The following is a 106,725-nucleotide window of genomic DNA, read 5'->3' on the forward strand; positions in this document are numbered from 1 at the left end:
GCGGCGCGGCCCGCCCGAGGTGGCCGGCGACCGAACGGATCGCGGCCAGTTGCAGCGCCTCGGACCGGCCCAGCTCGGGGAGCAGGCCGACGATCCGCTGGGCCAGCATCGTCTTGCCGGTCCCCGGGGGACCGACCATCAGCAGATGGTGCCCGCCGGCCGCGGCGATCTCCAGGGCCCGCCGGGCATCGTCCTGCCCCAGGACGTCGGACAGCTCCGGGACCTCGGTCCCGGCGACCGGTTCCGGCACACCGGTGGCGGAGGGCCGGTCCAGCTCGCGATCGCCCGAGGCCCACTCCAGCACGTCGGTGAGCCGGTCGGCGCCGCGCGCGTCGAGACCGTCCACCAGCGCTGCCTCGGCCAGCACCGCGCGCGGCACGACCGCCCGCCTCATGCCCGCCTCCCGGGCGGCGAGCAGGCACGGCAGCACACCGCGCACCGGCCGCAACCGGCCGTCGAGCGCCAGCTCGCCCAGCAGCGCGGTACCCCGCAACCGCTCCGGCGGGATCGATCCGGTGGCCGCCAGCACCCCGCAGGCCAGGGCCACGTCGAAACGCGATCCGGTCTTGCGCAGGGTCGCCGGGGACAGCGCCAGGACGATCCGCTCGTTCGGCCAGTCCCGCCCCGAGTGCACCACCGCCGACCGCACCCGGTCCTTGGCCTCCTGCAGCGACGCGTCCGGCAAGCCGACCAGATGGACCCCGGGAATGCCGCCGCCGACCACCGTCTCGATCTCGACCGGGACACCGTCGACCCCGTGCAGGGCGACCGACCACACCCGTGCCGGCGCCGGCATCAGAACGCGCCCGGATAGTGCACCAGGGTCGGGGGCCGGCCCGGTGGCATCAGCACCGCGACGACGTCGAATCGCACCTCCAGCCAGGGCAGGCGGTGCGCGGCCATCCACTCGTGCGTGAGACCCCGGATCCGCCGGATCTTGTACGCCGTGACCGCCTCGGCGGGTTCGCCGAAACGGGTGCCGGAGCGGGTCTTCACCTCACAGACGACGAGGCGCCGATCCCGGTCGCTCGCGACGATGTCGAGCTCACCCGCCCGGCACCGCCAGTTGCGCGACAGCACGACCATCCCGTGCTCCCGCTGTAGGTACTCGGCGGCGGTGTCCTCACCGCGGCGCCCGAGCTCGTCCTTCGCTGCCATGGGTCCACGATCGGGTCATGCGGACGCGTCGCACCCACTGATCGCGAACCTGTGGACGGATCGGGCACCTGGGGACGGGCACCCGGAGCCGCGGTCCGCGTGCCCCCGCACCGTCAGGGGTGTGCGGCAGACTCGGCGGGGGCCCGGCTCAGCCCGGGAACGCCTGGTCGCCCGGCAACCGCAGGTCGGGGGTGTCCAGCTCCTCGATGTTGACGTCCTTGAACGTCACCACCCGCACGTTCTTCACGAACCGCGCCGGCCGGTACATGTCCCACACCCACGCATCCGACATGCGCACCTCGAAGTAGACCTCGCCGTCGGCGTTGCGCGGCGCCACGTCCACCGAGTTCGCCAGGTAGAACCTGCGCTCCGTCTCCACCACGTAGGAGAACTGGGCGACGATGTCCCGGTACTCCTTGTAGAGCGTGAGCTCCATCTCGGTCTCGTACTTCTCGAGATCCTCGGCGCTCACCGGCCCGCTCCTCCTGTGACGATCTCCATCGGCTCCCATCGAGTCGGACCCGCCTCGCCGGCGGCTCCCTCCACGTCCTCGGGGACCTCCTCGTTCCGGACCTCATTGTGGACCAGCCCGGTCGGCACGCCGCGCCCGGCCACCGCGGCGACGTTCGCGAACGAGAAGCGGTGCTCCGCGCACGGCCCGTACTCGTGCAACGCCGCCTCGTGTTCCGGGGTGTTGTAGCCCTTGTGCACGGCGAACCCGTAGCGGTCGTGCACGGTGTCGAGCTCGGTCATGATCCGGTCCCGGGTCACCTTCGCCAGCACCGACGCGGCCGCGATGCAGGCCGCGACCTGGTCACCCTTCGGCACCGCGAGGGCGGGACGACCGAAGCCACGCACGGCGAAGCCGTCGGTGAGCACGTACCCGGGCGGTGCGACCGTGAGCGCGGCGACCGCGCGCCGCATCCCCTCGATGTTGGCGACGTGCACCCCCCGCCGGTCGACCTCCGCCGGCGGGACGACGATCACCGCCCGGTCCAGGGCCCGCCGGACGATCCGGTCGAACCAGTACTCCCGCGCGGCCGGTGTCAGCAGCTTGGAGTCGGTCAGCCCGTCGAGCGCCCTCGCGTCACCCGGGCGCAGTACGCACGCCGCGACCACCAGCGGCCCGGCGCTGGCACCGCGACCCGCCTCGTCCACCCCGGCGACCGGGCCGAGACCGTGCCGCTGGAGCACCGACTGCAGGGTCCAGCTGCCGGCGTCGCGGACCACGGCGCGCGGGGGCCGCAACCCGTCGGGCAACACCCGGAGCGGGCGCCGCCGGACCGGTCGCGCGCGACGGACCGCCGCGGCCGGTCGGCCTCGGTACGGGGGAACCGGCACGCTGCTCCCGGTCAGGATCTCCGGCGCCACCCCGACGGGGGGCGCACTGCGGGCAGGAACCGCTCCGCCTCGGCGCGGGCGCGCAGCATGCGACGGCGGCCGAGTGCGAACGGCAGGGCCCCCATCATGCCCAGCCCCAGCGGGAGACCGTCGGGCAGCCCCGGCCCCGCCGACGCCGTCGCGGTCTGCGGGTCGGTCGAGCCGAGCCAGCCGAACCGGTCGAAGGGCAGCACGATCAGCCGCGCCTTGCCGATGACGTTCTCCTCCGGGATCGGCCCGTGCCCGGCCGCCCGGGAGTCCGCGGAGTTGTTGCGGGAGTCGCCCATCATCCAGTACTCGCCCTCGGGCACCGTCACCGGTCCGAACGGGATCTGCCGGGCCGGGCCGGCCTCCGGCAGGTAGTAGACGTAGGGCTCCTCCAGGGGCTGGCCGTCCACCATGACCTGGTTCAACGCGTCGCAGCAGGCCACCGTCTGACCACCGACGGCGATCACCCGCTTGACGAAGTCCTTCTCGTCCGGTGGAGCGAAACCGACCAGCGAGCCGATGGTCTCCAAGCCCCGCAGCAGCGGATTGGCCGATCCGCCACCGGCGGTCGAGCCCTCGGCGCTCCAGCCGTCCGTGCCCCGGAACACGACGATGTCACCCGGCGAGATGTCGGTGAAGTTGTAGGTCACCTTGTCGACGAGGACCCGGTCGTTGGTGCAGCCGGTGCAGCCGTGCAGGGTCGTCTCCATCGAGCCGGACGGGATCACGTAGACCTTCGCCAGGAACGTCTGGATCAGCACCGTCAGCAGCAGCGCGACGCCGGCGAGCAGCAACATCTCCTTCCAGAACGCCAGCTGGCGCTTCTCCCCGTCCTCACCCTGGGTCGCCTTCGACCGCCCGGTCAGGGCGGCGATCCGCCCGGCGATCCCGGACGGCCCGCCACGCCTGCCCGCGGGCGGTTCGGCCGTGCCCTCGTCGGCGGAGGCCTCCTCGGGCTGCTCGTCGAGGTCCTGGTCGGCGGGCTCCGGCACGTCCGGGACGGGCCGGCGCGCCCGACGACGGCCCGGCTCGACCGACCCGGCCTCACCGGACTCGTCGAACCCCTCGTCGACCGGGGCGTATCCCTCGTCGGCGGGCGGGGCACCGTGCTGCGGAACGCGGGCCGGTGCCGGAGGACCGCCGAACACGGTGGTCTCCTCCGGCGGCAACGGGCTGCGCGGGAGCGGGGCGGAGGGCACCCGGCCCGGCGGCGGCGCCGCCGGGCGTGCCGTCGGCGCGACGGGGCCCGCCGTTGCGGGCACGGCCGGGCCCGACCGGAACTCAGGACCTGCCGGGCGTCGTCGCGCGGAGTCGTCGTAGGCGGCGGGCGCGGCTGCGTCGGCGCCGTGCCGACCCTCCGGCGGGGCCGACCGCGCGGGGATCCCGCTCCCGGCCGCACGGCGCCGGGGCGGCCCGTCGGGTACCTGTGGCAGGGACCGCTCGACCGCTCCGGGACGGATGTACCCGCCGTCCGGGCGGTCCGCACGACCGGCCCGGCGGGGGTGGCCGTCCTGGTGGCCGGCACCGGCCGCGGGGTCGAACCCGCGGGGCTGCTCCGGACCGGCCCGCCTGCCGGTCACGGGACCACCGGACCTGCCCGGTGCGTCGACCGGCCGGTGGCCGATGCGCGGCTCGGCCCCCGGACCCCTCGGCGGAGCGTCCGCCGGCCCGCGCTCGCGCCGGTGGCTGCCGGTGCGCGCCGGGCGGGGCTCGCCGGCCTCCGGATGCCGGGGACGCCCGGGGCGGGGCTCGTCGATCTCGGGCCGGGCGCGCCTCGGGCGGGCGTCGCCGCCGTCGTCGGCGCGGCGGGAGCGACCGGGCTCGGCATCGTCGCGGCGGGCGCGACCGGCGGGCGGCCAGGAACGGTCCTCGGCGCGCCTGCGGCCGCCGGTACCGGTGGCCCCGCCCTCACCGAGCCGCCCGGCGTAACGGGCTCTCAGCGAGTCGGCACCGTCGGCCGCCGACCCCTCCGGGCCGTGCGACGGCCCGCCACCTGCAGCGCGCGGCGGCTGGTGACCGTTGCGCGCGGGCCCCTCGGCGGCACCGTACGACGAGTGGTGGCCATCGGGGTTCGCGTCCGGGCCGGGAGCGGCGCCGTTGCGCCCGGAACCGTGCCGGGCCCGGCGCTCACCGGCGACGGTGCCGTACCCGTTGCGGTAGCGGCCGGGACGGTCGTCCCCGGGCTCGGGGTCGGCGTGCCGGGTCCGGACGCCGTAGGACTCCTGCTCGGCCGGGTCATCGGTACGGGCCGGGACGCCGTGCTGCAGCGCCGCGCCCAGCAGCCAGTCCTGCTCGGACCCCGCGCCCCCGTGGGCGGCCGCGGGCGGCGGGGCCTCGGGGGCCCGTCGCCGACCGGGGCGCTCGGGAGCATCGCTGCCGCGATACCGCCGGGGGCGGGCCCGGCGGTCATCGGGGAGCTCGGGGAAGGCCACGGTTCGAGATTACGTCACCAGCCCGTCACGACGGGGTGACGGTCAGGACGCGGACGGGGCCTCGCGACGCTCCTTGATCTTCGCGGCCTTGCCGCGCAGGTCACGGAGGTAGTACAGCTTCGCCCGGCGTACGTCGCCGCGGGTCGCGACCTCGATCTTGTCGATGTTCGGCGTGTGGACCGGGAAGGTGCGCTCGACGCCGACCCCGAACGAGATCTTGCGGACGGTGAAGGTCTCCCGGGCGCCGGAGCCGTGCCGGCGGATGACCACACCCTGGAAGACCTGGGTACGGGTCCGGTTGCCCTCGATGACCTTCACGTGCACCTTGAGCGTGTCCCCGGGCCGGAAGTTCGGGATGTCGGAGCGCAGGGTCTGCGCCTCCAGAGCGTCCAGGGTGTTCATGTCGACGGTCCGTCCTCGTGTGTCGTGCGTGTTCGTGCAGGTCGTGCGGTGCCACCCCGGCTCGTTCCGGGTCTCGCCCGGGGCCACCCGGGTGATCCGCACCTCGTCGGTGGGCCGCTCGTCCGGGTGGCGGGCTCCGGTACGGCCCGTGCGGCGCACGATCGCCTCGACCGGCACGCACCACCGTCACCGGGCACCGCACACGGCGCTGGCAACCCGTCCATAGTGCCAGACGGGCGGATCGGTCCGGACACCCGGTGGTCCGATCGGTCCGGGACCACCGGGGCCGGACCCCGTGACGAGGCTCCGACCGGCGGTCGGTGCAGCCGTCGGGCGGGCACCCGGGCCGGCCCGCACCCGCACCGCTCGCGGATCCGCTCAGTCCGCGTCCGGGCCGTGCCGCCCGGCGTCCAGCACCGCGCGATCGGTGGCGTCGAGCGCGCCCGGCGGGAGGGCGTCGAGCAGATCGGGACGACGATCGCGGGTCCGTTCCAGCGCGCGGTCGCGGCGCCAGCGGGCGATCGCCGCGTGGTTGCCGCTGCGCAGCACCTCCGGCACGGCGAGCCCGCGCCAGATCTCCGGCCGGGTGTAGGAGGGCCCTTCGAGCAGCCCGTCGGAGAACGAGTCCTCCTCCGCCGAGCGCGGGTTCCCGAGCACCCCGGGCAGCAGCCGGGCCACCGCCTCGACCATCACCAGGACCGCGGCCTCACCACCGACGAGCACGTAGTCCCCGATCGAGACCTCGTCGACCTCGACGCCCCTGGCCCGCGCGTCGAGCAGCACCCGCTCGTCGATGCCCTCGTAGCGGCCGCAGGCGAACACCAACCGCGGCTCGGCCGCCCAGGCCCGCGCGGTGGCCTGGGTGAACGGCCGCCCGGCCGGTGTCGGGACCACCAGCCGCGCCGGTCGCGGCCCGGCCGCAAGGACCTCGTCCAGTGCCTCGCCCCACACCTGGGGGCGCATCACCATCCCCGGCCCGCCGCCGTACGGGGCGTCGTCGACGGCCTGGTGCACGTCGTGCGTCCAGCGGCGCAGGTCGTGCACCGCCACGTCGAGCAGTCCGCGTTCGACGGCGCGCCCGAGCAGCGCCTCGCGCAACGGGTCCAGGTAGGCCGGGAAGATGGTGACGACGTCGATCCGCACGTGGCGGATCGTCGCAGGACGCCAGTCCCGGCCGTTCCTGGAGGTGCCCCCGGGCGGGTCCGCCGCAGGTGCTGCGGCCCGGGGGCGGGATCACCACTCAGCCGGCGCGCCGGCCCCCGCGCCCGTCCAGTGCGTCGACGGCCCGGCGCATCCCGGCGAGCGTGACGCCGTACCGTTCGAGCACCCGCGAGGCCGCGTGGTCGGGGTGCAGCAGTCCGAGGAGCACGTGCTCGGTGCCGATGTGCCGGTCACCGAGCCGGACGGCCTCGCGCAGCGCGAGCTCCAGGCTCTTCTTCGACGCCTTCTCGAACGGGATGTGTCCCGCGAACCACCGGCGGCTGCGGCGCCGCTCCAGCGCACCGGGACCGAAGGACTCCTCGGCGGCCCGGCGGACCTCGTCGAGGTCGATCCCCAGGGTGGCCAGAGCCTCGGCCGTACCGGTCCCCGTGGCGAGCGCGCTCTCGACCTCGGCCGTCCCCACCCCCGCCCCGCGCAGCAGCGTCTCCCCCGGGCTGCCCGGGCAGCGCAGGACCCCGAGCAGAAGGTGCTCGGGCCCGATCCGGGCGGCCCCGCGCTCACGCGCCTGTTCCTGGGCGATGACCACGACCTGCCGGGCCGGGTCGGTGAACCTCTCGAACACGGTCGTCTCCCCTCTACAGGCCGAGCCTGCGGTACTTCTTGTGCACCGCCTGCCGGCTGATCTGCAACGCCTCGGCGATCTGCTGCCAGGACCAGCCCTGGTCACGGGCGTTGGTCACCTGGAGCTCCTCCAGGGACTCCTGCAGCCCGCGCAGGGCCGCCACCGCCGCGAGACCGACGGCCGGGTCCTTGCTGGACGCCGCCGCGGCCACCGCCGTCGCATCACTCATGGTTGTCAACATAGGTTGACGCGCTCCTGTTGTCAACTGAAGTTGACAACAGGAGCATGAGAAAGGCCCGGTGACGCGATGTCACCGGGCCCGAGGCAGGGAGTCAGTCCTCGGCCGGATCGAGCAGCCCCTCCGGCGGGTCGAGGACGACGCGTCCACCCGCCAGGTCCACCGTCGGGACGATGGCGCCCACGAACGGGACCAGCGCGTCGTGCCCGGCCGGGCGCCGGACGACGAGCAACGAGCCACCGGGGCCGTGCACGACGTCGACGACCTCGCCGGCGACGGTGCCGTCGGCCAGCTCGGCCCGCAGCCCGGTGAGCTGATGGACGTGGAACTCGTCCGGGTCCTCCGGGGCGTCCAGCTCGGCGGTCGGGAGCAACAGCTGCACCCCGCGCAGCGCCTCCGCCGCGTCCCGGTCGGCCACCCCGTCGAACAGGACCAGCCAGCGACCGGAGTGCGGCCGGGCGGAGGTGACGGTCAGCACCGCCGGCCCGGTGCCGCCGCGCCGGACGGCCCGCAGCACCGCCCCCGGCGCGAACCGGTCGCGCGGCGAGTCGGTCCGGGCGTCGACGACGACCTCACCGCGCAGGCCGTGCACACGCACGACGACGCCGACCAGGACCTCCGAGGAGTCCCCGGAGGCCCGGCCGGCGTCGGTGTCGTGCGGGACGGGGCCCGTCACCGGTCGGTGTCGACCACGTCGACCCGGACCCCCCGGCCGCCCACGCCACCGATGACGTTGCGCAGCGCGGTCGCGGTCCGGCCGCCCCGGCCGATCACCTTGCCCAGGTCGTCGGGATGCACGCGGACCTCGAGGATCCGGCCGCGCCGGCCGGTCACCAGCTCCACCCGGACGTCGTCGGGGTGATCGACGATGCCGCGCACGAGATGCTCGAGCGCGTCCGCGAGAACGCTCATGCCGTCGCTCCCGCGGTGCCCGTGACCCGCCGGATCACGACTCGGCGGCAGGCGCGTCGGCGTCCTTGGTGGCGTCGACGACGTCGTCGCTCTTCGTGGCGGCCTCGGCCGGGGCGGCGTCCGCGGTCTTGCCGACCCGCTCGTTGCCACCCTTCTTCTTCGGCGTGGTGGCCGCGGTGGTCGGCTCGTCGTTCGCCTCGGCCAGCGCCTGCTGGAACCGGGCGAGCTTGTCGGCCTTCTCCGGCTGCGGCTTGAGGGTGCCCTCGGTACCGGGCAGGCCCTTGAACTTCTGCCAGTCGCCGGTGATCTCCAGCAGGTTCTGCACCGACTCGGTCGGCTGCGCGCCGACACCCAGCCAGTACTGCGCCCGCTGCGAGTCGATCTCGATCAGGCTCGGCTCGTTCTTCGGGTGGTACTTGCCGATCGTCTCGATGGCCCGACCGTTCCGGCGCGTACGGGAGTCCGCGACGACGACGCGGTAGTACGGCTGACGGATCTTGCCCAGACGCATCAGCTTGATCTTGACGGCCACGCTGTGGTGCTCCTCGCGAATGTCGTGTCGTGCTGCGATGAGTCAGCTGGCGCTCGCGTGGGGTACGGGCTCGCTCACTCGAAGGTCATCGGCCGTGGCTGGTAGAGGGCCGGCCACGGACCCGACCGGTCATTCTGCCAGACGGCGCTCACACCGCGGGCAGCGCCCCGACCAGCATGAGGGCCAGGGCCAGTCCGGGCAGGAAGTTGTTGACCGCGTGCGCCACGATGCTGGCCGTGATCCGGCCGGTCAGGATGCGCGCCACGCCCAGCGGCAGGGCCACCACGAACAGCAGCGGGGCCCGCAGGAACTCCAGGTGGGCGATGGCGAACACCAGCGTGGTGATCACGAAGACCACCCAGCGGTTGCTGATCCACTTCGCGACCGCGTTCCAGAGCAGCCCGCGGTAGACGATCTCCTCGCAGACCGGCGCGATCACCACCACCGCGAACATCACACCGAGCGCGATCGGCCAGGTGGCGGTGATGCCCTCGAACGCGACCCCGACCGAGGTACCGACGTCCGGGCCCACCAGGTAGAGGTAGAGCAGCGCGGCCGGCACGGTGACGAACAGCCCGGCGATGCCGATCAGCAGACCGACGCCGACGTCCTCCCAGCGCCACCGCAGGCCCAGGTCCGCCACCGGGCCGTCGCCCCGCCAGAGCGTCCACAGCACGCAGGTCAGCGCCGCCAGCATCGTCGGCACCGCGATCGCCAGCAGCACCCCGCCCGCGGAGTCGACGTCGATGATCCAGGCCATCGCGACCGACGCGCCGAGGAACACGATCTCGACGACCAGGAAGGCCCAGAGCCCCCAGCGCACCCGGGGGGTCGGTGAGGGGCTCAGCCCGAACGGCCCGAGCGGCGGGCCCGGCTGCGGCGGCCCGGACCCGCCGGGGCCGGGCGGCGGCCCGGCCGGGCCGGTGACCGACGGCGGCCCGGCCGGGCCGTACTGCGACGCGGCCGGGCCGTGCTGCGGCGCGCCGTACCCGGCGGGGCGGCTCGCCGGGTCCGACGGGTGGCCGGCGGGACCCGGCGTGGAACTCATGTCCCCACAGATACCCGACGGCCCCTGATCACGACCAGCGACGGGTCCCGGAGCACGTCGAGGTCGTCGCGCGGATCACGGTCGTAGACGACCAGATCGGCGGGCGCCCCCGCGACGGGACCGGCCGGGCGGCCCAGCCACGCCCGCGCCGACCAGCTGGCGGCGCCGATCGGGTCCGGATGCCCGGCCCGCGCCAGCTCGGCGACCTCGTCGGCGATCCGGCCGTGCCGGATGCCGCCGCCCGCGTCGGTGCCCGCGTAGACCGCCACCCCGGCCTCGATCGCCCGGCCGACCGTCTCCCAGGCGTGCGCGTGCAGGTCCCGCATGTGCCCGGCGTAACGCGGGTACTTCGTGGCCTGCTCCGCGATCGACGGGAACGTCTCCACGTTGATCAGCGTCGGGACCAGCGCGGTCCCGCGGCGGGCCATCTCGGAGATCAGGTCGTCGGTCAGGCCGGTGCCGTGCTCGATGCAGTCGATCCCGGCGCCGATCAGCCCGGGCAGCGCGTCGGTGCCGAACACGTGCGCGGTGACCCGGGCTCCCATCTCGTGGGCCGCTCCGACGGCCTCGGCGAGCACCTCGTCCGGCCAGAGCGGGGCGAGATCGGCCCCGTCGCCGAGGCCGCGGTCGATCCAGTCGCCGACCAGTTTCACCCAGCCGTCGCCACGGGCGGCCTGGGTGCGGACCTCCTCGACGAGCAGTCGTGGATCGTCCAGCTCGGCGGCCAGGCCCGGGATGTAGCGCTTGGGACGGGCCACGTGCCGCCCGGCCCGGATGATCTCCGGGAGGTCCTCGCGCAGCCGCAGGGCCGAGGTGTCCACCGGCGACCCGCAGTCCCGGATCAGCAGGGTCCCCGCGTCCCGGTCGGTGCGTGCCTGGTCGGCGCACTCCTCCAGATCCGTGATCGGCCCGTTCGGGCCCAGGCCCACGTGGCAGTGCGCGTCGACGAGGCCGGGCACGATCCAGCCGCCGGTGGCCAGGTCCTCGGCACCGGGCAGCGGATCGGGGCTGACCCGCCCGGAGCCGTCGATGTAGAGGTCGGCGCCCTGTGCACCGTCGGGACCCAGCAACGTTCCGCGCAGCCGCCACCCCGCGGCAGGAAGATCCGACATGGCCCGGAGGCTACGTCACTTCTTCTTCCCGAAGTTCAGCTTGGACGGGTCGAAACCCGGCGGGAGCTGGTCCATGGAGCCGAGGCCGGGCGGCAGCTGCTGCAGCGTCGGGGGGAGGCTCGACAGGTCCGGCGCGCCCTGCGCGGCCCGGTTCGCCGGGTTGCCGCTGCGCCGGCCCTTCTTGGCCTGCCGGGCCTTGCGCGGGTTCTTCGGGACCTTCTTCGTCGCGCTCCGCCCACCGCCGAGACCGAACTGACCGGCCATCTGCTTCATCATCTTGCGGGCCTCGAAGAAGCGGTTGACCAGGTCGTTCACCTCCGAAACGGAGGTACCGGAGCCGTTCGCGATGCGCACCCGGCGGGACGCGTTGATCATCTTCGGGTCGGCGCGCTCGGCGGGCGTCATGCTCCGGATGATCGCCTGCAGCCGGTCGATCTGCTTGTCGTCGACCTGGTCCAGCGCCGCCTTCATCTGTCCCTGGTTCGCACCGGGGAGCATGTTCAGGATGTTGCCGATCGGCCCCATCTTGCGCAGCTGGAGCATCTGCTGGAGGAAGTCCTCCAGCGACAGCTCACCGGAGCTGATCTTCTGCGCGGCGGCGGCCGACTGCTCGGCGTCGAAGACCTGCTCGGCCTGCTCGATCAGGGTCAGCAGGTCACCCATCCCGAGGATGCGCGAGGACATCCGGTCGGGGTGGAAGACGTCGAAGTCCTCGAGCTTCTCGCCGTTGGAGGCGAACAGGATCGGCTGTCCGGTGACCTCTCGGACACTCAGTGCGGCACCACCGCGGGCGTCGCCGTCGAGCTTGGTCAGCACGACACCGGTGAATCCGACGCCGTCGCGGAAGGCCTCCGCGGTGGCGACGGCGTCCTGACCGATCATCGCGTCCACGACGAACAGGACCTCGTCGGGCTGCACCGCCGTCCGGATCTCGGACGCCTGGCGCATCAGCTCCTCGTCGACGCCCAGCCGGCCCGCGGTGTCGATGACGACCACGTCGTACTGCTTGTCACGGGCGTACGCGACGCCGTCGCGGGCGACGCCGACCGGGTCACCGGGCGGGTGCGCCGCGGTCCCGGCCGGCTCGCCGGAACCGGTCGTGCCCGGGTGCGGCGCGAAGGTCGGCACGCCGGCGCGCTCCCCGACGATCTGCAACTGGTTCACCGCGTTGGGGCGCTGCAGGTCGCAGGCGACCAGCAGCGGCGTGTGACCCTGCCCCTTGAGCCAGCGGGCCAGCTTGCCCGCCAGGGTGGTCTTTCCGGCACCCTGCAGGCCGGCCAGCATGATGACGGTCGGCGGTTCCTTCGCGAGGTTCAGCCGGCGCGTCTCGCCACCGAGGATCGCCACGAGCTCGGCGTTGACGATCTTGACGACCTGCTGGGCCGGGTTCAGGGCCTGCGAGACCTCGGCACTCTTGGCCCGCTCCTTGACCCGGTTGATGAACTGGCGGACCACCGGCAGGGCGACGTCCGCCTCCAGCAGGGCGATCCGGATCTCGCGCGCGGTGGCGTCGATGTCGGCGTCGGAGAGCCGGCCCTTGCCGCGGAGGTCACGCAGCGTGGATCCGAGCCGCTCGGAGAGGGAGTCGAACACCCTTACCAGCCTACTTTGCCAGTGCCAGCCCCCGGCGGGCGCCGGAGCGATCCGCGATGCGGACCGATGTCCAGCCCCGCTCGCGGCCCGCGCGCAGCCGTTCGGAGGTCCCCCGGGCGCGTTCGACGTGTACCGCGAACGACCGTGACCGCACCACCCGCCCGCGGGCCCGCTGCCCGGCGAGCGCCTGGTCGGCGGGCACGTCCAACCACAGCAGGTGCGGCTCCCGGCGTGCCACCCTGGCCAGCGCCCGGACGGCCGCACGCACCGCGGGTGAGGTCGCGGGGAGGTGGACCACCACGGTGTCCGCCCGCCCGGCGCAGGCCAGCAGGACACCGCTCCGGTGCGCCAGGTGGGTGAGCCAGCGGTACCACGCGTACGGCACGGCGCCGGGGAGCCTGCGCGCGAGAGCCGCGCGGGCGGCACCGGAGTCGAGCACCCGGGCACCGGCCGGGGCCGTCATCGCCGCCAGCAGGGTGGACTTCCCTGCCCCGGGCAGGCCGGCGACCAGCAGCAGGGTCCGGCCGGGGAGCCGGACGACGAACGGATCGACGGCATGCGCACGGCTCATGCCGATGGCAACGACCGGTGCTCACGGATCGTTCCACCACGAACACGGCGGACCACCCCGCCGCGCGGGGTCACCCCGCCGACCCCTTCGCACGAGGCCGCCGCAGCCGCCCGGGCCCGCACCCCGCGCGAACGCGGCGGACCCGTGCGGCCCCCCGGGACGGCGGGACCGCACGGACCCGGTGACCGGCAGACGGACACGCGGGCGGCGGGGCGCGGTCAGCTGAGCTGGCGAGCGGCCGCGGCGGCCAGCACCGCCCGCTCGATCTCACGGCGGGCGGGCCGGTCCGGTGCCCCGGCGATGCCGAAGGAGTCGACGACCGAGGCGCCCAGGGTCTCCACCCTCGCCCACAGCAGGTCGACCCCGGCCCGTTCCAGGGCAGCGGTGACGTGGTGCAGCAGCCCGATCCGGTCGGTGCCCCGCAGCTCCAGCACGACGGCCCCGGTCGCCTCGTCGTCGAACCAGAGCACCCGCGGCGGCGCGGTCCGTTCCACCTCGGGGGTCGAGGGCGCGTAGTCGCGTTCCTTGCGGACGAGCGCCTCCGGCAGGGCCAGCGAACCGTCGAGGATGCGGACCAGATCGGACCGGAGCAGCGCCGGGTCCGGCAGCCCGCCGAAGCGGGGCGTCACCGCGAACGTGAGCACGGCCACCGGCGGTGCACCGGACGTCACCGCACCCGGCCCCGCCCCTGCCGGGGTCACCGGAGGTGATCCCGGCACACCCGGCCCTCCGGTGACCGTGACGTCCGCCGTGTGCACCTGCAGGGAGTGCAGCGCGACGACCCCGGCGACCGCGGACAGCACACCGCGCCCGTCCGGCAGCGCGACGGCCAGGGTCGCCACGTCGTCCCCGGTGGAGAACCGGACCTGCGGCGCACCGTCCTCGGCGACCGCCTCCACCATCTCCTTGTACGCCGGGTCCGGCGGACCCGGTTCGAGGAACGGCCGTCCGTCGAGCGCGCTCAGGCAACGCCCGGACAACCCCTGGATCAGGGTGCGCCGCCACGGGCTCCACACCCCCGGTCCGGTCCCCAGCGAATCGGCCTCGGCGAGCGCGTCGAGCAGCTCCACCAGCACCGCGACCCGCTCGTCGTCGGCGCCGACGGCGCCCCGCAGGGTGTCCAGCACCCGGGTCACGGTCGCCGGATCCTCCGGATCACGCCGGGTGGCGGTGTGCGGGAGCAGGAGATGGTGGCGGACCATCGCGGCGAGCAGCACGACGTCGGCCTCGCGCAACCCCAGTCGCTCGCCGATCTGGCGGACCAGCGACTCCCCGACCACCGAGTGGTCGCCACCGCGGCCCTTGCCGATGTCGTGCAGCAGGGCGCCGAGGAGCAGCAGGTCCGGCCGGGCCACCCGGGTGGTCAGCCGGGCGGCCTGCGCGCACACCTCGACCAGGTGCCGGTCGACCGTCCAGACGTGCGTGCGGTCCCGGGGCGGCAGATCACGCACGGCGCCCCACTCGGGGAACAGCCGCCCCCACAGCCCGGTGCGGTCCAGCGACTCGATCACGTCGATCATCGCCTCCCCGGTTCCGAGCAGCGCCAGCAGCTCCGCCAGCGCCGCCCGCGGCCACGGTGCGCGCAGCTCCGGGGCGGTGTCGGCGAGCCGGGTCAGCGTCCCGGCCGAGATCGGCAGGCCGGTGCGCGACGCGGTGGCGGCGACCCGCAGCACCAGGGCCGGGTCCTTCGCGGCCGAGGCGTCGCGGGCCAGGCCGACCTCACCGCCGTGCTCGACGACGCCGGAGTCCAGCGGACGGCGCACCGGTGCCCTGCGCAGCGCCGCCAGCCCGCGCCGGGGCAGCGCGTGGCGGGCCTGACGCAGACCGACCTCCGCGCCGAACGCGACGGCGCGGGCCGCCCCGGACAGCGCGCGGGCCAGGTCGAAACGGTCCCCGACGTCGGAGAACCCGACGCTCGCCGCGATCTCGTCGGCGTCCTGGGCGCGCAGCACGTCCCGGGCCCGCCCGGAGAGCCGGTGCAGCTCGGTGCGGACGTTCAGCAGCAGGGTGCGGGCCTCGGCGATCTCGGTCGACGGGCGGTCCACCAGTTGGGCGGTGGCCAGCGCGTCGATCAGCTGGATGTCACGCAGGCCGCCGTGACCGTTCTTCAGGTCGGGCTCGATCCGGTGCGCGACATCGCCGTTGCGGCGCCAGCGCTCCGTGGTGGTCTCCACGATCTCGTCGAACCGGTTCCGGATACCGGCCCGCCAGGCCTTCCGGACGGCGTCGCGGACCTTGCCCGAGAGTGCGCCGTCGCCCGCGATGTGCCGCGCCTCCAGCAACCCGAGCGCGGCCCGCAGGTCGGTCGTCGCGACCTGTACGGCCTGGCCGGGGGTCCGGACCGAATGGTCCAGTCCGATCCCGGCGTCCCACAGCGGGTACCAGAGCTGCTCGGCGAGGGTGTCGATCTCCTTGCGCCCGTCGTGCAGCAGCACCAGATCCAGGTCGGAATAGGGACAGAGCTCGCGGCGGCCGAGCGCCCCGACGGCGACCAGCGCGACGCCACCCCCGTCGCCACCGAGGCCGAGCGTCGCGCACCGCGACGAGAGCCAGAAGTCGTGCAGGTCGACCAACGCGGCCCGTAACGCCTCCGGACCGTGGTGGTGCCGACCGTTGGACTCCAACAGGACCGACTTCGCCTTGACCAGGTCCGCCGCCTCGCCCGACCCGAGGACCGTCATCGCCCTGCGCCACCCACCTTCCGTTCGATCCTGACGTCCCCGTGCCGACACCCGCCGGGGCCGGTATGTCCGGTTCGTGGCCGGACATCGGACGGGCCCGCCGCACCTCGGGGGGAGATGCGACGGGCCCGCCCGTCGGTACCCGTTCTCAGATGGCGTCGGAGCCGCGCTCGCCGGTCCGCACCCGGACGACGGTCTCGACCGAGGTCACCCAGACCTTGCCGTCACCGATCTTGCCGGTGCGGGCGGCCTCGACGACCGCGTCGACCACCTTGTCCAGCAGGGCGTCGTCCACGACGACCTCGACCCGCACCTTCGGCACGAAGTCGACCGAGTACTCCGCACCCCGGTAGACCTCGGTGTGCCCCTTCTGCCGGCCGTAGCCCTGCACCTCGCTGATCGTCAGACCGAGCACGCCGATCTGCTCCAGCGCGCCCTTGACGTCCTCGAGGACGAACGGCTTGACGATGGCTGTCACGAGCTTCATGGGTCAGGCCTCCTGCTTCGCCGGGGTGGTCGGCGAGGCGCCCGCGGAGGGCTTCGGCGCCGAGCCGAGGCCGCTGCCGCCACGCAGGCCGGAGAACTCGTAGCCGGTCTCCGCGTGCTCGGCCTCGTCGATGCCGGTCTGCTCGGCCTCGTCGTCGACCCGCAGACCGATGGTGAACTTCACGATGTAGACGATGATCGCGGTGACCACGGCGCAGTAGACGATCGTGGCCAGCGCGGCGACCGCCTGGATGCCCAGCTGACCGATACCGCCGCCGTAGAACAGGCCGTTGGTCTCGTCCGGCGCGATCTCGGTGGCGAACAGGCCGATGGCCAGGGTGCCCCAGAGGCCGGCGACGAAGTGCACGCCGACGACGTCGAACGAGTCGTCGTAACCCAGCTTGTACTTCAGGCCGACGGCCCAGGCGCTCAGCGCACCACCGATCGCACCGATGATCAGGGCGCCGATCGGGGACACCGCGGCACAGGCCGGGGTGATCGCGACCAGACCGGCGACGATGCCCGACGCGGCACCCAGCGAGGTGGCCTTGCCGTAGCGGATCTTCTCCACGATCAGCCAGCCCAGGATGGCGGCGGCGGTCGCGGCGATCGTGTTGGTGAAGGCGAAGGCGGCGGCCCAGTCGGCGGCACCGGAGGAACCGGCGTTGAACCCGAACCAGCCGAACCACAGCAGACCCGCACCGAGCATGACCATCGTCAGGTTGTGCGGGCGCATCGCCTCACGCGGCCAGCCGCGGCGCTTGCCCATGATGATGCAGAGCACCAGGGCCGCGATACCGGCGTTGATGTGGACCGCGGTACCACCGGCGAAGTCCAGCGCGCCCAGGCTCGAGGCGATCCAGCCGTTGTCCAGGTCGAAGACCCAGTGCGCGACCGGGAAGTAGACCAGGGTGGCCCAGAGACCGGCGAACAGCAGCCAGGCGCCGAACTTCATCCGGTCCGCCGCCGCACCCGCGATCAGGGCGACGGTCAGGATCGCGAACATCGCCTGGAAGCTGACGAACGCCAGGTCCGGAAGCGAGTTGGCGGCCTCGTCGTTCGCGAGGACCGAGCTGAGACCGAACGCCTCGAACGGGTTGCCCAGCAGGCCCCCGCCGATGTCGGTCCCGAACGTCATCGAGTAGCCGTACAGGATCCAGAGGACGCCGACGAGTCCCAGCGAGCTGAAACACATCATCATCATGTTCAGCACGCTCTTGGAGCGGGCCTGACCCCCGTAGAACAGGGCCACTCCTGGCGTCATGAGCAGTACGAACGCAGCACTCGCCAAAATGAAGGCGGTATCGCCGCTGTTGAGCTCCACGGTCTGTCTTCCCTCCCACGTCTGTCGGTGTCCGACTGGGAGGGAAGAATGATGTTCGCGTGTTTCGCATTCGGCGCCGAGCTGTTTCGCAGTGGTTAACACGGCTCCCGGGTGTATGACGGTTCTGTTACCCGACCGGATGCGGGGGACGATTTGTCGCCCGAATGATCCTGTTCGTGATCCACCGCACGGCCCAGCGGGGTGCCACCCGCCGGGCCGTGACCGTGCCGCGGCGTCGGTCCAGCGCCGTCGGTCCAGCGCCGTCAGTTCAGCGCCGTCAGTTCAGCAGGGCGTCCACGAACGCCTTCGGCTCGAACGGCGCGAGATCGTCGGGCCCCTCGCCGAGACCCACGAGCTTCACCGGGACGCCGAGCTCACGCTGGACCCGGAACACGATCCCGCCCTTCGCGGTGCCGTCCAGCTTCGTGAGCGCGATCCCGGTGACGTCGACGACCTCGCCGAACACCCGGGCCTGGGTCAACCCGTTCTGCCCGGTCGTGGCGTCCAGCACGAGCAGCACCTCGTCGACCCGGGCCTGCTTCTCCACCACCCGCTTCACCTTGCCCAGCTCGTCCATCAGACCGGTCTTGGTGTGCAACCGGCCCGCGGTGTCGAGCAGGACGGCGTCCACGGCGTCGTCGGTGCCGCGCTTGACCGCCTCGAAGGCGACCGACGCCGGGTCGGCGCCCTCCGGCCCGCGCACGACATCCGCACCGGAGCGCTCACCCCAGGTGACGAGCTGCTCGGCAGCCGCGGCCCGGAACGTGTCCGCGGCACCGAGGGTGACCCGGCGGCCCCCGGCGACCAGCACCCGGGCGAGCTTGCCGGTGGTGGTGGTCTTCCCGGTGCCGTTCACCCCGACGACGAGCACCACCGCGGGACGGCCGTCGTGCGGCAGCGCGTGCACGGACCGGTTCTGGCCGGTGTCCAGTGCCTCCACCAGCACGTCGTGCAGGGTCTGGCGGACCTGCTCGGCGGTGCGCACGCCGCGGGCGGCGAGCTGCTCGCGCAGCCGCCCGGAGATCTCCTCGGTCATCTCCGGTCCGAGGTCGGCCTGGAGCAGGGTGGCTTCGACGTCCTCCCAGGACTCGTCGTCGAGGTCACCGGCGCCGAGCAGGCCGAGCAGGCTCTGCCCGAGCCCGGACCGGGAGCGCGACAGCCGGCCGCGCAGACGGCCGATCCGGCCCTCGGCGGGGGTGATCTGTTCGGCGGGCGGCGCCGGCGCGACGGGTGCGGCCGGGTCGGCGGCGGGCGCGGGGGTACCGGTGGTCGCCGGGGCCGGGGCCCCGGTGGGAGCCGTGCCGGGGTCGGCGTCCGGCCGGGCGACCGGCTCCGTCGGAGCGGTCCCGGGTGCCGGGAGCTGCTCGGTGACCGCTGCGTCGGCCGACGTGACCGCTCCGGAGGGGGCGGCCCCGGGGCGGGCGAGCTGCCGGGTCTCCGGGTCCTTGCTGGCCTCGGCCGTGTCGATGACCCGGCTCCCGCCGGGAGTATCGACGCCCCGGCTCCCGCCGGGAGTATCGACGCCCCGGCCCCCGCCGGGAGCAGCGACGCCCCGGCCACCGTCCCGCTCCTCGCCGGGCGCACCGGTGTCCCGGTCCCCGGGGCCCACGGGGCCGGGTTCGGTCCGCACGGTCGGGCCGCTCGGCGCCCCACCGGAGGTGACCGGCGGGGCGGTGCTGACCGGGATACCGCCGGGGGGCGTCCGGGCCTCGGTGGCGCCCCCGACGACCGGCGTGCCACCGGGGGGCGTGCGTACCTCGTCGGCGGTGGGTCCCTCGTCGACGCCCGGCCGCGCCTCGGGGCGTGCCGGGGCGGCGGGAGGCTCGGCCGCCGTGTCGCCAGGGCGCTCCGCCGCCGTGCCGTCCGGGCGCTCCGGCGCCGTGGCCGTGCCCGACGCGAAGTCGAACCCGCCGCCGGCCTGATAGCTGCCGCCGGTGCGTGGTGGTCGCCGGTCGGTCCCGAGCTCGGGCTTCGGCTCGTCGTCGGCGCGCAGACTGATCCGCCGTCTCCGGGCGATCAACACCCCGGCGAGGACGGCGAGCAACAGCACGGCGACGACGACCGCGACGACGATCCAGATGGTCTGCGTGGTCACCCGCACAACCCTGCCACGCCCCGGTCCCGGGCCGCGCGCGACACCGGGACGCGTCGCGCCCGGCGGTCAGGAGGCAGGCCGCAACCGCTGCGAGATCACCTGGGTGATGCCGTCGCCGCGCATGGAGACGCCGTACAACGCGTCGGCGATCTCCATCGTCGGCTTCTGGTGGGTGATGACGATCAACTGGCTGGCCGCGCGCAGCTCCTCCATCAGCGAGATCAGCCTGCGGAGGTTGACGTCGTCGAGCGCCGCCTCGATCTCGTCGAGAACGTAGAACGGCGACGGGCGCGCCCGGAAGATCGCGACCAGCAGCGCCATCGCGGTCAGCGACCGCTCACCACCCGAGAGCAGCGACAACCGCTTCACCTTCTTGCCCGGCGGCCGGGCCTCCACCTCGATGCCGGTGGTCAGCATGTCGTCGGGGTCGGTCAGGACGAGACGACCGTCGCCACCGGGGAACAGCGTCGCGAAGACCGTCTCGAACTCGCGGGCAACGTCGTGGTAGGCGGTGGTGAACACCTCGAGGATCCGGTCGTCCACCTCCCGGACCACGGTCAGCAGGTCACGGCGGGTGTTCTTGAGATCCTCGAGCTGGGTGGACAGGAACCGGTAGCGCTCCTCGAGCGCCGCGAACTCCTCCAGCGCCAGCGGATTGACCTTGCCCAGCTGGGCGAGGTCCTTCTCGGCCCGCTTGCGCCTGCGCTCCTGGGTGGCCCGGTCGTAGGGCACCGGCGGCGGCGCCGACACCTGCTCGCCACGCTCGCGGGCCGCCTCGTACTCGGCGATCTCCGCCTCCGACGCCGGGACCGGCACGTCCGGCCCGTACTCGGCGACCAGGTCGTCGATCCCGATGCCGTGCTCGGCGAGGATCCGCTCGGTCAGCTGCTCGAGACGCATCCGGGTCTGCTGACGCACCATCTCCTCCCGGTGCACGGCGTCGGTCAGCTTCTCCAGCAGCGCCGTCAACCGGGTCACCGCGTCCCGCGCCTCCCGGTGCGCGCGGTCCCGGTCGGCGCGCGCCGCCTGGATCTCGTCGCGCTCTGCGGCCGCGGCCGCGAGCGAGACCTCGATCCGCGCGACCGCCACCTCTCCGCCCTCGACGACCAGCCGGGCGATCTCACCGGCCCGTTCCCGCTCCTGCGCGGCCGCCGCGGCCCGCGACCTGGCCTGGCGCTCGGACTGCGCCTGCCGGCGCAGCGACTCCGCGCGCCCGGCGATCGCCCGGGCCCGTTCCTCCGCGGTGCGCAGCGCCAACCGGCACTCGACCTCCTCGGAACGGACCTCCTCGACTCGCTCGGCGGCCTCGTCGCGCAGCTCGGTGTCCGGCTCGTCGTCGACCGGGACGTCCTCGGCGAGGGAGAGCTGGTACTCGGCGGCCTCCAGCTCGATCAACGACTCCGACCGGCGGGCCTCCACGGTGTCGCGGCGCTCGCGCAACCGCTGCGCCTCGGCCCCGGCCGAGGTGACGACCTGCTCCAGCCGCCCGAGCTGGGCGGCCGCTGCGGAACGCCGCTTCTCCGCCTCGGCGGCAGCGGCCCTGGCGCGCTGCAGGTCACCGGCCCTGGCCTGCTCCTCGGCCCGGGCACCCTCGATGGTCGGCCGCAGTGACTCCAGCTCGGCGTCCACGGCGTCGCGCTCCGCGATCGCGTCGTCCACCGCGGCCTGCAGCTGCAGGGCCCCCTCCCCGGCGTCGGCACCACCCCGGGCGGCGTGTGCGGTCAGCAGGTCGCCCTCGGTGGTGACGGCGGTCAACCCGGGACGGGCCGCCAGCGCGGCCGCCGCAGCATCCAGATCGTCGACCACGACGACGTCGTGCAGCAGCGCGGCGAGCGCCGCACCGAGCCCCGGCGGGGCACTGACGAACCCGGCGGCCCATCGACCCGCCGGCGGGTCCCCGTCGGGCACGGCGACCGGGACCGGGGCGTCCTCGGCTCCGCCGGCACCCGCACCGCCGCCGACCAGCAGCGCGGCCCGGCCTGCGTCCCCGGAACGCAACGCCCGCAGCGCAGCGGCCGCCGCGGGCACCGACGCGACGGCCACTCCCTCGCCGACGTCGCCCAGCGCGGCCGTCACCGCGGCCCGCCCGGCCGGATCGACGACGACGAGCTCGGCGACGGCCCCCCACACCCCGTCCGGCGCGGAGTCCAGCAGTGCACCGGCACCGTCCCGGCGGACCAGGCCGACCCCGAGGGCGTCCACCCTGGCCCGCCAGTGCGCCCGGCGCTGCTCGGCGTCACGCTCGGCGCGCACCAGCTCCGCGACCCGCTCGGCGGCCGCCCGGTGCGCGGCCTCGGCCTGCTCGACCCGGGCGGCGAGCGCGTCCTCGTCGTCGCCGGACTCGATACCCAGCGCCTCCCGCGCCGACTCCAGCTCGGCCTGCGCCTGCTCGGTCCGGGCGGACGCCTCGGACAGCGCCTCGGACAACCGTTCGATCTCCTCGGCGGTCGCGGCGGCCCCCGAGCGCAACGCGTCGGCCTTCCCGGCGAGGGTCGCGATGCCGGCCCGGCGGTCGGCGAGCGCCCGCACCGCGGCCATGTGCTCACGCTCGGCGGCGGCCAGGGTGCGCTCGCGCTCCGCCTTCTCCGCGATCACCTCGTCGAGCCGGCGGCGGGCCTGCGCGACCGCGCCGACCAGTTCCTCCTCCTGCTCGGCGATCGCGTCCGCCTCGGCCTCGGTCTCGTCGGGGTCCCGTCCGGGGGTGCGCTCGGCGGCATCGGAGGACATGAGGTGCCGGACCCGTTCCTGCGCGAGCCGGACCGTCCCGCGCAACCGCTCGGCCAGCGCGGACAGCTGGTACCAGGTGTCCTGGGCCGCGGCCAGCCGCGGCGCGTCCTCGGCGAGGGCGGCCGCCAGCTCCTGCTCGCTCTCCCGGGCCGCGGCGAGCTGTTCCTCGACCTCGACGCGCCGGCGCCGGGCCTGCTCCTGGCCCGCCTCCTCGCGGGCGACCTCCTCCTGCAGGGTCACGACGTCGTCGGCGGCGAGCCGGAGCCGGGCGTCACGCAGGTCGGTCTGCACCGACTGCGCACGCCGCGCGATCTCGGCCTGCCTGCCCAGCGGCTTGAGCTGGCGGCGCAGCTCGGCGGTGAGGTCGGTGAGCCGGGTCAGGTTGGCCTGCATCGCGTCGAGCTTCCGCAGCGCCTTCTCCTTGCGCTTGCGGTGCTTGAGGACGCCCGCAGCCTCCTCGATGTAGGCGCGCCGGTCCTCCGGCCGGGACTGCAGCACGCCGTCCAGCTGCCCCTGCCCGACGATCACGTGCATCTCCCGGCCGATGCCCGAGTCGGAGAGCAGCTCCTGCACGTCCAGCAGCCGGGCGCGCGAGCCGTTGATCTCGTACTCGCCCGCCCCGTCGCGGAACATCCGCCGGGTCACCGAGACCTCGGAGTAGTCGATCGGCAGCGCCCCGTCGCTGTTGTCGATGGTCAGCGTCACCTCGGCCCGGCCCAGCGGCGCGCGGCCGGAGGTGCCGGCGAAGATGACGTCCTCCATCTTGCCGCCGCGCAGCGCCTTGGCGCCCTGCTCGCCGAGCACCCAGCTGATCGCGTCCACCACGTTGGACTTGCCCGACCCGTTGGGTCCGACCACACAGGTGATCCCCGGTTCCAGCCGCAGTGTGGTGGCCGAGGCGAAGGACTTGAAGCCCTTCATCGTCAGCGTCTTCAGGTGCACGGGCGTGGTCTCCAGCTGCGGGGGAAGCCGCCAGGCTACCGGGGGCGGGCCGCCGTTCCGGGGCGACCCGCCCGGGCCCGGCCGGCCCGCTCAGGCCTCGGTGAAGCCGTCGAACGCCCCGGTCGGCTCACCCCACTGCTCCGCCACCGCGGTCACCCGGCCCGGGGTGCCGGGGCCGCGGAGCAGCCCGAGCAGCTGCTGACAGGCCGCGGGTCCACCCTCCGCGGTCACCGCGACCCGTCCGTCGGGCAGGTTCCGGGCCTGCCCGGTGAGTCCCAGCTCCAGCGCCCGCGAGCGCGTCCACCAGCGGAAACCTACGCCCTGCACGTCTCCCTGGACCCATGCGGTAAGCCGAACGGCCGAACCTGTGTTGCCACTCACAATGCTGGTACGTTACCCGACCGTGACAAGATCACGTTCACCGCGCGCCGCCAGGACGATGCTCGGCGGGGTCGGTGCGGGCGCCGTGCTGGCCATGGCCGCCCCCGTGACACCGCTGGGTGTCGCGCCACCCGATCCGACCGGTTCGGTCGAGCAGACCGTCCCGCTGCGCCCGGCAGGCGCGGCGTCGGCCGGGCTCCCCATGGCCGGCCCCGTCCCCGCCGATCCGGCGCCGCCACCGGCGCTGGACGCCGCGTGGGCGGCCCGTGACGCCCTCACGGGCGCCCCCGCCGACCCGGGCGCCGCTGCCGATGCGGCGATCGCGGCCGCCGGGGCGCACCGGGCCGCGCGCGACGCCGCTGCGGCGCAGCACACCTCACCCCCTCCCGGCGCGGGCGCCGGGCGCGACGCGGGCCGCGGCGCCGCCCGCCCGGCACCGCCCCCCACCGGGCTCACCGGACAGCTCGCCCTGGTCGTGGAGCTCACCAACGTCGAGCGAGCGGCTGCGGGCTGCAGCGCACTGCAGGTGGACCCGCGGATCAACGCGGCCGCCCAGGGCCACAGCGAGGACATGGCCGCGAACGGCTACTTCGCGCACGACAGCCGCGACGGCCGGAGCTTCGCCGACCGGATGACCGCGGCCGGTCACCCTTCGCCCGGCGCGGAGAACATCGCCGCCGGGCAGCCGGACGCGGCCACCGTGGTCGCGGACTGGATGGCCTCACCGGGGCATCGCCGCAACATCCTCGACTGCTCGCTGTCGACGATCGGCGTCGGGCTGGCGGGCGGGTACTGGACCCAGAACTTCGGGCGCTGACCCCGCCCCGTCAGCCGTCGAACCGGTACCCCATCCCGGCCTCGGTGATCAGGTAGCGCGGGCTGGCCGGCACCGGTTCGAGCTTGCGGCGCAGCTGGGCCAGGTAGACCCGCAGGTAGTGGGTCTCGGTGGTGTACCGCGGGCCCCACACCTCGTGCAGCACCTGCCGCTGGCCGACCAGCTTGCCGCGGTGCCGCACCAGCAGTTCGAGGACCCCCCACTCGGTGGGCGTGAGGTGTACCTCGTCGCCGCCGGTCCGTACCACCGTCTTCGCCGCCAGATCCACCGTGAAGTCGTCGGTCGTGATCACCGCCTCCCCGTCGACCGCCGACGCGGACGCCCGCCGCACCGCGGCCCGCAGCCGGGCCAGCAGCTCCGCCATCCCGAACGGTTTCGTCACGTAGTCGTCGGCCCCGGCGTCGAGTGCGCGGACCTTGTCCGCGGAGTCGGCGCGGGCCGACAGCACCAGGATCGGAATGCTGCTCCAGCCGCGCAGCCCGGCGATCACCTCGGTGCCGTCCAGGTCGGGCAGACCCAGATCGAGGACGACGACGTCGGGATGTCCGTCCGCGGCCGCCCGCAGCGCGGCCGAACCGTCCGCGGCGACGGTCACCGTGTAGCCGTGCGCGGTCAGGTTGATCCGCAGTGCACGCAGGATCTGCGGGTCGTCGTCGACGACCAGCACCCGGGTCCCGCGCCCGGTCACCGGGGCGCCCCGGCCGGGGCCACCGGCAGGGAGACGACGACGGTGAGCCCGCCACCGGGGGTGTCCTCCGCCGTCAGGTCGCCGTCCATCACGGCGGTCAGGCCACGGGCCACCGACAACCCGAGCCCCAGCCCGGCGGCGGCGTCGCGGTCGCCGAGCCGCTGGAACGGGGCGAACAGCTCGTCGTAGCGGCCGTGCGGGACACCCGGCCCGCGGTCGACGACCCGCAGCTCCACCCGGTCGGCGTGCGTGCTGGCCCGCAGCACCACGTCCGAACGGTCGCCCTGCGCGGCACCGTGCCGCACCGCGTTGTCGATCACGTTGGCCACCACCCGTTCCAGCAGTCCGGAGTCGGCGAGGACATCCGGGACCTCATCGCAGAACTCGATCCGCACCCGCTCGGCTCCCTCGACACCGAGCAGTGCGCGGGCCGCCACCTCGCCGTAACCGACCGGGGCCAGCAGCGGTGTCACCGCACCGGCGGCGAGCCGGGAGGAGTCCAGCAGGTTCTCCACCAGGCCGGTCAGCCGGTCCGCGGACTCCTCGACGGTCGCGAGCAGCTCGGCCCGGTCGGCGGGCGACAGCGGCAGCGAGCGGTCCCGCAGGCTCCCGGCGGCCGCCTTGATCGAGGTCAGCGGGCTGCGCAGATCGTGGCCGACGGCCGACAGCAGTGCGCCGCGGGTCTCGTTGACCGCCGCCCGGCGCTCGGCGGCGGCGGCATCGGCCACGGCGCGCTCGCCGCGCAGCGCGAGCAGCGCCTGCCCGCCGACCGTCTCCAGCAACCGCCGGTCCGACGCCGGCAGCGCGCGCCCGGTGCCGACCAGGTGCAGGCCCTCCTCGACGACGACGTCGACGTCGGCCAACCCCGGGTGCCGGCACTCGTCGTGGCCGGACGCGGCGACCGTCGACCAGCTCCGGTCCGGCCCGAGTTCCAGCAACGCCGCGCTGCGCAGGCCGAACGCCTCCCGGACCTGGGTCAGCAGCCGCGGCAGCGGCTCGGAGCCGGTGAGCACGGTCCGCGCGAACGAGGCGAGCAGCGCCGCCTCGGCCCGGGCGCTCGCGGCCTGCTCGGCGCGCCGGGCCGCGCGGTCCACCACCAGCGAGACCAGTACGCCGACCAGCAACATGGTCACGATGGTGACCACGTTGCCGGTGCTCTCCATCGCCAGCGTGTGCAGCGGCGGGTAGTGGAACCAGTTCAGCAGGACCCCGCCGAGCGCGGCGGCCAGCAGCGCCGGACCGAGACCGCCGACCAGCGCGGCGAGCGCGGTCGCGAGCAGGAAGAGCATCGCGTCCGCGGTCACGTCGATCCGCACCCCTCCCCCCAGCAACCCGGCGGCGGTGACCAGGCTCGGTCCGAGCACGGCGAGCACCCAGCCCAGGCCCAGCCGGGACAGCGGCAGCGCACCACGCAGCACCGGCCACCGCAGCGCGCGGCCCGCCGCGTCGTGGGTGACCATGTGCACGTCGATCGGCCCCGACTCCTGGACCGCCCGGGCCGCGATCCCCGGGTCGAACAGCCGGGCCAGCCGGGACCGGCGCGACGTCCCGAGCACCAGCTGCGTCGCGTTCAGTCCGTCGACGAAGTCGAGCAACGCCCGCAGTACCGACTCGGCGCCGCCGTCACCGACGGTGGTGTGGAAGGTGGCCCCGACGTCCGCGGCGAGCGTCCGCAACCGGTCCACCGACGCCGGTGTGGCCGCCGCCAGCCCGTCGCCGCGCAGCACGTGCACCGCGTGCAGGTCGGCCGGGCCGGCCCGTTTCGCGATCCGCGCGGCGCGGCGCAGCACCGTCTCCGACTCCGGGCCCCCGGTGAGCGCGACCACGACCCGCTCCCGGGTCTCCCAGACCTCGGTGACCTTCTCCCGGGCCCGGTGCCTGCGCAGTGCGACGTCCACCTCGTCGGCGACCCAGCGCAGCGCGAGCTCGCGCAGCGCGATCAGGTTCGGCAACCGGAAGTAGTGCGCCAGCGCCGCGTCGACCTGCGCGGCCGGGTAGACGTTGCCGTGCGCCAGGCGCCGGCGCAGCGCCTCCGGGGTGATGTCGACCAGTTCCAGCTGGCCGGCCCGGCGGACCACCGCGTCGGGCACCGTCTCCAGCTGCCGGACCCCGGTGATCGTGTGCACGACGTCGCCCAGCGACTCCAGGTGCTGCACGTTCACCGTGGACAGCACGTCGATGCCGGCGTCGAGCAGGATCTCGACGTCCTGCCAGCGTTTCGGGTGCCGAGAACCGGGTGCGTTGGTGTGTGCCAGCTCGTCGACCAGCACGACCTGCGGCCTGCGGGCGAGCACCGCGTCGAGGTCGAGTTCCTCCAGGACCGTCCCGCCGTGGCCGACGCACCGGCGGGGCAGCACCTCCAGCCCCTCCAGCAGCGCGGCGGTCCGTTCCCGGCCGTGCGTCTCGACGATCCCGACGACGATGTCGGTGCCCCGCTCCAGCCGCCGGTGCGCCTCGGCGAGCATGGCGAACGTCTTGCCCACGCCGGGCGCCGCGCCGAGGTGGATGCGCAGCTCACCCCTGTTCACGGGACCATTCTGGTCACTGGCGCCACCCGCACGGAAACCCCTCCCCCTGCGCCCGGCGGGACGTCCGTGAGTGCCGTCTCCGCCAGCGCGGTGTTCAGCAGGGTGACGTTCACCCGGGGTTCACCGAGTATCCCGAACGTCCGCCCCTCGGTGGCGCCGGCGACCAGCTCCGCCACCAGCTCCGGGGCCAGCCCGGTGACCCGGGCGACCCGAGGCGTCTGCAACGCCGCGTAGGCGGGGCTGATGTGCGGGTCCAGCCCGGACGCCGACGCCGTCACCGCATCGGCCGGGACCGCCGCCGGTTCGACGCCCTCCCGGGCCGCGACCAGCTCCCGGCGCAGCGTCACCGCCGCCAGCAGCTCCTCGTCGAAACCACCGGCGTTGGACCCACCGGACACCGCCGGATCGGCCGGGCCCAGCACGTCCGCCGCGGACGCGGACGGCCGGGTGTGGAACCACGGGTCGGCCGCCGGGTCGGCGGCGACCGGGTCGATGCCGATCAGCGTGGACCCCACCGGCCCGGTGGCGCCGGGCAGCAGTGACCCCTCGGCGGGATCGGCGAGTCCGGGCAACCGGGTGACCGCCCAGATCGCGAGCGGGTAGACGACACCGCAGAGCACCGTCATGACCAGCAGCAGCCGCAGACCGGCCGCGGCCTGTCTGCGCAGCACGGTGAACACCTCTCACACCCCCGGGATCAGGCGGACGACGAGGTCGATCAGGGCGATACCGGCGAACGGCGTGAGCACCCCGCCGACCCCGTAGACGAACAGGTTGCGGCGCAGCAGCGCGGCCGCCGACGACGGCCGGTACCGCACCCCGCGCAGAGCGAGCGGGACCAGAGCCACGATCACCAGCGCGTTGAAGATCACCGCGGAGAGGACCGCGGACTGCGGCGTGGCCAGACCCATCACGTCGAGTCCCCCCAGCTGCGGGTACACCCCGGCGAACATCGCCGGCAGGATCGCGAAGTACTTCGCCAGGTCGTTGGCCACCGAGAAGGTGGTCAACGCGCCCCGGGTGATCAGCAGCTGCTTGCCGACCTCGACGATGTCGACGAGCTTGGCCGGGTCGGAGTCGAGATCGACCATGTTCCCGGCCTCCTTCGCCGCCGCCGTCCCGGTGTTCATCGCGACGCCGACGTCGGCCTGGGCCAGTGCCGGGGCGTCGTTGGTGCCGTCACCGGTCATCGCGACCAGCCGGCCCGCGGCCTGCTCGCGGTGGATCAGCGCGAGCTTGTCCTCCGGGGTGGCCTCGGCGACGTGGTCGTCGACACCGGCCCGGGCGGCGATCACCGCCGCGGTGCGCGGGTTGTCCCCGGTGACCATGACGGTGCGGACACCCATCGCACGCAGTTCGGCGAACCGTGCGGCGATCCCCGGCTTGACGACGTCGGACAGCTCCACGACACCGAGCAGCCGGGCGCCCCCGCGGTCGGCCGCGGCCCCGGTGGGCGCGGTGGCCACGACCAGCGGGGTACCGCCGGCGGCGGAGACCGTCTCCACCAGTTGCCGCACCTGCAGCTGCTCGTCGGCGCCCCGGGCCCACTCCAGCACGGCGCGGGCGGCACCCTTGCGCACCGCGACACCGTCGAGATCGACCCCCGACATCCGGGTCCGCGCGCTGAACGGCACGGTCGTGGCGAGCGCCTCGACGGCGTCCGCGCCGGCGGGCAGGCCGTGGTCGGTCGCGCACAGCTCGACGATGCTGCGGCCCTCCGGGGTCGGGTCGGCCAGGCTCGCCAGCCGGGCCGCGGCGGCCAGCTCGCTGAGGGTGGCCCCACCGGCCGGGTGCAGCCCGGTCGCCCGCCGGTTGCCGTGGGTGACGGTCCCGGTCTTGTCGATCAGCAGGGTGTCGACGTCGCCCGCGGCCTCGACGGCGCGTCCGGACGTGGCCAGCACACCCCGCCGCACCAGCCGGTCCATCCCGGCGATACCGATCGCGGAGAGCAGCGCGCCGATCGTCGTCGGGATCAGGCAGACCAGCAGCGCGGTCAGCACGACGAGCGGGACCCGGGACCCGGCGTGCGCACTCATCGGGGCGACCGCGGCGACCGCGAGGAGCAGCACGATCGTCAGCGCGCTGAGCAGCACGCCGAGCGCGACCTCGTTGGGCGTCCGCGCCCGGGCGGCACCCTCGACGAGCGCGATCATCCGGTCGACGACGGTCTCACCGGGCCGGGTCGTGATCCGCACGACGATCCGGTCCGACAGCACCGTGGTGCCCCCGATGACCGCGCTGCGGTCGCCGCCCGCCTCCCGGATGACCGGGGCCGACTCGCCGGTCACGGCCGACTCGTCGACCGACGCGACGCCGTGCACGACGTCACCGTCGCCGGGCACCGTCTCCCCGGCCGTGACCTCGACCAGGTCGCCCACCCGCAGCTCGGCGGCCGGGACCGGCGTCACCGGGGCGTCCGCAGCGGGATCGCAGCCCGCCGGAAGGCGCCGGGCCACGGTGTCCCGGCGGGCGGCCCGCAGTGACGCCGCCTGCGCCCGGCCGCGGCCCTCGGCGAGGGCTTCGGCCAGGTTGGCGAACAGCACGGTGAACCACAGCCAGAACGCGACGAGCACCGCGAACACGCCCGGCTCGGCGACCGCGAGCCCGGTCACCAGGACCGCGCCCACCCACACCACGAACATCACCGGGTTGCGGGCCTGCACCCGCGGGTCGAGCTTGCGCACCGCGTCCGCGACGGCACCCGGCCAGAGCCGCGCCGCCCCGGCACCGGCCCCCGCGGGCGGCCCGCCCGCGGGGTCGCGGTTCACCGGGGCCGTCGCGGCGGTACGCGGTGACGGCGCCGCCCCGCGGCGGCCCGCACACCCGCTCACGACAGCGCCTCGGCGATCGGCCCGAGCGCGAGCGCCGGGAGGAACGTCAACGCCGAGACCATCAGCACCGTCACGCCCAGCAGCCCACCGAACAGCAACCCGTCGGTCGGCAGCGTCCCCGCGCCGGCGGGCACCCGCGGCCGGACGGCCAGCGAACCGGCCAGGCAGAGCACCGCCAGGATCGGGAGGAACCGGCCGAACAACATCGCCACGCCGAGCCCGATCTGCAGGAAGTCGCCGGTCGCGGTGAGCCCGGCGAACGCCGAGCCGTTGTTGTTCGCCGCCGAGGCCCAGGCGTACAGCACCTCGGTGAAACCGTGCGGGCCCGCGTCGTCCAGCGCATCCGCGGTGACCGCGGGCAGCGCCACGGTCAGCCCGGTCCCGAGCAGCACCAGCGCCGGCATCACCACGACCGACACCGCGGCGCAGCTGATCTCCCGGCGACCGAGCTTCTTGCCCAGGTACTCCGGGGTGCGCCCCACCATCTGCCCGGCCAGGAACACCGCGACCACGGCCATCACCAGGAGTCCGTAGAGCCCCGCGCCCACCCCGCCCGGTGCGACCTCGCCGAGCAGCATGTTCAGCAGCACGACCCCGCCCCCGGCGCCGGTCATGCTGTCGTGCGCGGCGTTCACCGCGCCGGTGGACGTCCCCGTGGTGGACACCGCGAACAGCACCGACCCCGCGATCCCGAACCGGGTCTCCTTGCCCTCCAGCGCACCACCCGCGGCGAGCGTCGCGGGCCCGTTGGGTTGCAGCTCGGCGACCCAGGCGGCGCCGAGGAACAGCACCCACAGCACGGCCGTCACGCCCAGCAGCACGACGCCCTCGCGGACCCGCCCGACGAGCACGCCGAACGTGCGGGTGAGCGCCACCGGGATCACCAGCAGCAGGTAGATCTCGATCAGGTTGGACAGCGGGGTCGGGTTCTCGAACGGGTGCGCCGAGTTCGCGTTGAAGATCCCTCCGCCGTTCGTGCCGAGCAGCTTGACCGCCTCCTGGGACGCGGTGGGCGCCAGCGGGACGGTGTGCACCGAGCCGTCCACCGCGGTCACCTCGATCCCGGAGCGCAGCGACTGCACGACCCCGGTGGCGACCAGGACGACGGCGGCGACCGCGGCCAGCGGCAGCAGGATCCGGACCGCCCCGCGGGTCACGTCCACCCACACGTTGCCGATCCGCCCGTCGCCGTCCCCGGCCGCGGCGAACCCGCGCACCAACGCGACCGCGACCGCCATCCCGACCGCGGCGGACAGCACGTTCTGCACGGTCAGGCCGATCATCTGCACGGTGTGGCCGAGGACCTGATCGGGGACGTAGGACTGCCAGTTCGTGTTCGTCGTGAACGACACCGCGGTGTTGAAGGCCATCGTGGGCCCCACCGTGGCCGGTCCGTCCGGGCCGCTGCTGCCGCGGCCGAACCCCAGCGGCAGCAGCGGCTGCACCCGCTGCAGCAGGTACAGCAGCAGCACCGACACCAGCGCGAGGCCGAGCACCCCGGCCGCGTAGGCCGTCCAGCGCTGGCCGGAGTCCGGATCGATCCGGCACAGCCGGTAGACCAGGCGTTCGACGCGACCGTGCCGGGGGTCGGTGTAGACCCGCGCCATCCGGTCGCCCAGCGGCTTCCAGCTCGCCGCGAGCAGCACCACCAGCACGAGCGCCTGGGCCACGCCGGCCATCAGTGGCGCTCCGGGCGCAGCAGCGCGACCACCAGGTGGACCAGCAGCGCCAGCACGGCGAGGCCGGCCACGACGTCGGCGATCACAGCTTCTCCAGCCCGCGCAGGGCGAGCGCGAGCACGCCGAAACACACCATCACCAGCACGAGACAGGCCAGGTCCGCCACAGCACTCCCTTTCGGGCCGCGACGGTGCATCCGGTACGGCCGGTGCGAGATCGTGCGTCCCCGCAGGCGGGCGCGGTGCATCCGTGACGGTCGTCTTGACGGTTCGACCAGGCGGCGTTGACGCCTCCTTGACGCTGTGGTGCCGCGGGTCACCCACGGGCACCGTCACTGCGGCGAAGCACTCGTTACCCTCGGCCCCGGCCGGGAGTCCGGGAGGTCGCAGAGAACATGTCGGTGATCGACAACGCGGTGTACGTGGCCGGCAGGCGGGCCGCCGCTCCCCCGTCGGTGGAGGGAGCGCTCGCGGAGCTGCACCGGTGCCGCGACGACCGGCAGGACGCGTCGTCCGATGGCTTCTGCTGGATCGGGATGCTCCGCCCGGACCTCGACGAGATCCGCGAGGTGGCGAAGGAGTTCGACCTGCACTCCCTCGCCGTCGAGGACACGGTGAACGCCCACCAGCGTCCGAAGATGGAGCGCTACGGCGAGACCGAGTTCGTCGTGCTCCGTCCGGCCCGCTACGTCGACCGCGACGAGGTCGTACAGATCGGCGAGGTCCACCTGTTCCTGGGCCCGGACTTCGTGATCACCGTGCGGCACGCCGTCGAACCCGACCTGGGTGAGGTCCGCGAACGGCTGGAGACCGACCCGGAGCTGCTGGCGCACGGCCCGATGGCGGTGCTCTACGCCGTGCTGGACCGGGTGGTGGACGACTACGGTCCCGTCCTCGACGGCCTGCAGGACGACATCGACCAGATCGAGGAGCAGGTCTTCCGGGGCGACCCGCAGGTCTCCCGGCGGATCTACCAGCTCACCCGTGAGGTGATCGCCTTTCAGCGGGCGGTGGAGCCGCTGCAGGAGATCTTCGTCGAGCTGCGCGCCCGGTTCGCCAAGTCCGGGGCGAGCCCCGACCTGGAGCTGCGCCGCGCGATGCGCGACGTGATCGACCACGCCACCCGGGTCCGGGAGCGGGTGGAAGGCTTCCGCGACCTGCTCGGCAACATCCTCACCGTCAACGCCACGCTCGTCGGGCAGCGGCAGAACGAGGAGATGACCCGGCTCACCGAGGCCGGGTACACCCAGAACGAACAGATGAAGAAGGTGTCGTCGTGGGCGGCGATCCTGTTCGCGCCCAGCCTGATCGCCGGCATCTACGGGATGAACTTCGAGCACATGCCCGAGCTGGGCTGGACCTTCGGCTACCCGATGGCGTTCGGCCTGATGCTCGCGCTGGCGCTGGTCCTCTACCTGATGTTCCGGCGCAACGGCTGGTTGTGACGGGGCCGCGGCGCGGGCTGGCAGCGTGGGCAGGTAAACGACGACCGGTTCATGAAGTGGTCCCGCCGGATCGGCGTGCCGCACCGGCGGCAGGCCCGGTCGGCCCGGCCGTAGACGTCCAACGAGCGGTCGAAGTAGCCCGACGCCCCGTTGACGTTGACGTAGAGCGCGTCGAACGACGTCCCGCCCTGGGCGAGTGCCTCGTTCATCACGGTGGTCGCGGCGTCGAGCACGGCGTGGCCCTGGGGGCGGGTCAGCCGGTCGGTCGGCCGGGCGCCGTGCAGCCGGGCCCGCCAGAGGGCCTCGTCGGCGTAGATGTTCCCGATCCCCGAGACCACCGTCTGGTCCAGCAGCGCCCGCTTGAGCTCGGTCCGGCGGCGGCGCAGCGCGGTCACCGCGCCGTCGACGGAGAACGCCGGGTCCATCGGGTCGCGCGCGATGTGCGCGACCGGTTCCGGGACGAGCCCGCCGCCCGGCGCCGGCCGCAACGGGTGCACGGACAGCCCGCCGAACGTGCGCTGGTCGACGAACCGCAGCTCGGGGCCCTCGTCGTCGAACCGGATCCGCACCCGCAGGTGCTTCTCGTCGGGCCGGGCGGGATCGACGACCAGCATCTGACCGCTCATGCCCAGGTGCGCGAGCAACGCCCCGTCACCTGGCCCGGCGGTGTCCAGCTCCAGCCACAGGTACTTGCCGCGCCGCGCGGCCGCGCTCAGGACCCGCCCGGCCAACCGACCGGCGAAGTCGTCCGGACCGGTCGGGTGCCTGCGGACCGCCCGCGGGTGCAGGACCTCCACGCCGACGATCCGGCGGCCCAGCACGTGATCGGCCAGCCCGCGCCGGACGACCTCGACCTCGGGGAGTTCGGGCACGGCACGCGCGGGGTCAGAGCGTCGAGCCGGAGCTCTGCTCGGCGGACAGCGCGCGCCAGGCGAGCTCGGCGGCCTTCTGCTCGGCCTCCTTCTTGGTGCGCCCGGCCCCGGTCCCGAGGTCCCGCCCGGCGACGACGGCCGTCGCGGTGAACACCTTGAGGTGGTCCGGGCCCTCCTCGTCGATCCGGTACTCGGGTACGCCGTGCCCGCCCGCCGCGGTCAGCTCCTGCAGGCTGGTCTTCCAGTCCAGGCCGGCACCGAGCAGCGGGGCGCTGCGCAGCAGGTCGGCGAAGAGCCGGTGGATCAGCTCCCGGGACGGTTCCAGGCCGTGCTGGATGTAGACCGCGCCGAGCAGCGCCTCGGTGGCGTCGGCCAGGATGCTGGCCTTGCCACGACCACCGGTCAGCTCCTCACCGCGCCCCAGGAACAGGTACGCACCGAGCCCGATCCGGGATCCCTCGACGCCGGTGCGCCCGTCCGGAGCCGGCAGCGCGGCCGCGACACCGGCCAGCGCGTGCATGTTCACCACGCTGGCCCGCAGCTTCGCGAGCTGCCCCTCCGGCAGGTCCGGGTGGTCCCGGTAGAGCCGCTCGGTGATCACGATGGACAGCACCGAGTCACCCAGGAACTCGAGGCGCTCGTTGGTCGGGAGCCCGCCGTGCTCGTAGGCGTAGGACCGGTGGGTGAGCGCGAGGACCAGCAGCTCCTCGTCCAGCTCCACACCGAGCGCGGACAGCAGAGGGGACCGGTCCGTCACCGGGCCGGTCACACTCTTGTCGCCCACCTCAGGCGGGTCAGGCCGGACGGGTGACCTGCCGGCCGTCGTACTGACCGCAGGTCGGGCAGGCGATGTGCTGCAGCTTCGGCTCGCGGCAGGCGCGGTTCGAGCAGGCGACGAGGTTCGGTGCAGTGGCCTTCCACTGCGACCGGCGAGACCGCGTGTTGGACCGCGACATCCGGCGCTTGGGGACGGCCATGATGACACTCCTCAGTTCTGGAACGTTCAGTATGTCTGCACACCGGGATCGGGCCCGCGAAGGGCACCGGGTCACTCGGTGGAGGGCAGGCGCTCCCGGAGCGCCGCCCAACGAGGATCCAGTGTCTCATGCCCGTGATCGGGCGCGAGATCGGCCCACCGCTCGCCGCAGCCCTCGCAGAGGCCGGGACAGTCCGGCCTGCACAGCGGCGCCATCGGCAGGTCGGTGACCAGCGCGTCCCGCACGGTCTGGGTGAGGTCGACCCGCTCATCGAGCAGGCGCGGGATCTCGTCGGCGTCGGTGGTCTCCTCGGTGACCGAGTCCGGGTAGGCGAACAGCTCACCGAACCGGACCATGACGTCGTCGGACAGCGGGTCCAGGCAGCGCGAGCACTCCCCCTCGAGCCGCGCCGAGACGCTGCCCGAGACGTAGACGCCCTCGGTGACCGACTCCAGCGAGACGTCGAGATCGACGTCGGAGCCGTCCGGGACGGCGATGACACCGACCAGCCCGATCGCCTCGTCGCCGGTGGGCGCGGGCACTGTCCGGGTGACGGTGCGTTGGGTTCCGGGGCGGCGGGCCAGTTCGCGGGTGCTGACGACCCACGGGTTGTCGTCGGGGCGGGCGGGCCGGGATCCGGGGATGCGCTGCGTGCTCATGTCCGGGACCAGGGTACGCCGCCGCGGCGGCGGACCTCAGCGGCCCCGGGCGTCGAACGCGTCCGCGACCAGCGCGCCCAGCTCCAGGAACGCCACCGCGGTCGCCGGGCGCAACCGGGTGGGGTCGATCCGGCCGCCGGTGGCGAGGTGCGGGTCGTGCGGAACCTGTACCACCCCGCGGACCCGGTCGGCGAAGTGCTCGACGATCCGGCCGGTGTCCACCTCGGCGCTCTGCCGGTCGCACGACAGGACGACGACGGCGTCGCGGGCCAGCGCCCCGTGCCCGTGCGCGGCCAGCCAGTCCAGCGTGCGCCCGGCGCGCCCCGCCCCGTCCACGGTCGGCGCGCCGACCACCACGACGGAGTCCGCGCGGGCCAGCGTGCCCTCCATCGCCGAGTGCACCAGCCCCGTGCCCGAGTCGGTGACGACGATGTTGAAGTACCGGCCGAGCAGGTCGCAGACGCGCTCGTACTCGTCGCGGCGGAAGGCCTCGCCGGAGGCCGGGTCCTGCTCGGAGGACAGCACCTGCAGCCGCCCGGCGAGGCTGGTGTAGCGGGAGACGTCGGTCCAGGTGGTGACGCCGTCGAGGTCGTCGAGCAGGTCGCGCACCGTGACCCGCGGGTCACCGGTGAGCCGGTCGGCCAGGGTGCCGGCGTCCGGGTTCGCATCGAGCACGACGGCCCGGTCGCCGCGGTGCTCGGCCAGCGTCAGCCCGAGGCAGGCGGCGACGGTGGTCTTGCCGACGCCCCCCTTGACCGACATGACCGCGACCCGGTGCGAGCCCGGGAGCGGGCTCCGGATCCGCGCGAGCAGCGCGGTCCTGGCCAGCTCGGCCGCACCGGGGCCCGGGTTGACCCGCCCACCGGTCAGGTCGTGCAGGGTGCGCCGCCAGCCCGAGCGGGGTCGTTCGGTGCGGGGGTGCAGCACGTCGGCCTCGGCCAGGACGGGGGCGGCCTGCGGGGCGGGACGGGTCGTCACGGGAGGTCCTTCCAGCCGGTGCCCGTAGCGTTCCCACCAGGTCGTCGGATCGGGCTCGGGCCGGCGTGCCATGCTACGGAGAGTAGTACGACGGCGTTGCCCCGCGGAACGTTTCCGATCAACCTCCGGCGCGGGCGGCGCGCCGGGTCGCACCCGGCGTCTCCCCCACCACCGCGCGGTATCGGCGGGTGAAGTGCGACTGGTCGGCGTAGCCGAGGTCGGCGGCGAGCCCGGCCAGGTCGGTGTCCGGTCCGAGCCGCAGCACGGCGGCAGCCTGTTGCAGGCGGCGGCACTCGATCAGCCACCGCGGGCTCAGCCCGACGTGGTTGCGGACCAGCCGCTCCAGCGTCCGGGGCGCGACCCCGAGCTCCTCGGCGAGCTGGTCGGCACGGACGAGGTCGGGGCGCTCCTCCGCGAGGCCGGCTGCCCGGTTCACCAGCCGGCCCGCGTCGCCGACCCGGGCCGCGACCGGGCCCAGCCATCCGCGCAGCACGGCCGCGACCGCGCGGTCCGGATCGGCCGGGTCGTGCACGGCGGCGGTCAGCTCCGCCACCGGCGCACCGGGGACCGGCTCCGACGACCCGCGCAGCACGGCGGGCGGGGTGGTGGTGAGCAGCGGCGTCGCGGCCGGGCGCAGCAGGACGGCCGCCACCCACGACCGGCCGGTCAGCTCACGGGTGTCCACCACCGTCCGCGGCGCGTACAGGTACGCGCCCTGCGGATCGGTGACCAGGTTGAACGCCGGGTACTGCAGCACCCGCTGCGGCCGCACCTCCCCGTCGGGGATGTCCCAGCGGGCGACCCACGCCCACCGGACGAGCTCGTCGAGACCGATCGGGAACCGGCTGAGCGTGACGTCCGGCCCGCCCGGGTTCAGGTGGCCGCGGGACTCGACCACGGCCGGTTCCGGGGTGAGCTGTCGGGAATGTTCAAGAGCGGGGACCCGGCCGGGGGCAGGCTCGGCCCATGAGCACCGAGACCGTCACCGCCGCCACCGGCGCACACACCACCGCAGGCCTGCCGCACGTGAGCACCTCGCTGACCCCGCACCTGGTCACCTCCCCCGCCCGGGAGGCGATCGCACTCTACTGCGCGGCGTTCGGCGCGCGGTGCGTCTCCGTTACGGAGATGGGCGGGCAGGTCGGGCACGCCGAGCTGGAGCTGACCCGCGGCCGGTTCACCCTCAGCGACCCGATGCCCGACTACGGTCTGGTCGCCGCCGATCCCGGGGACCACGCGGTCGGCATGTCGCTGGCCGTCTACGTGACCGACGTCGACGCGGCCGTGGAGGTGCTCGCGGAGGCCGGCGGCGTGGTCCGGGAGCAGCCGGCGAACTTCGTGTCCGGGGACCGGTTCGCCTCGGTCGTCGACCCGTACGGCATCCGCTGGGCGGTGATGTGCCGCGTCGAGGACCTCTCACCCGAGCAGAGTGACGCCCGGGTCGCGGAGTGGGCGCGCTCGCAGTGAACCGGCCGGCCGGGCGCCCCGGTCAGTCGATCAGGTCCATCCCGGTGCCGGTCCGGCCCGGGGGCGGGTAGCCACCGGCACCCGTGTCGGGTCCGTAGCGGTAACCACCGCCCTGACCGCGCCAGAGCTGGCTGCGCCCCCGCCCGACGACGCCGAGCGCGTTGTTCAGGGTGGCCTCCAGCTCCCCGAGGGTGGTGTCGACGTACTCGTCGCACTCCCGCCGGAGCCGGTCGGACTCGGCGTGGGCGGCGTCGACGATCCGGCCGGCCTCGGCGTGCGCGGCCCGGACGACCTCGGTCTGGGAGACCAGCCGGGACTGCTCGTTCTGGCCGTCGGCCAGCAACCGGTCGTGCGCGGCGCGACCGGCGTGGGTCATCCGCTCGGCCTCGTCCCGGGCCCGGTCGGTCAGTTCGGCGTACTGCCTGCGGCCCTCCGCGACGGCGCGCTCGGCCTCGTGCCGTGCCTCGGCGAGGGTGCGGGCGGCCTCCTCCTGGGCCTCCGACACGAGCCGCTCGGCCTCGGTGCGCGCGTTCTGCAGCGTCTCCTCGGCCTCGGAACTCGCCGCGGAGCGGGTCTCCTCGGCCTCCCGCTCGGCCTCGGAGACCACCTCGTCCCGCCGGTCGAGGACGTCCTGGGCGTCGTCCATCTCGCCCGGGATCGCCTCTCGGACGTCGTCGAGCAGCTCCAGCACGTCGCCGCGCGGGACGACGCAGTTCGACGTCATCGGGACGCTGCGGGCGTCCTCGACGATCGTCACCAGCGCGTCCAGCGACTCGAAGACCCGGTACACGCGGGGGATCATCGCACCGGGCACCGGCACGGCGCGTTATTACCCACCCCTCGCGCGTGTCAAGTTCCGGAAGGGTGACCCCCACACAGACGAACGCGAAGCGTTCGGATCAACCACTCAACCGCTCGACCAGTCGGGTGTGCACGATCGGCGGCAGGAACGACGTCACGTCACCACCGCCGCGCGCGACCTCCTTGACCAGCGAGCTGGAGACGTACACCTGGCCCGGGGCGCCGGGCAGGAACAGCGTCTCGACCCCGGTGAGATGGCGGTTCATGTGGGCCATCGGCAGCTCGTAGTCGTAGTCGGTCGCCCCGCGCAGGCCCTTCACCAGCGCCTGTGCCCCACGCTCCCGGCAGTAGTCCACGACCAGACCGGAGAAGGCCTCCACCCGTACCTGCGGGAGGTCCGCGGTGATCTCGGTGAGCATCTGGACCCGCTCGTCGATCTCGAACATGCCCTGCTTGCGGGGGTTCACCAGGATCGCGACGAACACCTCGTCGAACAGCGTGGCGGTGCGCGCGATCACGTCGAGGTGGCCGACCGTCGGCGGGTCGTAGGAACCGGGGCACACCGCGCGGCGCACGTCGGGCATGCCGCGGAACCTATCAGCCGGTGATCAGCTCAGGTCCATTCCCGGTCCAGCGACATGTGCAGCTCGTAGCGGTCACCGCGGTAGCGCGACACGGTGTACTCGACCCGGCGGCCCCCGGACGACGCCGTCCGGTCGAACACCAGGATCGGCTCCCGGGGGGCGATCCCGAGCAGCATGGCGGTGTTCTCGTCCGCCTCGCGGGCGGCGACGCTCTGCTCGGCCCGGTCGATCGGCAGCTCGTAGTGCTCCAGCAGGATCCCGTAGATCGAGCCGCTCAGGTCGTGCCGGTCCAGGCCGGGGGCGAGGTCGGCGTCGTACCAGGCGTCGTCGATCGACATCGGCACCCCGTCGGCGACCCGCAGCCGCCGGACCCGGTAGCACCGCCGATCGGCACCCAGGCCCAGCGCCTTCGCCGCGTCCGGCGACGGCGCCGTGTGCGTCACCTCGAGCACCACGGTGGTCGGGGTCAGCCCGAGCCTGCGCATGTCGTCGTGGAACGAGGCCAGGTGCAACCGCGAGCGCGCGGTACGCGCCGCCACGTAGGTGCCCTTGCCGCGGACCCGGGTGAGCAGGCCGTCGCGTTCGAGCTGCCCGACGGCGGCCCGCACGGTGACCCGGCTGACCCCGTGGTCCAGGCACAGCCTGCGCTCGCTCGGGAACGGGTCGCCGGGGGCGAAGTCACGGGCGATCGCGTCGGCCAGCAGGGTGCGGAGCTGCTCGTGCTTGGGCACGACCCCGTCCCCGATCCGGGCTGCGCGGGTCATCGACCGTCCCCTCCTCGTTCCGTCACGGGTCGGCCGGTGGCGGCCGCCGTCCACGGTAGCCGCGCAGCGGTGTGCCCGTCCGGCACACCCTGCCGGACGGACCGGCAGGTCGGGCAGGGTCGAGGCCGGCCGCGGCGGCCGGGTCGAGGACCACGGTGCAACGCGGATGGTGGCGCAGCAGGGAGGCGGGCACCGCGGAGGTCACCGGACCGTGCACCGCGGCCGCGACCGCCGGGGCCTTCTCCGGCCCGGTCGCGACCAGCACCAGGCGCGCCGCCCGCCCGATCGTGCCCATACCCTGGGTGAGGACGCGACGGGGCACCTCGTCGGGCCGGTCGAAGAAGCGGGCGTTGTCGGCCCGGGTGCGCTCGGTCAGCGTCACCACCCTGGTCGTCGAGCCGGGCTCGGAGCCGGGCTCGTTGAACCCGACGTGACCGTTCCGGCCGATGCCGAGGATCTGCACGTCGATCGGGCCGGCGCCGGCCAGCAGCCGTTCGTAGTCGGCGGCGGCCGCGACCGGATCGTCCGCGGTGCCGTCCGGCGCGTGCACCGCGTCCGGGTCGATGTCGAGATGGTCGGTGAGCTCGCGGCGGATCACCTCCCGGTAGGACTGGGGATGACCGCGGGGCAGCCCGAGGTACTCGTCGAGCAGGAACGCGCGGGCGGTCCGGAACGACAGCCCGTCGCGGCGGTGCCGCCGGATCAGTTCGGCGTAGGCGGGCAGCGGCGAGCTGCCGGTGGCCAGCCCCAGGTTGACCGGCCCGCCGGCCGCACCGGCCACGGCCTCGGTGACCGCATCGGCCACCGCGACGCCGCAGGCGGCGGGATCGGGAAGGACCATGACGTCCACGTTCGGTGCCTCTCAGCTCAGGGTGCCGGCCCGGCCCGGGTCGGAACCTCCGGTCACCGTCGCTCCCCGCCACAGCACCTCGAGCGGGCGCAACCGGGGATCGGTGACCAGCACGTCCGCCCGGTGCCCCGCGGCCAACGAGCCGATCTCGTGGCCGAGCCCGAGCAGCCGGGCCGGGGTGCGGGTCGCGGCGGTGACCGCCGTCGCGAGCGGGACCCCGCTCCGGGTCACGGTGCTGTGCAGGACGTCGATCATGCGGGCGGTGCCGCCGGCGATCGGCCGCCGGCCGGTGGGGCCCGGCGCCGCCAACCGGGCGACCCGGTCGGTGACCTGGACCTCCATGGTGCCGAGCCGGTAGCGGCCGTCCGGCATCCCGGCCGCCGCCATCGCGTCGGTGACCAGGGCGATCCGGTCCGGGCCGACGAGATCGAACACCGCGGACACGGTGTCCGGGGACAGGTGGACGCCGTCGGCGACCAGCTCGACGACCAGCTCGCCACGGGCGGCCGCGGCCAGGCAGGCGGTGACCGGCCCCGGTGCCCGGTGGTGCACCGCGGGCATCGCGTTGAACAGGTGGGTCGCGCTCATCGGCGCGCCACCGGCCCGCCGCACGGCGGCGGTGGTGGTCCGGGCGTCGGCGTCGGTGTGCCCGATGCTGGGCAGCACCCCGTACTCGGCGAGGACGGCGAGCAGCTGCGGGTACCGCGGGGTCTCCGGGGCCAGGGTCAGCGACACGACCGTGCCCTCGGCGGCGGTCAGCAGCTTCTCCAGCAGCGCCGGGTCCCCGGGGACGATCGCGGCCGGGTCGTGCGCCCCGCACCGCGCCACCGCCAGGAACGGGCCCTCCAGATGGATCCCGGCGAGCTCGCCCGCGCCGACCAGCGGACCGAGCAGTGCCAGCCGCTCGACGAGGGTCTCGGCCGGCGCCGACACCAGGCTGGCCAGCATCGTGGTCGTGCCGTGGCGCCGGTGGTGCCGGGCGGCGGCCGACGCCCCCTCGGCGGAGGCGTCCGGGAAGCCGTGCCCGGCCGCGCCGTGGCAGTGCACGTCGACCAGGCCCGGCAGGAGCAGCCGGTCGCTCGGCGGCGGCAGCCGGCCGGGCGACCCGTCCCAGGAGGCGGCGGGCACGACGGCGACGATCCGGTCACCGACGATCTCGACGACCGTGTCCGGGAGCGTCCGCCCGTCGGTGACCACGGTGCCGCGCAGCAGGCGTTCGGCGACCGGATCGCATCCCGTCCGGTCCCCTGCCGTGGGGCCCGTGTGCATCAGGTCCCGCCCAGGAGCGTCGCGACGGCTGCGCGGGCCTGCGCCGGGCCGGGGGCCGCGCGGGCCAGGTCGGCGGCCCGGCGGCAGGTGTCCCGGTCGTGGCGGGCCAGGGCGGCGTGCACCGCGTCGCGGGCCGGGGGTGCCGTGGACAGGCTGGTGGCACCCAGCCCGATCAGCACCACGGCGAGCTGCGGATCGGCGGCCGCCTCACCGCACACCCCGACCGGCGTCCCGGTGTCCCGGCCGGCCTCGCCGACGAGCGCGACGAGGTCGAGCAGCGCGGGCTGCCACGGGTCGAGCAGTTCGCCGAGCGCCCCGACCGTGCGGTCGGCGGCCATCACGTACTGGCCGAGGTCGTTGGTGCCGACGCTGACGAAGTCGACGGCCTCGCACAGTTCCCGGGCCCGCAGCGCCGCGGCCGGGACCTCGATCATCGCGCCGACCCGGACCGGTCCGGCACCCCGGGCGAGCCCGGCGAACCGCGCCGCCTCGGCCGCGGTGGCGACCATCGGCGCCATCACGTCGACCTCCCGGCCCACCTGCGCGGCGGCCTCACCGATCGCGTGCAGCTGCTCGGTGAGCACCTGCGGGTGCGCGGCCGCGGTGCGCAGGCCACGCACCCCGAGCGCCGGGTTGGCCTCCTCGCCCAGCGGCAGGAACGGCAGCGGTTTGTCCGAACCGGCGTCCAGGGTCCGCACGACGACCCGCCGGGACCCGAAGGCACGCAGGATCCGGACCAGCTGGTCGCGCTGCTCGGCGCGGGTCGGTGCGGTCGTCCGGTCGAGGAACAGGAACTCCGTGCGCAGCAGCCCGATGCCCTCCGATCCGCCGGCCGCCGCGGCGAGCGCCTGCTGCTCGGTGCCGATGTTGCTCAGCAGCGGCACGGCGGTGCCGTCCGCGGTGCGCCCCGGCCCGGTCGGCTGTGCCGTCCCCGCCGGTTGCACCCCCCGGGCCCTGGCCCGTTCGGCGGGCGGCGGGTCGACCTGCACGGTGCCGGCGCCGCCGTCGAGCAGCACCGTCGTGCCGGGGGCGATCCGGGCGGCGTCCGGGCAGCCGACGACAGCGGGCAGGCCGAGCGCGCGGGCGATGATCGCGGTGTGGCTGGTCGGGCCGCCCTGCTCGGTGAGCAGGGCGACGACGTCGCTGCCGGCCAGGGCCGCGGTATCGGCCGGGGACAGGTCGGGCGCGGTGAGCACCACCGGGTGCCCGGGCGCCGGGAGCCCGGGTGGCGCCGTGCCGAGCAGCCGGGCGACCGTCCGGTGCCCGACGTCGCGCACGTCGGTGGCGCGCTCGGCGAGGCAGCCACCCAGGGCGACCAGCCGGGTGCAGACCTCCTCCACGGCGAGCGTCACCGCGTGCGCGGTCGGCGTCCCGGCCCGCACGTGGCCGTGCGCGGCGGCGGCGAGCGTCGGGTCGAGCGCCATCGCCGCGGTCGCCTCCAGTACCCCGGCCGCGGCCGGGTCCGCGCCGGCGGCCCGTCGAGTCAGGTCGGCCGCCACCTCCTCCAGCGCGGCGTCGATCCGGGCGCACTCGGTGCCGGCGTCGGCCCCCACCGGGTCGGCGGGCGAGGTGACCGGCGGTGCGGCGAGCCGGGCCAGCGGGGCGCAGACGGTCCCCGGGCTCACCCCGCGCCCGGTCAGCACGGTCCCGGTGCGGTGCACCGGGTGCTCGGCCGCCCTCACGCGTCGAGATCCGATTCGAGCAGGCCGGCCAGCTCGGCCAGCGCCGCCTCGGCGCCGTCGCCCTCGGCGGTGAGGACCACCTCGTCACCGTGCCGGACGCCCAGGGTGAGCACGTTCAGCACGCTGCGGGCGTCGACCGGGTCACCTCCGCGGACGGCGATGGTGACCGGGACGCCGGTGGCGCCCGCGGCCCTGGCGAACAGTGCGGCGGGGCGGGCGTGCAGGCCGACCTCGGACGCGACGACTGCGGTACGGGTGTGCACGTCGATCTCCTTACCGGTGCGGCGGGTCAGGACCGCTCGGGGGTCTCGGGGTTCTCCGGGCCGGCATCGGCCACGGTCGCCTCGCCGGCCTGCGCAGATCGCCCGGGCTGCTCGGACCGCCCGGACCGTGCTGCCCGGGTGGCCGGCGCGGACCGGGCGTCCTGCGCTGCCCGGGTGGGCTCCGCGGCCTGCGTGGCAGCCGGGCCCTCCGGTGTCGCGTCGTCCTCCCGGCCGGGGGTGCGCAGGTTCCAGCGCCGGATCACGAAGCGGAACAGCAGGTAGTAGACGACGGCGTAGACCAGACCGATCGGGATCAGCCACAGCGGCCGGGTGGACTGCCCGAAGTTCAGCACGTAGTCGATCGCACCGGCGGAGAAGGTGAACCCGCTGTGGATGTCGAGTGCGTTGACCAGGGCCAGCGAGGTGCCGGTGAGCAGGGCGTGGATCAGGTAGAGCGGCCAGGCCACGTAGACGAAGGCGTACTCCAGCGGCTCGGTGATCCCGGTGACGAAGGAGGTCAGCGCCACCGACACCATGATCCCGCCGACCAGCTTGCGCCGCTCGGGGCGGGCCTCGTGCCAGATCGCCAGCGCGGCGGCGGGCAGCGCGAACATCATGATCGGGAAGAAGCCGGTCATGAACACGCCGGCCGTGGGGTCGCCCGCGAAGAACCGGTTCAGGTCACCCTGGGCGCCCTCGAAGTCGCCGACGATGAACCAGACCACGGAATTGATGATGTGGTGCAGGCCCAGCGGCAGCAGCAGCCGGTTGACCACGCCGAACACGCCGCCGCCGAGCACGGCGTTCGCCGCGACCGCGTCGCCCAGGCCGGTCAGGCCGGCGTTGAAGATCGGGTAGATCAGGCTGAGCAGCGCGGCGATCACCATCATCACGCCGGCGGTGAGGATCGGCACCAGGCGCCGTCCGTTGAAGAAGCCGAGGAAGGTCGGCAGCGTGGTGCGGTGGAACCGCTGCCACAGCAGGGCCGCGGTGAGCCCGGCGACGATGCCGCCGAGCACCCCGAAGTCGACGACGGCCTGCTCGCCGTCGGAGTCGAGCACCCCGGGCAGGACCATCGGGCTCATCGCCGTGAAGACACCGTCGAGCACCAGGTAGCCGACCAGTGCGGCCAGCGCCGTCGATCCGTCGGCCTTGCGCGCCCAGCCGATCGCGATGCCCAGCGCGAAGATCATCGGGAGGTTGTCGAACAGTGCACCGCCGGCCGCGGCGAGCACCTCGGCGGGTCGTTCCAGCCCGGGAACACCGCCGAGCAGGTCGTCCTGGCCGAGTCGCAGCAGCAGGCCGGCGGCCGGAAGCACGGCGATCGGGAGCATCAGGCTGCGGCCGAGCCGCTGCAGGCCGGCGAGTGCGGCCCGCCGCCGCACCGGTTCGGGCGGTGAGCCCGGTGACGAGGTCGACGAAGAGGTCGGTGAAGAGTTCACAGCGCTCATCGCAGGCGCACTCCTCGGATCGTCTCGGGACCGTCCGGCATTGTGGCGAAACCGACAGCGGCGGTACGGTCTGGTTATAACCAGTGAGAGTGGCGGCAGGTCAGAGCGCTGTCAAGCAACTGGTAACTACCAGTTCTATCCGGTGAGGAGCCAGACATGGGCAAAGCCGACGACATCGTCGCCGGGCTCGGCGGGGCCGCCAACATCACCGACCTGGAGGCCTGCATCACGCGGTTGCGGACCGAGGTCGGCGATCCCGCGCTGGTCGACGACGCCGCGCTGCGGGCCGCCGGTGCGCACGGCGTCGTCCGCTCCGGGACCGTCGTGCAGGTCGTGGTGGGCCCGGAGGCCGAGAACCTCACCGACGAGATCCGGGACCTGCTGTGACGCTCGCGGTCGGTGCACCGGTGAACGGCACCGTCGTCGGCCTGGCCGCGGTGGCCGACGAGGTGTTCCGCCAGGAGATGGTCGGGGCGGGCACCGCGGTCGAGCCACCCCCCGGTGCCGACCGCGCGGTGGTCCTGGCGCCGGTGGCGGGGACGCTGTCCACGCTGCACCCGCACGCGTTCGTGGTCGGAACGGCGGACGGGACCGGGGTCCTGGTGCACGTCGGGATCGACACCGTCGGGCTGCGGGGTGCGCCGTTCACGCTGCACACCGCGCCCGGCGACGTCGTCGAGCGGGGTGCCCCGGTGCTGACCGTCGACCTCGCCGCGGTCCGGGCCGCGGGATGCGCCGTGACCTGCCCGGTCGTCGTCCTCGACGCGCCCGCCGGGTCGGTCCGGGCACCGACCGGTGGACCGGTGCAGGCCGGCGCCGAGCTGTTCGTCTGGACGCCGTGAGCGGCGCGGCGGCCCCGGTCGTGTTCGACCTGGACGGCACCCTGGTGCTCAGCGAACACGTGCACCGGCGGGCCTGGTTCCGGTTCTTCGACGACTGGGGAGCCCGGATCGACGAGCAGACCTACCGCAGCCGCTTCGTCGGGCGCCGCGCCGCCGACGTGCTGCCCGAGATCGACGGCCCGTGGCGGGACACCCCGCTCGACGAGCTCGGCCGCGGCCTGGCCGGGCACGCGGCGGCGCTCGTCGGCGAGGTCCGGCCCGTCCCCGGTGCCACCGCGCTGCTCACCGCCCTGTCCGCGCGCGGGCACCGGATCGCCGTGGTCACCAGCGCGAACCGGTGCTACGCCGAGCGGGTGCTCGACCGGGTCCTCGGCGCGGTGGCGCTGGTCGAGTTCCTGGTGACGGCCGCGGACGTGACCCGCGGGAAACCGGACCCCGAGGGCTACCTGACCGCCTGCCGACGCCTCGGCGCCGACCCGGCGAGCTGCCACGCGTTCGAGGACTCGCCGTCCGGGGTGGCCGCGCTGGTCGCGGCCGGGATGGGCACGATCGTCGGGGTGTGCACCACCCTCTCCCCCGCCGAGCTGCTCGCCGCCGGAGCCCACCGGACCGTCCCCGACCTGCGGGATCAGGTCCCGGTGTAACGCGCCCGGTGCAGCACCGTGTCCCCGTAGCGACGGGACCGCCCCGGTTCCAGGCCCGTCGGCCAGTCGAACCCGCCGGACGCCTTCGCCCGCTCCACCACCACCGTCGCGCCTGGCGCCGGCCAGCCGTTGCCGATCGCGCGGAGGAGCCACTCCGCGATCTCGGCGTCGCCGACGGCGTAGGGCGGATCGAGGAGCACCACGTCGAACGCCCGCGGGGCCGGTGCACCGAGCGCGGCACCCGCATCCGCGACGATCACCCGGCCGCCGAGCCCGACGGCGTCGATGTTGCGCCGCAGCACGCCGGCGGCACGACGGTCGGACTCGACGAACACCGCGTCCACGGCGCCACGGGACAGCGCCTCCAGCCCGAGCGCCCCGGATCCGGCGCACACGTCGAGGACGGCGGCGCCGTCGAGACCGGGATCGTGGTCGAGCGCGGAGAACAGCGCCTCCCGGACCCGGTCCGAGGTGGGCCGGGTCCCGGAGGCGGGCACGGCGAGCCTGCGGCCGCCGGCCCGGCCCGCGATCAGCCTCGTCATCGGTCCATGATCCCTGCCCTGGGAGCGGGCGGTGCACCGGTGGGCACGGCGGCTCCCAGGACGCGGATCATGACCGGGTCACTCCAGCTCGACGAGCAGGTCGCCGCCCTCGACCTGCTGCACCTCACCGATCGCGAGGCGCTTGACGGTCCCGGTGACGTGCGCGGTGATCGAAGCCTCCATCTTCATCGCCTCGATGGTGGCCACGGTCTGCCCGGCGTCGACCCGGTCGCCCTCGCCGACCTGCAGCGTCACGACCCCGGCGAACGGGGCGGCGACGTGGCGGTCGTTGCCCTTCTCCGCCTTCTCCGCGGCCTTGACCTCGGTCGCGACCGACTCGTCGCGGACCGCGACCGGGCGGAGCTGGCCGTTCAGGGTGGTCAGCAGGGTTCGGTAGCCCCGCTCGTCCGGCTCGGAGACGGCCTCCAGCTCGATGAGCAGGGTGACGCCCGGCTCCAGCTCCACGGTGTGCTCGAGATCCTCCTCGAGGCCGTAGAAGTAGTCCTTGGAGCTGAGCACCGAGGTGTCGCCGAACTGCTCGCGGTGCGCGTCGAACTCCTTCGTCGGGCCGGGGAACAGCAGGCGGTTCAACGTGCGGCGCCGGTCGTCACGCAGGCCGCGGCGGTCGGCGATGGACAGCTCGGCCTTGTCCGCCTCCGGGCTGCGCCCCTCCAGCGCGCGGGTCCGGAACGGCTCCGGCCACCCGCCGGGGGGCTCGCCCAGCTCGCCGCGCAGGAAGCCGATCACCGAGTCCGGCACGTCGAACGAGGCCGGGTCCTTCTCGAAATCGGCCGGCTCGACCCCGGCACCGACCAGGTGCAGGGCCAGATCGCCGACCACCTTCGACGACGGCGTCACCTTCACCAGCCGGCCCAGCATCCGGTCCGCCGCGGCATAGCAGTCCTCGATCAGCTCGAACCGGTCGCCCAGCCCCAGCGCGATCGCCTGCTGGCGCAGGTTGGACAGCTGCCCGCCCGGGATCTCGTGGTGGTACACCCGCCCGGTCGGGCTGGCCAGCCCGGACTCGAAGGGCGCGTAGACCTTGCGCACCGCCTCCCAGTAGGGCTCCATGTCACCCACCGCGGCCAGCGACAGCCCGGTCGCCCGGTCGGTGTGGTCGGTGGCGGCCACCAGCGCCGAGAGCGACGGTTGGCTGGTCGTACCGGCCATCGAGGCCACCGCCCCGTCGACGGCGTCCACCCCGGCGTCGATGGCCGCGACCAGGGTCGCCAGCTGACCGCCCGCGGTGTCGTGGGTGTGCAGGTGCACGGGCAGGTCGAACCGCTCCCGCAACGCCGTCACCAGGGTCCTGGCGGCGGGGGGCCGCAGGAGCCCGGCCATGTCCTTGATCGCCAGCACGTGCGCCCCGGCGTCGACGATCTGCTCGGCCAGGTGCAGGTAGTAGTCGAGGGTGTAGAGCCGCTCGGCCGGGTCGGACAGGTCCGCGGTGTAGCAGAGCGCGACCTCGGCCAGTGCCGTGCCGGTCTCGCGGACCGCGTCGATCGCGGGACGCATCTGGGAGACGTCGTTGAGCGCGTCGAAGATCCGGAAGATGTCCATCCCGGTCTCGGCGGCCTCGGCCACGAACGCGTCGGTCACCTCTGTCGGGTACGGCGTGTAACCCACGGTGTTGCGCCCGCGCAGCAGCATCTGGGTGCAGATGTTCGGCGCCGCCGCCTTGATCGCGGCGAGCCGCTCCCACGGGTCCTCGGCCAGGAACCGCAGCGCCACGTCGTAGGTCGCCCCGCCCCAGCACTCCAGCGACAGCAGCTGCGGCATCGTCCGCGCCACGTAGGGCGCCACGGCGAGCAGGTCCCGGGTCCGCACCCGGGTCGCGAGCAGCGACTGGTGGGCGTCGCGGAACGTCGTGTCGGTGACCGCGACCGCGGCCTGTTCCCGCAAGCGCGCCGCGAACCCCTCCGGTCCGAGTTCGCGCAGCAGCTGCGCCGAACCCTGCGGTGGCACGGCGTCGAGCACGGACGGGTCGAGCCGGGGCAGCTTGTCCACCGGTTCGACGACGACCGGGCGCCGACCGTTGGGCTGGTTCACCGTGACGTCGCCCAGGTACTGCAGGATCCGCGAACCACGGTCGGCCGAGGGGCGTGCGGTGAGCAGGTGCGGGCGTTCCTCGATGAAGCTGGTGGTGACCCGGCCCTCCCGGAAGTCCGGGTCGTCGAGCACCGCGGCCAGGAACGGCAGGTTCGTCGCGACACCGCGGATCCGGAACTCGGCGATCGCCCGCCGGGCCCGCCGGGCGGCGTTGGCGAAGTCGTGCCCGTGACAGGTCAGCTTCACCAGCATCGAGTCGAAGTGCGCCGAGACCTCCGCACCGACGTGCACGGTCCCGCCGTCGAGGCGCACGCCCGGCCCGCCCGGGGAGCGGTAGACCGAGATCGTCCCGACGTCGGGCCGGAACTCGTTGCCCGGGTCCTCGGTGGTGATCCGGGTCTGCATCGCGGCACCGGACAGCGTGATGTGCTCCTGGGTGAGCCGCAGCTCGGGCAGCGTCATCCCGGACGCGATCCGCAGCTGCGCGATGACCAGGTCCCGGTCGGTGACCTGCTCGGTCACCGTGTGCTCGACCTGGATCCGCGGGTTCATCTCGATGAAGTGGTGCTGCCCGCGCTCGTCGAGCAGGAACTCGACCGTGCCCGCGTTGACGTAACCGATCTGGCGGGCGAAGTTCACCGCGTCGGCGCAGATCCGCTCCCGCAGCTGCGGGTCCAGGTTCGGCGCCGGCGCGATCTCGACGACCTTCTGGTGGCGGCGCTGCACCGAGCAGTCGCGCTCGAACAGGTGCACGACGTTGCCGTCGGCGTCGGCGAGGATCTGCACCTCGATGTGCCGCGGGTTCACCACGGCCTGCTCCAGGAACACGGTGCCGTCGCCGAACGCCGACTCCGCCTCCCGGCTCGCGGCCTCGATCGCGTCCCGCAGGTCGGCAGGCTCGGTGACCCGGCGCATCCCACGCCCGCCACCACCGGCGACCGCCTTGACGAAGATCGGGAAGTCGATGTTCTCGGCGGCCGCCAGCAGCTCCTCGACGTCCGACGACGGGTCCGACGACTCCAGCACCGGCACACCGGCCTCCCGGGCCGCGGCGACGGCCCGGAACTTGTTGCCGGTCAGGTGGAGCACCTCGGTGGGCGGGCCGACGAACGTGATGCCCTCCTCGGCGCAGGCCCGGGCCAGGTCCGGGTTCTCCGACATGAACCCGTAGCCGGGATAGACGGCGTCCGCACCCGCCTTCCTCGCCGCCCGGATGACCTCGTCGACCGACAGGTAGGCGCGCACCGGGTGGCCGGGCTCACCGATCTGGTAGGACTCGTCCGCCTTCGCCCGGTGCAACGAGTTGCGGTCCTCGTACGGGAAGACGGCGACGGTCGCGACCCCCAGCTCGAACGCCGCCCGGAACGCCCGGATCGCGATCTCACCACGGTTGGCCACCAGCACCTTGCGGAACATCGATCTCCTCTATTCGGCTCGTGCGCCCGCAGACGCGGGGTTCCCGCGCGCCGGACGCGTGATCCTGACACGTGGAAAGGGCCACCGACCACCGCGAGCAACCACCTGGTGGGACCGTCCGGGTCCGCCCGCCCGCAGCAAGCCGGGCCGGCCGGGCCGGGCCGGCCGGGCCGGGATCGTGCACCTGCCCGCTCGGGCGAGGGCCCGGCTCGACGCCCGGGGCAAGCCGCTCGGGGCTTCCAACTACGGGCCGGGGTCAGGTCTTGTCGAGGTAGGCGGCGCGTTCCTCGTCGCCGAGGGTCTCCCCCACCAGCGCGAGCAGGCGCGGGTGCCCGAGCAGGCCCGGATCACGCTCCACCAGGTCCTGGGCGTAGAGCTGTGCCTTCGCGATCACGTCCGCGTGCCGCAGCAGCGACAGCAGCTTCAACCCGGAGCGCGCGCCGGACTGGCTGGCACCCAGCACGTCGCCCTCCCGGCGCAGCTCCAGGTCGAGCCGGGCCAGCTCGAAACCGTCGGTGGTGCCGGCGACGGCGTCGAGCCGCTCCCGGGCGGTCGTGGCCGCGGGCATCTCGGTGACCAGCAGGCACAGCCCGGGGGCGCTGCCCCGGCCGACCCGGCCGCGCAGCTGGTGCAGCTGGGACAGGCCGAACCGGTCGGCGTCGAGCAGCACGATGCCGGTCGCGTTCGGCACGTCGACACCGACCTCGATCACCGTGGTCGCGACCAGCACGTCGAGCTCGGCCCGCTCGAACGAACGCATCACCGCGTCCTTCTCGTCGGGCGGGAGCTTTCCGTGCAGCACCCCGACCCGCAGCCCGGTGAGCTTCTCGGTGATCATCGGCGCGATGTCGAGGACGGCCAGCGGCGGCCGCCGCTCGGGTTCGCCCTGCTCGGGGGGCGGCTCGTCCAGCTCCGGATCGGGTTTCTCGACGTCACCGACGCGCGGGCACACCACGTAGCACTGGTGCCCGGCGTCGACCTCCTCGCGGATCCGCTGCCAGACCCGCTCGATCCAGCCCGGGTGCTCGGCGAGCGGGACGACGGTCGTCGCCACCGGCGAACGGCCGCGCGGCATCCCCTTCAGCTCGGACACCGACAGGTCGCCGTAGACGGTCATCGCGACGGTGCGCGGGATCGGGGTGGCCGTCATCACCAGCATGTGCGGGGCGCGCTCGCCGCGGGCACGCAGCGCGTCACGCTGTTCGACGCCGAACCGGTGCTGCTCGTCGACGACGACCAGGCCGAGATCGGCGAAACCGACGGCATCCTGGATCAGGGCGTGCGTGCCGACGACGATCCCGGCCGCGCCGGACTGCGCGTCCAGCAGGGCCTGCCGCTTGGCCTTGGTGCTCATCGACCCGGTGAGCAGGGTGACGGCGGTGGCGTTCTCGGCGCCGTCGAGCTCGCCGGCCCGGCCGAGCGGGCCGAGCATCGCGCGCAGCGACCGGGCGTGCTGGGCGGCCAGCACCTCGGTCGGCGCGAGCATCGCGGCCTGCGCGCCCGCGTCCACCACCTGCAGCATCGCGCGCAGGGCGACGATCGTCTTGCCGGCGCCGACGTCGCCCTGGACCAGCCGGTTCATCGGGTGCTCCCCGGCGAGGTCGGCGGCGATCTCCTCCCCGACCGCACGCTGCCCGTCGGTCAGCGGGAACGGCAGGTCGGCGTCGAAGGCGTCGAGCAGGCCGCCCGCGGTGCGCGGACAGGCGGTGGCGGGCCGCCGCACCGCATCCTGCCTGCGCAGGGCCAGCGCGAGCTGCACACCCAGCGCCTCGTCCCACACCAGCCGGTGCCGGGCGGCCTGGATGTCGGCCTCCGACTCGGGCACGTGGATCCGGCGCAGCGCGCGGCCCAGCTCGGGCAGCTTCTCCCGGCGGCGCAGCTGTTCGGGCAGCGGGTCGGTCGGGTCGTCGATCTGCTCCAGGGTCTGCCGGATCGACCGTGCGATCTCCTGCGAGGTGACCTTCGAGCCGGCCGGGTAGACGGACAGGAACGGGCGCAGCGAGTCGGTCTCGTCGAGCGCCTCGAACTGCGGGTGGGTCAGCTGCAGGCGCTGGTTGAACACGCCCACCTTGCCGGAGAACACCGCCCGCACGCCCGGTTTGATGAACTGGCGGACCTTGTAGGGGCTGAAGAAGGTGCAGTCGAGCTGGCCGCCCTTCTCGTCCCGGATGACGACCTGCAGCATCTGCCCGTTGCGCCGGCGCATGTCGCGCAGCGTCGCCTTCTCCACCTGCGCGACCAGGGTCGCGTGCTCACCGGCCACCAGCCCGGCGATGTCGGTGAGCCTGCCCCGGTCGACGTACCGGCGCGGGTAGTGCCGCAGCAGGTCGCCCACCGTCTCCAGCCCGAGCGAGGCCAGTGCGTCGGCCGCCCGCTTCCCCAGCGGCCCCGTCAGCCCGCTGTCCAGGTCGAAGGTCTGCACGCCCTCCACCTACTCCACCCCCAGCACCAGCGGGAAGTCGTGCTGCTCGCCGCGGTGCACCAGTACGTCGACCTCCGGATGGGTGCGGCGCAGGTCGTCGGCGAGCCGCTCGCCCAGCTCGTCGCCTGCCGCCGAGCCGAGCAGCACGGTCACCAGTTCCCCACCCGGTGTGAGCATGCGATGAGCCAACCACAGGGCACCGACAGCCAGATCGGGGGCGATCAGGACGACCTCGCCGTCGGAGATCCCGAGCACCTCCCCCGGCCGGCAGCGTCCGGCCCAGGTCAGCGCCTCGGCCTCGGCGATCTGCAGGCCGCCGGTCCGGGTGCCCGCGGCGGCCTCCGCCATCCCGACGACGTCGTCGGGCGCCCGTCGCTGCGGATCGTGCACGGCCAGCGCGGCCAGACCCTGCAGTACCGACGTCGTCGGGACGACGACGGCGTCGATGCCCTCGGCGCGGACCCGCTCGACCGCCGTCTCCGCGAGCGTCCGCCGGTACGGCGCACACGGCAGGACGACGACGTGCCCGGCGCCGGTCCCCCGGATCGCCGCCAGCACCTGGTCCAGATCCGGATCGGGGTCGGCGGGCAGGACGTCCCCGCCGGCCGCTCTGGCGAGCGCGCCCGCACCGGAGCTCTCGATCATGAGCAGCACGGCGCGGGCCCGGGTACGGGCCGGAGCGGGCAGCGCCTCGATCCGGATCGACGACGGCCGCCCCGCCGCCAGCCCGGCCTCGACCGCGGGCCCTGCCTCGGTGGTGTGGACGTGCACCGTCCAGCCGCGCGCGCCGTCACCGGCGATACCGACCGAGTCGCCCAGCTCACCGAGCCGCGCCCGCAGTGTCCCGAGCGCGTCCGGCCCGGGATCGTCGAGCAGGTAGGTCACCTCGTAGACCGGTTGCGGCACGTGCGGGACGACGGCCGGCGACACCGCATCCGCCTCACCGCCCGGCGCCGCACGGGTACCGGGATCCTCGCCCGCCCCGGCGCCTGCTCCGGAACGCTCGGCCCCGCCCAGCGTCCCCGGCGGGACCGGAGCCGGAACGCCCCCGGCGGCGGCCACCAGCGCGTCGAGCACGACGACCAGGCCGAGTCCACCCGCGTCGACCACCCCGGCCCGCTCCAGCTCCGCGGGCCGGCCGCTCACCCGCGCCAGCGCGACCCGGGCCGCCCCCGCGGCCACCGACGCGAGCTCCGCCAGGGCGGTCCCGCCGCCCCCGGCCCCCGCATCGACCCCGGCGACGACCGAGCCGCCGGCACCAGCACCGACAGCACCGACAGCACCGGCCCGGTCCGCACCGGCCCCGTCCGCACGGGTTCGCCGCGTCCGCACCGGATCGGACCTCGTGCGGACCACCGGGTCCCGGGCGAGGCGACCCGGCCCTGCGGACATCACGGCGACCCTCTGCGCGACGGCCGACGCGGCGGCGTCCAGGACCGTGAGAGCGGTGCCGGAGCGCGGCGCCGAGACGGCGGCGGTGGCGAGCGCCGCGGCCCGGCACAGCGCGCCGGCGAAGAGCTCGCCCGCCGTCCGCGCCCGGGCGGCCGCACCGGCGGCCGGTTCACCGCGGACGCCGGCCACCGCGATCCGGTCGGGATCCTCCGGTCCCGGGGGCGCCACCTCGCGCGGGGCCGGGGCGGCCAGCTCCTCGGCGAACCCGCGGAAGAGTTGGGAGAGGATCAGCCCCGAGTTCCCGCGCGCCCCGCGCACCGCCGCCGCGGCCAGCGCCGCCGCCGCCCCCGCCGGGCCGCCCTCCAGCGGCGCCGCCGCTGCCGCCCGCGCGGTGAGCACCAGGTTCGAGCCGGTGTCGTGGTCGGCGACCGGGAACACGTTGATCCGGTCGATCTCGGCCCGGCCCGCGGTCAGGCGCTCGGTGGCCGCATCGATCCAGCGGCGCAGCAGCGCGGTGTCGAACGGCGGGGCCACGCCGCCAGCGTAGGTGCGCGGCGCGGCGCCGACATCCCTGGCGGGCCCCCGCCGAGGTCGCGACGCACGGTTGGCTAGACTGGATCGCCGAGCCCCGGTCCGTCCGGGCTCTGCGTACTGTCTCAACCTTGCAATGTCTCCAACCTTCGAGGAGTGTCCGACGTGGCTGCCGTCTGCGACGTCTGTGGCAAGGGTCCGGGCTTCGGCATGTCCGTCTCGCACTCGCACCGCCGCACCCACCGCCGCTGGAACCCGAACATCCAGACCGTGCGGGCCGCGATCAACGGGGGCAACCGCCGCCGGATCAACGCCTGCACCTCGTGCCTGAAGGCCGGGAAGGTCACCCGCGTCTGAGGCCGTGGTGCCGCGCGAGAGCCGCTACGTCGACGGGCCCGGATCCGGTAGGGATCCGGGCCCGTCGACGTTCCGGGGCCCGCGTTCCGGGCGCCTCAGCCCATCACGGCCTTCCACCAGCCCTTGCGTGACCCGCGGACGGTCAGCGACCCCATCCCCACCTTGCCGTGCACCACGATGTGCGGCCCGGAGCCACCGGGCGTCGACGGCACCTTCGTCCTGACCTCGCCCCACGACCCGGACACGGCGTCCACGTCGGCGCTGCCGCCGTCCGGGAGCACGATCACGATCTCGCCCATCCCGGTCGACACCTCGATGTCGATGCGCGGCGGGACCCGCCGCACCTCGGACAGGTCCAGGTGGATGGTGCCCATGCTGGTGGTCAGCTTCATCGCGGCGGGGACCTGCCAGTCCCCGCTGCGCTTCACGGTCCCGGCGCCGGTGCGCAGGTGCACCCGGTCCGCCCCGCCGACCGGGCCTGCGGGGGCCGACGACGCCTGCGGTGCGATCAGATCCGAGCCGGGCAGGTCGGCCAGCGGCGGGCGCAGCTCGCGCGCGGTGCGTGCCGCGTAGACGGCGTCGAGCCGCTCCTCCAGTTCGGTGACCGTGATCCGGCCCTCGGCGAGCGCGTCGTGCAGCCGCTTCGCGGCGGCCTCGCGGTCGGCGTCGGATATGCGGATCTCCCCCGGATCGGTCACATCGACCAGCCTAATGCCCTATCAAGGAGCCTTCACCACACGGCTCACCGCACCTCCAGCCACCGGTTCCCCCCTCGTGGCAGCAGGTCCCACCCACTGCACGGCGTGGCGCAAGGCCGATGGCGTGATCCGTCGGAGAACTCGGCCGGCACCGGTGGTACGGGTCCTCGATCCGGGCCGGACGCCGGGTCCACGGCTGCACGGAACCGCTCACGAGGTGAGCGATATCGCCGTACCGACGGCGTCCGCAACCGGCCGCGCCGCCCCGGGAACACCTGGTCCGTGTGGTGCCCGTGACCGTCCCGGGTCGCCGGCCTCTCGGCGCCGGCGCCTCGATCGGCCCGATCACGAGGTGGCGCCGCACGCCGGCTGCACGTCCTCCCGCAGCGGCCGGCCGGCGGGGCGGCGCCGCGGTCAGGGCAGCTTCCAGTCGACGGGGTCCCCGCCGATCTCCTCGAGCAGGTCGTTGGCGCGGGTGAACGGCCGTGAGCCGAAGAAGCCCCGGTCCGCCGACATCGGGCTGGGGTGTGCCGACTCGATCATCGGCACGTCCTCGAGCAGCGGGGCGAGGTTGCGGGCGTCGCGCCCCCAGAGGATCGCGACCATCGGCTCGGCGTCGCGCGCGACCAGTGCCCGGATCGCCTGTTCGGTGACCTCCTCCCAGCCCTTGTTGCGGTGCGAACCGGGTTCGCCGGGGGCGACGGTGAGGCAGCGGTTGAGCAGCAGCACCCCCTGCTCGGTCCACGGCGTCAGGTCCCCGGTGGACGGGGCGGGGTGTCCGAGGTCCTCGCCGTACTCGCGGAAGATGTTCTGCAACGATCGCGGCAGCGGCCGGGTCTCCGGCGCCACCGAGAACGACAGGCCCACCGCGTGGCCCGGCGTCGGGTACGGGTCCTGGCCGACGATCAGCACCCGCACCTGGTCGAACGGCTGCTGGAACGCACGCAGCACGTTCGCGCCGGTCGGCAGGTAGCGACGGCCCGCGGCGATCTCGGCACGCAGGAACTCGCCCATCCGCGCGATGGTCCCGGCGACCGGCTCGAGGGCCTGCGCCCAGCCCGCCTCGACGACCTCGTGCAGCGGCTTCGGCGCCATCAGTCCTCCAGCTTCCGCAGCTGCGCGCGGAACCGCCGGCCGCGCTCGACGTAGGACTCCACGGCGTAGCGCCAGCGGTCGGCGGGAACCTCGTAGCCCTCGCGCACCCGGGCGGGGACGCCGAGAGCCATCCGGTAGGCCGGGATCTCGGCGTCCGGGGAGACGACCGCACCCGCCGCGACGATCGCGCCCTCACCGATCCGGGAGCCGTTGAGCACCACCGAGCCGGACGAGATCAACGCCCGGTTCCCGATCGTGGACGCCTCGATGTGCACGTTGTGCCCGACGGTCACCTCGTCGCCGATGATCGTCGGCTCGCGCAGCGTGGTATGGATGATCGAGCCGTCCTGGACGCTGGTACGGGCGCCGACCTCGATCCGGCCGTCGTCACCGCGCAGCACCGCGGTCGGCCACACCGTCGACTCCGGACCGAGGGTCACGTTGCCGATCACGACGGCGTCCGGGTGGACGTAGGCGGTGGGGTGGATGTCCGGTTCGGCGTCACCGAGCGCGTACAGAGGCACACCGGGAGGGTACGAGCGCCACCGTGCCGACCGATCCGGGGCCCACCCGACTGGTTCGGAACCTCGCGATTGGGTATGAATCGGACGTGTCGTCGATCAGGGCGCTGCAGGCGCGCACCCCCGGGCCCCGGACGGAGGCCGTCGTCCGGTGCTCCCGCTGATCGTCCTCGGCGGTTCGGTCCTCCTGGCGCTGGCCGCTCCGCTCCTCGCGCGCCTGTTCGGCCGCAACGCGGGCTACCCGCTGGCGGTGGGCCTCGCCGCGCTCGCCGTGTACGCCAACACCTCGGCCGGCGCGATCGTCGACGGCGCGGTGCTCACCATCTCCTACGACTGGATGCCGACCCTCGGTGTCGCCCTCGGCCTGCGGATGGACGGCCTGTCGCTGCTGTTCGTGACGATCGTGCTCGGTGTGGGCGCGCTCGTCATGGCCTACAGCTCCCGTTACCTGGGCGAGGGTCACCCGGCCGGGACGGTCTACGGCCTGCTGGCCGGTTTCGCCGCCGCGATGATCGGCCTGGTCACCGCGAACGACCTGGTGCTGCTCTACGTGTTCTGGGAGCTCACCACCGTCCTGTCGTTCCTGCTGATCAACACAGCCGGGCCGCGCGGGGCGGCGCCCGCGGGCCGGGCGCTCGTGGTGACCGCGACGGGTGGGTTCGCCCTGCTCGGCGCGGTCGTGATGATCGCCGTGGCGGCCGGGACCACCGATCTGGGCATGATCGTCGAGAACCCCGACGTGGTGCTCGCCAGCCCGCTCGCGGTGCCGGCCGCGGCCCTGCTGATCCTGGCCGCGGCGACCAAGTCCGCCCAGCTGCCGTTCTCGTACTGGTTGCCCGGCGCGATGGTCGCGATGACCCCGATCAGCGCCTACCTGCACGCCGCGACGATGGTGAAGGCCGGCATCTACCTGCTGATGCGCTTCTCCCCGGTCTACGTCCCGACGACGGCGTGGTCGATGGTGCTCGTCCCGCTCGGCCTGCTGACCGCCGTGGTCGGTGCCGTGCTGGCGCTGCGCGAGCACGACCTGAAGGCGATCCTCGCCCAGTCCACGGTCAGCCAGCTCGGTCTGCTGACGGCGGCGATCGGCGTCGGCACCTCGTACGCGCTGTCCGCGGCGGTGCTGCACACGTTCGCGCACGCGCTGTTCAAGGCCACCCTGTTCATGCTGGCCGGGATCATCGACAAGGAGGCGGGCAGCCGCGACGTGCGCGAGCTCGGCGGACTGCGGAGGGTCATGCCGGTCACCGCGACGCTCACCGGGATCGCGGCGCTGTCGATGGCCGGCGTCCCCCCGTTGATCGGGTTCGTCTCGAAGGAGACCCTCTTCGAGGGGTTCCTGGAGGCCGACTTCGCCCCGGGCGCAGGCCCGGTCGCCGCGGTCACCGCCGTCATCGCCTCCGCGCTGACGTTCGCCTACAGCGCCCGGATCGTCTACGGCGCGTTCGGCGGCACGCTCACCCAGCCCGGTCTGTACGAGCCGTCGACGGCGTTCCTCGCGCCGGCCGCGGTGGCCGCCCTGCTCGGCCTGGCCCTCGGCGCGGGCGTCGGTGTCCTGAACCCGCTCACCGACCGCGCCACCACCGACCTGTACCCGGGTGCCGAGCCGGCGACGTTCGCGCTGTGGCACGGGGTGAACACGGCGCTGGTGCTGTCGCTGGTGACCTTCGCCGCCGGGTATGCGCTGTTCCACTGGCGCGGACCGGTGGACACGCTGCTGCACCGGCTGCGGGTGCCCGACGGTTCCGCGGTCCACGACCGGGTCCGGGCCCGCGTGATCGAGTTCGGTGGGCTGGTCGGCAGGCCCGACGTGGACCCGACGCCGGCCGCCGTCCTGGCCCGGCCGGTCCTGCTGCTGCCGGTGCTCGCCGTCGTCGTCGGGATCGGGCTGCCGGCGCTGCCCGGGTACCCCGGCCCCGCCGTGGAGGGCCTGGACTGGCTGGTCGTGGTGCTGGTGCTGGCGACGGTGGCCGGTGCCGCGGTCACCCGCTCGGTGCTCGCCGCGCTGACCCTCACCGGCTTCGCCGGGCTGGCGACGGCGTTGTGGCTGCTGCTCGCCGGCGCGCCGGACGTCGCGATGACCCTGCTGCTGGTCGAGGTGCTGACCACCGTGGTGGCGGTGTTCGTGCTGCGCGGGCGCGGGGAGCGGCTGGCGCGACCCGCGCGTCTGCATGCCACGCCGGCCGCCCTCACCGCGCTCGCCGCGGGGCTCTCGCTGGGTGTCGCCACGTTCGTGCTGACCGGGCGGCGGCCGCCGTCCGAGGTCGGCGGGTACTTCCTGGACACCGCGCAGGAGGCGACCGGCGGCACGAACGTCGTCAACACCATCCTGGTCGACTTCCGTGGGATGGACACCTTCGGCGAGGCGGTGGTCGTCGGCGCCGCCGCACTGGGCCTGCTCGTCCTGCTCCGGCGCACCGACGACACCGTGCACCCGGGTCGCGCCGGTGAATCCGAGCGGTTCGCCCGTGACGGGCCCGCGGACACCGTCGTGATGCGGGTCGCGAGCCGGGTGCTGTTCCCGGTGATGCTCCTGCTGTCGCTGTTCCTGCTGTGGCGCGGGCACGACGAACCGGGCGGCGGGTTCATCTCCTCGCTCGTCGCCGGGGTGGCGGTGCTGTTCCTGCGGCTCGCTCACCGCGGGGACGCGTGGGCGCTGCGGCTGCGCCCGGAGCCGCTCGTCGGCAGCGGCCTGCTGCTCAGCCTGCTGACCGGGCTCGCCGTCCAGCCGCTCGGGCTGCCGTTCCTGACGCCGGTCTACCTGCCCGGCGAGGTGCTGCTGTCCTCGTTCGTCTTCGACCTGGGGATCTATCTGATGGTGGTGGGACTGATGGTGGCCGCGGTCGACCGGGTCGGCGGCCGGACCCGCATCGGCCCGGTGCTGGCCCGCCGCGGCCGGGACACGCCCGAGGGGACCACCCGGTGACGGCCGCGGTCGTCGTCACGGTGCTCGTCACCGGAGGCGTGTACCTGATCCTGCAGCGCGAACTGTTGCGGGTGGTCCTCGGGTTCATCCTGCTCGGTCACGGCGTCAACGTTCTGATCATCTCCGCGGGCGGGATGTACAACCGGCAGCCCCCGCTGCTCGGCCAGCAGGACCGGGCCGCGATGGCGGACCCGCTGCCGCAGGCGTTCGTGCTGACCGCCATCGTGATCGCCTTCGCGATCACCGTGTACCTGCTGGCGCTGCTCAAGGCGGGTGACGAACAGGGCACCGGGCACGCCGACCCGGATCACGACGAGGCCGCCCGCAGCGCCCCGGACCGGGAGCGCACCGAGCGGGCCGGTGGCTCCGCGCGGGGTGAGGACCGGTGAGCGGGCCCGAGGCACTGGTCGTCGCGCCGGTCGCGATCCCGCTGTTCGCCGCCGGTCTGCTGATCCTCGTCGGGTTCCGGATGCCGCTGCCGGCCCGCCGCGCGATCGCGTTCACCGCGGTCGTCGCCTGCACCGCCGTCGCCGGGTACCTGCTCGCCGTCACCACCGACGGCACCGTGGTCGTGCAGCGGCTCGGCGGCTGGCCGGACGGTATCGCCATCCCGTTCGCCGCCGATGCCTTCGGCTCGGTGATGCTGGTGGTCACCGGGGTGCTGGGGCTCGCGTGCCTGGCGTTCGCCGCGCTCGACGGCGGCGGCACCGGTGATCTCGAGTCGAGCGACGAGCTCCGCGCGTTCCTCCCCCAGGCGATGCTGCTGCTGGCCGGGGTGAACGGCGCCTACCTGACCGCGGACCTGTTCAACCTGTTCGTGTTCATCGAGGTCATGCTGGTCCCCAGCTACGTGCTGATCGCGACCGGCCGCAACCCGGAGCGGCTCGCCGCCGCCCGGCTCTACCTGACGGTGAACCTGCTCGCCTCCACCGTCTTCCTGGCCGGGCTGGGCCTGGTCTACGGCGTCGCGGGCACCGTGCAGCTCGGCGACCTCGCCGGCGCCGCCGTCGCCGACCCGCGGGTGGCCGCCGCGACCTCGCTCATCCTGCTCGCGCTGTCGGTGAAGGCGGCGCTGGTCCCGCTGCACAACTGGTTGCCACGGGCGTACTCGGTGGCCCCGGCCGCGGTCACCGTGCTGTTCTCCGGGCTGCTCACCAAGGTCGGTGTGTACGCGCTGTTCCGGATCTACGCCGTCGTCCACGACGGGGACCCGCGGTTCCTGCCCGTCGTCCTGGCAGCGGCCCTGCTCACCATGGTCGTCGGTGTGCTCGCCGCGGTGGGCGCCGGCGGGATGCGCCAGATCCTGACCTTCCACATGGTCAGCCAGCTCGGGTACATCGTGCTCGGGCTGGCACTGTTCACACCGGTCGGGCTGGCCGCCGCGATCTACTTCATGGTGCAGTACGTGCTGGTCAAGGCCGCCCTGCTGATGGTGGCCGGTGCGGTCGAACGACATGTCGGGACCGGTGAGCTGGCCCGGCTCGGCGGGCTCGCCGCACACAGCCCGGCCGCCGCGGTGGCCTTCGCCGTGTCGGCGTTGTCGCTGGCCGGGATCCCACCGATGTCCGGGTTCGTCGGGAAGCTCGCCCTCGTGCTCGGTGCCGTGGACGCAGCACAGGTCGCCGCCGCACTCGTCGCGATCGGAGTCAGCGTGTTCACCCTGCTGTCGATGCTCAAGATCTGGAACGGCGTGTTCTGGGGTGGCGACGCTCCCGTGCCCGACCCGGCGGGCGCGAGCGGCACGGTCGTCGCGCTGCGGGTCCCGGTCCGGTCCGTGGTCCCGGCGCTCGCGCTGGGCGGATCGAGCCTGTTGCTCGGCCTGGCCGCCGAACCGCTGCTCGCCGTGTCGGCGGCCGCCGCCGAGGGGTTGTTCGACACCGCCGCCTACACCGGGGCGGTGGGATCCCGATGACCGGCCGCACCCGTGCACCCGGGGACAGCAGGCTGCTGGCCACGGTCCACTTCCTCATCTGGTTCACCGGGGAGTTCTTGCGGGCCAACGCCGTCGTGCTCCGCGAGGTGCTCACCCCCGGGCACAGCATCGACCCGGCCGTGGTCCGGATCCGGCTGCGTTCCCGCAGCATGGTCGAGCTCGCCTCGATCATGAGCCTGATCAGTCTCACCCCGGGCACGCTGGCGCTGAACCTGGCCACCGGCTCGGGCGCCCCGGTCCTGACCGTGCACGGCATGCACGCGAGCGATCCCGAGGAGCTCCGCACCAGCGTGCAGGAGATGGAGGACCGATTGCTCACCTGCCTGCGCCGGCCGTCACCCGAGGAGGACGACGAGTGACCGCCACCCTGCTGTTCGACGCCGGCCTGGTCGTGCTGGGGCTGAGCCTGCTCGTCGCGGTGTACCGGGTGCTGCGCGGCCCGACCGAGGCCGACCGCGGGCTCGCCGTGGACTACGGCTTCGTGGTCGTCGTCGGGTTCGTCGCGCTGCTCGCGCTGCGGCTCGGGTCGACCGCGATGCTCGATCTCGTCGTCGTCGCGACCCTGGTCGGGTTCCTGACCACGGTCGCGGTGGCCCGGCTGGTCTGGGCGAGCTCGTGAGCACGCCGGACCTGCTCACCGGCGGACCGGTGCAGAACACGATCGGCGGGGCGATCGTCGCCGCCGGGGTGCTGTTGATCGCCTCGGGGGCGATCGGCATGCTCCGGCTGCCCGACATCTACAACCGCACCAATGCCGTCACCAAGGCCGCCGGGCTGGGCATCGTGGCGCTGCTCGTCGGGGTGGGTGTGCTCCTCCCCGAGCCCGGGGTGCTCCTCACGCTCGGCGTGGCGGTGGCCCTGCAGCTGTTCACGATCCCGATCGCCAGCTTCGCGATCGGGCACGCGGCCTACCGCTCGGACGTCCCGTCGACACCGTCGACGTCGCGGGAGGACGCGCCCCCATCGCCCCCCGCCGATCCGCCGGACTGAGGCGGAGCCACCGCCCAGGCGCGGGCGTCGGCCTCCATCTGCACGCCGAGGTCGTCGACGACCAGCGAGTTCCGGTCGATCGCGCCACTGCGGTACGCCGAGCGGCCGACGACCTGCGAGATCACCGGCGCGGTCAGCACCTGGAACAGCACCACGAGCACCAGCGTCGAGGAGTTCTCGAAGTCCAACCGCACCGCGACACCGATCAGGATCAGCAGCAGCCCCAGCGTCTGCGGCTTCGTGGTCGCCTGCAGCCGGGCCGGCAGGTCGGGCAGCCGGACCAGGCCGAGCGCACCGAGCAGGCAGGACAGTCCGCCGGTCAGCATGAAGGCTGCGGAGATCACGTCGGATACGGACATCAGCGGTGCCGCTCCCATCGTTCGACGAGCCGGGCCGCGGTCGCCGAGCCGACCAGCGCGATCAGCGCGACGGCGGCCAGCAGCGGGATGTTCGACCCGTCCGAGTAGATCGCCGCGTACACCGCGGCCGCAGCCACGATGAGCACGACGAACACGTCGAGGGCCGCGATCCGGTCCAGCGTGGTGGGCCCCTGCAACAGCCGCCACAGAGCGAGCAGCGCCGCGACGGTGAGCATGGACAGGACCAGCGTGTAGACGACGCTCATCGCGACGACCTCCGCGTCTTCCGGTCGGGTGCGGCGTCCTCCATGGCCTCCCGGCACCGGCGCACGTCGTCCTCGGTGCCGAGCGCCTCGACCACGCGCAGCTGCAGGTTCATCATCTCCCGGCGGACGCGTTCGACCGCGCCGTCGCGATGCAGGCCGAGCGCGTAGACGTACCACCGCCCGCGGCGGCGGTCGACCTGCAGCACGTAGCTGCCCGGGGTCAGTGCACAGGCCGCGATGATCGTCGTCGTGGTCCGGTCCGAGCTGCTGTACAGCGGCAGCCCGAGGATCCCCGCCTTGGCGCGCGGGCCGTGCATCAGCGTCACCGCGCTGACCCGGACCCCCGACGCGACGAGGTCCCACATCAGGTACCCGATCAGCCGCAGCGCCTTCACCGGCCGGACCGGCAGCCGCTCCGGCAGCACCGGCAGCGGGAAGACCACCGTCACCAGCAGGCCGACGAGCACACCGCCGACGATCGCCATCGGGGTCAGACTGCCCCAGAGCAGCACCCAGACCGCGGCCAGCGCGAGCACCTGCGGGACCCGGCGGCGCCAGTCGCCGATCCGCGCCGAGCCGGCCATCGGCTCGGCCGTGGTGTCGGGCACCGGTGGGGGCACCCTCGCCGGGGTGCGGCCGGTGGTGTCACTGGTCCCGGTGACCGGCCCGGCACCGTCACCGGATCCCGCGCCGTCCCCGCGGCCGGAGGCCACCGGATCGCCGCTCGTGCCGCCGGTCGTCGTCCCGTCCGTGGCGTCTCCCGTCGTCGTGCTGTCGGTCGGTTCCGTGCCGGTCTCGGCTGCGGTGACGCCGAGTTCGGCCCGCAGGTCGGGCTGCTCGCCGTCCACTCCGGTGGCGTCGCGGTCACCGGCACCGCTCGACCGGTCCCGGGTCACGGGGCCACCTCCGCGGCGTCGCCTGCGGACGCGCCGAGCGCCTCACCAGCGGCGGCGCCCTCCGGCTCCGCCGTGTCCGGTCCCCCGGTGCCGGGGGCGGCCGTCGCGCCGTCGGGCGGGGCCGGTTCGAGCACCGCGCCGCGGTAGGCCTCGCGGCTGTGCAGGTCGTCCCCGGCGCGGGCGGTGACCGCGGACAGCGGACCGGCGAACAGCGCGATCACGATGCTGACCACGACCAGCGAGGAGGCCCCGACGTACATCCCGCGGGCGCTGCGCGCGGTCCCGACGACCAGCTCGTCGTTCGGGTCGTTGTCGACCAGTGGCTCCTTCGGCGTGCCCCAGAACACCCGGACCCAGACCCGGGCCACCGCGTAGAGGGTCAGCAGGCTCGCGACCACGACGAAGGCGGCCACGATCTCGCTGGCCAACCCCGCTCCGGCACCGGCCTGCAGCAGCGCCAGCTTCGCGACGAAACCCGACGTCGGTGGCAGGCCGGCCAGGGTGATCGCGGGGATCGCGAACAGCACGGCCAGGTGCGGCGCGGTCTGCGCGAGACCACCCATCTGGCTGATCGACACCGTCCCGGTCCGGCGCGTGATCAGACCGCTGACCAGGAACAACGTCGCCTGGACGGTGATGTGGTGAACGACGTAGAGCGCAGTGCCGGCGATCCCCTCCGGCGTCCAGACCGCCAGCCCGAACAGCATGAATCCGATGTGGCTGACCAGCAGGAACGACAGCAGCCGGTTGAGGTCGTCCTGTGCGACGGCGCCGAGCGCACCGACCACCATCGTCAGCGCCGCGATCACCAGCAGCAGCATCGAGGGGTCGTCCTGCGGGAACACCAGCGTCTGGGTGCGCAGCAGGGCGTAGATGCCGACCTTGGTCAGCAGACCGGCGAACAGCGCCGTCACCGGGGCGGGGGCGTTCGGGTAGCTGTCGGGCAGCCAGAAGTGCAGCGGCACGATCGCCGCCTTGATCCCGAACACCACGACCAGCACCAGCGCCAGCACCGCCTGCAGGCCGTCGGGCAGCAGCTCCATCCGGCCCGCGAGATCGGCCAGGTTGACCGTGCCGGTCGCGGCGTAGACGAAGCCCACCGCGGTCAGGAACAGCAGCGACGACGTCAGCGAGACGATCACGTAGGTCATCCCGGACCGGATCCGCGACGCCGAGGTACGTCGGGTGATCAGCACGTAGGACGACGCCAGCATGATCTCGAACGCGACGAACAACGTGAACAGGTCGCCGGTCAGGTACGCGAGCGAGACCCCCGTCGAGAGCAACAGGAAGATCGGGTGGAAGGTGGTGCTGGCCGTCTCCCGGCCGTAGTCGGAGATCCGCTGGTCGATCGCGTAGACCAGGACGGCGAGCGTGACCAGCGCCGAGATCAGCAGCAGCAGCGCCGACATCCGGTCGGCGACCAGCACGATGCCCATCGGGGCGGGCCAGCCGCCGAGCTCGGCGACGACCGGCCCGTGGCGGTCCGCGGAGACCAGCAGGATGCCGGCCACCACGCAGACGGTCGCCAGGGTCACCACACCGATCACCCGCTGCAGCGACGCGCGGCGGCCGACGATCACGCTGGCGGCGGCCCCCAGCATGGGGAGCAGCACCGGGAACGCGACCAGTGCCTGGAGCAGGGTCACTTGCGGCCCTCCTCGAGCTCGTGGGAGTCGGCGGTGTCCTCGGGGGAGCTCTCGGTCTCCGCCGCGGTGCCCTCCTCCATCGCGCCGTCCGGCTTCTGGCGGGCGGCGATCCGGCGGTCCTCGACGTCGTCCTGGACCTCGTCGTGGCCGACCAGCACCCACGAGCGGTAACCCAGCGCGAGCAGGTAGGTGGTGAGCGCGAAGGTGATCACGATCGCGGTCAGCGCGAGCGCCTGGGGCAGCGGGTCGGTGAACTCGCTCAATCCGGCCGTGTCCAGGATGGGCGCCCGGCCGGGCGGCCCGCCCGCCAGCTGCAGCAGCAGGTTCGCTCCGTGCCCGAGCACCACGATGCCGATCAGGATCCGCATCAGGGAGCGCTGCATCAGCAGGTAGAACCCGACCGAGTAGAGCACGGCGAGCACCAGCGCCATGCTCAGGTTGATCGTCATGTTCATCGGTCACCGCCGCGGTCGCCGCCCGGCGGGCCCTCGCCTGCCTCGCGGGCGTCCCGGGCGATGCCGGAGCCGAGCGAGCGCAGCAGGTCCAGCACCACACCGATGATGAGCAGGTACACCCCGACGTCGATCAGCAGGCTGGTCACGATGTCGAGATAGCCGAACTCGCCGAACGTGATCGTCCACTTGGTGCTGGCCAGGACCGGTTCGCCCCACAGCACCGGAGCGAGCCCGGTGACGACGGCGATCGTCAGCCCGGTGCCGACCACGACCGGCGGCCGGACCCGGAACTTGGAGCCGAGGTTGTCGTCGCCACCCGCGATGTGCCGCAGCACGAACGCCAGGCCGGCGACCAACCCGCCGGAGAAGCCGCCACCGGGGCCGTAGTGCCCCTCGAACAGCAGGAAGACCGAGAACACCAGCACGGTCGGGAAGAGCAGCCGGGCGGCCGCCTCCAGCACCAGGGTCCGCTCCCGGGTGTCCGGGCAGTTCCCGGGCAGCATCCACCGGCCGCTGGGCTCGTCCCAGCGCACCCAGGACCCGCCGGAGGCCGGTCCGGCGTCGGCGGGCCCGGTGGTGCGGCCCGCCGGTGCCTCGCGTGACGTGGTCATCCCAGCACCTCCTGTTCGTGCTTCGGGGAGCCCGACCCGCTCGTCACGACCTGGCCGCCCTTCCGTTTGTCGTAACGGGTGGCCAGCACCAGGCTCGCCACCCCGGCGGCGCAGATCAGCAGGATCGTGATCTCTCCGATGGTGTCCAGCGCGCGGAAGTCGACCAGGATGGCACTGATCAGGTTGGTGGCGCCCGCCTCGGGCGCGGACGCGACGAAGTCCGCCGTGGTCGCGGGCGGGAGCACCCGGGCTCCGGAGAAGATCACCGCCATGCCGGCGACGAGTACGCCGCCGACCGAGGCCACGACCGCCTTGGGCAGCCGCACCCGGCGCTCGGTGTCCGGCTCGTCGAAGTGCGCGGGCAGGCGCCGGAGCACGAACACGAACACGACCAGGGTGAGCGTCTCCACCAGGAACTGGGCGAGGGCGAGGTCCGGGGCACCGTCGATGACGAACAGTCCGCCGATGCCGTAGCCGACGGCGCCGACCAGCAGCACCGCGGTGAACCGTCGGCGGGCCCGGCACAGCGCGAGCGCGGCGACGATCACCATCAGGCCCACCGGGACCTGCATGATCGAGTGGTAGACGACCTGGTCCTGCGGCAGCACCCCGCCCATCAGCAGCGCCGGGGACGGCAGCGCGATCAGGGTGACCAGGATGAAGCCCAGGTAGACCGGCAGCGAGCCGATCTGCAGCCGGCCGGTGACGGTGATCGCGGCCCGCTCCAGACCCGTCACCACCGACTCGTAGCCGCGCTGCGCCGAGATGTCGTGCAGCACGACGCGGCCGGTCAGCGCCGAGCCGTACCGGTGCAACAGCACACCGCCGACCACGGCGATCGCGGAGAACGCCAGCGCGACACCGATGCCGTGCCACAGCGCGAGCTCGTACTGCGCGGCGTAGGCGTCGCCGAGCGAGGGCAGCGGCCGGGCGTAGGCGGCGGCCAGCTCCTGGACGGCGGGCGCGGCGAACCCGGCGCCGAGCCCGGCCAGCGCGCACAGCCAGGCCGGGCCGGACAGGCCGAGCGGGACCGGGTCCCCGCCGGTGGGCTGCAGCCCCTTGGTCGAGAACGCCCCCCACAGGAAGCGTGCGGTGTAGGCGACGGTCAGCAGCGAACCGGCGAGCAGACCGATCGCGAGGATCCAGCCGCGGAACCCGCCCTCCAGCACGAACGCCTCGTAGGCCGCCTCCTTGCCGACGAAACCGAGCATCGGCGGCAGGCCGGCCATGGACAACCCCGCCAGGCAGGCCAGGAACGCCAGGCCTCGCCGGCGCCGCCCGAGCCCGCACAGCTCCCGCAGGTCACGCGTCCCGCACGCCTTGTCGATCGCACCGACCACCATGAACAGCGGCGCCTTGAACAGGCCGTGCGCGAGCAGCATGGCGATGCCGGCGAGCGCGGCGACCCGGGAGCCGGCACCGAACAGCACCATGAGGAACCCGAGCTGACTGACGGTGCCGAAGGCGAGCAGCCGCTTGAGGTCGGTCTGGCGCAGCGCACGCCAGCCGCCGAGCAGCATCGTCGCCAGGCCGAGCACGACCACCGGCACCCACCACACCGCGTACGCCGAGAACGCCGGCCCGAGCCGGGCCACCAGAACGACGCCCGCCTTCACCATCGAGGCGGCGTGCAGGTAGGCCGAGATCGGGGTCGGGGCGGCCATCGCGTAGGGCAGCCACGGGTGGAACGGCAGCTGCGCGGACTTGGTCAGCGCGCCGAGCAGGATCAGCACCAGCGCGAAGCCCAGTGCGACCGGCTGGTCCGCGGCCAGGGTGCCCGCGCCTGCCGCGGCGGTGATCTCGGGGATCGAGTAGGTCCCGGCCAGCTCGCCGAGCAGCACGATGCCCAGCAGCATCGCGAGCCCGCCGAAGACGGTCACCAGCAGCGCCTGCACCGCGGCCCGGCGGTTCTCCCGGTACTGACCACCCTGTCCGACCAGCAGGAACGACGTCAGCGACGTGAGCTCCCAGAACACGTAGAGGGTGAGCAGGTCGTCGGCGAGCACCAGGCCGAGCATCATCCCGGCGAAGGTCACCAGCAGCGCGGCCGAGCGCGCCGCGTCGGTCGAGCGCGGGCCGAAGTACCAGGCCGCGTAGACCATGATGAGCGCGCCGACCCCGGAGACCAGGACGATCATCGCCAGGGCCAGCGCGTCGAGCCGCAGGCTGAACGAGAGCCCCAGCTCCGGCGCCCAGGCGATCTCGTCGGTCACCCCCGCGCCGAGGGCCGCGGGGGCCTGCGCCATCGCCCAGACGAGGGTGGCGGAGAGCAGGGCAGCACCGGCCGCGAAGGCCAGCCGCCGGTTGTACCGGGCGAGCGCGGGCAGGCACAACGCCAGGACGAGATGGGCGGCCACGACGGCGAGCACCGACACCTCCTCAGGTCACGGGGTCGTTCGGACGGTCAGTTCACTCGCGTCGTGGTCGGGCCGGGGAGCAGCCCCGGTACCGGAGAGCCGGCGGCCGGCACGGACACGGCAGCGGAGCCGCCGTCATCCTATCGGAGCAACCGGACGTTTCGCCCGCCACCGTACCGGGGCTCACTCCCGCAGCAGCTTGCCGAAACACCGTGAGCGATGATCGTCCCGGTACACGCCGAACCTCCCTATCGGGCGATACCCGCACGCGCGGTACAGCGACATGGCTTCGGGCTGGGCGGTCCCGGTCTCCAGGATCATCCGCCGGCGCCCGGCGTCCGCCGCGGTGCGTTCGAGCTCGGCGAGCAGTGTGCGGGCATGACCGGACCCGCGCGCTGCGGGCACGACATACATCCGCTTGATCTCCGCGTCGCCGTCGCGGAGCACCGGGTCGTCCGGGCGCGCGTCGACCCCTCGCCAGGCGCCGGTCGCGACCGGGCGGCCCGCGGCGTCGTACCCGACCAGGTAGCGGCCGCGCGGCGGGCTGAACTGCTCCGGGGTGAGGGCCGTGACGTCACCGTCGCCGTACACCGCGCGGTAGTAGGCCTGGACCTCGTCGTTCAGCCGCAGCGCGTCGGGATGGTCCATCGGGCGGACACGCAGTTCGAGCACGCGCCCATCATCTCCGGCCGATCGAGGCCGGCGGGTACCGGTGGCCCGGCCGTGATCCGCGTTCCGGGAGCGCAGGTGCCGCTGCGGAACTCCGGAACTCCCAGAACGGGGATCATGGTCGCCCTCCCCCGCGCACGCGCCGGTGCCCCCGGACCGGGGTCCGGGGGCACCGGTGACGACATGGCTCAGGCGGTGTCGGCGGTTCAGGCGGCGCTCTTGACCCGCTGCCGCCAGCGGGTCAGCGTGCGCTCGGTGTAGCCGTTCGGCTCGGTCGCCCCGGAGAACACCAGCTCCAGCGCGGCCTGGAAGGACTCGCTGCCCGCCGGGTCCTTCGCCATCGGGGGGTAGCCGGGCTCGCCGGCGTTCTGGTCGTCGACGACCGCGGCCATCCGGGCGAAGGTGTCCCGCACCGTCTGCTCGTCGACGACGCCGTGCGCCAGCCAGTTGGCGACCAGCTGGGCCGAGATCCGCAGCGTGGCACGGTCCTCCATCAACCCGACACCCTCCAGGTCGGGAACGGTGGAGCAGCCGATGCCCATGCCCACCCAGCGCACGACGTAACCCAGGATCGACTGGGCGTTCGTCTCCAGCTCGTGGGTGATCTGCTCCGGGGTCAGCGACGCCGGGTCGGCGAGCGGCAGCTCCAGCAGCTTGCGGCGCTCGGCCACACCGCGCGAGGCGATCCGGGACTGCACCTCGTGCACGTCGACCCGCAGGTAGTGCAGCGCGTGCAGGGTGGCGGCGGTCGGTGAGGGCACCCAGGCGCAGTTGGCGCCCGCCCTCGGGTGACCGATCTTCTGCTCCAGCATCTCGGCCATCGCGGCCGGCTTGGCCCACATGCCCTTGCCGACCTGGGCGCGGTGCGAGAACCCGGCGGCGAGCGCGACGTCGACGTTGCGGTCCTCGTAGGTCTGCAGCCAGGTGGTGGTCCTCATGTCGCCCTTGCGCAGCACCGGACCCGCCTGGAAGCAGGTGTGGATCTCGTCGCCGGTGCGGTCCAGGAACCCGGTGTTGACGAAGATGACCCGCTCGCGCGCCTGTTCGATGCAGGCACCGAGGTTGACGGTGGTCCGCTTCTCCTCGTCCATGATCCCGATCTTGAGGGTGTTCGGGCTCAGCCCGAGCGCCTCCTCCACCGCCGCGAACAGCTCGACGGTCAGCGCGACCTCGTCGGGACCGTGCTGCTTGGGCTTGACGATGTAGACGCTGCCCGCCCGGGAGTTGGTGTGCGGGCCCTTGTGTCCCAGGTCGTAGAGCCCGGCGACGGCGGAGACCAGTGCGTCCAGCACCCCCTCGGCGACCTCGGTGCCCTCGGCCGTCCGCACCGCGTTCGTGGTCATGTGGTGGCCGCAGTTGCGCACCAGCATCAGCGAGCGGCCGGGCAGGGTCAGCGCCGAGCCGTCCGGCGCGGTGTACTCGCGGTCCGGGTTGACCCGGCGGGTGACGGTCCGGCCGCCCTTCTCGAACTCGGCGACCAGGTCGCCGGTGAGCAGGCCCAGCCAGGTGCGGTACGCCGCCGCCTTGTCCTCGCCGTCGACGGTCGCCACCGAGTCCTCGAGATCGACGATCGTGGTGACCGCGGACTCCAGCACGACGTCGGCGACGCCGGCGTGGTGCTGGCGCCCGACCCGGGCCGTCGGGTCCAGGGTCAGTTCCAGGTGCAGCCCGTTGCGGGTGAGCAGCACGGCGCCGCGCCCGTCGGAGTCGGTGGCCCGGTGGCCGGCGAACTGCGCGGGATCGGCGAGCACGACCGGACCGTCCGGGGTGTCGGCGACCAGGCCGCCCTCGGCCACGCGGTAGGCGCTCACCGTCGCGTGGCTGCCGCGGGCGAGCGGGAACAGCTCGTCGAGCAGCTCGTCGGCGGCGGCGATGACCTGGGCACCGCGCTGCTCGTCGTAACCGGGCGCGAGCTCACCCTGCTGCGGGAGCGCGTCGGTGCCGTAGAGGGCGTCGAACAGCGACCCCCAGCGGGCGTTCGCGGCGTTCAGCGCGTAGCGCGGCACGGTCGCGGGGACGACCAGCTGCGGCCCGGGGATCTCGGCGATCTCCGGGTCGACCCGGTCGACGTCGATCGTCGGGGAGACGTCGGGTCGCAGGTACCCCAGCTCGGTCAGGAACGCCTCGTACTCCTCGACCGGTCCCGCGCCGTGCTCGGAGTGCCAGGCGTCGATGCGGGCCTGGAGGTCGTCCCGCCGGGCGAGCGCGTCGGCGATCCTCGGCGCGAAACGCTCCTGCAGCCGCGCCAGGATCGACCAGAACGACTCGGCAGTGAGATCCACGTCGGACAGCAGCTCGTCCTCGACGAACGCGCGCAGGTGCGGATCGACCTGCAGCCCGGAGCTGTCGGCCATCTGTGACCACCCTCTCTACCAGAGTCTTGGACTGGCTGCATTTCTACCAGTGGACTATCTTTTCCGCATCATGAAAGTGATCCGGCACGCGAACCGCTCCGTGCCGACGTAGGCTCGCGTGAGCCCGACCACGCCGTGCTGCAGCCAGCCGGAGGGAGTGCAGCGATGCCCCTTGCCCCGCACATCCGCAGCGAGTTCGTCGGCCTGCTCGGCGCCGCCGACGTGATCGACGACCCGGTGCGCACCCGCACCTACGAGTGCGACGGGCTGACGGGCGCCCGGGTGGTGCCCGAGCTCGTGCTGCTCCCCCGCACCGCCGACGCCGTCGCCGGCTGCGTGCGGATCTGCGCCCGCCACCGCATCCCGTTCGTCGCCCGCGGTGCCGGCACCGGCCTGTCCGGCGGGGCGCTGCCGGTGGCCGAGGGCGTCGTCATCGGCCTGAACCGGCTGAACCGGGTGCTCGAGGTCGACCCGGACAACCGCCGCGCCGTGCTCGAACCCGGCGTCACCAACTCCGAGATCACCGCGGCGGCCGCCCCGTACGGGCTCTACTACGCGCCGGACCCCTCGTCGCAGCAGGTCTGCACGATCGGCGGCAACGTCGCCGAGAACTCCGGCGGCGCGCACTGCCTCAAGTACGGCTTCACCACCAACCACGTGCTGTCGATCGACGTGGTGCTCCCGGACGGTTCGCAGGTCACCCTGGGCACCGACTCCGCCGAACAACAGGGCCCCGACCTGCGCGGGGTGTTCCTCGGCTCGGAGGGCACGCTCGGCATCGTCACCGCGGTCACCGTGCGGCTGCTGCGCACCCCCGAGGTCATGCGCACCCTGCTGGCCGACTTCCCGTCGGTGGCGGCGGGCGGCCAGGTCGTCTCCGACATCGTCGCCGCCGGGATCGTCCCGGCAGCCGTCGAGATGATGGACGCCCTCGCGATCGAAGCCGCCGAGGGCGCCACCGGGGCCGGTTACTCGCTGGACACCCCGGCTGCACTGGTCGTCGAGCTCGACGGCACCGTCGAGGAGTGCGACGAGCAGTTCGCGCAGGTCAAGGAGATCTGCGACCGGCACGGCTGCACCCGGCTGCACATCGCGGGCTCGCCGGAGGAACGGGCCAACATCTGGCGCGGGCGCAAGGCCGCCTTCGCCGCGGTCGGCCGGATCTCGCCGGACTACATCGTGCAGGACGGCGTCGTCCCCCGGACCCGGCTCGCCGAGATCCTGGAACGGATCGAGCAGATGGGTGCCGCCGCCGGGCTGCGGGTCGCGAACGTCTTCCACGCCGGCGACGGCAACCTGCACCCGCTCGTACTGTTCTCGGCCGCCGACGGCGAGACCGAACGGGCCGAGCAGCTGTCCGCGCAGATCGCCGAGCTGTGCGTCGAGATGGGCGGATCACTGTCCGGCGAGCACGGCATCGGCACCGACAAGGCCTGCTCGATGCCGACCATGTTCGGCGAGGACGACCTGGCCGTGATGGACCGCGTCCGGGCGGGCTTCGACCCGGACCACATCTGCAACCCCGGCAAGCTGCTGCCCACCCCGCGGCTCTGCGGCGAGAAACCGGGTCGCTACCGGCCGCACCCTCTGGAGGAAGCCGGCCTCATCGAGCGTCTCTAGGAGGGCCCGAACCCATGACCCGCGCCGCACCCACCACGCTGCGCCCGACGTCGGCCAAGGAGGTCCGCGACGCCGTCCTCGACACCACGGGACGGCTCGCGATCTCCGGGGCAGGCACCGCCCACCGATGGGCCGGGCGCCCCGCCGAACCCGACGCCACCATCGACCTGACCGCGCTGTCCGGGGTGATCGCCCACAACCCCGGTGACATGACCGTCTCGGTGCACGCCGGGACCCCCGTCCGTGACCTGCAGGAGCAGCTGGCCGAGCACGGCCAGCGACTGGCGCTGGACGCCGCCCGGATCGATCGCGGCGCCACCGTCGGCGGCCTCGTCGCGACCGCCGACGCCGGCCCGTCCGCACTCGTCTACGGGGGCCTGCGGGACCTGGTGATCGGCACCACGACGGTGCTCGCCGACGGCACGATGGTGCGCAGCGGCGGACACGTCATCAAGAACGTGGCCGGTTACGACATGGCCAAGCTGATGCACGGCTCGTACGGCACGTTCGGGCCGCTGGTCGAGGTCGTGCTGCGGCTGCACCCGGTCCCGAAGGCGACCACCTGTGTGGCGCTGGACGGACCGGTGGACGCCGCCGCCGCGCACGTGCAACGGCTGATGGCGAGCCCGCTCGAACCGGTCGCGGTCGAATGGATCTCCGACGGCGACGGGACACTGCTGGTCCGGCTGGAGGGCGGCGCCGGCACCCTGCCCGCCCGCACCCGGCGGCTGCTGGACCTGCTCGGGCCCGAGGCCCGCGAGATCGGCCCGCAGGGATGGGCCGAGCACGCCGCGCTGACCGCCGGCACCCCCGGACCGCCCGACTCCGCGCGGGCCGCCGTCGCCGCCACCGGCCCGGCGGGCACCTCCGCCACCGCGGTCACCGGTGCGGGCGCTGCCGGACCGCAGGGCGCGGTCGTCCGGATCGGGTGCGCACCCACCCGGCTCGCCCCGCTGCTCGCCACGCTGCCCACCACCGCCGTCACCGCGGGCCTGGCCACCGGTGTCGCCACGGTCACGGTGCCCGGAGCCGCGGTCGCCGAGGTGCACGACGCGGTCGCCGCGGTCGGCGGCACCTCGGTGCTGCGCGACCGCCCGGACACCCTCGACGCGCCCGCCTGGGGGCCCCCGCCGTCCGCTCTCGCCCTGCTCGTGGCCGTCAAGAAGCAGCTCGACCCCGCGGCCCGGTTCGCCGCCGGCCGCTTCGACCCCTGGATGTGAGGCACGCGTGAACACCCCCGCCGGTTCCGCCGAATCGAAGATCCCCCAGCAGGGGCCCAGCGCGTTCGACGAGGTGCACCCGCCGCAGCGCGAGCTGCTCGACGACTGCGTGCACTGCGGCTTCTGTCTGCCCACCTGCCCGACCTACGTGCTCTGGGGCGAGGAGATGGACTCCCCGCGTGGCCGGATCCTGCTGATGGACCTCGCCGCGAAGGGCGAGATCACCCTCGACGGATCGTTCACCGAGCACATCGACAACTGCCTGGGCTGCATGGCCTGTGTGACCGCCTGCCCGTCCGGCGTCCAGTACGACAAGCTCCTCGAGTCCGTGCGCCCGCAGATCGAGCGCAACGTTCCCCGCGACCGGGCCGACAAGCTGTTCCGCGACGCGATCTTCGCGCTGTTCCCCTACCGGCGACGGCTGCGGCTCGCCGCGCTGCCCGGGGCGCTCTACCAGAGGCTGCGCGCCCTGCCGGCCGTCCGGAAGCTGGCGGAGAGGCTGCCCGGGCGGCTCGCCACTCCGACGATGAGGCGGCTCGCCGCTCCGACGATGAGGCGGCTCGCCGCCGTGGAATCGTTGCTGCCGCCGGTCTCCGTTCGCGAGGCCTTCGCGAGGCTGCCCGTGCACACCGCCGCCGTCGGACGGCGGCGGGCCAGGGTGGCGCTGCTGACCGGCTGCGTGCAGGACGTCTTCTTCCACCGGGTCAACGAGGCCACCGTCCGGGTGCTCGCCGCCGAGGGCTGCGACGTGCTGGTGCCCCGCGACCAGCAGTGCTGCGGTGCGCTGGAGGTGCACGCCGGTCGCGAGGAGTCGGCGCTGGCCCGGGCCCGGCGCACGATCGCCCGCTTCGAGACCCTCGACGTCGACGCCGTCGTCACCAACGTCGCGGGCTGCGGCTCGTCGATGAAGGACTACGGCCACCTGCTCGCCGACGATCCCGACTGGGCCGACCGGGCGGCCGCGTTCTCGGCGCGCTGCCGCGACGTGCACGAGGTCCTCGCCGAGCTGTACTCGCGTCCCGGGTCCGACGACGGCGGCCCGCGTGCACCGCGGACCCCGGTACCGGCGCGGGTCGCCTATCACGACGCCTGCCATCTCGGGCACGCCCAGGGCGTGCGCTCGCAGCCGCGGGAGGTGCTGCGCACGGTGCCGGAGCTGGAGCTGCTCGACGTCGCCGAGGCCTCGCTGTGCTGCGGCTCCGCCGGGATCTACAACATGATCATGCCCGATGCCGCGGGCGAGCTCGGCGAGCGCAAGGCCCGCGCCATCCGCGATGCGAAACCGGACGTGGTGGTCACCGCCAATCCGGGTTGTCTGCTGCAGATCGCGAAGTACCTGCCCGGCTCCGCCGAGGGCGCGGGTTTCGCCGACGTCCCGCTGCTGCACCCGGTGCAGCTGCTCGACGCCAGCATCCGCGGGGCCCGGCTGCCGCACCGCTGACGGCGGGCGCCGGTCAGCGGGCGCGTCGGTAGGTGCGTCGGTGTCCCCGCCCGGCGGGACGGCGGTGTGCCCGCCGCCAGGCCGTCGCCCCCGCCGTCCGCCTGGCCGCGGGAGCCGCCGGGGCCATCCGCCGGGCCGTCGCGTCCGCCCGGCGCCGGGCGGCGGGGCGCGCCTGCCGGGTGCGGACGACGCTCCCGCCGGCGGTGCCGGAGGCGGGCCGGCAGGGGCGGGCGGCCGCTCCAGCGACCGGGCGGGCGGGCCCGGCGATCCCACGGCCGGGGCCGTGCGCAGCGCCCCCAGCTCCGCGCGCAGCGCGAGCAGGTCCCACTTGCGCGCGGTGTCGGCCCGCTGCAGCTGTTCGATCCGCCGGTGCCCGAGGACGAGCAGCGCCCCGGCGAGGAGCCACCCCGCCAGCGCGATCCAGGCCACCGCCGTCACCGGCTCCGACACCTCCGCTCCCGTACACCGCACGGCCTGCGGCCGCCCCGGCCCGTACGGTAGCCCGATCGGACCTGGTGAGCGGCTGTCCGGGTGAGGCACCGCACGTACCGCGGCCGAGCCGCCGTACTACCCTGGAACGCGCAGGCACCGTCGCTCGCGCTCCCGGTGACCGCCCGCTCCGCGGGCCCCGCGCCCCGCCCGAAACCTCCGGGACGTGCCGGCGCCCTCCCGACGGCGCGCGGGCCGGCACATGGAGGAGGCTGATCGTGCGACAGACCGTCGGTAACGAAGTGACCACCCAGGGCGATGCAGCGGTCGTGCAGGCGAAGTCCGTGACCCCGAGCCCGTCCTCCGAGCGCCACTTCCCGCAGACACTGGTCGCGATGGATCCGCCGACCCTGCCGGCCGCGAACCTGACCGTGCCGCCGCCGGAGTTCCGGCAGTTCCCGGCGCCGCAGCGGTCCGTCCCCGGGCACCCGCGGCTGCGCAGCAGGCTGCGCCGGATCCTGATGTTCTGGCGCCGCGGCGGCTGAACCACGCACCGGCGACGGCGGCCGGTCACGTGCGCGTGACCGGGCCGCCGCTCGTCCGGGGTGAGGTCAGGCCCGGGCCGGCATCGCCCGCCGCAGCCCGACCACGACCGCCGCCAGCGTCACCAGCAGCAGCACCAGCAACGCGGTGCCGATGTTGAACCCGACGCCGTAGATCAGCACGAACGCCAGTCCGCCCGCCAGCAGGCAGTAGTAGGCGGTCGGCAGGATCGTCATCCGGATGACGTCGCCCTCCCGTCCCAGCAGGCCGACCGTCGCCGATGCCGCGACGACGTTGTGCACCGTCACCATGTTGCCTGCGGCCCCACCGACCGCCTGGGCCGCGACCACCGTCTCCGGCACGACGCCGATGTTCTCCGCGGTCGCGAACTGGAACAGCGAGAACGTCAGGTTCGACACGGTGTTGCTGCCCGCGACGAACGCACCGAGTGCACCGATCCACGGTGCCAGTACCGGCCAGGCGGGCCCGGCGACCGCGGCGGCGCCCTCGGCCAGCGTCAGCGGCATGCTGGCCAGACCCGAGGTGTTGTACTCGACGCCGGAGTTGATCAGGATCCGGACCAGCGGCAGGGCGAACAGCAGCGCCACGGCCGCCCCCGCGAGCTGACCGGCCGAGACCGACCAGGACCGGCCGATCTGCCGACCGCTCATCCGGTGCAGCCCGTAGGTGATCAGGCAGACGAACAGGAAGACCGCACCGGGCGAGTACAGCACCTCGAGCTCCTCGGACAGGCCGGTGCCGAGGATGTCGGACGGGCCGACCGTCACCGACTGCAGCGCGTCCTTGATCGGCTCCACGGTCCGGCTCACCACCAGGATCACCGCGACCAGCACGTACGGCAGCCAGGCCAGCCAGGTGTTCATCCGGGCGCCGGCGACGGAGGTGTCCGGTTCAATGGTGCCGACCCAGCGGTCCAGCCACCGCTCGCGTGGCGGGAAGTCCCAGGTCCGCTTGGGCATCAGGAACCCGCGGCTGGAGGTGAACATGACCAGCGCCAGGCCGAGCAGGCCGCCGAGCAACGCCGGGAACTCCGGCCCGAGCAGGGCCGCGACCAGGATGTAGGGCACGGTCATGGCGAACGCCGCGTAGAGCGCGAACGGCCAGACCGCGAGCCCCTCGGCGAAGCTGCGGTTCTCGCCGAAGAACCGGGTCAGCAAGCACACCAGGAACAGCGGGATCAACGTGCCCGCGACGGCGTGGATGGTGGCGACCTCCAGCCCGATCATCGACAGGTACCCGCTCTGGTCCACGCCGAGCGCCGCGGTCCGCGCGTCCACCTCGGCCGAACCGGCCAGCCCCTGCCCGATACCGGTGAGGACCGGTGTGCCCGCGGCACCGAAGCTGACCGGGGTCGACTGGATCACCATGCCGACCAGCACCGCGCCCAGCGCCGGGAAACCGAGCGCGAGCAGCAGCGGGGCGACCACCGCGGCCGGCGTCCCGAAACCGGAGGCACCCTCGATGAACGAGCCGAACAGCCAGCCGATGATGATCGCCTGCACCCGGCGGTCCGGGCTGATGCTGGTGAACCCGGCGCGGATCGTCGCGAGCGCCCCGCTCTGGGTGAGCGTCTGCAACAGCAGCAGGGCACCGAAAATGATGTAGAGCAACCCGACCGCGATCACCAGGCCCTCGAGCGATGCGGCCAGGATCGTCGTGCCGTCCATCCCCCACACCAGCGCCCCGATCAGCGCCGCGGCGACGAAGCCCAGCGGCATCGCGTACTTCGCCGGCCAGCGCAGGCCGACGAGCAGGACCGCGACGACGAGGATCGGGGTGAGCGCCAGCAGGCTGAGTACGCCCAGGTTGTCCACGGTGACATCTCCTCGTGTTGCGGGTCGTCCGGACGGAGGAGTCCGGCCAACACAAACCGCAAGGACACTGTCACCCAAACAGGCGCACTCGCAAGCCCTGGATGGAATCAGTATTTCGCGAAGTGGATCCAGCCGGCGTCGCCGTCGTAGGGGCGCCCGTCCACCGTGACGCCCGGACCGTCTGCGTCCGGTGCCTCGACCACGCCCACCTCGGTCCAGTCCTGCGGCAGCGCTGCCCCGGGCGGGAAGGTCGCGGCCAGCGCGTGGTCCTCACCGCCGGTGAGGATCCAGCGCAGCGGGTCCAGGCCGAGCGCCGACCCGATCTCGGCGAGCCGCGCCGGCACCGTGAACGCCCGTGAGCGCAGCCGCACCGTCACCCCCGAGCCCCGCGCCACGTGCGCCAGGTCGGCCAGCAAGCCGTCCGAGACGTCGATCATGGCGGTGGCCCCCGCGTCCGCGGCGACCGGCCCGGCCGCGTACGGCGGCTCCGGCACCCGGTGGGCGTTCACCAGCGAGGCGGGTGAGCGGAACCCGCGGCCGAGCACCGCCAGCCCGGCCGCCGACCAGCCGAGTCGTCCGCACACCGCGACCCGGTCCCCCGGGCGCGCCCCCGACCGCAGCACCGGCGCCCGCCCCTGCAGCGACCCGAGCGCGGTCACCGAGAGCACGATCACCGGCCCAGAGGTCAGGTCACCGCCGACCAGTCCGGCGCCCACCACGGCCGCCTCCGCCCACAGCCCGTCGGCCAGCTGCTCCAGCTGCGCCGCGGGGGTGGCCGACGGGCAGGCCAGACCGACCAGCAACGACGTCGGCACCGCACCCATCGCGGCCACGTCGGCCAGGTTCGCCGCCGCCGCCTTGCGGCCGACCTGCTCGGGGCTGGACCAGTCCAGCCGGAAGTGCACGCCCTCGACGAGCACGTCGGTGCAGGCCACCACCCGCCCGTCCGCCGCCGCGACGACCGCCGAGTCGTCTCCGGGGCCGAGCAGTGTGCTGGCCGGCTGGACCCGACCGCCCGTCACGCGGTCGATCATGGCGAATTCGCCGACCTCCCGCAGTGAGACGCTCGCCTCGGAACCGCCCTCGGGCGTGATCGCGGATGGGGACACGGGGGCTTCCTCCGGTAGGTTCGGCGTCCGACATTCCAGCCGCCAACCATCCGGCAGGGCGGCACGTACCGGAAAGGGGCACGCCGTGGTGCAGGCATACATCCTCGTCCAGACGGAGGTCGGAAAGGCCGCCTCCGTCGCCTCCGAGATCGGGGGCCTGCCGGGGGTCATCTCGGCGGAGGACGTCACCGGACCGTACGACGTGATCGTGCGCGCCGAGGCCGACGACGTCGACGAGCTCGGCCGGCTCGTCGTCGCCCGGGTGCAGAACGTCAACGGGATCACCCGGACGCTCACCTGCCCCGTGGTCAAGCTCAACTGATCCGGGACGCACACGTGGCGGGGGCCGGGAACCGACGCATCGCACCGCTCACCGCGGTGGCCGTCGCCCTGCCCCTGCTGCTGGCGCTCGTCGTCGCCGGGCTGGGGATCTACAGCCGGGTCTCGGCCGGACCGGAAACCGGACCGCTCGAGCTCCCCGTCGGCGCCGCACCGCAGGCCGGGACCCCCGCGTGCGACGCCGTGCTGGGCGCGCTGCCGGCGGCGCTGCCCGGCGCCGACGGCCCGATGCCGCCCCGCGAGCTGGACCCGGCGGTCCCGGGCGCCCGCGCATGGATCGCGGAGCCGGAGCCGGTGGTGCTGCGCTGCGGCACCGAGCGACCGGCGGAGCTGGGCCCGACCTCGCCGCTGATCGTCGTCAACGGGGTGGACTGGCTCCCGCTGACCGGCGCACCGGACTCCCGGTCCACCACCTACGCCGTCGTCGACCGCGGGGTGTACCTGGAGCTCACCGCGCCGACCGAGACCGGCCCCGGACCGCTGCAGGCGGTCGCCGACGCGGTCTCCGCCACGCTGCCGGCGGAGCCGGTGGCGGTGCGGTAGCGCCCTCGAGGGGCTAGCGCAGCCCGGTGCCCCGCCGCAACGCCGTCTCGACCAGTGTCGTCAGCAGCTCGGGGTAGTCGAGCCCGGTGACCGCCCACATCTTGGGGAACGCCGAGCTGGGGGTGAACCCGGGCATGGTGTTGACCTCGTTGACGGTGATCGTGCCGTCGTCGCCGACGAAGAAGTCGACCCGGGCCAGGCCCTGCACGTCCAGCGCGCGGAACGCGGTGATCGCCTTCCAGCGCACCGACTCGGTGATCTCGTCGTCCAGCTTCGCCGGGATGTCCAGCTCGGACACGTCGAGGTACTTGGACTCGAAGTCGTAGAACTCACCGGAGTAGCGGAGCTCGGCCGGCAGGCTGGCGCGGACGCTGCCGTCCGGGAACTCCAGTACCGCGCACTCCACCTCGCGACCCGGCACGGCGGCCTCGACCAGCACCTTCGGGTCGTGCAGCCGGGCGGCGGCGATCGCGGCGTCCAGCGCGGCCGGGTCGGTCACCCGGGTCACGCCCATCGACGACCCGGCGCGGGCCGGCTTGACGAACAGCGGCAGGCCCAGCCGCTCGCGGTCGGCGAAGCCGATGTCGGTGCCCGGCCGGAGCACGACGCCGTCGGCGACGTCCAGGCCCTCCGCGCGCAGCAGCTTCTTCGCGAACTCCTTGTCCATTCCGACGGCGGAGGCGAGTACACCGGCACCCACGTAGGGCACGCCCGCCATCTCCAGCAGGCCCTGCACGGTGCCGTCCTCGCCGAACGCGCCGTGCAGGATCGGGAAGACGACGTCGACGTCGGCGAGCACCTCGCCGCCCCGCTCGGCGTCCAGCCGGACCAGGCCGCGCCCGGGCTCGCCGGGGAGGACCAGCGCGTCCGCGCCGCCGTCGACCTCGGGCAGGGTGCGACCGGAGATGGCGAGCTGCGCCGGGTCGCCCGGCCCGACGACCCAGGCACCGTCGCGGCTGATGCCGACCGGGATCACCTCGAACCGGTCCCGGTCGAGGTGGGTCAGCACGCTCCCCGCGGAGACGCACGAGATCGCGTGCTCGGAACTGCGGCCACCGAAGACGACGGCCACCCTGACCCGGTCGGAACTCATGGGCCCCGAGGGTAGGCGGCCCCGCCGCGCGGCCCGTCAGCCGGTCAGCAGGTCCAGTGCGCGGCGCAGGTCGGCCCGGGTGCCCGCGGCGTAGCCGACCACCAGCCCGGACGTCCGCGGCGGACCCTCGTGGTACCCGGCCAGCCCGCGGACCGCGATCCCGCGCGCGGCGGCGGCCTCCACCAGCCCGGCTTCGGTCCCGGGGAACCCGCGCAGCACCAGGTGCGCCCCGGCCGGGTCGCCGTCCGCGCGCCAGCCCGCCCCGGCCGCGGCGGCGAGCACCGTCGACCGCCGTTCGCGCAGCTCCCGCCGCAACCGCCGCAGGTGCCGGGACAGGTCACCGTGCCGGGCCAGCGCGACCAGCACCCGCTGCCCGGCCGGCGACGGCCGGGTCCCGGTCCGCTCGCGCAGGTCGCGCCACGCGGCGAGCACCGGCTCCGGGGCGAGTGCCCAGCCGACCCCCAGCGTCGGACTGACGATCTTGCTCGCGGTGCCGAGGTGCACCACCCGGTCCGGGGCGAGCGCGGCGAGCAGCGGCAGCGGGGCCACGTCGTAGCGGAGCTCACCGTCGTAGTCGTCCTCGATGATCAGGATGCCCTCGTCCCTGGCCCGCTCGACCAGCGCCACCCGGCGGGCCGCCGGCATCCGCACCGCGGTCGGGAACTGGTGCGCGGGCGTCACGTACACGGCGGCGCAACCGGCCGGGATCGCGTCGACGACCAGGCCGTCGTCGTCCACCGGGACGGGCACGATGTGCAGTCCGGCGGCGCGCAGCGCCGAGACCGCGCGCCGGTACCCGGGTTCCTCGACCGCGACCCGGGCACCGGTGGGCAGCAACCGGGCCAGCTCGGCGACGGCGGCCGAGGTGCCCGCGGTGGTGAGCATGTCGGCCGGGGTGAACCCGCGGTGCCGCAGCAGGTGCTCGACGACGGCGTCGTGGAACCCGGGCAGGCCGTCCGGGCGGGGTGCGTCGTCGGGTTCCGGGTCGGCGGCGGCCCGCCAGGCACGCCGCCACATCGCCCGGTCCAGGGCCGCGACGCAGGGCCGGCCGGGATCGAGCGCCGCCGAGCGCTGCTCGTGCGGCCCCGCCGTCGCGGCCCGGCCCGGAGCCGGGCGCGCCGGCCCCCCACCGTCCCGCGGCAACGCGGGCACGGCGGTCACGTAGGTGCCCGCACCCACGCGCCCGGCCACCCAGCCCTCGGCGAGCAGCTGGTCGAAGGCCGCGGCGGTCACCGTCCGGCTCACGCCCAGCGCGGACGCCAGCGCCCGGGTGGAGGGCAGCCGGTCACCGGGTCGCAGCGTCCCGTCGGCCGCGGCCGCGCGGAGCCCGTCGGCGAGCTGCACCGCCAGTGGCACGGGTGAGTCGCGGGCGAGCGGCAGCGGGGGGACGTCCACCGAAAGCGGCCTTTCCGATCAGCGTGGGATTGGCTGTTCCAGAATGCCACTGGGCGGGTCACGCTGACCGCGTGACGCTCTCCCCCACCGCCCGAAGCACCCTGGGACGCAAGCCCGACCGGGCCGCCACCGATCCCGCCGAGCTCTACGCCCTGCTCGACGAGGGCCTGGTCTGCCACGTCGGGTTCGTCCGTGACGGCGCCCCGGTCGTCCTGCCCACCGCGTACGGACGCGCGGGCCGCACCCTCTTCCTGCACGGGTCCACCGGCGCGGGCTGGCTCCGCACCGCCGAGCTGCCGTGCTCGGTCGCGGTGACGCACCTGGACGGGATCGTGCACGCCCGGGCGGTCATGAACTTCTCGATGAACTACCGCAGTGCCGTGGTGCACGGGACCGCGCACCTGGTCACCGACCCGGACCGCAAGTGGGAGGGACTGCGGGCGATCGTCGAGCACCTCACCCCCGGCGCCTGGGACCACGCCCGCCGGCCGAACCGGCGCGAGCTGGCCGCGACCGCACTCTTCGCGCTCGACCTGACCGAGGCCAGCGTCAAGCGTCGCTCCGGGCCGCCGTCGGACGACGCACCCGACGTCGCCGCCGACCTCGCCTGGGCCGGCGTGGTCCCGTTGCGGACCGTGCGCGACGCCCCACAACCAGCCCCTGACCTGCCGGAACATCACACGTTGCCGGAGCACCTGGGGGCTGCGGCCGACCGGCCCAGGTGACGTAGTGTCGGGTCGCGTGATCCGCGGAGCGTCCCGGCCCGCCGGGGCCACGGTGCGGATCACGCCGCCGACGCAGCCCTCACCGCCCCCGAGGAGGACGCGTGATCACCGTGACCGCCCCGCCGGTCCCCGCCCCCGGCCTCACCAGCGCCCTCATGCCGCAGTGCGTGCAGGAGCCGGGGTCATGGTGCGCGACGCTGTACCGCTGGACGAACAACGACTTCCTCGCCCAGCACGCCGACGTCATCGTCGGCCGCACCATCTCCATCACCTCGATCATCCTGATCGCGGTCCTGGTGCGCTGGCTGGCCCACCGCGGGATCTCACGGATGGTCAACGGCGCCACCAACGGCGCCTTCACCGCCCTCGCCGGGCGGGCCCGGCGGCTGCGCCGCGCCCCCGCCGACGGTGGCGCCCGCGGTGACGCGGCCGGGCCGCAGCGACGGATGCAGCGCGCCCGCACCATCGGGTCGGTACTGCGCTCGATCGTCTCCGCGGTGGTGCTGCTGGTCGCCGTGATGATGGTGATGAACGAGCTCGGCTACCCCCTGGGCCCGCTGCTGGCCGGTGCCGGGGTGCTCGGGCTGGCGGTCGGATTCGGCGCGCAGAACCTGGTGCGCGACTTCCTGTCCGGCATGTTCATGCTGCTCGAGGACCAGTTCGGCGTCGGTGACATCGTCGACGTCGGCGAGGCGGTCGGCACGGTCGAGGCGATCGGTCTGCGGATCACCACGATCCGCGATCTGCAGGGCACCGTCTGGTACGTCCGCAACGGCGAGATCCTCCGCGTGGGCAACATGAGCCAGGGATACGCCGTCGCCGTGGTGGACCTGCCGATCGCGCACAGCGCGGACGTCGAGCAGGCGACCGAGCTCGCCGGCGCGACCGCGACCGAGCGGGCCGCCCAGGACGACATCTCCGGTGACGTGCTGGAGCCGCCCGAGGTGCTCGGCGTCGACCGGATCGGCCCGGAGGGGGTCACCCTGCGGATCACCGTCCGGGTCAAGCCGGGCCGGCAGTGGGCGGTGCAGCGGGCGCTCAACGGCGCGATCACCGACGCGTTCGACGACCACGGGGTCCCCCGCCCGGTGGTGTTCCCCACCGCCTCCCTGGACGGGCGCACCCAGCGGTAGAGCTGAGAGCATGACGGGGTGAGTGCACCGCAGAACTTCTACGCCGAGGTGGGCGGGGCCCCGGTCTTCCGCCGGATCGTCCACCGGTTCTACGAGGAGGTCGCCCGGGACGACGTGCTGCGGCCGATGTACCCGGAGGAGGACCTCGGCCCCGCCGAGGACCGGCTGCGGATGTTCCTGGAGCAGTACTGGGGCGGCCCGCGCACCTACTCCGAGCAGCGCGGACACCCCCGGCTGCGGATGCGGCACGCGCCGTTCACGATCGGTCCGATCGAACGGGACGCCTGGCTGCGCTGCATGCGGATCGCGGTCGACGAGGAGGACCTCTCCCCCGAGCACCGCGAGCAGCTGTGGAACTACCTGCAGTACGCGGCGCTGAGCATGCAGAACTCCGAGTTCTGAGCCGGTGTCGATCCGGCTTCCTGACACGTCCTGACTGCCACGACCCCGCTCGTCACCCTCTGCAATCCCATGTTCGCCCGATCGGCCGCTGATCGGGTGGTGTTCGGACGCAATCCGGGCGCCAGCAGTCGAGATCGTGACCGAACGCGTCCGATCTCGTTGAACGGGACGCCGCCCCGGAAGGTCGGGCGGCGAGAAGTCACCCGTCTGGGGGTTCATCGTGACCGCACTGCCGTCGCCGTCCGGATCCGCGTCCGGCCCGCAACGTCCCGATTCTGCGCACGGGTCGTCACGGCACTCGCACCGTGCCGCCGACGCACCGACCGGATCCGACGACGGCGAGTCCGGCGGCCCCGCGGACGGGGCCTGGTTCGCCGTCGTGCTCCGCGGTTACGACCGCGCCCAGGTCGAGGCCCGGCTCGCGGACCTGGACCGGCGGATCCACGACGAGATCCGACGCGCCGAGGCGGCCGAGCAGGCGCTGTCCGCGGCCCGCGCGCAGAGCCGCAGGCTCCAGCAGCAGGTCGAGGCCGGCACGTCCGAGCAGGCCGGCTTCGGGATGCGGGTGGAGCGAGTGCTGGAGGCCGCCGAGCGGGAGGCGGCCGAGCTGCGCACCCGCGCGGCCGACGAGGCAGCGGCCCTCGTCGCCCGTTCCCGTGAGGAGGCCGAGGCGCTCGTCACCCGCGCCCGGGAGGAGGCCGAGGACCGGCGCACCCGTACCGAGGAGGCACTGCTGGGCCGGGCGGCCACCCTCGACCGCGAGTTCACCGCCCGCCGGGCCGCGCTCGACGAGCAGGAACGCGACGCCGCGCGCCGCGAGCGTGAGCTCACCGAGCGCGAGCAGGAGATCGACGAGCGGCTCGACCGGGCGGCCGAGGAGGCGGAGCGGCTGCTGAGCACGGCCCGCGGGGACGCCGAGGAGATCCTCTCCGCCGCCCGCGACGAGGCCGCGGAGACGCTGCGGACGGCCCACGAGCGGCGGGCCGGGATCGCCGGGGACGTCGGGCGGCTCGCGGTGCTCCGGGACGAGGTCCGCGACGAGCTGTCGCGGATACGCGGCTCGCTGTCCGCCGAGCTCGACCGCGAGCCGGTCGCCGCGGTCCCCGACGACGGCCTGTTCGGCGCCGTCGACCCGCACCGGGAGGACGCCACCACACTCGCCCCCGATGACAGCGACGGCACCGACGGTGGCGACTCCGGCCGGGGCTCCGGGATCACCGCACTCGGCGGAGCCGGCGGGGCGTCGTTCGTCTGGTCGTCCGGCACCGGGCCGGACGGACTGCCGCCCGCGATCCGCACCGACCGGCCGATCGCGGAAGGATCCCCCGAGACGGAGGCGTCCGGGAGCGACACCGACGACACGGACGACACCGACGACACGGCCACCGGCACCCTGTTGCTCGGTCCGGGGCGGCGTCCCGGCACCGAGCGGGAGGGTGAGGGCGACACCATCGGGCGCGTCCCTCCCATCTCACTGACCTCGATCGGGGTACTCCCGTTCGGCGAGCTCGGAGCAGGCCGTGACAACGCCCGTACCAGGACGGACGGCTCCCCCGGGGGCTCCCGCACCTACCGGGGGCAGACCCGGGGTCAGGGCTCCGGGCGCCGCTCGCGATAATCGAATCGTTATGTGCACCCGACCGTCGCAGAACGCATGACGTCGGCGCCCGGCCAGCCGGGACGCGACGACGCCACGGAACCGAGCCCGGACGGGATCGGCGAGGCGATCCGGACCGGCCGCGTCCCCGTGGTCCCGGGATCCCTCGTCGACCTGGTGATGAAGTCGGGTCCGGCAGCCTCGCCCGACTCCTCCGACGGAGCCGCCGAGGCCGGGATCGGTGGGCTGAACGGGGAGACGCCCCCCGGCGACCCGCCCGGGCCGCGGACGGACGGTGCGGCGGCCCGGCCGTCCGGGGCCGCCGCCGGATCCGGATTCGCCGATCTCGTGCGCGAGAGCACCGGGCAGACCGGTTCCTCGGCCGAGGGGCGTGACCGGGCGCCGACCGCACCGTCCGTGACGGGCTCCCGGCCCGCGCCATCGCCTCGGCCCGGCTCCATCGACGAGCAGGAGCCACAGCACGGCATCGTCCCGACCACCGGCACGCACGGCTCCCGCCCCAGCGGGGACACGGACGGCCCCGCCGGCCGGGAGGACGACGACCCGGCGGTGATCACCGGGGAGGAACCCGACCCGGAGCACCCTGCCGACACCGACACCGACACCGACGGCTACTACGCCGATCTCGGCGACCTCGGTGACGACCCGCTCGGGGTCGGGCCGCTGCCGGCCGATGCCGTGGACGAGGCCGTCGAGGACCCGCTGCACACCCCGGCGGACCGGTTCGCACCGCCGCCGTCGTTCGCCCCCGGTGTCGAAGGCTCCGCCGCCGGTGAGCCCTCCGGTGAGCCACTGCACGGTGAACCCGTCGCCGAGGCTCCGGGCCGGGGCACCACCCCGTCGGCGTCCGGGCCGACGGGCCGGGGCACCGACGACGCCCCCGCGATCTTCAGCAGCCCGGAGGCCAGGAGCACCTCGGGCGCCGGGAGCAGCTCCGGCGCCACCGAGACGCCGGAGTTCCCGAGTGCGTCGGGCAGCCCGAGTGTCCCGGGCCTCGGCGACGCGCCCGGTTCGTCGGCCGGCGCACACAGCGGGGGCGCTGTGTCCGGCAGCGCCGTGTCCGGCAGCGCCGTGTCCGGCAGCGCCGGGCGCCCCGCGCCGTCGGGCACCGTCGCGCCGTCCGGGCGCCCGTCGTCATCCGGTGACGCTGCGCCCCCCGATGACGCCGCGACCTCCGGGAACGCTGCAACCCCCGGCGACGCCGCGACCTCCGGGAACGCTGCGGCGCCGCGGGATGCTGCGGCATCGCGGGATGCTGCGTACTCCGGGGGCCGTGAGCCCTCCGAGGACGCTGCACCCACCCCGGCTTCCGGGCGGCCGCGCATGGGCGGCGACCGGCCCGGCCCCGGCGACGCCCCACCGACCCAGCCCGCGCCGACCGTGGTGCCCCCGATCTCCCCGCCGCCCCGTCCGCTGGACGACGGCGACCCGCCCGGGGCCAGGTCGACCCGACCTGCGCGCCCAGCTGAACCCCCTCGCGGCAGCACGACGTCCAAGCGCTGGCCGCCTCGCCCCGGAGGCGACGGCCCGGAGACCGACATCCTGCCCCCGGGGGCGCTGCTCGGGCACTACCCCGCGGCCGCGAGCTCCGGTGAGCCGAGCGGATCGGCGCCGCAGGTGCGACCGGCGACCCCGTCGTCGGGTGTCCGCCCGACCATGCCGGGCCGCCGCCGGCCCACCCAGGAACGCCCCGGAGGCCGGTCCGCACCGCGTCCGGCCATGGGCGGAGCACCGCCCGGACCGGCGATGGCCGGGCTGTCCGGCAACGACCTGTTCGCGACACCCAGCGGCGGCACCGGTCGCGGGTTCGGTGAGCTTCCCGGCCGGGAGTCGCGGGACACCGGCCACGACAGCACCCCACCTCACGACGCCGCGATCGATGGACCGGACCGGCACGACACCGACCGGCGCGACACCGACCGGCCCGCCGGACCGGACCCGCACGACACCGATCGGCCCGCCGGACCGGACCATCGCGCCACCGACCGGCCCGCCGGACCGGACCGTCGCGTCACCGACGGGTCCGACGAGCCCGGACAGCTGCCGGGACGGGATGCCGCCCGGGCAGCGGCGGCGTCCGGTGCCGGATCCACCGGCCGGACCCCGCTCCCGGCCGAGCGGGCCGCCACCGCCCCGGCGCGGCGCACCGGCCCACCCGCCACCGGCGGGACCGACGGCCACGAGCCCGCGGGCGGAGCGCACGGTGCCCCGTCGCGGCCACGCCCCGGTGGGCAGTCCCCGTGGGCGCCGCCGGACGGCAACCCCCAGCCGGAGACCGGGCACCGGGTGCCTCGGCCGGGTGCCGGCGACGCCACCGTCACGATTCCCGCCCTCGACGACGACGGCCGCCCCCGGCACGCGATGACACCGCCCCCCGGGCGCGGCCCGCGGCCGCAAGCCGTTCCGCACTGGCCCGCTCCGGGTGCCGACGGAGCGGAAACCACCGCGCGGGTCACGGCTGTACCCGCTGCAGCGCCCCTGGACCGCCCGCCCTCAGGTGTCGCCCCGCGCCCCGCCCACGAGGCACGCGCCGGCGCCCCGGAAACCGGCCGCGGCGGCGCACCCTCCGGCAATCGCGCCGGCAGTGGCGGCCCCACCGGCAGCGGCCCCACCGGCAGCGGCACTGCCGGCAACGGCCCCGCCGGCAACGGCACTGCCACCGACGGTGGCGCTCCGGCCGACGGTGGCGCTGCGGCCAGCAGTGACGGCACGGCCGCCGACGCCGGTCACTCCGGTCCTGGTACTGCCGCCGCCCCCGGCAACGAAGCGGCCGCCGCCGCGGTGGGTGCGGTGTCGGTCGCCGCGGCCCGCGCCGCCTCCGGCCGGGACGGAGCGGTCACCGACACCGGGCCGCGCAGCGAGATCCGGCCGGTCACCGAGGGCCAGCCGGACAAACCGATCGCCCCACGTCGTGAGGCGATCATGTCCGCCAAACCACGCAACGGCCGCCGCGGCGTGTCCCCGGCCGGGTTCGCCATCGCGCTGGCGATCGTGCTCCTCGGCACCCTGACGGCGTGGGCGATGTTCGCACCCGGGCCGACCGGCGACGGTCGTGGCGCGCAGCAGCCGGCCGCCGACGGCACCCCCGCCGCGGGTCTCGGCCCGCGCCCGGACGCGGGCCCGGCCGCGACGAGCCAGTCCTCCCCGACGGTGCGGGCGACCGTTCCGGTCGGCGCGGAACCGGTCGCGGTCACCGCGAACGCCGACGGCCGGACGGCGCTCGTCGCGGTCGCCGATGACCCCCGGCTGCTGGTGCTCGACGGGGCCACCGACACCGTCGCGGCGGAGATCCCGCTGCCGGCGCCCCCGCAGGGCCTTACCACCTCGCCCGACGGGACCCGGGCGTTCGTCAGCCTGGCCGGGGCCGACGGCGGCCAGCTGGCCGTCGTCGACCTTCCGGGGGCGGCCGTCCTCGGCACCGCGGAGACGGCCGCCGATCCGGCCGGCGCGATCGCCGCGCCGGACGGGCGGTTCCTGTACGTGCCCTCGCGCACCGAGGGCGTCGTGGACGAGCTGGACCCCTACGCCGGTACCGTGACCCGTTCGGTCCCGGTCTCCCGGGACCCGTTCGCCGCCGCCACCGACGGTGCCGGGGGCCGCATCTACCTCGCGACCCGGGGCGCCGACCAGCTGACCGTCCTGGACCCGAGCAGCCTCACCGTGCTCCGCAGCTACCCGGTGAGCGGTGGCGCCGAGGCCGTCGCGGTCTCCGCCGGGCCGCAGAGCCTGGTCGCCGTGGGTGGCCCCGACTCGGACACCGTCTCGGTCCTGGATCCGGCCGACGGACGGGAGATCGCCGGTGTCGAGACCCGGGGCGGCCCGACCGGCCTGGCCTTCGCGCCGGACGGCAGGCACCTCTACGCGGTGACCGATCAGGGCCTGCAGGTGATCCGGACCTCCACCTGGCGGGTCACCGGCAGCACCGACGTCGCGCTGAATCCGACGGCGATCGCCGTCTCGCCGGACGGCCGCACCGGGTGGGTCACCGGCGACGGCGAGGTCAGCGTCCTCGACCTGGGTTCCTGACCGCCCCGGCCCGCGGAGGGCGGCAGCGGCCGCCCCCGGGATCGCGGATCAGGAGGTGACCATCAGCGGAAGCGTCACCACACGGCGCCGGACGACGGCCCCGTAGCGGGCGTCCAGCCGCACCCAGGACCCGGACGCCGACACCCGCACCCGCGGGCCCTCCCCGACGCCACCCGGGCCGGCCCCCAGGAAACCCATCCCGGACATCGCGAACAGCACCCGCATCGGCACCGTCACCGGCCGACCCGGTTGTGGGGGCGACACCGTCAGTACCGTCTGGTCCAGCAACGACGCCGGTGGACCCATCGGCCCGGCGTGCTCGCGGGCCAACGCCAGCCCGCGCTCGGCTAGCCCGTCCAGCTCGTCGGCGGGGACGTCGTCGACCAGCGTCCAGCCGTCCTCGGGCGGGAGCTCGTCGAACCAGGCGGCCGCCGGACCGGGGTCGATCGCGTCCGCCCGATCCACCGCCAGGGCGGTGAGCAGCGACGACGCGTGCGCCGTCACCGAAGCGGCACCGTCCAGGGTGCCCGTAACCGACCGGGTGACGAGCACGTCGAACGGGGTTCGCGCCCACGCCGTCACCCGCTCCCCGGAGGCGGTCAACCGGATCGCCGCGGCTTCGTCGAGGCGCGCCACCCGCGCGGTGAACGCGCCCAGGTCGTCCCGTTCGGTGGCGTCGGCCAGCCGCAGGATCACGAGACGTCCCCCAGGTGCCGCTTCAGGTAGTCACGTTCACCGTCGGTGAGCCGACGCGGTCGTTCGGCGAGAAGATCGTAGAGCGCCATCCGCGTCCACGCGGTCACCGCGACCGGATCGTCCGGACCCGAGCCGTCCCGCAACAGGTAGTCCAGGGTGAACGAGGCCGCCCGCAGATCCCGCACGGTGATCTCCACCCGCAACGGGTCGGCCCGCCACGGCAGCTGCCGCTTGTACTCGACGTGCAGCCCCGCGACCAGGAGCCCGGAGGCGAAGCCGGTCAGCCCTTCCTCACCGGCACCGGTGAAGGCCAGCGCGACGCGGGCCTCCTCGATCAGCGTGACGATCCGGGCATGGTTGACGTGCCGGTAGGCGTCCTGGTCGGTCCAGCGGAGCGGGACCTGCGCGACGAAAGCGGACATGCGCCCGAGTGTCCCCGACCGCTACCGGGCCAGACCACGCAGCTGGCGCGAGATCACCGACAGCGTGGCGAGATCCAGCGAGGCGGACGCCCCGATCTCCTCCAGCGCGGTGCGGGCCCGGGCCAGCTTCGAGGCGTTCGCCTGCTCCCATGCCGCCACGGCCTCGGTGACGCCGGTTCCCGGCGGGGTCTCCCGCAGGGCGTCCAACGTGATCGAGCGCAGCGAACCGTACAGGTCGTCGCGCAGCGCGAGCCGGGCCAGGGCGTGCCACCGGTCACCGCGGTCGAGCCGGCTGACCGCGGTCAGCGCCTGGTCGACCCCGAGGTGCTCGGACAGTGCGTAGTACAGCCGGGCGACCTCCGCGGCCGGGCGGGGTTCCTTCTCCCGGTCGGACAGCTCGACGAGCTCGACGACGTCGAGCAGGCCGTAGGCGTACAACGACAGCGCGGCCGGTTCGACGAGTTCCTCCGGCACCCCGGAGGCCCGGAGCGCCTCCGCCCGCTCCCGTACGGCCTCGAGCTCGCGGCCCTGCAGCAGCTCGGGAAGCTGCTCGCGCAGCTCCGCGATCGCGTCGGCGAACCGGCTGATCTCGGCGCCGACGGCGAGCGGCTGGGGCCGGTTGGTGAGGAACCAGCGCGACACCCGGTCCAGCAGCCTGCGGGACTCCAGCACGACGGCGTCGGCCACCGACACCGGGACGTCCGCCGTCCGGACCATCTCCCACAGCTCGGTCAGGGCGAACACCCGGGTGGTGACGGCCCAGGCCCGCACCACGTCGCCCGGCCCGGCCGCGAGCTCCTCACCCAGCCGGAACGCGTAGCTGATCCCGGCGCCGTCGACCATCTGGTTCACCAGGCGGGTGCCGATGATCTCCCGGCGCAGCGGATGGTTCCGGATGGCGTGGTCGAACCGTTCGCGCAGGGGCTCCGGGAAGTAGGCGGGCAGCGTCGCCGCGAACGCGGGCCGGTCCGGCAGGTCGGTCTGCAGCAGCCGGTCGGTCAGGTCGAGCTTGGTGTGCGCGAGCAGGGTCGCCAGCTCGGGGCTGGTCAGACCCGCACCGTCGGCGGCGAGACCGTCGAACCCGGCCGGGCTGGGCAGGACCTCCAGCGCACGGTCGAGGCCGGTCCGCTCCTCCAGGTCGGCGACCATCCGGCCGTGCACCCCGACCATCGCGGCGGCATGCGCCCGGGCGACACCGAGGACGGCGTTCTGCGCGATGTTGTCGGCGAGCACCAGTTCGGCGACCTCGTCGGTCATCGACTCCAGCAGCGCGTTGCGCTCCGGCACGTCCAGCGTGCCCTCCGCGACCGGCCGGTCGAGCAGGATCTTGATGTTGACCTCGTGGTCGGAGCAGTCGACGCCTGCCGAGTTGTCGATGGCGTCGGTGTTGATCCGGCCACCGGCCCTGGCGAACTCGATGCGTCCGCGCTGAGTGAGGCCGAGGTTGCCACCCTCACCGACGACATGTACCCGCAGGTCCCGGCCGTCGACCCGGATGAGGTCGTTCGCCTTGTCGCCGACCTCGGCGTTGGACTCGTCGGACGCCTTCACGTAGGTACCGATGCCGCCGTTCCACAGCAGGTCGGCGGGGGCGAGCAGGATCGCGTGGATGAGCTCCGGCGGTGAGAGCCGGGTGACGCCGTCGGGCAGGCCGAGCGCGGCGCGCATCTCCGGGCCGACGGGTACGGACTTCGCGGTGCGCGGCCACACCCCGCCCCCGGCGCTGATCAGGGAACGGTCGTAGTCCGCCCAGGACGACCGGGGCAGCTCGAAGAGCCTGCGGCGCTCGGCATAGGAGGTCGCGGCGTCCGGGTCGGGATCGACGAACACGTGCCGGTGGTCGAAGGCGGCGAGCAGACGGATGTGCCGGGACAGCAGCATCCCGTTGCCGAACACGTCGCCGGACATGTCTCCGATGCCGACGACGGTGAACTCCTCGGTCTGGGTGTCCAGGCCGCGCTCGGCGAAGTGCCGCTTCACCGACTCCCACGCGCCGCGCGCGGTAATGCCCATGGCCTTGTGGTCGTAGCCGACCGAGCCCCCGGAGGCGAACGCGTCACCGAGCCAGAAGCCGTACGACGCGGCGACCGAGTTCGCCAGGTCGGAGAAGGTCGCGGTGCCCTTGTCGGCGGCGACGACCAGGTAGGAGTCGTCACCGTCGTGCCGCACGACCTCCGGTGGCGGGAGCGTCTCGGTGCTCCCGTCCGGCCTGGTCAGCAGGTTGTCGGTGACGTCGAGCAGGCCGGAGATGAAGGTGGTGTAGCAGTCCCGGACGTGCTCGGGCGACGGTGACGGCGTCCGCACGACGAACCCGCCCTTCGCGCCGACCGGTACGATCACCGCGTTCTTCACGGCCTGCGCCTTCACCAGCCCGAGGATCTCGGTGCGGTAGTCCTGCTGGCGGTCGGAGAACCGCAACCCGCCACGGGCGACGGCCCCGAAGCGCAGGTGCACACCCTCCACCCCCGGCGCGTAGACGAAGATCTCGTACCGCGGACGAGGCGCCGGCATGTCCGGGACGGCGGCCGGGTCGATCTTGAACGAGAAGAACGACCTGCCCCGGAACCAGTTGGTCCGCAGCGTCGCCTCGATCACGGCGAGCAGGCCGCGCAGGATGCGGTCCGCGTCGAGACCGCTGACCTGGTCGATCAGGGTGGTCACGTGCTCCAGCGCGCGGGCGTGGGCGGCTTCGCGCTCGACCGGGTCGGCACGGGCCGGGTCGAACCTGGCCCGGAACAGGGTGATCAGCGCCTGTGCCACGTCCGGGTGCGCGACCAGGACGTTCGCCGTGTACTGCAGGGTGAAGCGGGAGCCGACCTGGCGGGTGTAGCGGCTGTAGGCACGCAGCACGGCGGCCTCGCGCCAGTGCAGTCCTGCGCGCAGCACGAGCGCCGAGAACCGGTCGGACTCCGCGTCGCCGCGCCACGCGGCCGCGAACGCCTCCTCGAACCGCGCCCCCGCGTCCTCCACGGCGACGGTCGGCGTGGCGGGCGCGCCGGAGGGTTCCGGTGCGCGGACACCGAAGTCGTAGAGCCAGCAGGCTCGCCCGCCGGGAAGGGTGAACTCGTAGGGCCGCTCGTCGACGACGTCGACGTCGAGCTGCTGCAGCAGCGGCAGCATCCGGGTCAGGGTCGCCGAGGAGTCCCGCAGGTAGAGCCCGAACCGGATCTCCTGGTTCGCGCCGCGGTAGAGGCGCAGATCGAACGCCTCGCCGGTGCCGTCGTGCCCGCGACCGGCCCCGTCGTCGGCCGCGCCGAGTCGCATCACCCGGCGCAGGTCCTCGACGGCGTGCCGCGGGTCGACCCCGGCCTTGTACGACTCGGGGACCCCCGCGAGCAGCGGCCGGGCGGCCGCGCCCGCGTCACCGAGGGCGCCGACCAGCAGATCGTCCCAGGTCCGGGTGGCCTCGGCGACCTCGTCCTGCAGCCGGGCGAGATCCGGGGCGGCCGGTTCGGCCTCCGGGTCGGTGGTGATGGTCAGGTGCAGCATCGCCAGCTCGGCGTCGCCGACCTGCGCGGTGTAGGTGGTGTCGGTGCCGCCGAGCCTGCTGCGCAGGATCTCGGTGATCCGCAGCCGGGTGTCGGTCGTGTAGCGGTCCCGGGGCAGGTAGACAAGACAGGTCAGGAACCGGCGGTACGGGTCGGGATGCACGAACAGCCGCACCGCGCGCCGGGCGCTCGCCTCCAGCACACCGACGCCGGTGTCGTGCAACCTCTGCTCCGACGAGGCGAACAGCTCGGCCCGGGGCAGCACCGAGAAGACCTCGAGCATCTGCTGCCCGGAGTAGGAGTCGGCCGGGAAGCCGGCGCGCCGGATCGCCCCCCGGACCCGACGGGCGACGACCGGGATGTCCAGCACGGACTCGTGCCGGGCGGACACGGTGAGCATGCCGAGGAAACGGTGCTCACCGGTGACCGTGCCGTCGGCGACGCGGGTCCGGACGCCGACGTAGTAGGGGTGGACCGCCCGCAGCACCCGGCTGCGCTCCCCGGCCCGGGTGATCAGCAGCAGCCCGGCCGGGTCGTCGGCCCCGGTCTCCTCCGGGAGGAACGCATTGACGCCGGCGTCGCCCGGGCGCAGCACGCCGAGACCGGTCTCGGTGTCGGGCTGCAGCCGCCCGTCGCGGCGCGAGTAGTGCCGGTATCCGATGAACACGAAGTGGTCGTCGACCAACCAGCGGAGCAGGTCGGCGACCTCGGCGGGGTGGACGTCGTCCGACGGGTCGGACGCCGTGACGCTCCGGGCACCCGTGAGGTCGTCGGCCAGGACGCGTGCCCGCAGCGTCATCGCGGCCGTGTCGTCGACGATCTGCCGGACGTCGGACAGCGTCTGCTGCAGCTCGGCGCGCAGCCCGTCCGGATCGAGGCCGCCCTCGGCGGTCACGTCGAGGTGCATCCACGACTCGGCGAGCGCGTCACCGGGCCGGTCGGGATCGGCGTCGGTGTCGACACCGGTCAACGTGCCCGTCGCATCACGGTGGACGACGAGGATCGGGTGCACGACCCGGCGCACCGTGCCGCCCGCCCGCCCGACACCGGCGAGCACCGATTCGACGAGGTAGGGCATGTCGTCGGTGACGATGTCGACCGTCGTCGCGCCGCCCCCGGTGGGCACGACCCGGACGACTGCCCGGCCCGGCTCCCGGCGCGCGGCGAGCGTGAGGTGGGCGTCGACGACCGAGGCCGGGCCCGGTAGCCCTGCCGCCTCGGGCCCCTCCGCCTGCGGTGTGTGCCGGGCGTAGAAGCGGACCAGCTCCGCGGCGGCGCTGCTGCCCGGCCGCAGTTCACCGCCCGCTCGCGCGCCGAGATCGGCTGTGTCTCCGGTGTCGCCCGTCGTCCCGCTGCTCACGTCCCACTCCGGCCCCGCGCGTGTGCTGACGGTCGTCACCCTATCCCGCGAGGGCGACGTTCCCGGGTGCTCCGCAGAATCCCGGAACCGAGGCGCGCCGACGCGTTCGCGCAGGCCGGATCAGATCTCGCGGTACGCGGCCAGGGCGCCGGCCAGGAGATCGGCCATGCTCATGTTCTCGGGGATCTCGGCCGGATCGCCGGACGTGGCCGAACCGGCGTCGGGCGGTGACGTCGCGGTGGACGGTGTGCGCCCACCGGTGGGCGCCACGTCCGGGCCGCCGCTGTCGCCTCGCGGCGGCTTCGCCGGCCCCTCCGGCTCGGCGGCGTCCGGCACCGGGCGCTCGCCCTCCGGGTCCGCACCACCACCGGTGGTCGCACCACCACCGGTGGTCGCACCGGCGCGAAGCCCACCGGCATCCGGGGTCACACCGGCGCCCGGGGTCACACCGCCGCCTGTCGCCGAGACGGTCGCGGACAGGTCCGCCGTGCCCCGCCGGGAGAACACCCGCGCGCGACACGCATCCGGGCCGTCCACCGCCTCCGGAGCCTCCCGTTCCGGGCCCTGCGACATCTCCGGAGCTGCCGGGGAGTTCACGGCGTCGAAGAGGTCGGCGTCACCCACATCGGGATCGTCGGTCACCAGGTCACCGAACAGCCCCCGGCCGCCGGAGCGGTCTTCCGACCACGCCGCCCGGTACACCTCGCGGGTACGTGCCCGCACGGCCGCGTCGGACACCGGTTCGGGATCCGGCACCTCCGGCACCGCCTCCGTCGCCGGTTCCGGTGCCGACCCGGCTGCGGTGGTGCGGACCGTCCACACGTCGTCATGACCTGCGGTGTCACCCGGCAGCGCGAACGGGCGTGTGCCACCCGGCCCTGCGGTGGTTTCGATCGCCGACGAGTCGGCGGCCGGTTCGCCGGCGGCCCGACGGGGACGGCCGTTCCGCTTCGGGAGCGTGCCCGGACCGCTGCTCGGCAACACCGACGACCAGGAGACCGGCAACCCCGCCCGGCCCGCGGAGGTCTCCGGTTCGGCCTCGGGTCCGTCGCGGCCGACCGGTGTCGCCCCGGACAGGTCGATGTGCGCCCGGACCGCCTCGGCGAGCCGCCGATCCGACACCGCAGCGGTGCCGGAACCGGCGGTGCCGCCCGCACCGGTCGGCCTGTCCGCATCACCGGCACCGTCCGGGAAGGCCGTGGCATCCTCCCGGACGGCCGTGGCGCCGTCTCGGGCCGCGGGCGCTACGGCAGCCGCGTCGTCGTCCACGGTGCGTTCTTCGGCGTTCCTCACCTGGTCCCCGGGGGCCGACCGGGACTCCGTCGTCCTCCGACGGCCCCCGCTGCCCGGCCGGACGGTGACGCCGGCCGCGAGCAACGGCGCCACGTCACCGTCCGCGGCGCGACGGCGCCCGCCGCGTTCCTTCTCCGCGAGAACGGGGGTCAGGTCGAGTGGTCTCGCCATCGCCGGCCCCACCGGGGGCACCGGACGCTCGTTCTGCTCACCGGGCCCGGAGTCACCCGTGGCCGACGCGGCGGGCCCCACCCCCGGTGCCCGCCGGTGGTCCGCGCCGGGTACCCCGGCCGGACCCTCGACCGGAACGGGCGTGTCCGGTCCGCGCAGTGCGCGGACCACCTCGTCGCCCTCGATCCCGTGCGGGCCGAGGGCCCGCAGGCGCATCGCCGCTCCCCGGGGCAGGCCCCCCTGCGGGACACGATCGGCGAGGTGTGTCGCGAGCGACCGCGCCCACAGCAGGACCGTCACCCGGTCGGCGTCCGGGAGTGTGATCCTCACGGTCGCCCCGTCGATGCTGGCCGAACCCGAGGGCGGTACCAGCCGCCGGGACCGGACCGCGATCTCGTGCAACGTGCCGGTCGTCTGCCCGTCGGGCACCACGACGCCCTCTGCGTCCACGATGTCGACCAGGATGGAGCGTTCCACCGCCGGCACGTGCACGGTTGCGGCGTGGGCGTCCGCCGCGCTACTGCCCGAGGTACCACTGGGGGAAGCGGCCCGGCCGGACCCGACGACCGACTTCCGTACGGGTCCGCGGCCTCGGCCGTTGGCACGCAGCTCGGCGACGAGTTCGTCGGCGAGGGGCGTGCCGCCCTGCACCGCGCCCGACCCGTCGGCAGGGCCGCGATCGTCACCGTCCGCGGCCGCACCGAAGTCCTCGACAGCCCGGTGGAAGACCCCTGCGATCGAACCGTTGACGCGGCCGTCGCTGCCCGGGTTCCCTGCCCCGGCCTCCGCGACGCCGAAACCCTCGCGGTCGAGGCGCCCACGGTCCGGGCCACCGCTGTCCAGCCCGCCGCTGCCCGTCGGGGCCGTGTCGGAGGCATCACCGTCCGGCGCCCCCCTGGCCGGCGAGTCTCCGTGCGGCGCGTCCTTGCCCGAGGTGTCTCGGTGCGGCGCTTCCTGCTCCGGCGCGTCCCTGCCCGACGCGTCTCTGTCCGAGGCACCCCTGTCCGAGGCGCCCCGGTTCGCGACGCGACCGTGCCGGTCGCCCGTATCCAGGGCACCGATGTCCGGGACGCGACCGCCCGGACTGGCCCCGCCCGGCCCGGTGCCCCCAGCCCCCACGCCGTCCGGAACGGAACCGCCCGGCCCGGCCGAAGCCGACCGAGCCGTGTCCCGGTCCGGTGAGCGACCGTCCCCACCGGGTGTTCGGGACAGCGGAGACCGCCCGGAACCGTTCCTCGGGGCCGGCACCGACTCCGCTGGGTCGCCGCCCTCGAGCAGGCCGGACACACCGAGCGGATCCGCAGGATCGATCCCCGGCCGCCCAGCCCGTGCTCGCCGTCCGGGCGCCGCCGTGTCGGTGGGCACTTCCTGCCCGGCCGCCGTCCGGGCCCGGTCCGGGCGCTCCTGCGCTCGGTCCGTGCCGTCGGTCGCGGTCCCGGGGTCGTCGTCCCACGCGTGTTCGGCGACGATCCGGGACCAGGCGGGGTCGCCGGACACAGGACGATCACGAACACGACCCTCGTCGGCCACCGGACCCGTCCCGTTCACCGACGCCGGTCGCCGGGACGCGGCGCGGTGCGGGACCGCGCCGGGCAGTGGTAGCACCGCTGCCACCGCGTGACGGAACCGGCGACCGCGGGCCCGGTCGAGCCGATCGGCCTCGGCGGCCCCGCGCACCGCTTCGAGTGCCTCGCGATACCGGCCCGCGCTCTCGTGCAACTCGGACTGTGCGTTCCGGCAGGCCGCCACGAGCGCGGGCACCCCGGCCGCGGCGGCCCCGGCCGCGGCCTCGGCGAGGGCACGGGCGGCGTGATCGGCACGGCCGGCCTCCGCGCGTGCGAGCGTCAGCCGCAGTAGCACGCCCTGTCGACCGGCGTCGGTGACGTCTCGCTGCGCGGCGGCCGCCTGCACCGCCGCCGCCGGCACACGGCCCGCATCGAGCAACGCCGTGATCCACTGGCTGAGCAGCGCAGCAGCAAGATGCGCCGACAACGGACGCGCCTCGGGCCGGGCGGGCGTCCAGCCGAGCTGCGCGAGTCCACGCAGCGCACAGTCCACGGCACGGTCGTGTTCCCGGCAGGCCCGGTGGACCGAACCCACGACGAGCTCGGCGAACGCCGACGGCTCTCCACCGAACTCGGCGGCGCAGGCCTCCGTCGCGGCCCGGAGCCGGTCGAGATCGGCGTCGGCCGGGTCCGCGAGCGCGCAGCGCACCTCGACGGCGAGCCGATCGAGACGCAGCAGGCCGGGCTCCTCACCGGGGGCGTCATCGGGCAGTCCGGCGACCAACGCCCGGGCGCTGTCCCATTCACCGTCCGCCTGGGCGACGGCGGCCAACCCCACCCGCAACCGGCGCGCCTCCGGCCGGGACAGCAGCCCGGCTCCGGGAGGCACCGCCGGCACCGCGGGCACGGCGTCGTCGGGGGCGCCGACACCGGTCAGCCCGCCCAGTACCGCTGTCGCCACGTCCCGTGCGTCACCACCGGCCGACAACCCGTCGAGCAGCCAACCCGCCGCCTGCGCCCAGTGCGGATCGTCACCGTCCGCCACGGCGCGGACGCACGCCTGAGCAGCGAGCTCCGCGGTCAGCAGCGGGCGCTGCCAGCGCAGAGCCGCTGCCGTCCGCAGCTCGACGCTCGCCGTACCACCGACACGATTTCCCAGGTCGGACGTCACATCGCCTCCCGTGGACACCACCGGCCGGATTGCACGTGCAGCACCGTTGCGTCCGCTCTGTCCAGATCGGACCCGCGAGATGCGGTCCGGTGGCGTAGCGCTCAGTCGCGAGTGAGCTTACGGTGCGTGACGCGATGCGGTCGCGCCGCCTCCGCGCCGAGCCGCTCGATCTTGTTCTTCTCGTACGCCTCGAAGTTGCCCTCGAACCAGAACCAGGCGGCCGGGTTCTCGTCGGTCCCCTCCCACGCGAGAATGTGGGTGCACACGCGGTCGAGGAACCACCGGTCGTGCGAGATCACCACGGCACACCCCGGGAACTGCTCCAGCGCGTTCTCCAGCGAGCCGAGGGTCTCGACATCCAGGTCGTTGGTCGGCTCGTCGAGCAGGATCAGGTTCCCACCCTGCTTGAGTGTCAACGCCAGGTTGAGACGGTTCCGCTCACCGCCAGACAGCACCCCGGCCGGCTTCTGCTGGTCGGGTCCCTTGAACCCGAACGCCGCCACGTAGGCGCGCGAGGGCATCTCGACGTTGCCCACCTGAATGAAGTCCAGCCCGTCGGAGACGACCTGGAACACCGTCTTGCCCGGGTCGATGCCCCCCCGGTTCTGATCGACGTAGGACAGCTTGACCGTCTCGCCGATCTTCACCTCGCCCGAGTCCGGCTTCTCCAGACCGACGATCGTCTTGAACAGCGTGGTCTTCCCGACGCCGTTCGGGCCGATCACGCCGACGATGCCGTTCCGCGGGAGGGTGAAGGACAGGTCCTTGATCAGCTGCCGGCCGTCGAAACCCTTGTCCAGGTGGGAGACCTCGACGACCTGGTTACCCAGTCGCGGTCCCGGCGGGATCTGGATCTCCTCGAAGTCCAGCTTGCGGTGGCGATCGGCCTCGGCCGCCATCTCGTCGTAGCGGTCGAGCCGCGAGCGGCTCTTCGCCTGCCGCGCCTTCGGGTTGGAGCGGACCCAGGCCAGCTCCTCCTTCAGCCGCTTCTGCAGCTTCGCGTCCTTCTTGCCCTGGACGGCGAGCCGCTCCGCCTTCTTCTCGAGGTAGGTGGAGTAGTTGCCCTCGTACGGGAAGGTCCGGCCCCGATCGAGCTCGAGGATCCAGCCGGCCACGTTGTCCAGGAAGTAGCGGTCGTGCGTGACCGCCAGCACAGCCCCGGGGTAGGTGGCGAGGAACTGCTCCAGCCAGAGCACGCTCTCGGCGTCGAGGTGGTTGGTGGGCTCGTCGAGCAGGAGCAGGTCAGGGCTGGACAGCAGCAGCTTGCACAGCGCGACACGACGGCGCTCACCACCGGAGAGATGCGCGACCTCGGCGTCGGGCGGCGGGCACCGCAGCGCATCCATCGCCTGCTCCAGCTGGGAGTCGAGCTCCCAGGCGTCGGCGTGGTCGAGCTCTTCCTGGAGCTTGCCCATCTCCTCCATCAGCTCGTCGGTGTAGTTGGTCGCCATCTCCTCGGCGATCGCGTTGTACCGGTCGAGCTTGACCTTGATGTCGCCGAGCCCCTCCTCGACGTTGCCGAGAACGGTCTTCTCCTCGTTGAGAGGCGGCTCCTGCTGCAGGATCCCGACGGTAGCTCCCGGCTTGAGCATCGCATCACCGTTGTTCGGGTGCTCCAGCCCAGCCATGATCTTGAGGACGGTCGATTTCCCGGCCCCGTTCGGGCCCACCACGCCGATCTTCGCTCCCGGCAAGAAGCTGATCGACGCGTTCTCCAGGATGACCTTGTCACCGTGCGCCTTGCGCACGTTCCGCATCGTGTAAATCAGGTCCGCCACGACACCGATGGTAGTTCGGTCGCATTCAGCCCTCGGAGGCCGGTGCGGTCGCCGGCTGCTTCTGCCGGGCGCGGTCGACGACGCCCTGCCCTTCAGCGCCCTCCCCGTCCACGTCGAAGGGCTCATCGATCTCATCGGTCTCGTCGGCGGGCGGCTCGTCGCCGACCGACTCCCATCCCGGTCGTGGGTGCTCCCGGTGATCGTCCACCGCGGCGGCGCGTTCCGGCCCAGGAGCACGGGGTGGCACGAGCGCCGCAGAGTGCTTGAGATCGAACCCCACGCTGTGTGCCTCGATGCAGAGCGTGCGCCGCAGCTCGCCCTCCCGGCCCACCCACTCGTCCATGTACATACGGCCGACGACGATGACCGGATGCCCCTTCCCCAGCGTGCTGGCGACATGTTCGGCCAGGCCCCGCCAGCACGTCACTCGATAATAGGTTCTCGACACGTCGCGCCATTCCCTGGTTGCAAGGTCGAGCCGGCGGTAATTCTCCGCGACCGTCAGTTCCACGACGGCGACACCCGTCGGCGTGTATCGCAACTCGGGCTTGCGGGTCAGATTTCCGATGACGGTGATGCGGTTGGCGGGCACTGGATCCTCCTGGGCCGATGTTTCGGTGTCCCGTTGAGGATCTCGTCCCGGGGGCCGTCCGAGGGGGCCGCCATCTCGACTGTGGATGGGTTCCGCTGCTGTGGACAGTTCGGCGTCGACCGCCGCGAGCGCGGCCGGTCTGTCGGAGCAATGTGCTGCGACCCCGGTCGCGGGCGCCCCTGCCCGCCCACGGCCACGGCCACGGCCACGGCCACGGCCACGGGCGATCGCGTCTGCGCGTCGTGCGGACCCCGGAACGCAGGAATGCCCCGAACCGAAAGGTTCGGGGCATCCCCATACACGTTGAATGTCGGCAGCGACCTACTCTCCCACACCCTGTCGAGTGCAGTACCATCGGCGCGGAAAGGCTTAGCTACCGGGTTCGGAATGGGACCGG

The 106,725-nt window shown here is 74.1% G+C and carries 93 protein-coding genes and 1 rRNA gene (1 of these 94 running past the window's edge); 24 read left to right on the forward strand and 70 right to left on the reverse strand.

Features of this window, described 5'->3' with window-relative positions:
- The 22 genes from AB0J24_RS06145 to AB0J24_RS06250 form a co-directional block, all read right to left on the reverse strand.
- Positions 1 to 796 carry the 5' portion of a YifB family Mg chelatase-like AAA ATPase gene (locus AB0J24_RS06145; RefSeq protein WP_358676179.1) on the reverse strand. The gene continues 725 nt to the left of window position 1, outside the view, so the window shows 796 of its 1,521 coding nt (coding positions 1–796); the start codon lies at positions 794 to 796; its stop codon lies beyond the left edge, outside the window.
- The gene (locus AB0J24_RS06150; RefSeq protein ID WP_358676182.1) at positions 796 to 1,158 is read right to left on the reverse strand and encodes a YraN family protein; all 363 of its coding nucleotides are present in this window, start codon (positions 1,156 to 1,158) and stop codon (positions 796 to 798) included. Before AB0J24_RS06150 ends, AB0J24_RS06145 begins: the two co-directional genes overlap by 1 nt.
- Before the next feature lie 148 nt (positions 1,159 to 1,306).
- Positions 1,307 to 1,630: a DUF2469 domain-containing protein gene (locus tag AB0J24_RS06155; protein WP_358676185.1), complete on the reverse strand. Its 324-nt coding sequence runs from the start codon at positions 1,628 to 1,630 to the stop codon at positions 1,307 to 1,309.
- Complete coding sequence (locus AB0J24_RS06160; RefSeq protein WP_358676188.1) at positions 1,627 to 2,421, reverse strand: ribonuclease HII; 795 nt, start codon at positions 2,419 to 2,421, stop codon at positions 1,627 to 1,629. Before AB0J24_RS06160 ends, AB0J24_RS06155 begins: the two co-directional genes overlap by 4 nt.
- 89 nt (positions 2,422 to 2,510) lie before the next feature.
- Positions 2,511 to 4,958 (reverse strand): signal peptidase I, encoded by a 2,448-nt coding sequence (gene lepB / locus AB0J24_RS06165; protein WP_358676191.1) that lies wholly within the window; start codon positions 4,956 to 4,958, stop codon positions 2,511 to 2,513.
- Between the two features lie 42 nt (positions 4,959 to 5,000).
- Complete coding sequence (rplS, locus tag AB0J24_RS06170; protein WP_358676194.1) at positions 5,001 to 5,360, reverse strand: 50S ribosomal protein L19; 360 nt, start codon at positions 5,358 to 5,360, stop codon at positions 5,001 to 5,003.
- A 378-nt stretch (positions 5,361 to 5,738) separates the two neighbouring features.
- Entirely contained in the window at positions 5,739 to 6,503 is a 765-nt protein-coding gene (gene trmD / locus AB0J24_RS06175; RefSeq protein WP_358676197.1) for a tRNA (guanosine(37)-N1)-methyltransferase TrmD, read from the reverse strand.
- Between the two features lie 97 nt (positions 6,504 to 6,600).
- Entirely contained in the window at positions 6,601 to 7,143 is a 543-nt protein-coding gene (locus tag AB0J24_RS06180) for a Clp protease N-terminal domain-containing protein (protein WP_358676200.1), read from the reverse strand.
- Between the two features lie 13 nt (positions 7,144 to 7,156).
- The gene (locus AB0J24_RS06185) at positions 7,157 to 7,372 is read right to left on the reverse strand and encodes a helix-turn-helix domain-containing protein (RefSeq protein ID WP_358676203.1); all 216 of its coding nucleotides are present in this window, start codon (positions 7,370 to 7,372) and stop codon (positions 7,157 to 7,159) included.
- Between the two features lie 103 nt (positions 7,373 to 7,475).
- Positions 7,476 to 8,057, reverse strand: coding sequence for a ribosome maturation factor RimM (gene rimM / locus AB0J24_RS06190; protein WP_358676206.1), 582 nt, complete (start codon positions 8,055 to 8,057; stop codon positions 7,476 to 7,478).
- Positions 8,054 to 8,293, reverse strand: coding sequence for an RNA-binding protein (locus tag AB0J24_RS06195; RefSeq protein ID WP_344028556.1), 240 nt, complete (start codon positions 8,291 to 8,293; stop codon positions 8,054 to 8,056). The genes rimM and AB0J24_RS06195 overlap by 4 nt, the downstream gene beginning before the upstream one ends.
- A 34-nt stretch (positions 8,294 to 8,327) precedes the next feature.
- A complete protein-coding gene (gene rpsP, locus AB0J24_RS06200) occupies positions 8,328 to 8,825 on the reverse strand; it encodes a 30S ribosomal protein S16 (RefSeq protein ID WP_358676208.1) in 498 nt (165 codons plus the stop codon).
- A gap of 148 nt (positions 8,826 to 8,973) precedes the next feature.
- The gene (locus AB0J24_RS06205; protein ID WP_358676211.1) at positions 8,974 to 9,873 is read right to left on the reverse strand and encodes a type II CAAX endopeptidase family protein; all 900 of its coding nucleotides are present in this window, start codon (positions 9,871 to 9,873) and stop codon (positions 8,974 to 8,976) included.
- Entirely contained in the window at positions 9,870 to 10,985 is a 1,116-nt protein-coding gene (locus AB0J24_RS06210; protein WP_358676214.1) for an amidohydrolase family protein, read from the reverse strand. The genes AB0J24_RS06205 and AB0J24_RS06210 overlap by 4 nt, the downstream gene beginning before the upstream one ends.
- 15 nt (positions 10,986 to 11,000) lie before the next feature.
- Entirely contained in the window at positions 11,001 to 12,578 is a 1,578-nt protein-coding gene (gene ffh, locus AB0J24_RS06215) for a signal recognition particle protein (RefSeq protein WP_358676217.1), read from the reverse strand.
- Between the two features lie 10 nt (positions 12,579 to 12,588).
- Positions 12,589 to 13,149, reverse strand: a complete 561-nt coding sequence (locus AB0J24_RS06220; protein WP_358676220.1) for an AAA family ATPase — start codon at positions 13,147 to 13,149, stop codon at positions 12,589 to 12,591.
- Positions 13,150 to 13,367: 218 nt separating this feature from the next.
- Positions 13,368 to 15,830 carry a [protein-PII] uridylyltransferase gene (locus AB0J24_RS06225; RefSeq protein WP_358676223.1) on the reverse strand — a complete coding sequence of 821 codons (2,463 nt, stop codon included), beginning with the start codon at positions 15,828 to 15,830 and terminating at the stop codon, positions 13,368 to 13,370.
- A 148-nt stretch (positions 15,831 to 15,978) separates the two neighbouring features.
- On the reverse strand, positions 15,979 to 16,317 hold the full coding sequence (locus tag AB0J24_RS06230) for a P-II family nitrogen regulator (RefSeq protein WP_358676226.1): 339 nt from the start codon (positions 16,315 to 16,317) through the stop codon (positions 15,979 to 15,981).
- Between the two features lie 3 nt (positions 16,318 to 16,320).
- Complete coding sequence (locus tag AB0J24_RS06235; protein WP_358676229.1) at positions 16,321 to 17,640, reverse strand: ammonium transporter; 1,320 nt, start codon at positions 17,638 to 17,640, stop codon at positions 16,321 to 16,323.
- A gap of 277 nt (positions 17,641 to 17,917) precedes the next feature.
- Positions 17,918 to 19,735, reverse strand: coding sequence for a signal recognition particle-docking protein FtsY (gene ftsY / locus AB0J24_RS06240; RefSeq protein ID WP_358676232.1), 1,818 nt, complete (start codon positions 19,733 to 19,735; stop codon positions 17,918 to 17,920).
- A 66-nt stretch (positions 19,736 to 19,801) separates the two neighbouring features.
- Positions 19,802 to 23,404 carry a chromosome segregation protein SMC gene (gene smc, locus AB0J24_RS06245; protein ID WP_358676235.1) on the reverse strand — a complete coding sequence of 1,201 codons (3,603 nt, stop codon included), beginning with the start codon at positions 23,402 to 23,404 and terminating at the stop codon, positions 19,802 to 19,804.
- 90 nt (positions 23,405 to 23,494) lie between these two features.
- Positions 23,495 to 23,785: an acylphosphatase gene (locus tag AB0J24_RS06250; protein WP_358676238.1), complete on the reverse strand. Its 291-nt coding sequence runs from the start codon at positions 23,783 to 23,785 to the stop codon at positions 23,495 to 23,497.
- A 22-nt stretch (positions 23,786 to 23,807) separates the two neighbouring features.
- Between AB0J24_RS06250 and AB0J24_RS06255 the strand changes: the two genes are divergently transcribed.
- On the forward strand, positions 23,808 to 24,602 hold the full coding sequence (locus AB0J24_RS06255; protein ID WP_358676241.1) for a CAP domain-containing protein: 795 nt from the start codon (positions 23,808 to 23,810) through the stop codon (positions 24,600 to 24,602).
- A gap of 10 nt (positions 24,603 to 24,612) precedes the next feature.
- Here AB0J24_RS06255 and AB0J24_RS06260 read toward each other — a convergent pair whose 3' ends face one another.
- The 7 genes from AB0J24_RS06260 to AB0J24_RS06290 are packed head-to-tail and all read right to left on the reverse strand — an operon-like array spanning position 24,613 to position 32,593.
- Positions 24,613 to 25,308, reverse strand: coding sequence for a response regulator (locus AB0J24_RS06260; RefSeq protein ID WP_358676245.1), 696 nt, complete (start codon positions 25,306 to 25,308; stop codon positions 24,613 to 24,615).
- A complete protein-coding gene (locus tag AB0J24_RS06265) occupies positions 25,305 to 27,836 on the reverse strand; it encodes a DUF4118 domain-containing protein (RefSeq protein WP_358676247.1) in 2,532 nt (843 codons plus the stop codon). Before AB0J24_RS06265 ends, AB0J24_RS06260 begins: the two co-directional genes overlap by 4 nt.
- On the reverse strand, positions 27,833 to 28,462 hold the full coding sequence (locus tag AB0J24_RS06270; protein ID WP_358676464.1) for a potassium-transporting ATPase subunit C: 630 nt from the start codon (positions 28,460 to 28,462) through the stop codon (positions 27,833 to 27,835). The genes AB0J24_RS06265 and AB0J24_RS06270 overlap by 4 nt, the downstream gene beginning before the upstream one ends.
- A gap of 57 nt (positions 28,463 to 28,519) precedes the next feature.
- The gene (gene kdpB / locus AB0J24_RS06275; RefSeq protein ID WP_358676250.1) at positions 28,520 to 30,604 is read right to left on the reverse strand and encodes a potassium-transporting ATPase subunit KdpB; all 2,085 of its coding nucleotides are present in this window, start codon (positions 30,602 to 30,604) and stop codon (positions 28,520 to 28,522) included.
- A gap of 59 nt (positions 30,605 to 30,663) precedes the next feature.
- On the reverse strand, positions 30,664 to 32,346 hold the full coding sequence (gene kdpA, locus AB0J24_RS06280; RefSeq protein WP_358676253.1) for a potassium-transporting ATPase subunit KdpA: 1,683 nt from the start codon (positions 32,344 to 32,346) through the stop codon (positions 30,664 to 30,666).
- Complete coding sequence (locus AB0J24_RS06285; protein WP_358676256.1) at positions 32,346 to 32,477, reverse strand: potassium-transporting ATPase subunit F; 132 nt, start codon at positions 32,475 to 32,477, stop codon at positions 32,346 to 32,348. Before AB0J24_RS06285 ends, kdpA begins: the two co-directional genes overlap by 1 nt.
- A complete protein-coding gene (locus AB0J24_RS06290; RefSeq protein WP_358676476.1) occupies positions 32,429 to 32,593 on the reverse strand; it encodes a hypothetical protein in 165 nt (54 codons plus the stop codon). Before AB0J24_RS06290 ends, AB0J24_RS06285 begins: the two co-directional genes overlap by 49 nt.
- Positions 32,594 to 32,740: 147 nt before the next feature.
- Here AB0J24_RS06290 and AB0J24_RS06295 point away from each other — a divergent pair, with 147 nt between their 5' ends.
- Positions 32,741 to 33,790 carry a magnesium and cobalt transport protein CorA gene (locus AB0J24_RS06295; RefSeq protein ID WP_358676259.1) on the forward strand — a complete coding sequence of 350 codons (1,050 nt, stop codon included), beginning with the start codon at positions 32,741 to 32,743 and terminating at the stop codon, positions 33,788 to 33,790.
- Here AB0J24_RS06295 and mutM read toward each other — a convergent pair.
- The 6 genes from mutM to AB0J24_RS06325 all read right to left on the reverse strand — a co-directional run bounded on the left by mutM (position 33,757) and on the right by AB0J24_RS06325 (position 38,174).
- The gene (gene mutM, locus AB0J24_RS06300) at positions 33,757 to 34,662 is read right to left on the reverse strand and encodes a bifunctional DNA-formamidopyrimidine glycosylase/DNA-(apurinic or apyrimidinic site) lyase (RefSeq protein ID WP_358676262.1); all 906 of its coding nucleotides are present in this window, start codon (positions 34,660 to 34,662) and stop codon (positions 33,757 to 33,759) included. The two genes, AB0J24_RS06295 and mutM, sit on opposite strands and share 34 nt — an antisense overlap.
- Before the next feature lie 13 nt (positions 34,663 to 34,675).
- Entirely contained in the window at positions 34,676 to 35,446 is a 771-nt protein-coding gene (rnc, locus tag AB0J24_RS06305; protein WP_358676265.1) for a ribonuclease III, read from the reverse strand.
- A 10-nt stretch (positions 35,447 to 35,456) separates the two neighbouring features.
- Positions 35,457 to 35,639 carry a 50S ribosomal protein L32 gene (rpmF, locus tag AB0J24_RS06310; RefSeq protein WP_132421781.1) on the reverse strand — a complete coding sequence of 61 codons (183 nt, stop codon included), beginning with the start codon at positions 35,637 to 35,639 and terminating at the stop codon, positions 35,457 to 35,459.
- A 71-nt stretch (positions 35,640 to 35,710) separates the two neighbouring features.
- Positions 35,711 to 36,298 carry a YceD family protein gene (locus AB0J24_RS06315; RefSeq protein ID WP_358676269.1) on the reverse strand — a complete coding sequence of 196 codons (588 nt, stop codon included), beginning with the start codon at positions 36,296 to 36,298 and terminating at the stop codon, positions 35,711 to 35,713.
- 36 nt (positions 36,299 to 36,334) lie between these two features.
- Positions 36,335 to 37,348, reverse strand: coding sequence for a MinD/ParA family protein (locus AB0J24_RS06320; RefSeq protein WP_358676272.1), 1,014 nt, complete (start codon positions 37,346 to 37,348; stop codon positions 36,335 to 36,337).
- 46 nt (positions 37,349 to 37,394) lie between these two features.
- Positions 37,395 to 38,174 (reverse strand): helix-turn-helix domain-containing protein, encoded by a 780-nt coding sequence (locus AB0J24_RS06325; RefSeq protein WP_358676275.1) that lies wholly within the window; start codon positions 38,172 to 38,174, stop codon positions 37,395 to 37,397.
- A gap of 68 nt (positions 38,175 to 38,242) precedes the next feature.
- Between AB0J24_RS06325 and AB0J24_RS06330 the strand changes: the two genes are divergently transcribed.
- Positions 38,243 to 38,743, forward strand: a complete 501-nt coding sequence (locus AB0J24_RS06330; RefSeq protein ID WP_358676278.1) for a VOC family protein — start codon at positions 38,243 to 38,245, stop codon at positions 38,741 to 38,743.
- A gap of 22 nt (positions 38,744 to 38,765) precedes the next feature.
- Here the strand turns inward: AB0J24_RS06330 and AB0J24_RS06335 are convergent, their stop codons facing one another.
- The 8 genes from AB0J24_RS06335 to AB0J24_RS06370 all read right to left on the reverse strand — a co-directional run bounded on the left by AB0J24_RS06335 (position 38,766) and on the right by AB0J24_RS06370 (position 46,407).
- Entirely contained in the window at positions 38,766 to 39,533 is a 768-nt protein-coding gene (locus tag AB0J24_RS06335) for a DivIVA domain-containing protein (protein WP_358676467.1), read from the reverse strand.
- A gap of 109 nt (positions 39,534 to 39,642) precedes the next feature.
- Positions 39,643 to 40,128 (reverse strand): pantetheine-phosphate adenylyltransferase, encoded by a 486-nt coding sequence (gene coaD, locus AB0J24_RS06340; RefSeq protein WP_358676281.1) that lies wholly within the window; start codon positions 40,126 to 40,128, stop codon positions 39,643 to 39,645.
- Between the two features lie 29 nt (positions 40,129 to 40,157).
- Positions 40,158 to 40,892, reverse strand: coding sequence for a GntR family transcriptional regulator (locus AB0J24_RS06345; protein WP_358676284.1), 735 nt, complete (start codon positions 40,890 to 40,892; stop codon positions 40,158 to 40,160).
- A 22-nt stretch (positions 40,893 to 40,914) separates the two neighbouring features.
- Complete coding sequence (locus tag AB0J24_RS06350; RefSeq protein ID WP_358676287.1) at positions 40,915 to 41,733, reverse strand: glucosamine-6-phosphate deaminase; 819 nt, start codon at positions 41,731 to 41,733, stop codon at positions 40,915 to 40,917.
- 21 nt (positions 41,734 to 41,754) lie between these two features.
- Entirely contained in the window at positions 41,755 to 43,011 is a 1,257-nt protein-coding gene (locus tag AB0J24_RS06355) for an amidohydrolase family protein (protein ID WP_358676289.1), read from the reverse strand.
- Entirely contained in the window at positions 43,011 to 44,693 is a 1,683-nt protein-coding gene (locus AB0J24_RS06360; protein ID WP_358676292.1) for a putative PEP-binding protein, read from the reverse strand. The genes AB0J24_RS06355 and AB0J24_RS06360 overlap by 1 nt, the downstream gene beginning before the upstream one ends.
- Entirely contained in the window at positions 44,690 to 44,956 is a 267-nt protein-coding gene (locus tag AB0J24_RS06365) for an HPr family phosphocarrier protein (protein ID WP_358676295.1), read from the reverse strand. Before AB0J24_RS06365 ends, AB0J24_RS06360 begins: the two co-directional genes overlap by 4 nt.
- Before the next feature lie 26 nt (positions 44,957 to 44,982).
- Positions 44,983 to 46,407, reverse strand: coding sequence for a PTS transporter subunit EIIC (locus AB0J24_RS06370; protein WP_358676298.1), 1,425 nt, complete (start codon positions 46,405 to 46,407; stop codon positions 44,983 to 44,985).
- A 156-nt stretch (positions 46,408 to 46,563) separates the two neighbouring features.
- Between AB0J24_RS06370 and AB0J24_RS06375 the strand changes: the two genes are divergently transcribed.
- From AB0J24_RS06375 to AB0J24_RS06385, 3 genes are read left to right on the forward strand one after another with little or no spacing between them, the layout of a single operon-like run.
- Complete coding sequence (locus tag AB0J24_RS06375; RefSeq protein ID WP_358676301.1) at positions 46,564 to 46,794, forward strand: PTS glucose/sucrose transporter subunit IIB; 231 nt, start codon at positions 46,564 to 46,566, stop codon at positions 46,792 to 46,794.
- Positions 46,795 to 46,814: 20 nt separating this feature from the next.
- Positions 46,815 to 47,249 carry a PTS glucose transporter subunit IIA gene (locus AB0J24_RS06380; protein WP_358676304.1) on the forward strand — a complete coding sequence of 145 codons (435 nt, stop codon included), beginning with the start codon at positions 46,815 to 46,817 and terminating at the stop codon, positions 47,247 to 47,249.
- On the forward strand, positions 47,246 to 47,893 hold the full coding sequence (locus AB0J24_RS06385; protein WP_358676306.1) for an HAD family phosphatase: 648 nt from the start codon (positions 47,246 to 47,248) through the stop codon (positions 47,891 to 47,893). Before AB0J24_RS06380 ends, AB0J24_RS06385 begins: the two co-directional genes overlap by 4 nt.
- Here AB0J24_RS06385 and rsmD read toward each other — a convergent pair.
- The 4 genes from rsmD to AB0J24_RS06405 form a co-directional block, all read right to left on the reverse strand.
- Entirely contained in the window at positions 47,878 to 48,435 is a 558-nt protein-coding gene (rsmD, locus tag AB0J24_RS06390) for a 16S rRNA (guanine(966)-N(2))-methyltransferase RsmD (RefSeq protein ID WP_358676309.1), read from the reverse strand. The genes AB0J24_RS06385 and rsmD overlap by 16 nt on opposite strands.
- A 78-nt stretch (positions 48,436 to 48,513) precedes the next feature.
- On the reverse strand, positions 48,514 to 51,900 hold the full coding sequence (locus tag AB0J24_RS06395; RefSeq protein ID WP_358676312.1) for a pyruvate carboxylase: 3,387 nt from the start codon (positions 51,898 to 51,900) through the stop codon (positions 48,514 to 48,516).
- A gap of 256 nt (positions 51,901 to 52,156) precedes the next feature.
- Positions 52,157 to 54,322, reverse strand: coding sequence for an ATP-dependent DNA helicase RecG (gene recG, locus AB0J24_RS06400; protein WP_358676315.1), 2,166 nt, complete (start codon positions 54,320 to 54,322; stop codon positions 52,157 to 52,159).
- Between the two features lie 9 nt (positions 54,323 to 54,331).
- Entirely contained in the window at positions 54,332 to 56,248 is a 1,917-nt protein-coding gene (locus AB0J24_RS06405; protein ID WP_358676318.1) for a DAK2 domain-containing protein, read from the reverse strand.
- Between the two features lie 162 nt (positions 56,249 to 56,410).
- On the opposite strand from AB0J24_RS06405, the gene rpmB reads away from it, so the two are divergent.
- Positions 56,411 to 56,602, forward strand: coding sequence for a 50S ribosomal protein L28 (rpmB, locus tag AB0J24_RS06410; protein WP_020627372.1), 192 nt, complete (start codon positions 56,411 to 56,413; stop codon positions 56,600 to 56,602).
- A 95-nt stretch (positions 56,603 to 56,697) separates the two neighbouring features.
- On the opposite strand, the gene AB0J24_RS06415 is transcribed toward rpmB, so the two are convergent.
- The 3 genes from AB0J24_RS06415 to AB0J24_RS06425 form a co-directional block, all read right to left on the reverse strand.
- Positions 56,698 to 57,300 (reverse strand): DUF1707 domain-containing protein, encoded by a 603-nt coding sequence (locus AB0J24_RS06415; protein ID WP_358676322.1) that lies wholly within the window; start codon positions 57,298 to 57,300, stop codon positions 56,698 to 56,700.
- Positions 57,301 to 57,714: 414 nt separating this feature from the next.
- Complete coding sequence (locus tag AB0J24_RS06420) at positions 57,715 to 58,395, reverse strand: uracil-DNA glycosylase (protein ID WP_358676325.1); 681 nt, start codon at positions 58,393 to 58,395, stop codon at positions 57,715 to 57,717.
- Complete coding sequence (locus AB0J24_RS06425; RefSeq protein WP_358676328.1) at positions 58,395 to 58,919, reverse strand: gamma carbonic anhydrase family protein; 525 nt, start codon at positions 58,917 to 58,919, stop codon at positions 58,395 to 58,397. Before AB0J24_RS06425 ends, AB0J24_RS06420 begins: the two co-directional genes overlap by 1 nt.
- A 148-nt stretch (positions 58,920 to 59,067) precedes the next feature.
- Between AB0J24_RS06425 and mbhE (AB0J24_RS06430) the strand changes: the two genes are divergently transcribed.
- From mbhE (AB0J24_RS06430) to mnhG (AB0J24_RS06455), 6 genes are read left to right on the forward strand one after another with little or no spacing between them, the layout of a single operon-like run.
- Positions 59,068 to 61,842: a hydrogen gas-evolving membrane-bound hydrogenase subunit E gene (gene mbhE / locus AB0J24_RS06430; protein WP_358676331.1), complete on the forward strand. Its 2,775-nt coding sequence runs from the start codon at positions 59,068 to 59,070 to the stop codon at positions 61,840 to 61,842.
- Positions 61,839 to 62,231, forward strand: coding sequence for a cation:proton antiporter subunit C (locus AB0J24_RS06435; protein WP_358676334.1), 393 nt, complete (start codon positions 61,839 to 61,841; stop codon positions 62,229 to 62,231). The genes mbhE (AB0J24_RS06430) and AB0J24_RS06435 overlap by 4 nt, the downstream gene beginning before the upstream one ends.
- Positions 62,228 to 63,754: a monovalent cation/H+ antiporter subunit D family protein gene (locus AB0J24_RS06440; RefSeq protein WP_358676337.1), complete on the forward strand. Its 1,527-nt coding sequence runs from the start codon at positions 62,228 to 62,230 to the stop codon at positions 63,752 to 63,754. The genes AB0J24_RS06435 and AB0J24_RS06440 overlap by 4 nt, the downstream gene beginning before the upstream one ends.
- Complete coding sequence (locus tag AB0J24_RS06445; protein ID WP_358676339.1) at positions 63,751 to 64,134, forward strand: Na+/H+ antiporter subunit E; 384 nt, start codon at positions 63,751 to 63,753, stop codon at positions 64,132 to 64,134. The genes AB0J24_RS06440 and AB0J24_RS06445 overlap by 4 nt, the downstream gene beginning before the upstream one ends.
- A complete protein-coding gene (locus AB0J24_RS06450; RefSeq protein WP_358676342.1) occupies positions 64,131 to 64,394 on the forward strand; it encodes a monovalent cation/H+ antiporter complex subunit F in 264 nt (87 codons plus the stop codon). The genes AB0J24_RS06445 and AB0J24_RS06450 overlap by 4 nt, the downstream gene beginning before the upstream one ends.
- Positions 64,391 to 64,765, forward strand: coding sequence for a monovalent cation/H(+) antiporter subunit G (gene mnhG, locus AB0J24_RS06455; protein ID WP_358676345.1), 375 nt, complete (start codon positions 64,391 to 64,393; stop codon positions 64,763 to 64,765). The genes AB0J24_RS06450 and mnhG (AB0J24_RS06455) overlap by 4 nt, the downstream gene beginning before the upstream one ends.
- Here mnhG (AB0J24_RS06455) and mnhG (AB0J24_RS06460) read toward each other — a convergent pair.
- The 9 genes from mnhG (AB0J24_RS06460) to AB0J24_RS06500 all read right to left on the reverse strand — a co-directional run bounded on the left by mnhG (AB0J24_RS06460) (position 64,684) and on the right by AB0J24_RS06500 (position 74,381).
- Complete coding sequence (mnhG, locus tag AB0J24_RS06460) at positions 64,684 to 65,124, reverse strand: monovalent cation/H(+) antiporter subunit G (RefSeq protein WP_358676347.1); 441 nt, start codon at positions 65,122 to 65,124, stop codon at positions 64,684 to 64,686. The genes mnhG (AB0J24_RS06455) and mnhG (AB0J24_RS06460) overlap by 82 nt on opposite strands.
- Positions 65,124 to 65,390, reverse strand: coding sequence for a monovalent cation/H+ antiporter complex subunit F (locus AB0J24_RS06465; protein WP_358676350.1), 267 nt, complete (start codon positions 65,388 to 65,390; stop codon positions 65,124 to 65,126). Before AB0J24_RS06465 ends, mnhG (AB0J24_RS06460) begins: the two co-directional genes overlap by 1 nt.
- On the reverse strand, positions 65,387 to 66,286 hold the full coding sequence (locus AB0J24_RS06470) for a Na+/H+ antiporter subunit E (protein WP_358676353.1): 900 nt from the start codon (positions 66,284 to 66,286) through the stop codon (positions 65,387 to 65,389). Before AB0J24_RS06470 ends, AB0J24_RS06465 begins: the two co-directional genes overlap by 4 nt.
- Positions 66,283 to 67,935, reverse strand: coding sequence for a Na+/H+ antiporter subunit D (locus tag AB0J24_RS06475; protein ID WP_358676356.1), 1,653 nt, complete (start codon positions 67,933 to 67,935; stop codon positions 66,283 to 66,285). The genes AB0J24_RS06470 and AB0J24_RS06475 overlap by 4 nt, the downstream gene beginning before the upstream one ends.
- Positions 67,932 to 68,384, reverse strand: a complete 453-nt coding sequence (locus AB0J24_RS06480) for a Na(+)/H(+) antiporter subunit C (RefSeq protein ID WP_358676359.1) — start codon at positions 68,382 to 68,384, stop codon at positions 67,932 to 67,934. The genes AB0J24_RS06475 and AB0J24_RS06480 overlap by 4 nt, the downstream gene beginning before the upstream one ends.
- A 2-nt stretch (positions 68,385 to 68,386) precedes the next feature.
- Positions 68,387 to 69,001, reverse strand: a complete 615-nt coding sequence (locus AB0J24_RS06485; protein ID WP_358676362.1) for an MnhB domain-containing protein — start codon at positions 68,999 to 69,001, stop codon at positions 68,387 to 68,389.
- Positions 68,998 to 71,370 (reverse strand): hydrogen gas-evolving membrane-bound hydrogenase subunit E, encoded by a 2,373-nt coding sequence (gene mbhE / locus AB0J24_RS06490; protein ID WP_358676365.1) that lies wholly within the window; start codon positions 71,368 to 71,370, stop codon positions 68,998 to 69,000. Before mbhE (AB0J24_RS06490) ends, AB0J24_RS06485 begins: the two co-directional genes overlap by 4 nt.
- Before the next feature lie 171 nt (positions 71,371 to 71,541).
- Positions 71,542 to 72,021 carry a GNAT family N-acetyltransferase gene (locus AB0J24_RS06495; protein WP_358676470.1) on the reverse strand — a complete coding sequence of 160 codons (480 nt, stop codon included), beginning with the start codon at positions 72,019 to 72,021 and terminating at the stop codon, positions 71,542 to 71,544.
- Positions 72,022 to 72,233: 212 nt separating this feature from the next.
- Complete coding sequence (locus AB0J24_RS06500; protein WP_358676367.1) at positions 72,234 to 74,381, reverse strand: malate synthase G; 2,148 nt, start codon at positions 74,379 to 74,381, stop codon at positions 72,234 to 72,236.
- 165 nt (positions 74,382 to 74,546) lie between these two features.
- Between AB0J24_RS06500 and AB0J24_RS06505 the strand changes: the two genes are divergently transcribed.
- The 4 genes from AB0J24_RS06505 (at position 74,547) to AB0J24_RS06520 (ending at position 79,636) form a co-directional block, all read left to right on the forward strand.
- Positions 74,547 to 76,001, forward strand: a complete 1,455-nt coding sequence (locus AB0J24_RS06505; RefSeq protein WP_358676369.1) for an FAD-linked oxidase C-terminal domain-containing protein — start codon at positions 74,547 to 74,549, stop codon at positions 75,999 to 76,001.
- A gap of 14 nt (positions 76,002 to 76,015) precedes the next feature.
- Entirely contained in the window at positions 76,016 to 77,221 is a 1,206-nt protein-coding gene (locus AB0J24_RS06510) for an FAD-binding protein (RefSeq protein ID WP_358676372.1), read from the forward strand.
- Between the two features lie 7 nt (positions 77,222 to 77,228).
- Positions 77,229 to 78,662, forward strand: a complete 1,434-nt coding sequence (locus tag AB0J24_RS06515) for a heterodisulfide reductase-related iron-sulfur binding cluster (RefSeq protein WP_358676375.1) — start codon at positions 77,229 to 77,231, stop codon at positions 78,660 to 78,662.
- A gap of 707 nt (positions 78,663 to 79,369) precedes the next feature.
- Positions 79,370 to 79,636: a hypothetical protein gene (locus AB0J24_RS06520; RefSeq protein WP_358676378.1), complete on the forward strand. Its 267-nt coding sequence runs from the start codon at positions 79,370 to 79,372 to the stop codon at positions 79,634 to 79,636.
- Between the two features lie 66 nt (positions 79,637 to 79,702).
- On the opposite strand, the gene AB0J24_RS06525 is transcribed toward AB0J24_RS06520, so the two are convergent.
- A complete protein-coding gene (locus tag AB0J24_RS06525) occupies positions 79,703 to 81,469 on the reverse strand; it encodes an L-lactate permease (RefSeq protein ID WP_358676381.1) in 1,767 nt (588 codons plus the stop codon).
- Between the two features lie 107 nt (positions 81,470 to 81,576).
- Complete coding sequence (locus AB0J24_RS06530) at positions 81,577 to 82,563, reverse strand: thiamine-phosphate kinase (RefSeq protein ID WP_358676473.1); 987 nt, start codon at positions 82,561 to 82,563, stop codon at positions 81,577 to 81,579.
- Positions 82,564 to 82,663: 100 nt separating this feature from the next.
- Between AB0J24_RS06530 and AB0J24_RS06535 the strand changes: the two genes are divergently transcribed.
- Together AB0J24_RS06535 and AB0J24_RS06540 are read left to right on the forward strand one after the other, a co-directional pair.
- The gene (locus AB0J24_RS06535; RefSeq protein ID WP_085915679.1) at positions 82,664 to 82,900 is read left to right on the forward strand and encodes an Lrp/AsnC ligand binding domain-containing protein; all 237 of its coding nucleotides are present in this window, start codon (positions 82,664 to 82,666) and stop codon (positions 82,898 to 82,900) included.
- A 14-nt stretch (positions 82,901 to 82,914) separates the two neighbouring features.
- The gene (locus AB0J24_RS06540) at positions 82,915 to 83,460 is read left to right on the forward strand and encodes a DUF3515 domain-containing protein (protein ID WP_358676384.1); all 546 of its coding nucleotides are present in this window, start codon (positions 82,915 to 82,917) and stop codon (positions 83,458 to 83,460) included.
- A 13-nt stretch (positions 83,461 to 83,473) separates the two neighbouring features.
- On the opposite strand, the gene AB0J24_RS06545 is transcribed toward AB0J24_RS06540, so the two are convergent.
- Together AB0J24_RS06545 and AB0J24_RS06550 are read right to left on the reverse strand one after the other, a co-directional pair.
- Positions 83,474 to 84,553, reverse strand: a complete 1,080-nt coding sequence (locus tag AB0J24_RS06545) for a D-alanine--D-alanine ligase family protein (protein WP_358676387.1) — start codon at positions 84,551 to 84,553, stop codon at positions 83,474 to 83,476.
- A gap of 36 nt (positions 84,554 to 84,589) precedes the next feature.
- A complete protein-coding gene (locus AB0J24_RS06550; protein WP_358676390.1) occupies positions 84,590 to 85,948 on the reverse strand; it encodes a PLP-dependent aminotransferase family protein in 1,359 nt (452 codons plus the stop codon).
- A 71-nt stretch (positions 85,949 to 86,019) separates the two neighbouring features.
- On the opposite strand from AB0J24_RS06550, the gene AB0J24_RS06555 reads away from it, so the two are divergent.
- From AB0J24_RS06555 to AB0J24_RS06575, 5 genes are all read left to right on the forward strand, one after another.
- Positions 86,020 to 86,673 (forward strand): pyridoxamine 5'-phosphate oxidase family protein, encoded by a 654-nt coding sequence (locus tag AB0J24_RS06555; protein WP_358676393.1) that lies wholly within the window; start codon positions 86,020 to 86,022, stop codon positions 86,671 to 86,673.
- Positions 86,674 to 86,774: 101 nt separating this feature from the next.
- Positions 86,775 to 87,806 (forward strand): mechanosensitive ion channel family protein, encoded by a 1,032-nt coding sequence (locus AB0J24_RS06560; protein WP_358676396.1) that lies wholly within the window; start codon positions 86,775 to 86,777, stop codon positions 87,804 to 87,806.
- Positions 87,807 to 87,824: 18 nt separating this feature from the next.
- Positions 87,825 to 88,208: a globin gene (locus AB0J24_RS06565; protein ID WP_358676398.1), complete on the forward strand. Its 384-nt coding sequence runs from the start codon at positions 87,825 to 87,827 to the stop codon at positions 88,206 to 88,208.
- A 220-nt stretch (positions 88,209 to 88,428) separates the two neighbouring features.
- The gene (locus AB0J24_RS06570; RefSeq protein WP_358676401.1) at positions 88,429 to 89,826 is read left to right on the forward strand and encodes a hypothetical protein; all 1,398 of its coding nucleotides are present in this window, start codon (positions 88,429 to 88,431) and stop codon (positions 89,824 to 89,826) included.
- A 36-nt stretch (positions 89,827 to 89,862) separates the two neighbouring features.
- The gene (locus AB0J24_RS06575) at positions 89,863 to 93,852 is read left to right on the forward strand and encodes a hypothetical protein (RefSeq protein ID WP_358676404.1); all 3,990 of its coding nucleotides are present in this window, start codon (positions 89,863 to 89,865) and stop codon (positions 93,850 to 93,852) included.
- 48 nt (positions 93,853 to 93,900) lie between these two features.
- On the opposite strand, the gene AB0J24_RS06580 is transcribed toward AB0J24_RS06575, so the two are convergent.
- The 7 genes from AB0J24_RS06580 to rrf all read right to left on the reverse strand — a co-directional run.
- Positions 93,901 to 94,548, reverse strand: a complete 648-nt coding sequence (locus AB0J24_RS06580) for a hypothetical protein (RefSeq protein WP_358676407.1) — start codon at positions 94,546 to 94,548, stop codon at positions 93,901 to 93,903.
- Positions 94,545 to 94,970: an acyl-CoA thioesterase gene (locus tag AB0J24_RS06585; protein WP_358676410.1), complete on the reverse strand. Its 426-nt coding sequence runs from the start codon at positions 94,968 to 94,970 to the stop codon at positions 94,545 to 94,547. The genes AB0J24_RS06580 and AB0J24_RS06585 overlap by 4 nt, the downstream gene beginning before the upstream one ends.
- A gap of 21 nt (positions 94,971 to 94,991) precedes the next feature.
- Positions 94,992 to 99,818, reverse strand: coding sequence for an NAD-glutamate dehydrogenase (locus tag AB0J24_RS06590; RefSeq protein WP_358676413.1), 4,827 nt, complete (start codon positions 99,816 to 99,818; stop codon positions 94,992 to 94,994).
- Positions 99,819 to 99,938: 120 nt separating this feature from the next.
- A complete protein-coding gene (locus AB0J24_RS06595) occupies positions 99,939 to 103,958 on the reverse strand; it encodes a hypothetical protein (RefSeq protein ID WP_358676416.1) in 4,020 nt (1,339 codons plus the stop codon).
- Between the two features lie 101 nt (positions 103,959 to 104,059).
- The gene (gene ettA, locus AB0J24_RS06600; RefSeq protein ID WP_358676419.1) at positions 104,060 to 105,736 is read right to left on the reverse strand and encodes an energy-dependent translational throttle protein EttA; all 1,677 of its coding nucleotides are present in this window, start codon (positions 105,734 to 105,736) and stop codon (positions 104,060 to 104,062) included.
- 25 nt (positions 105,737 to 105,761) lie between these two features.
- Positions 105,762 to 106,328, reverse strand: a complete 567-nt coding sequence (ssb, locus tag AB0J24_RS06605) for a single-stranded DNA-binding protein (RefSeq protein ID WP_358676422.1) — start codon at positions 106,326 to 106,328, stop codon at positions 105,762 to 105,764.
- A 308-nt stretch (positions 106,329 to 106,636) separates the two neighbouring features.
- Positions 106,637 to 106,725, reverse strand: a 5S ribosomal RNA gene (rrf, locus tag AB0J24_RS06610); the annotation flags it as partial.

Origin of the sequence: Pseudonocardia sp. NPDC049635 (assembly GCF_040659795.1) — a bacterium.
Classification (GTDB): Bacteria; Actinomycetota; Actinomycetes; order Mycobacteriales; family Pseudonocardiaceae; genus Pseudonocardia.

What these genes read in the sequence shown, in the direction of transcription:
- AB0J24_RS06205 (WP_358676211.1), bottom strand. Translation starts at nt 9,873, where the DNA reads ATGAGTTCCACGCCGGGTCCCGCCGGCCACCCGTCGGACCCGGCGAGC.
- AB0J24_RS06375 (WP_358676301.1), top strand. Translation starts at nt 46,564, where the DNA reads ATGGGCAAAGCCGACGACATCGTCGCCGGGCTCGGCGGGGCCGCCAAC.
- rplS (WP_358676194.1), bottom strand. Translation starts at nt 5,360, where the DNA reads ATGAACACCCTGGACGCTCTGGAGGCGCAGACCCTGCGCTCCGACATC.
- AB0J24_RS06320 (WP_358676272.1), bottom strand. Translation starts at nt 37,348, where the DNA reads ATGGCACGCCGGCCCGAGCCCGATCCGACGACCTGGTGGGAACGCTAC.
- AB0J24_RS06295 (WP_358676259.1), top strand. Translation starts at nt 32,741, where the DNA reads ATGTCGGTGATCGACAACGCGGTGTACGTGGCCGGCAGGCGGGCCGCC.
- kdpA (WP_358676253.1), bottom strand. Translation starts at nt 32,346, where the DNA reads ATGGCCGGCGTGGCCCAGGCGCTCGTGCTGGTGGTGCTGCTCGCGGCG.
- AB0J24_RS06545 (WP_358676387.1), bottom strand. Translation starts at nt 84,553, where the DNA reads ATGAGTTCCGACCGGGTCAGGGTGGCCGTCGTCTTCGGTGGCCGCAGT.
- AB0J24_RS06395 (WP_358676312.1), bottom strand. Translation starts at nt 51,900, where the DNA reads ATGTTCCGCAAGGTGCTGGTGGCCAACCGTGGTGAGATCGCGATCCGG.
- AB0J24_RS06585 (WP_358676410.1), bottom strand. Translation starts at nt 94,970, where the DNA reads ATGTCCGCTTTCGTCGCGCAGGTCCCGCTCCGCTGGACCGACCAGGAC.
- AB0J24_RS06370 (WP_358676298.1), bottom strand. Translation starts at nt 46,407, where the DNA reads ATGAGCGCTGTGAACTCTTCACCGACCTCTTCGTCGACCTCGTCACCG.
- AB0J24_RS06355 (WP_358676289.1), bottom strand. Translation starts at nt 43,011, where the DNA reads ATGCACACGGGCCCCACGGCAGGGGACCGGACGGGATGCGATCCGGTC.
- AB0J24_RS06330 (WP_358676278.1), top strand. Translation starts at nt 38,243, where the DNA reads ATGAGCACCGAGACCGTCACCGCCGCCACCGGCGCACACACCACCGCA.
- AB0J24_RS06220 (WP_358676220.1), bottom strand. Translation starts at nt 13,149, where the DNA reads ATGAGCCGTGCGCATGCCGTCGATCCGTTCGTCGTCCGGCTCCCCGGC.
- AB0J24_RS06485 (WP_358676362.1), bottom strand. Translation starts at nt 69,001, where the DNA reads ATGACCACGTCACGCGAGGCACCGGCGGGCCGCACCACCGGGCCCGCC.
- AB0J24_RS06480 (WP_358676359.1), bottom strand. Translation starts at nt 68,384, where the DNA reads ATGACGATCAACCTGAGCATGGCGCTGGTGCTCGCCGTGCTCTACTCG.
- AB0J24_RS06345 (WP_358676284.1), bottom strand. Translation starts at nt 40,892, where the DNA reads ATGACCCGCGCAGCCCGGATCGGGGACGGGGTCGTGCCCAAGCACGAG.
- AB0J24_RS06230 (WP_358676226.1), bottom strand. Translation starts at nt 16,317, where the DNA reads ATGAAGCTCGTGACAGCCATCGTCAAGCCGTTCGTCCTCGAGGACGTC.
- mnhG (WP_358676347.1), bottom strand. Translation starts at nt 65,124, where the DNA reads ATGTCCGTATCCGACGTGATCTCCGCAGCCTTCATGCTGACCGGCGGA.
- AB0J24_RS06575 (WP_358676404.1), top strand. Translation starts at nt 89,863, where the DNA reads ATGACGTCGGCGCCCGGCCAGCCGGGACGCGACGACGCCACGGAACCG.
- AB0J24_RS06290 (WP_358676476.1), bottom strand. Translation starts at nt 32,593, where the DNA reads ATGCACCGCGCCCGCCTGCGGGGACGCACGATCTCGCACCGGCCGTAC.
- AB0J24_RS06505 (WP_358676369.1), top strand. Translation starts at nt 74,547, where the DNA reads ATGCCCCTTGCCCCGCACATCCGCAGCGAGTTCGTCGGCCTGCTCGGC.
- AB0J24_RS06350 (WP_358676287.1), bottom strand. Translation starts at nt 41,733, where the DNA reads ATGGTCCTTCCCGATCCCGCCGCCTGCGGCGTCGCGGTGGCCGATGCG.
- AB0J24_RS06210 (WP_358676214.1), bottom strand. Translation starts at nt 10,985, where the DNA reads ATGTCGGATCTTCCTGCCGCGGGGTGGCGGCTGCGCGGAACGTTGCTG.
- AB0J24_RS06510 (WP_358676372.1), top strand. Translation starts at nt 76,016, where the DNA reads ATGACCCGCGCCGCACCCACCACGCTGCGCCCGACGTCGGCCAAGGAG.
- rpmF (WP_132421781.1), bottom strand. Translation starts at nt 35,639, where the DNA reads ATGGCCGTCCCCAAGCGCCGGATGTCGCGGTCCAACACGCGGTCTCGC.
- AB0J24_RS06500 (WP_358676367.1), bottom strand. Translation starts at nt 74,381, where the DNA reads ATGGCCGACAGCTCCGGGCTGCAGGTCGATCCGCACCTGCGCGCGTTC.
- AB0J24_RS06185 (WP_358676203.1), bottom strand. Translation starts at nt 7,372, where the DNA reads ATGAGTGATGCGACGGCGGTGGCCGCGGCGGCGTCCAGCAAGGACCCG.
- coaD (WP_358676281.1), bottom strand. Translation starts at nt 40,128, where the DNA reads ATGCCCGACGTGCGCCGCGCGGTGTGCCCCGGTTCCTACGACCCGCCG.
- AB0J24_RS06445 (WP_358676339.1), top strand. Translation starts at nt 63,751, where the DNA reads ATGACCGGCCGCACCCGTGCACCCGGGGACAGCAGGCTGCTGGCCACG.
- AB0J24_RS06195 (WP_344028556.1), bottom strand. Translation starts at nt 8,293, where the DNA reads ATGAGCGTTCTCGCGGACGCGCTCGAGCATCTCGTGCGCGGCATCGTC.
- AB0J24_RS06225 (WP_358676223.1), bottom strand. Translation starts at nt 15,830, where the DNA reads ATGACGGTCCTCGGGTCGGGCGAGGCGGCGGACCTGGTCAAGGCGAAG.
- rsmD (WP_358676309.1), bottom strand. Translation starts at nt 48,435, where the DNA reads ATGACGAGGCTGATCGCGGGCCGGGCCGGCGGCCGCAGGCTCGCCGTG.
- AB0J24_RS06420 (WP_358676325.1), bottom strand. Translation starts at nt 58,395, where the DNA reads ATGGCGCCGAAGCCGCTGCACGAGGTCGTCGAGGCGGGCTGGGCGCAG.
- AB0J24_RS06465 (WP_358676350.1), bottom strand. Translation starts at nt 65,390, where the DNA reads ATGAGCGTCGTCTACACGCTGGTCCTGTCCATGCTCACCGTCGCGGCG.
- AB0J24_RS06270 (WP_358676464.1), bottom strand. Translation starts at nt 28,462, where the DNA reads ATGACGGTGCTCTGCGGTGTCGTCTACCCGCTCGCGATCTGGGCGGTC.
- AB0J24_RS06150 (WP_358676182.1), bottom strand. Translation starts at nt 1,158, where the DNA reads ATGGCAGCGAAGGACGAGCTCGGGCGCCGCGGTGAGGACACCGCCGCC.
- AB0J24_RS06315 (WP_358676269.1), bottom strand. Translation starts at nt 36,298, where the DNA reads ATGAGCACGCAGCGCATCCCCGGATCCCGGCCCGCCCGCCCCGACGAC.